The 102,276-nt window shown below is 34.4% G+C and carries 94 protein-coding genes and 2 tRNA genes (1 of these 96 cut by a window edge); 33 read left to right on the top strand and 63 right to left on the bottom strand.

Features of this window, described 5'->3' with window-relative positions; translation table 11 throughout:
- Both Q0783_RS12045 and Q0783_RS12040 read right to left on the bottom strand, forming a co-directional pair.
- The coding region (locus tag Q0783_RS12045) for a M14 family zinc carboxypeptidase (RefSeq protein ID WP_298895457.1) at positions 1-4,778 on the bottom strand (4,778 nt) is incomplete at its 3' end.
- Positions 4,779-5,163: 385 nt separating this feature from the next.
- A tRNA-Met gene (locus tag Q0783_RS12040) sits at positions 5,164-5,237 on the bottom strand.
- Between the two features lie 128 nt (positions 5,238-5,365).
- Here Q0783_RS12040 and Q0783_RS12035 point away from each other — a divergent pair.
- Positions 5,366-5,758 carry an START-like domain-containing protein gene (locus tag Q0783_RS12035; RefSeq protein WP_298895455.1) on the top strand — a complete coding sequence of 131 codons (393 nt, stop codon included), beginning with the start codon at positions 5,366-5,368 and terminating at the stop codon, positions 5,756-5,758.
- Positions 5,759-5,815: 57 nt separating this feature from the next.
- Positions 5,816-6,661 (top strand): aminotransferase class IV, encoded by an 846-nt coding sequence (locus Q0783_RS12030; protein WP_298895454.1) that lies wholly within the window; start codon positions 5,816-5,818, stop codon positions 6,659-6,661.
- Here the strand turns inward: Q0783_RS12030 and Q0783_RS12025 are convergent.
- The 5 genes from Q0783_RS12025 to Q0783_RS12005 form a co-directional block, all read right to left on the bottom strand.
- Entirely contained in the window at positions 6,658-7,218 is a 561-nt protein-coding gene (locus Q0783_RS12025; protein ID WP_298895452.1) for a YqgE/AlgH family protein, read from the bottom strand. The genes Q0783_RS12030 and Q0783_RS12025 overlap by 4 nt on opposite strands.
- Positions 7,219-7,339: 121 nt before the next feature.
- The gene (locus Q0783_RS12020) at positions 7,340-7,612 is read right to left on the bottom strand and encodes an HU family DNA-binding protein (RefSeq protein ID WP_230936058.1); all 273 of its coding nucleotides are present in this window, start codon (positions 7,610-7,612) and stop codon (positions 7,340-7,342) included.
- A gap of 198 nt (positions 7,613-7,810) precedes the next feature.
- Entirely contained in the window at positions 7,811-8,764 is a 954-nt protein-coding gene (gene fmt / locus Q0783_RS12015; RefSeq protein WP_298895449.1) for a methionyl-tRNA formyltransferase, read from the bottom strand.
- A 3-nt stretch (positions 8,765-8,767) separates the two neighbouring features.
- A complete protein-coding gene (locus Q0783_RS12010) occupies positions 8,768-10,666 on the bottom strand; it encodes an ATP-dependent DNA helicase RecQ (RefSeq protein WP_298895447.1) in 1,899 nt (632 codons plus the stop codon).
- Positions 10,667-11,206, bottom strand: coding sequence for an ATP-binding protein (locus Q0783_RS12005; RefSeq protein ID WP_298895445.1), 540 nt, complete (start codon positions 11,204-11,206; stop codon positions 10,667-10,669).
- Between the two features lie 90 nt (positions 11,207-11,296).
- Here Q0783_RS12005 and Q0783_RS12000 point away from each other — a divergent pair, with 90 nt between their 5' ends.
- The 3 genes from Q0783_RS12000 to murA all read left to right on the top strand — a co-directional run bounded on the left by Q0783_RS12000 (position 11,297) and on the right by murA (position 13,643).
- The gene (locus tag Q0783_RS12000) at positions 11,297-11,590 is read left to right on the top strand and encodes a DUF493 family protein (protein ID WP_298895443.1); all 294 of its coding nucleotides are present in this window, start codon (positions 11,297-11,299) and stop codon (positions 11,588-11,590) included.
- A 91-nt stretch (positions 11,591-11,681) separates the two neighbouring features.
- Positions 11,682-12,317, top strand: a complete 636-nt coding sequence (locus Q0783_RS11995; RefSeq protein ID WP_230936053.1) for a DUF4290 domain-containing protein — start codon at positions 11,682-11,684, stop codon at positions 12,315-12,317.
- A gap of 9 nt (positions 12,318-12,326) precedes the next feature.
- On the top strand, positions 12,327-13,643 hold the full coding sequence (gene murA, locus Q0783_RS11990) for a UDP-N-acetylglucosamine 1-carboxyvinyltransferase (RefSeq protein WP_230936052.1): 1,317 nt from the start codon (positions 12,327-12,329) through the stop codon (positions 13,641-13,643).
- A 55-nt stretch (positions 13,644-13,698) separates the two neighbouring features.
- Here the strand turns inward: murA and Q0783_RS11985 are convergent, their stop codons facing one another.
- The 18 genes from Q0783_RS11985 to Q0783_RS11900 all read right to left on the bottom strand — a co-directional run bounded on the left by Q0783_RS11985 (position 13,699) and on the right by Q0783_RS11900 (position 25,596).
- Positions 13,699-14,019, bottom strand: coding sequence for a hypothetical protein (locus Q0783_RS11985; RefSeq protein ID WP_230936051.1), 321 nt, complete (start codon positions 14,017-14,019; stop codon positions 13,699-13,701).
- 81 nt (positions 14,020-14,100) lie between these two features.
- Positions 14,101-14,463 (bottom strand): nuclear transport factor 2 family protein, encoded by a 363-nt coding sequence (locus tag Q0783_RS11980; protein ID WP_230936050.1) that lies wholly within the window; start codon positions 14,461-14,463, stop codon positions 14,101-14,103.
- Positions 14,460-15,161 carry an SGNH/GDSL hydrolase family protein gene (locus tag Q0783_RS11975; protein WP_298895440.1) on the bottom strand — a complete coding sequence of 234 codons (702 nt, stop codon included), beginning with the start codon at positions 15,159-15,161 and terminating at the stop codon, positions 14,460-14,462. The genes Q0783_RS11980 and Q0783_RS11975 overlap by 4 nt, the downstream gene beginning before the upstream one ends.
- Before the next feature lie 71 nt (positions 15,162-15,232).
- Positions 15,233-16,537 carry a deoxyribodipyrimidine photo-lyase gene (locus Q0783_RS11970; RefSeq protein ID WP_298895438.1) on the bottom strand — a complete coding sequence of 435 codons (1,305 nt, stop codon included), beginning with the start codon at positions 16,535-16,537 and terminating at the stop codon, positions 15,233-15,235.
- 15 nt (positions 16,538-16,552) lie between these two features.
- On the bottom strand, positions 16,553-17,020 hold the full coding sequence (locus tag Q0783_RS11965; RefSeq protein WP_230936047.1) for an SRPBCC family protein: 468 nt from the start codon (positions 17,018-17,020) through the stop codon (positions 16,553-16,555).
- Between the two features lies 1 nt (position 17,021).
- Positions 17,022-17,483, bottom strand: coding sequence for a TspO/MBR family protein (locus Q0783_RS11960; protein WP_298895436.1), 462 nt, complete (start codon positions 17,481-17,483; stop codon positions 17,022-17,024).
- Between the two features lie 6 nt (positions 17,484-17,489).
- A complete protein-coding gene (locus Q0783_RS11955; RefSeq protein ID WP_298895434.1) occupies positions 17,490-17,657 on the bottom strand; it encodes a Lacal_2735 family protein in 168 nt (55 codons plus the stop codon).
- 3 nt (positions 17,658-17,660) lie between these two features.
- Complete coding sequence (locus Q0783_RS11950) at positions 17,661-18,203, bottom strand: glutathione peroxidase (RefSeq protein ID WP_298895431.1); 543 nt, start codon at positions 18,201-18,203, stop codon at positions 17,661-17,663.
- 2 nt (positions 18,204-18,205) lie between these two features.
- Complete coding sequence (locus tag Q0783_RS11945; protein WP_298895429.1) at positions 18,206-18,889, bottom strand: SDR family oxidoreductase; 684 nt, start codon at positions 18,887-18,889, stop codon at positions 18,206-18,208.
- 86 nt (positions 18,890-18,975) lie between these two features.
- The gene (locus Q0783_RS11940; RefSeq protein WP_230936043.1) at positions 18,976-19,200 is read right to left on the bottom strand and encodes a hypothetical protein; all 225 of its coding nucleotides are present in this window, start codon (positions 19,198-19,200) and stop codon (positions 18,976-18,978) included.
- 4 nt (positions 19,201-19,204) lie between these two features.
- Positions 19,205-19,900 (bottom strand): GTP cyclohydrolase I FolE, encoded by a 696-nt coding sequence (gene folE / locus Q0783_RS11935; protein ID WP_298895427.1) that lies wholly within the window; start codon positions 19,898-19,900, stop codon positions 19,205-19,207.
- A gap of 55 nt (positions 19,901-19,955) precedes the next feature.
- Positions 19,956-20,228 (bottom strand): TIGR03643 family protein, encoded by a 273-nt coding sequence (locus tag Q0783_RS11930; protein WP_298895425.1) that lies wholly within the window; start codon positions 20,226-20,228, stop codon positions 19,956-19,958.
- 5 nt (positions 20,229-20,233) lie between these two features.
- Positions 20,234-20,659, bottom strand: a complete 426-nt coding sequence (locus tag Q0783_RS11925; protein ID WP_298895423.1) for a hypothetical protein — start codon at positions 20,657-20,659, stop codon at positions 20,234-20,236.
- Between the two features lie 164 nt (positions 20,660-20,823).
- A complete protein-coding gene (locus tag Q0783_RS11920) occupies positions 20,824-22,248 on the bottom strand; it encodes an SDR family oxidoreductase (protein WP_298895421.1) in 1,425 nt (474 codons plus the stop codon).
- A 3-nt stretch (positions 22,249-22,251) separates the two neighbouring features.
- Entirely contained in the window at positions 22,252-22,869 is a 618-nt protein-coding gene (locus Q0783_RS11915) for a flavin reductase family protein (protein WP_298895419.1), read from the bottom strand.
- Entirely contained in the window at positions 22,869-24,179 is a 1,311-nt protein-coding gene (locus Q0783_RS11910; RefSeq protein WP_298895418.1) for an AarF/UbiB family protein, read from the bottom strand. Before Q0783_RS11910 ends, Q0783_RS11915 begins: the two co-directional genes overlap by 1 nt.
- A gap of 10 nt (positions 24,180-24,189) precedes the next feature.
- Entirely contained in the window at positions 24,190-24,846 is a 657-nt protein-coding gene (locus Q0783_RS11905) for a TetR family transcriptional regulator C-terminal domain-containing protein (RefSeq protein ID WP_298895416.1), read from the bottom strand.
- Positions 24,847-24,939: 93 nt separating this feature from the next.
- Positions 24,940-25,596 (bottom strand): aquaporin, encoded by a 657-nt coding sequence (locus Q0783_RS11900; protein WP_298895414.1) that lies wholly within the window; start codon positions 25,594-25,596, stop codon positions 24,940-24,942.
- Between the two features lie 115 nt (positions 25,597-25,711).
- On the opposite strand from Q0783_RS11900, the gene Q0783_RS11895 reads away from it, so the two are divergent.
- Positions 25,712-26,560 carry a DUF2911 domain-containing protein gene (locus Q0783_RS11895; RefSeq protein ID WP_298895412.1) on the top strand — a complete coding sequence of 283 codons (849 nt, stop codon included), beginning with the start codon at positions 25,712-25,714 and terminating at the stop codon, positions 26,558-26,560.
- A gap of 56 nt (positions 26,561-26,616) precedes the next feature.
- On the opposite strand, the gene Q0783_RS11890 is transcribed toward Q0783_RS11895, so the two are convergent.
- From Q0783_RS11890 to Q0783_RS11880, 3 genes are all read right to left on the bottom strand, one after another.
- A complete protein-coding gene (locus tag Q0783_RS11890) occupies positions 26,617-28,419 on the bottom strand; it encodes a sodium:solute symporter (RefSeq protein WP_298895410.1) in 1,803 nt (600 codons plus the stop codon).
- Positions 28,420-28,535: 116 nt separating this feature from the next.
- Complete coding sequence (locus Q0783_RS11885; protein WP_298895408.1) at positions 28,536-31,061, bottom strand: PIG-L family deacetylase; 2,526 nt, start codon at positions 31,059-31,061, stop codon at positions 28,536-28,538.
- Between the two features lie 94 nt (positions 31,062-31,155).
- The gene (locus tag Q0783_RS11880) at positions 31,156-31,710 is read right to left on the bottom strand and encodes a thioredoxin family protein (protein ID WP_298895406.1); all 555 of its coding nucleotides are present in this window, start codon (positions 31,708-31,710) and stop codon (positions 31,156-31,158) included.
- Between the two features lie 36 nt (positions 31,711-31,746).
- Here Q0783_RS11880 and Q0783_RS11875 point away from each other — a divergent pair, with 36 nt between their 5' ends.
- Genes Q0783_RS11875 through Q0783_RS11865 form a run of 3 tightly spaced genes read left to right on the top strand, consistent with a single transcriptional unit; the run spans position 31,747 to position 34,025 of the window.
- On the top strand, positions 31,747-32,082 hold the full coding sequence (locus Q0783_RS11875) for a tRNA-binding protein (RefSeq protein WP_298895403.1): 336 nt from the start codon (positions 31,747-31,749) through the stop codon (positions 32,080-32,082).
- A 3-nt stretch (positions 32,083-32,085) separates the two neighbouring features.
- Positions 32,086-32,997: a bile acid:sodium symporter family protein gene (locus Q0783_RS11870; protein ID WP_298895401.1), complete on the top strand. Its 912-nt coding sequence runs from the start codon at positions 32,086-32,088 to the stop codon at positions 32,995-32,997.
- Entirely contained in the window at positions 32,994-34,025 is a 1,032-nt protein-coding gene (locus tag Q0783_RS11865) for a 1-acyl-sn-glycerol-3-phosphate acyltransferase (RefSeq protein ID WP_298895399.1), read from the top strand. Before Q0783_RS11870 ends, Q0783_RS11865 begins: the two co-directional genes overlap by 4 nt.
- Here Q0783_RS11865 and Q0783_RS11860 read toward each other — a convergent pair.
- From Q0783_RS11860 to Q0783_RS11850, 3 genes are all read right to left on the bottom strand, one after another.
- The gene (locus tag Q0783_RS11860; protein WP_298895397.1) at positions 34,020-36,518 is read right to left on the bottom strand and encodes a M14 family metallopeptidase; all 2,499 of its coding nucleotides are present in this window, start codon (positions 36,516-36,518) and stop codon (positions 34,020-34,022) included. The two genes, Q0783_RS11865 and Q0783_RS11860, sit on opposite strands and share 6 nt — an antisense overlap.
- Before the next feature lie 83 nt (positions 36,519-36,601).
- The gene (locus tag Q0783_RS11855; RefSeq protein WP_230936029.1) at positions 36,602-37,009 is read right to left on the bottom strand and encodes a PUR family DNA/RNA-binding protein; all 408 of its coding nucleotides are present in this window, start codon (positions 37,007-37,009) and stop codon (positions 36,602-36,604) included.
- 73 nt (positions 37,010-37,082) lie between these two features.
- Positions 37,083-38,837 carry an ABC transporter ATP-binding protein gene (locus Q0783_RS11850; RefSeq protein ID WP_298895394.1) on the bottom strand — a complete coding sequence of 585 codons (1,755 nt, stop codon included), beginning with the start codon at positions 38,835-38,837 and terminating at the stop codon, positions 37,083-37,085.
- 130 nt (positions 38,838-38,967) lie between these two features.
- Here Q0783_RS11850 and Q0783_RS11845 point away from each other — a divergent pair, with 130 nt between their 5' ends.
- The 4 genes from Q0783_RS11845 (at position 38,968) to yajC (ending at position 42,040) form a co-directional block, all read left to right on the top strand.
- Complete coding sequence (locus Q0783_RS11845; RefSeq protein ID WP_298895393.1) at positions 38,968-40,071, top strand: Glu/Leu/Phe/Val dehydrogenase; 1,104 nt, start codon at positions 38,968-38,970, stop codon at positions 40,069-40,071.
- Positions 40,072-40,208: 137 nt separating this feature from the next.
- A complete protein-coding gene (gene nusB / locus Q0783_RS11840) occupies positions 40,209-41,120 on the top strand; it encodes a transcription antitermination factor NusB (RefSeq protein WP_298895391.1) in 912 nt (303 codons plus the stop codon).
- 125 nt (positions 41,121-41,245) lie between these two features.
- Complete coding sequence (locus tag Q0783_RS11835) at positions 41,246-41,746, top strand: DUF1573 domain-containing protein (RefSeq protein ID WP_230936025.1); 501 nt, start codon at positions 41,246-41,248, stop codon at positions 41,744-41,746.
- Positions 41,747-41,749: 3 nt separating this feature from the next.
- Positions 41,750-42,040 (top strand): preprotein translocase subunit YajC, encoded by a 291-nt coding sequence (gene yajC, locus Q0783_RS11830; protein WP_298895389.1) that lies wholly within the window; start codon positions 41,750-41,752, stop codon positions 42,038-42,040.
- 63 nt (positions 42,041-42,103) lie between these two features.
- On the opposite strand, the gene Q0783_RS11825 is transcribed toward yajC, so the two are convergent.
- The 4 genes from Q0783_RS11825 to pepT are packed head-to-tail and all read right to left on the bottom strand — an operon-like array spanning position 42,104 to position 45,766.
- Positions 42,104-42,703, bottom strand: a complete 600-nt coding sequence (locus Q0783_RS11825; protein WP_298895388.1) for a YdeI/OmpD-associated family protein — start codon at positions 42,701-42,703, stop codon at positions 42,104-42,106.
- 5 nt (positions 42,704-42,708) lie between these two features.
- Positions 42,709-43,065: a nuclear transport factor 2 family protein gene (locus Q0783_RS11820; protein ID WP_298895387.1), complete on the bottom strand. Its 357-nt coding sequence runs from the start codon at positions 43,063-43,065 to the stop codon at positions 42,709-42,711.
- Between the two features lie 33 nt (positions 43,066-43,098).
- Entirely contained in the window at positions 43,099-44,523 is a 1,425-nt protein-coding gene (locus tag Q0783_RS11815; RefSeq protein ID WP_298895386.1) for an amidohydrolase family protein, read from the bottom strand.
- A gap of 1 nt (position 44,524) precedes the next feature.
- The gene (pepT, locus tag Q0783_RS11810) at positions 44,525-45,766 is read right to left on the bottom strand and encodes a peptidase T (protein WP_298761703.1); all 1,242 of its coding nucleotides are present in this window, start codon (positions 45,764-45,766) and stop codon (positions 44,525-44,527) included.
- A 124-nt stretch (positions 45,767-45,890) separates the two neighbouring features.
- Here pepT and Q0783_RS11805 point away from each other — a divergent pair, with 124 nt between their 5' ends.
- The gene (locus Q0783_RS11805) at positions 45,891-46,928 is read left to right on the top strand and encodes a quinone-dependent dihydroorotate dehydrogenase (RefSeq protein WP_298895384.1); all 1,038 of its coding nucleotides are present in this window, start codon (positions 45,891-45,893) and stop codon (positions 46,926-46,928) included.
- Between the two features lie 39 nt (positions 46,929-46,967).
- On the opposite strand, the gene Q0783_RS11800 is transcribed toward Q0783_RS11805, so the two are convergent.
- Together Q0783_RS11800 and Q0783_RS11795 are read right to left on the bottom strand one after the other, a co-directional pair.
- A complete protein-coding gene (locus Q0783_RS11800; RefSeq protein ID WP_298895382.1) occupies positions 46,968-48,719 on the bottom strand; it encodes a T9SS type A sorting domain-containing protein in 1,752 nt (583 codons plus the stop codon).
- An 85-nt stretch (positions 48,720-48,804) separates the two neighbouring features.
- Positions 48,805-49,749 carry a spondin domain-containing protein gene (locus Q0783_RS11795; protein WP_298895380.1) on the bottom strand — a complete coding sequence of 315 codons (945 nt, stop codon included), beginning with the start codon at positions 49,747-49,749 and terminating at the stop codon, positions 48,805-48,807.
- Positions 49,750-49,839: 90 nt separating this feature from the next.
- Here Q0783_RS11795 and Q0783_RS11790 point away from each other — a divergent pair, with 90 nt between their 5' ends.
- From Q0783_RS11790 to guaB, 7 genes are all read left to right on the top strand, one after another.
- Positions 49,840-50,466, top strand: a complete 627-nt coding sequence (locus Q0783_RS11790; protein ID WP_298895473.1) for a LysE family translocator — start codon at positions 49,840-49,842, stop codon at positions 50,464-50,466.
- Between the two features lie 38 nt (positions 50,467-50,504).
- Entirely contained in the window at positions 50,505-51,368 is an 864-nt protein-coding gene (locus Q0783_RS11785) for a hydroxymethylglutaryl-CoA lyase (protein ID WP_298895378.1), read from the top strand.
- A 175-nt stretch (positions 51,369-51,543) separates the two neighbouring features.
- A complete protein-coding gene (locus Q0783_RS11780; protein ID WP_298895376.1) occupies positions 51,544-52,728 on the top strand; it encodes a hypothetical protein in 1,185 nt (394 codons plus the stop codon).
- Positions 52,729-52,837: 109 nt separating this feature from the next.
- Positions 52,838-53,365 (top strand): FMN-binding protein, encoded by a 528-nt coding sequence (locus tag Q0783_RS11775; protein WP_298895374.1) that lies wholly within the window; start codon positions 52,838-52,840, stop codon positions 53,363-53,365.
- On the top strand, positions 53,365-53,868 hold the full coding sequence (locus tag Q0783_RS11770; RefSeq protein WP_298895372.1) for a hypothetical protein: 504 nt from the start codon (positions 53,365-53,367) through the stop codon (positions 53,866-53,868). The genes Q0783_RS11775 and Q0783_RS11770 overlap by 1 nt, the downstream gene beginning before the upstream one ends.
- 31 nt (positions 53,869-53,899) lie before the next feature.
- Positions 53,900-54,403 (top strand): ferritin, encoded by a 504-nt coding sequence (locus Q0783_RS11765; protein WP_298895370.1) that lies wholly within the window; start codon positions 53,900-53,902, stop codon positions 54,401-54,403.
- Positions 54,404-54,727: 324 nt separating this feature from the next.
- Positions 54,728-56,200, top strand: a complete 1,473-nt coding sequence (gene guaB / locus Q0783_RS11760; RefSeq protein ID WP_298761688.1) for an IMP dehydrogenase — start codon at positions 54,728-54,730, stop codon at positions 56,198-56,200.
- A gap of 2 nt (positions 56,201-56,202) precedes the next feature.
- Here guaB and Q0783_RS11755 read toward each other — a convergent pair whose 3' ends face one another.
- The 10 genes from Q0783_RS11755 to Q0783_RS11710 are packed head-to-tail and all read right to left on the bottom strand — an operon-like array spanning position 56,203 to position 63,270.
- Positions 56,203-56,946: a hypothetical protein gene (locus Q0783_RS11755; protein WP_298895366.1), complete on the bottom strand. Its 744-nt coding sequence runs from the start codon at positions 56,944-56,946 to the stop codon at positions 56,203-56,205.
- A gap of 60 nt (positions 56,947-57,006) precedes the next feature.
- The gene (locus Q0783_RS11750) at positions 57,007-57,879 is read right to left on the bottom strand and encodes a ketopantoate reductase C-terminal domain-containing protein (RefSeq protein WP_298895364.1); all 873 of its coding nucleotides are present in this window, start codon (positions 57,877-57,879) and stop codon (positions 57,007-57,009) included.
- Positions 57,879-58,235, bottom strand: coding sequence for a VOC family protein (locus Q0783_RS11745; protein WP_298895362.1), 357 nt, complete (start codon positions 58,233-58,235; stop codon positions 57,879-57,881). Before Q0783_RS11745 ends, Q0783_RS11750 begins: the two co-directional genes overlap by 1 nt.
- A gap of 11 nt (positions 58,236-58,246) precedes the next feature.
- Positions 58,247-58,795, bottom strand: a complete 549-nt coding sequence (locus Q0783_RS11740; RefSeq protein WP_298895361.1) for a mechanosensitive ion channel domain-containing protein — start codon at positions 58,793-58,795, stop codon at positions 58,247-58,249.
- Positions 58,796-58,844: 49 nt separating this feature from the next.
- Entirely contained in the window at positions 58,845-59,795 is a 951-nt protein-coding gene (locus tag Q0783_RS11735; RefSeq protein WP_298895359.1) for a septum formation inhibitor Maf, read from the bottom strand.
- Between the two features lie 40 nt (positions 59,796-59,835).
- Entirely contained in the window at positions 59,836-60,423 is a 588-nt protein-coding gene (locus Q0783_RS11730) for a Maf-like protein (RefSeq protein WP_298895357.1), read from the bottom strand.
- On the bottom strand, positions 60,416-61,345 hold the full coding sequence (locus Q0783_RS11725) for a geranylgeranylglycerol-phosphate geranylgeranyltransferase (protein WP_298895354.1): 930 nt from the start codon (positions 61,343-61,345) through the stop codon (positions 60,416-60,418). Before Q0783_RS11725 ends, Q0783_RS11730 begins: the two co-directional genes overlap by 8 nt.
- A gap of 35 nt (positions 61,346-61,380) precedes the next feature.
- A complete protein-coding gene (locus Q0783_RS11720; protein ID WP_298895352.1) occupies positions 61,381-61,911 on the bottom strand; it encodes an HAD hydrolase family protein in 531 nt (176 codons plus the stop codon).
- Positions 61,901-62,659 (bottom strand): Rossmann-like and DUF2520 domain-containing protein, encoded by a 759-nt coding sequence (locus Q0783_RS11715; RefSeq protein WP_298895350.1) that lies wholly within the window; start codon positions 62,657-62,659, stop codon positions 61,901-61,903. The genes Q0783_RS11720 and Q0783_RS11715 overlap by 11 nt, the downstream gene beginning before the upstream one ends.
- Before the next feature lie 20 nt (positions 62,660-62,679).
- On the bottom strand, positions 62,680-63,270 hold the full coding sequence (locus Q0783_RS11710) for a Crp/Fnr family transcriptional regulator (protein WP_298895348.1): 591 nt from the start codon (positions 63,268-63,270) through the stop codon (positions 62,680-62,682).
- Between the two features lie 74 nt (positions 63,271-63,344).
- On the opposite strand from Q0783_RS11710, the gene Q0783_RS11705 reads away from it, so the two are divergent.
- From Q0783_RS11705 to ccsA, 3 genes are all read left to right on the top strand, one after another.
- On the top strand, positions 63,345-63,629 hold the full coding sequence (locus tag Q0783_RS11705; protein WP_298895346.1) for a hypothetical protein: 285 nt from the start codon (positions 63,345-63,347) through the stop codon (positions 63,627-63,629).
- Between the two features lie 15 nt (positions 63,630-63,644).
- On the top strand, positions 63,645-64,049 hold the full coding sequence (locus Q0783_RS11700; protein WP_298895344.1) for a group III truncated hemoglobin: 405 nt from the start codon (positions 63,645-63,647) through the stop codon (positions 64,047-64,049).
- Between the two features lie 98 nt (positions 64,050-64,147).
- On the top strand, positions 64,148-67,426 hold the full coding sequence (gene ccsA, locus Q0783_RS11695) for a cytochrome c biogenesis protein CcsA (protein ID WP_298895342.1): 3,279 nt from the start codon (positions 64,148-64,150) through the stop codon (positions 67,424-67,426).
- An 11-nt stretch (positions 67,427-67,437) separates the two neighbouring features.
- On the opposite strand, the gene Q0783_RS11690 is transcribed toward ccsA, so the two are convergent.
- On the bottom strand, positions 67,438-68,823 hold the full coding sequence (locus Q0783_RS11690) for a hypothetical protein (RefSeq protein WP_298895340.1): 1,386 nt from the start codon (positions 68,821-68,823) through the stop codon (positions 67,438-67,440).
- Between the two features lie 161 nt (positions 68,824-68,984).
- Between Q0783_RS11690 and mscL the strand changes: the two genes are divergently transcribed.
- Complete coding sequence (mscL, locus tag Q0783_RS11685) at positions 68,985-69,425, top strand: large conductance mechanosensitive channel protein MscL (protein WP_298895339.1); 441 nt, start codon at positions 68,985-68,987, stop codon at positions 69,423-69,425.
- Between the two features lie 383 nt (positions 69,426-69,808).
- Here mscL and Q0783_RS11680 read toward each other — a convergent pair whose 3' ends face one another.
- Positions 69,809-70,216, bottom strand: a complete 408-nt coding sequence (locus Q0783_RS11680; RefSeq protein WP_298895337.1) for a DUF2452 domain-containing protein — start codon at positions 70,214-70,216, stop codon at positions 69,809-69,811.
- A gap of 94 nt (positions 70,217-70,310) precedes the next feature.
- Here Q0783_RS11680 and Q0783_RS11675 point away from each other — a divergent pair, with 94 nt between their 5' ends.
- Positions 70,311-70,496 carry a hypothetical protein gene (locus Q0783_RS11675; RefSeq protein WP_230935994.1) on the top strand — a complete coding sequence of 62 codons (186 nt, stop codon included), beginning with the start codon at positions 70,311-70,313 and terminating at the stop codon, positions 70,494-70,496.
- Between the two features lie 165 nt (positions 70,497-70,661).
- Positions 70,662-71,168, top strand: coding sequence for a Pvc16 family protein (locus Q0783_RS11670; RefSeq protein WP_298895335.1), 507 nt, complete (start codon positions 70,662-70,664; stop codon positions 71,166-71,168).
- 69 nt (positions 71,169-71,237) lie between these two features.
- Here the strand turns inward: Q0783_RS11670 and Q0783_RS11665 are convergent, their stop codons facing one another.
- The 11 genes from Q0783_RS11665 to Q0783_RS11615 all read right to left on the bottom strand — a co-directional run bounded on the left by Q0783_RS11665 (position 71,238) and on the right by Q0783_RS11615 (position 84,335).
- Entirely contained in the window at positions 71,238-72,080 is an 843-nt protein-coding gene (locus Q0783_RS11665; RefSeq protein WP_298895333.1) for a GIY-YIG nuclease family protein, read from the bottom strand.
- A 5-nt stretch (positions 72,081-72,085) separates the two neighbouring features.
- The gene (locus tag Q0783_RS11660) at positions 72,086-73,201 is read right to left on the bottom strand and encodes a hypothetical protein (protein ID WP_298895331.1); all 1,116 of its coding nucleotides are present in this window, start codon (positions 73,199-73,201) and stop codon (positions 72,086-72,088) included.
- A gap of 7 nt (positions 73,202-73,208) precedes the next feature.
- On the bottom strand, positions 73,209-74,945 hold the full coding sequence (locus Q0783_RS11655) for a restriction system-associated AAA family ATPase (protein WP_298895330.1): 1,737 nt from the start codon (positions 74,943-74,945) through the stop codon (positions 73,209-73,211).
- Positions 74,926-76,476 carry a restriction endonuclease subunit S gene (locus tag Q0783_RS11650; RefSeq protein ID WP_298895328.1) on the bottom strand — a complete coding sequence of 517 codons (1,551 nt, stop codon included), beginning with the start codon at positions 76,474-76,476 and terminating at the stop codon, positions 74,926-74,928. The genes Q0783_RS11655 and Q0783_RS11650 overlap by 20 nt, the downstream gene beginning before the upstream one ends.
- The gene (locus Q0783_RS11645; RefSeq protein WP_298895326.1) at positions 76,473-78,131 is read right to left on the bottom strand and encodes a type I restriction-modification system subunit M; all 1,659 of its coding nucleotides are present in this window, start codon (positions 78,129-78,131) and stop codon (positions 76,473-76,475) included. Before Q0783_RS11645 ends, Q0783_RS11650 begins: the two co-directional genes overlap by 4 nt.
- On the bottom strand, positions 78,131-80,929 hold the full coding sequence (locus Q0783_RS11640; RefSeq protein WP_298895324.1) for a DEAD/DEAH box helicase family protein: 2,799 nt from the start codon (positions 80,927-80,929) through the stop codon (positions 78,131-78,133). The genes Q0783_RS11645 and Q0783_RS11640 overlap by 1 nt, the downstream gene beginning before the upstream one ends.
- Positions 80,930-81,037: 108 nt before the next feature.
- Positions 81,038-81,220: a hypothetical protein gene (locus Q0783_RS11635; RefSeq protein ID WP_298895322.1), complete on the bottom strand. Its 183-nt coding sequence runs from the start codon at positions 81,218-81,220 to the stop codon at positions 81,038-81,040.
- A gap of 116 nt (positions 81,221-81,336) precedes the next feature.
- A complete protein-coding gene (locus Q0783_RS11630; protein ID WP_298895320.1) occupies positions 81,337-81,624 on the bottom strand; it encodes a DUF2188 domain-containing protein in 288 nt (95 codons plus the stop codon).
- A gap of 71 nt (positions 81,625-81,695) precedes the next feature.
- A complete protein-coding gene (locus Q0783_RS11625) occupies positions 81,696-82,526 on the bottom strand; it encodes a hypothetical protein (RefSeq protein ID WP_298895318.1) in 831 nt (276 codons plus the stop codon).
- A 2-nt stretch (positions 82,527-82,528) separates the two neighbouring features.
- A complete protein-coding gene (locus Q0783_RS11620) occupies positions 82,529-83,473 on the bottom strand; it encodes a hypothetical protein (RefSeq protein WP_298895316.1) in 945 nt (314 codons plus the stop codon).
- A gap of 196 nt (positions 83,474-83,669) precedes the next feature.
- Positions 83,670-84,335 (bottom strand): HAD family phosphatase, encoded by a 666-nt coding sequence (locus Q0783_RS11615; protein WP_298895314.1) that lies wholly within the window; start codon positions 84,333-84,335, stop codon positions 83,670-83,672.
- A gap of 702 nt (positions 84,336-85,037) precedes the next feature.
- Between Q0783_RS11615 and Q0783_RS11610 the strand changes: the two genes are divergently transcribed.
- From Q0783_RS11610 to bshB1, 6 genes are all read left to right on the top strand, one after another.
- Positions 85,038-86,444, top strand: coding sequence for an MATE family efflux transporter (locus Q0783_RS11610; RefSeq protein ID WP_298895312.1), 1,407 nt, complete (start codon positions 85,038-85,040; stop codon positions 86,442-86,444).
- A 232-nt stretch (positions 86,445-86,676) separates the two neighbouring features.
- Entirely contained in the window at positions 86,677-96,003 is a 9,327-nt protein-coding gene (locus Q0783_RS11605; RefSeq protein WP_298895311.1) for a LamG-like jellyroll fold domain-containing protein, read from the top strand.
- Between the two features lie 134 nt (positions 96,004-96,137).
- The gene (locus tag Q0783_RS11600) at positions 96,138-96,953 is read left to right on the top strand and encodes a T9SS type A sorting domain-containing protein (RefSeq protein WP_298895309.1); all 816 of its coding nucleotides are present in this window, start codon (positions 96,138-96,140) and stop codon (positions 96,951-96,953) included.
- Positions 96,954-97,024: 71 nt separating this feature from the next.
- Positions 97,025-98,191 (top strand): PLP-dependent aspartate aminotransferase family protein, encoded by a 1,167-nt coding sequence (locus tag Q0783_RS11595; protein ID WP_298895307.1) that lies wholly within the window; start codon positions 97,025-97,027, stop codon positions 98,189-98,191.
- Positions 98,184-99,074, top strand: coding sequence for a 23S rRNA (adenine(1618)-N(6))-methyltransferase RlmF (gene rlmF / locus Q0783_RS11590; RefSeq protein ID WP_298895305.1), 891 nt, complete (start codon positions 98,184-98,186; stop codon positions 99,072-99,074). The genes Q0783_RS11595 and rlmF overlap by 8 nt, the downstream gene beginning before the upstream one ends.
- A gap of 43 nt (positions 99,075-99,117) precedes the next feature.
- Complete coding sequence (bshB1, locus tag Q0783_RS11585; protein WP_298895303.1) at positions 99,118-99,834, top strand: bacillithiol biosynthesis deacetylase BshB1; 717 nt, start codon at positions 99,118-99,120, stop codon at positions 99,832-99,834.
- A 57-nt stretch (positions 99,835-99,891) separates the two neighbouring features.
- On the opposite strand, the gene Q0783_RS11580 is transcribed toward bshB1, so the two are convergent.
- The 3 genes from Q0783_RS11580 to Q0783_RS11570 all read right to left on the bottom strand — a co-directional run.
- Positions 99,892-99,967, bottom strand: a tRNA-His gene (locus tag Q0783_RS11580).
- A 115-nt stretch (positions 99,968-100,082) separates the two neighbouring features.
- A complete protein-coding gene (locus Q0783_RS11575) occupies positions 100,083-101,219 on the bottom strand; it encodes a sterol desaturase family protein (RefSeq protein ID WP_298895301.1) in 1,137 nt (378 codons plus the stop codon).
- A 148-nt stretch (positions 101,220-101,367) separates the two neighbouring features.
- Positions 101,368-102,276 carry the 3' portion of a M28 family peptidase gene (locus tag Q0783_RS11570; protein WP_298895299.1) on the bottom strand. The gene runs 675 nt beyond the window's last position, so only the last 909 of its 1,584 coding nucleotides appear in the window; its start codon lies off the right edge, out of view — the gene reads right to left on this strand; its stop codon occupies positions 101,368-101,370.

Here is a 102,276-nt window from a genome sequence, read left to right as displayed (position 1 = left end):
GCAGGCTCAGCAGGTTGTGTACCAGTGATCTCCCACGCACATGTTGTGTTGTTAAAGGTTGCAGTCTCATAACACTCCGTTGCAGGTTCAGCAGGTTGTGTACCAGTGATCTCCCATGCACATGTTGTGTTGTTAAAGGTTGCAGTCTCATAACACTCCGTTGCAGGTTCAGCAGGTTGTGTACCAGTGATCTCCCATGCACATGTTGTGTTGTTAAAGGTTGCAGTCTCATAACACTCCGTTGCAGGTTCAGCAGGTTGTGTACCAGTGATCTCCCACGCACATGTTGTGTTGTTAAATGTTGCAGTTTCATAACACTCTGTTGCAGGCTCAGCAGGTTGTGTACCAGTGATCTCCCACGCACATGTTGTGTTGTTAAAGGTTGCAGTCTCATAACACTCCGTTGCAGGTTCAGCAGGTTGTGTACCAGTGATCTCCCACGCACATGTCGTGTTGTTAAATGTTGCAGTTTCATAACACTCTGTTGCAGGCTCAGCAGGTTGTGTACCTGTTATCTCCCACGCACATGTCGTGTTGTTAAATGTTGCAGTCTCATAACACTCTGTTGCAGGTTCAGCAGGTTGTGTACCTGTTATTTCCCACGCACATGTTGTGTTGTTAAAGGTTGCAGTCTCATAACACTCAGTTGCAGGCTCAGCAGGTTGAGTTCCTGTAGTTTCCCATCTACATGTAGTATAGTTATATGTATTTGTTTCCCAACATTCTAAACCAGTAGGTTCATCCTGGATGCTTATCGTTACAACAGCAACACAAGTGTCTATATTTCCGTTGGTGTCGGTAACGGTTAATGTTACATTATTAGCACCTTCATCAGCACATGTAAACGCTGTTTGCGAAGCAGAAATAGAAGCGATTCCACAGTTGTCAGAAGAACCATTATTTATATCAGCAGCTGTTATAGTTGCGTTTCCGGTAGCATCTAATTGCACAGCAATATTTTGACACACAGCTACTGGGTCTTGATTATCAACAACTACATTTACATTAAATGAAGCCGTGTTTATGTTTCCATTACCATCGTTTACAGAATAGCTAATGACAGTAATTCCAGCAGGGAACACACTTCCACTATTTAATCCTGTACCATCAGTTCGGGTAGGAGTTAGACCAGTTCCACAATTATCAGTAACAGTAGGGTCTGTCCATGAAGGTTGATTATTTCCACAAGTTAATGTGATATCTGAAGGAACACCTACAAATACAGGATCTATTTGATCAACAACAGTTACTACTGCGACGCAGGTGTCATCTTGAGCATCTCCATCAGTGACGGTAAGTGTTACGTTTACGGTTCCAATATCAGTACAGTCAAAAGAATTAATATCAATACTTCTTCCAGTAATAGCTACATCATCTGTAGAGCCACCATCAATATCTGTTGGAACAATTGTTGCGTTTCCAGTGTTATCTAATTGTACAGTAATATTTTGGCATACAGCATTAGGGGGAGCAGAACCTGTGGCAACGTCAGAAGTAATTCCGAAGTTATCTAATGAGATATCACCTTGCCATCCAGTTGTTCCATCAGAACTAGTTGTCGCGCTAAGTCTTAATTTTATTGATTGTCCATCGAATAAAGACAAATCTACGTTTTGTGTTTTCCATGCATCGGCATGGGCATTTTGTTGACTTCCAGTTAGTGTGTAATCTGTTAATGTTGTATAGTTCGCACCATTATCGACACTAACATCAACAGTAAGCACTCCGATGAACCCACCAAACATGTGGTAATCAAATGTCATAGCTGCATTTTCTCTTCCAGTAAAATCAAGACACGGACTTACAAGTCGAGCTATTTTACTAGGGAAATTAGGGTTAGAAGCTTCAATAAATATGAAACGACTACCGTCTGATGCTAAAGATGGTCCTGTATCATTAGAAGGAGTTGAGTTTCCGTCGCCTTCTTCAGCTTTATTGGTCCAATCAAAATCGTCAGTTGCATCATTTGTCCAAACACCGAATGAGTTAGCAACTTCAAAGCTTTCAGAATACGGGAAAGAACTTATAGAACCTCCAGTACAAGGAATAGGGCTTGGTGTTGTAAATGTTTCAGAAGTTGAATAAGCAGATGCTGTTGTATTACATCTTGTTGCTACCTGTACTTCATAATTTGTATTTGCTGTAAGTCCAGAAATATTATATGAATTAGTTGCAATATTTGTGATTTCATTCCAAGAACCTGATCCCACTTCTCTATATCTTATATCATAAGTAGTTGAAGGGATATTATCCCAAGAAACAGATGCAGACATAGGAGTAACAAGCGTAACTGCAAGATTTGAAGGAGCAACGCTATTATCACATGGGACTTGTAGTCCGATAATTTTAAAATCATCAAAGAAAAAACCTTCTGCATTAGCAGAGTAGTTTTCAAATCTATTGTTGGCGTCAGTTCTAAATCTAAATCTAAATCGAGCATTTGGAGCTTGAAATAGGGATGCATGATTGGTTGCATCAATAACAACTTCTTCCATAACCCATTTGTCCATACGATCTCCATCATAAACTCTACCGCTACTATTATTATTTTGTTGGAAAGAGTGACTTGTAGAGGTTTTATCACCATGTTCATTAGTAGTAAAACTTGTCGCATTTGGTTTGTTGTAAATACCACAAAGCGATACCCAGTTGGTGCCGTCTGTAGATCCTTCAAATTCAACAAAATCGAAGTTACGTTCTAAATCCCATTTTGTATAAAACTGAATGATTACTTCATCAGAACTTGATAAATCATGTGTATTTGTTGTTATAGATGTATTTTCGTTTGAGCCATAAGATGATATGGCATTGTTACCTGTTTTTATAGCACGACTACCAGAGTATGCAGCACCCGTCGCATTTGAAGCAGTCCAAGTACCTGATAAGTTCCAGTTTGTTGTTATCGAATTCGCATCTGGGTCATCGGCTAAAATCACATTAGGTTGATAGTATTTTTCAACATTTATATTGTAAAATACATTTGTACCATCTGATAATTGCACATTATACTCAATTTTATCATTAGGTTGAATACTTCCGTTTAAAACGATTTGAGCAGTGACATTGTTTTGATCTAAAATACCCATTCCACTTTGAACAGGAATAGAAGCTATAGAAACAATATTTGATGAAATAGGTGTTACGGTTAATGTAAAATTACTTGCCGTTTGTCCAATACGTTCAATACCAAACGTCAAGTCTGACGTAAGACTATTAATATCACTTTGGGTTAAATCATGCAGTTTTGCATATTTTCCTCCATAATAAGCATTCATTAAATTGATTCGCATACCTCTTGCTGCTATCACATCAATTTGTGATAAAGAAGGCCAGAAACCACCTTCGCTTCCAAAACTACCATGTTCGGGCGTAGAGGCTAAGATATTTTGACCAGAACCTACTGAAGCAGGACTACTATCATTAGGAAAGGAGTTGTTGGCATTACTTGTCGTATTACCATTATCTGCGGTACCACCTACCATCCAGTCATCAGCAATACCGTTTGCAGGAGTAAATATTGTAGCTCCAGATACATATCTGTTAAATCTAGACATGTCCTCATGCCACTGGTGCATTTCATCTTCTCTATTTGAAACTCTTGTAGGAACACCTCCATATGGATGAGGAATGGCATTAGCTGCCGAGTGATGCATCAAACAGGTTTCAAAATTTCTTGCTAAAACAAAGTCTCTTAAAATTTGTGCTTCAGGCTCAGAGAAAGGTGCTGGACCTCTATAAGTGTCACTAGAAGGTACATCTGAAGAACCACTGGCATCACCATCGGCTCCCCATAAGTAGTCGAAGTTTCTATTAACATCAACCCCTCTTGTAGCAGTACTATTGGATGTGCTACCTGTATTTGGTCTACAGTTCTTTCTTTGGAATGTACCACCACCAGAATTTAAATGCTGATTCCAGCGCAAACCATCAGGATTTACAACCGGAATAAAATATAATTCGTTATTGTCTACTAAGTTTTTAATTGCAGGATCGGTATCATAGTTTTCAAGAAGATACCACATGAAGTACATGTTATTCATTAAACTACTTACCTCTCTTGCATGTATCATTGATGTATACAAGATTTGAGGTTTACTTCCTTCAGGAGAAGATTGATCTCCAGTAATTCTTACATACCATATCGTTTTAGGATCCCATCTGGTCGTACCTTGTCCTGTATATGTTAATCCATTATTAGTAATTGTACCTGATGGATTTCCCCAAGTTGTTTGATTAGTTGGAGAAGCATCTGCTTTAGCCGAAATTAGACTAGGATAGTTAGCGAACATTTGATCCAGTTCTGCTTCCATTTCGTCCACTGTTAAACAACCACCAAGAGATCCTTGGTTATAATTAGTTGGCGTTACCCAATTGACTTCTTCGCACCCAGTATATTGTAAATGGTTGTCAAGTATAGTACTCGCAATTGATCGATTGCTTATACTAGGTTGATTGCTTGACTTAAATTGAGCATAGGCATCATCTATTGTTATTTCGGAATTATTCCTTTCTTGATAAAATTGCGTAAGGTCTTCAACAGTAACGTTGTATTGAATTCCGGCATTATCAATTAGGTTTAATTGTTCCATTGACAATTCTAATTGGATAGTATTGTCTTTGTATACTGCACCACATCTTAAATCAATACCAATATCTAGTAATGTTTGTATTGTGGTATCAGAATTATCATTAATGATAATACGCTTGTAAATTTCTTGCGCAAATGAAGTTTGAACTACTAAAAATAGTAGCACAAGTAAGCAGGTAATTTTTCTCATTAGTTTGGGGTTTAATGAATTTATGTCGTTTAATCAGGTCGCTAATATATCAATTTATTTTAATTATACTCCATAAAACGCAAAAAAAACCGATGAAATGCATTTTTTTAACATTTGAAAAATATCTTGTAAGAAATAATTGACTGAAAATCAATGAATTGTTAAAATATGTGTGTTTTGATGATTTTAGAAGATTTTGATTGTAATGTATCAATACATATTAAATGGAGAACGAGATTTATATAACCTTAATAAGATGCCTTGTAAATAGTAAAAGAAGATACTACGCATTTTTGTAATTTTTGGCTTTCACTTCGCTTTTAAGCATTGCTTAAGCTTCTAAAAACAAAAAAGCCTGATGATTACATCAAGCTTTTTACTGCTGTAGCGAGAACGAGATTTGAACTCGTGACCTCCGGGTTATGAATCCGACGCTCTAACCAACTGAGCTACCTCGCCATTTATAAGGGTGCAAATATAAAAACAAAATTTATCTGAACAAACATAAAATGCTCAAATTATTTTTTTTGATTTTTAGTTTTAAACTCAACAATTAATGTATATATTGACAACATAATAATTTATCTATGGAAGACAAAGTTAAAATTGAGATGGAGTTTGTTATTCACGCTTCGCCACAACTTTTATATCAATATATATCTACACCTTCTGGTTTATCAGAATGGTTTGCCGATAATGTGAATTCAAGAGGAGAACTGTTTACATTTATTTGGGATGGTAGTGAAGAAAAAGCAAAGCTATTAAGTAAGAAAAGTGGTGAACGCGTAAAGTTTAGATGGCTAAATGACGAAGAAGATGGCGCGTCTTACTTTTTTGAAATACGTATTCAAGTTGATGAAATCACTAAAGATGTTTCTTTAATAGTTACCGATTTTACTGATGATGATGAAGTTGATGAAGCGAAAATGCTTTGGGATAATCAAATTTCAGATTTGAAACAAGTTTTGGGTTCTGCTTAGAACTTCTCAATCATATTAGTTTTATATTTGTCTCGATTTTTAATCGAGACTTTTTTTATGATAAATATAAATGGTGAGTTAGTTGAAAATTCCAGCTTTATAACTTTTGAAAATAGAGGTTATAAATATGGAGATGCTCTTTTTGAAACTTTGAAAGTGGTACATGGCAAAATTTTGTTTTGGGAAGATCACTATTTTAGATTGATGGCTTCTATGCGTATCATGCGAATGGAAATACCAATGAATTTCACTATGGAATTTCTTGAAGCTGAAATTTTAAAAACTATAAATGGTAATGGATTAGCAACTTCATCTGCAAGAGTTAGATTAAATGTTGATAGAGGAGATGGTGGTAGATATCTTCCAAAGAACAAAGCTATATGTTATAGTATAGTTGTAGAATTATTGGAAGACGATTTCTATTTAGCATCGACAAAGGAATCATATACTGTCGATTTATATAAAGACTATTTTGTTGCTCCAGGATTGTTATCTACGTTAAAAACAAATAATAAGGCTATTAATGTTTTGGGCAGTATTTATGCGGAAGAAAACAAGTTAGATAATTGTTTACTATTAAATACAAATAAGAATGTTGTTGAAGCTTTGCAAGGAAACTTATTTTTAGTTTCAGGTGAAACAATCAAAACACCACCTCTTGATGATGGTAGTTTGAAAGGTGTTATGCGTAAACAAATTATTGATGTGATTTTAAACTCTGGTGATTATGTTTTAGATGAGACTTCAATTTCTCCATTTGAACTTCAAAAAGCAGATGAGTTATTTATCACTAATGTTATTGTTGGGATTCAACCAATATTACAGTATCGAAAAAAGATTTACGGGACTAAAATCTCAGAAGATATCTTGAAGCGTTTAAATACAAAGTTGAGATTGTCTTAATTATAACTCGGATTTTCTGGAGCATTAGACCAAAGGGAATAATCTCCGCCGAGCTCTAACATTTTTTCTTTCCAAAAGGAATCACAGCACTTTTCTATGAGTTCATTTTTGTAGACATTTTCAGATACAATCCATGCTTGAGATTCTAGCTCATTATCTAATTGTTTAGCGTCCCAACCAGAATATCCAAGAAAAAATCTAATATCTGAACCAGTCAATTTATTCGCATTAAGAAGTTCTAAAACAGCATCAAAATTTCCTCCCCAATACACACCATGGGAAATTTCTATACTATCTGGGATTAAATCTGGTACTTGATGAATGAAATAAAGATTGTCTTGTTCAACAGGGCCTCCGTTATGAACTTTAAAAGTGGCTTCTGTTTCAGGAATCAGGTCGTTAAGTGTATATTCTAATGGTTTGTTTAAGATAAACCCAATTGACCCTTGTTCGTTATAATCGGCCAATAATATGACAGACCTATTAAACGATAAGTCGCCTATTATTGAAGGCTCAGCAATTAAAAGATGTCCTTTTTTGGGCTTTGATATAATCATAACAATATGATTTACGTACTAATCTAAAACATATTTTCCTAATAACCAATAATTTTGATAGAATACATAAAACAAAAAGCCCACTTTAAAGTGGGCTTTTCGTAATCTATTTAAAGAAATACTAGTTTACAGCACTACTTAAATCAGAACCAGCTTTAAACTTTACTACGTTTTTAGCTTTGATTTGTATTGTTTTACCAGTTTGAGGGTTTCTTCCTTCTCTTGCAGATCTTCTTGAAACTGACCAAGAACCAAATCCTACTAAAGAAACTCTGTTTCCTTTTTGTAAAGATCCTTCGATGTCAATTAATAATGAATCTAATGCTTTCTTAGCAGCTGCTTTAGTAATTCCAGCATTCTCTGCCATTCCATTGATTAAATCTGTTTTGTTCATAAAATTTGTATTTTAAATTGTTAAAAAAATAGTTGGGTTAAACATTATCGTTAAATCCGTCTACAAATTTATACGTAAAATCCATCTACGCAAGTAATAGCAAGGGAAATACAAATATTTGTTGATAACTTAGGGCATTTGTTAATAAAGGGCTGCATTTCGTCGGATTTTTTTCAAATATCAATAAACATAAGGGTTTTAGAGCATTTTAGCATTTTCACTAAAATCATATCCATTTAGTAATGATTTAGCGTCCATTTTTCGTTTACCTGGAAGTTGTAATTCCTTAATATTAATGTAACCACCTCTAACTGCAACTTTTAACTCATTTTTTGAGACGATTAATTGTCCGTTGTCTAAATCGTGTTCATCATTCTCTTTTTCTACATTGAAAATTTTGACATCTAATTCATCATTATTATTGTAAAGGCGACACCAAGCTGCTGGGAATGGGTTTAAACCACGTATCTTATTATATATGGTGTCGATGTCTAAGTTCCAATCGATCTTACAATTCTCTTTATTGAGTTTATAAGCGGTTTTCAGATTTTCTATTTTAGGCTGTATTGTTGTTTCTACTGTTCCTTCTTGAATAAGGTCTACTGTTTTTATTACAAGTTCGCTACCCATCACCATAAGCTTGTCATGAAGTGACCCAACAGTTTCATTATCATCAACAGCGATTGCCTCTTGTAATATAATGGCGCCTGTGTCTATTTTCTCATCTATAAAAAAAGTAGTAGCACCAGTTACTTTTTCGCCATTAATAATCGCCCAATGTATAGGAGCTGCACCTCTATAGTTTGGTAGGAGTGAGGCATGTAAATTAAATGTACCATAGGCTGGCATGTTCCAAACAACTTCAGGGAGCATCCTAAAGGCAACAACAATTTGAAGATTTGCTTCAAGGGATTTTAATTCTTTAATGAAGTCTTCATTTTTAAGGTTTGTAGGTTGTAGAAGGTTCAAGTCTTGTTCAATGGCATATTTTTTTACAGCAGATTCATGCAGTTTTCGTCCACGTCCTGCAGGTTTGTCTGGAGCAGTAATAACACCAACAACGTCATAATCGTTCTCAACAAGTGTCTTTAATGTGGCAACTGCAAAATCTGGAGTTCCCATGAATATGATTTTTAATCGCTCTCTCGTCATAATCTATTTTATTTTATAAGTATTGGCAGGTGTTGTGGTAATCAAATCGTGTTCAAGTAATACTGCTATAATTTTTAGGAGTTTAGTTTTTTCTACTGGTAATTGTTCAACTAATTGTCTAGAGCTTAAAGGTTGCTTTTCCAGTGCTCGAATGACTTGCTGTTTGATTGTGTTAAAATCTATGTTCTCTTTTGAGATATTATCAGGTTTACAAACAGTACAACGTCCACAATTTTTGTCCGACTCTTCTCCAAAATAATGGAGTAGTTGTCTACTTTTACAAATAGAATCATTTTTTATGTATTCTAATACTGAATTTACTTGAAAACGTTTTAACTCTTGTTGTTGCTCAACAACATTTGCAATTCTATGTATTGTTTTATCATCTTCTCTAGGTTGAAGAAAAATAACTTCAGAGTCTGTATTAGAAAATAAGAAATCTACAATCCCATCTTTTTGGAGCTGCTGTAAGACAGCGATAACCTCTTTTTCATTTGTAGCTGCTTTATCTGCAATCAATATCAAATTAATAGCCAACTGATGTTCAAAGATACCACCATAAGTTCTTAAAATCGTTTTTACAATAATATTGTATTGCTTATGAGTTTCTAAATATGAAAACATAGCAGGATTGCTTACAATAAATTGTAGTTTGGTTTTGTAATTGAATTCTTGTGATAATTTAATAATACTATTTCTATCTAAAAGCTTAAGTGTATTAAATGTTTTAGCGCTTTTGAAATCGTAAGCTTTGCAAAATTCACTAAAATTAAAACGGTGTGTTGTTAATTCGCCTTCTCCATATGATATCTGAAAGTAGTTGCATAGTTTTCTGTATACTAACTTAATATCATCGATAGAGGGTAAGCTATTGATAAATTGATTTTTTAAAACCTGTTCGTCTGAAGCATTTGTTAATAATATGGCAAACGCATCTTCATTATTTCTACCAGCGCGACCAGCTTCTTGGTAGTAGCTCTCGAGACTTTCAGGTAAATTAATATGTATAACTGTTTTTACATCAGATTTATCAATTCCCATACCAAAAGCAGTTGTAGCTACCATAACTTCCTTTTGATTGTTCATCCATTGGTACAAGCGATCTTGTTTGTCTTTGGTTGGGATTCCACCATGGAAAAAGGTAGAACTAAATCCTTTTCTTTCTAAAGTGTTATGAATATCAACACTCATTTTTCGGCTCCTTACATAGATAATTGACGCACCAGGATATTTTTTTAACTGTTGTTCTAAATCATAGATTTTATCTTCACTGTGTATAACTTGGTAAGCTATATTGGGTCTAACAAATGATGCTTTAAATACTTTTGGAGATATAAAATCTAAGGCGTTTATTGTTTCTTCTATAACTTTTGGCTTAGCGGTAGCTGTTAATGCAATTACATTTACACTAGGTTGTAATTGTCTTAGAAGTGTAATGTTTTTGTAAGCAGGTCTAAAATCATTTCCCCATTGACTAATACAATGGGCTTCGTCAACAGCTATGAGGTTTACATTCATTTGCTGTATGCGATGCTTTACGATATCTTGCTGAAGTCGTTCTGGAGATAGGTATAAAAATTTATAATTGCCATAAATGCAATTATCGAGCATCGTATCAAGTTCATTATATTTAATGCCACTGGTGATTGCCATAGCTTTAATACCTTTTCTTTTTAAAGTATTCACTTGATCTTTCATTAAAGCTATTAATGGAGATATGACAATACAAATACCATCTTTAATTAGCGCTGGAATTTGAAAACATATAGATTTTCCACCTCCAGTAGGTAATAACGCAAAGGTGTCATTATTATCTAAAACAGACTGAATAATCTCTTCTTGATAAGGCCTAAATGAAGTGTGGTTCCAATATTGTTCTAATATGTTGATAGGATGTGACATCTATACATTTAAGATCTCTAAAATAAAATCTGCGCGCTGCTCTATGCTTGCAAAAGGCACATCGGTTAATTGATATCCAAAACGCTCATATGTATCTAGTAATGCATGATGAATTTCTACAGCTTGATCAAAATTCTCATAACGTTCGTTATCAGTTACAAAAATTTCTTGCCAAGGTGTTAGAACAAAAACTTTATCATAAACATGAGTTTCACATGCCTCTGTAAACTCTTTTGGATAATCACTATTGGCGTAATCCATATAGGCTAAAACATCTGGGAGGCCTCTATCTAAAAATATAATGTCCTTTTTAATAGCTTGAGCGTCTTTGAATTGCTGGATTCTAGCATTTAACAGTAATTCGCTAAATAACAAAGGTTTGGTTAAGAACAACTGCTCGATTCCATCCTCTCTGGCTGCTAATGTTACTTGTCTTGAGACTTCTTCAAAGCAGGTGTAATCACGTTTTATAAGTTCATTAATTATAGATGATTTTCCTGTTCCAGGACCACCAGTTATAACGATTTTTCTTGTATTCAAATTGGCAAGGTTTTGGCTGTAAAATTAACAATAATTAGGCAAAGCAAAATACAAAGTAAAATGTATCTTTGCTTCCGAAGAAAAAATGTTATGAGTCCACAGAAAAAATCAGAAGAATTTTATAAAAAACTCAGAGGTCAATTATATGAAACAACAACTTGGCCATCTGAATATCTTTACAAATTTATAGTGCCTACAGATCCTAATAAAATAAAGCAGATAGAAGATTTATTTAATAATCTTGGCGCAGTAATTACAACTAAAGAATCGGGTAAAGGTACTTACACGAGCGTATCGGTTAATTTACAAATGAAAGACCCTGATGCTGTTATTGCTAAATACAAGGAAGTAGCCAATTCTGTTGAAGGTGTTATTTCTTTGTAAAAAGAAGTTTCAATAACTATTTTTTTGTATTTTGCAAGCACATGCAGATGTACTTCATGCATGATTTAAAAATACTACACAAATTTATATTTTGATAGACGATTTAGAATACAACACAGAGCGTGAACATTTGATTATTCCTGAGTATGGAAGACATCTTCAAAAAATGATTAATTACGCTAAAGATTTGCCAACTAAGGAAGAGCGTAATAAAGTTGCAAAATCAATCATTAACGTGATGGGGAATTTACAGCCACATTTGCGTGATGTGCCAGATTTTCAGCATAAACTTTGGGATCAATTATTTATTATGTCCGATTTCAAATTGGATGCAGATTCACCATACCCTAAGCCTTCAAAAGAAGAGTTGAGTGAAAACCCAGAACCTTTAAAATATCCTCAAAACCACCCTAAATATCGTTTCTACGGAAATAACATCAAAACAATGATTGATGTTGCCAATACATGGGAAGAGGGTGAGTTAAAAGAAGCGTTGGTATATACTATTGCCAACCATATGAAAAAGTGTTTCCTGAATTGGAACAAAGATACGGTAGAAGATGACGTGATTTTTGAGCACTTATTTGAGCTTTCAGGAGGCAAGATTAATTTAAAAGGAGGTGCTGAAGACCTTTCAGATTCTACCAGTTTGATGAGAAACAAAAAGAAATATTCTAGCAATAAGAAGTCGCATCACAAAAAGAACAAAAACCGAAAACGTTACTAACTATAGTTCATGGGAACATTTATTATTGAAGGAGGTCACCAGTTAAAGGGAAAAATACAACCTCAAGGTGCTAAAAACGAAGCATTACAAATTTTATGTGCGGTACTCTTGACTGCAGAAGAAATTAGAATCGATAACATTCCAGATATTATCGATGTAAACAAGCTTATTGCTCTGCTTAAAAAGCTAGGTGTTAAAATTAATAATGTTGGTAAGGGATCTTATACTTTTAAAGCCGACGAGGTTAATCTCAAGTATTTAGAGTCTGCCGAGTTTAAAGAAGATGGAAAAGGGCTTAGAGGTTCTATTATGATTGTAGGTCCATTGTTAGCACGCTTCGGAAAAGGATATATTCCAAAACCTGGAGGAGATAAGATTGGCCGTCGTCGTTTAGATACTCACTTTGAAGGATTTATCAATCTTGGTGCAAAATTTAGATATAATAAAGAGGATTACTTTTATGGTGTAGAAGCTGATAAACTTAAAGGAACTTATATGCTCCTCGATGAAGCCTCAGTTACTGGAACAGCAAATATTGTAATGGCTGCTGTCCTTGCTGAAGGAACCACTACTATTTATAATGCAGCTTGTGAACCTTATTTGCAACAACTTTGTAAAATGCTCAATAGAATGGGAGCTAAGATCAAGGGCGTTGGTTCTAATATGTTAATCATAGATGGTGTGGATACATTAGGCGGAACAACGCATAGAATGCTTCCAGATATGATCGAAATTGGAAGTTGGATTGGGTTAGCCGCAATGACTAAAAGTGAACTTACTATTACTAATGTAAGTTGGGACGATTTAGGTCAAATACCAGATGTGTTTAGAAAAATAGGAATCACTGTAGAACAACAAGGCGATGATATTCATATTCCAGCACATACTAATGGTTACGAAGTACAAAACTATATAGACGGTTCAATTCTAACAGTTTCAGATGCGCCTTGGCCTGGGTTTACACCAGACCTATTGAGTATCGTTTTAGTAGTGTTAACACAAGCTAGAGGAAGCGCACTTGTACATCAAAAAATGTTTGAAAGCCGTTTATTCTTTGTGGATAAGCTCATCGATATGGGAGCCAAAATTATTCTTTGCGATCCGCATCGTGCCACAGTAATTGGTCATGATTTTAAATCGCAGTTGAAAGCGACTACAATGACCTCTCCAGATATTAGAGCAGGTGTGTCATTATTAATTGCAGCTTTATCTGCCAGTGGAACATCAACAATTCATAATATTGAACAAATCGATAGAGGTTATGAGAACATTGACGAGCGTTTAAGAGCTATTGGAGCCAAGATCACACGAGTTGATGGAAATTAAATTCTTCTAAGGAAAAATCATAAATAAAAAGCCTCGATAATTCGAGGCTTTTTATTTAATTGAGATGCTTCGCATCAGTACCCATAAGTGTTTTTCTAAACTCTTCTGGTTTCTTATCATTTAACAAATTGAGTTTGCCTAATTCGTCTATGAGTTCTCGAAAATGGGTTTCGCGAGCATCAAATTGCGCTTTGTTTTTATAAGTTGTTACCAAGATCAAATGAAAAGGAGCTTCATCAGTAAACTCCGTTTTTAAGATTTGATAAGATGCTATATAATCCTTTTCAAGTGCTTTAATTCTTAGCACTTTCCAATTATTGTTATAATAGTGCATAGCTTCGGCTACGTTATCATTTTGGATTTGTACAAAATCCATGCTGGAAATATTTTCATCGTGTTGTGCAAAACAGATGCTACAGCATAAAAAAGCAAATACAGTGTATAGTTTCATATTGAATTATTCCATTGAATAGAAAAACTGCTCATTAGTTATTTTTCCATCTTTAACTTCAAAAACTGCAACTTCCTCCATTTGTTGTCTTCCTCTATCTTTAAAAGTAACATCAAAGGTCATTTTACTCGTAAAATGATTGTTAGTAACTGTAGGCTCACTTATTTCACCACCATGCCATTCGGCAACATTATCTAACCACTCTTTGTTTTTGTTCCATACATTCTGTTTACCTGAAACAATCTCATCAGGCATACCTGGCATTTCTCTGCTTGTTACATTTTCAGCATAAAGTTCATTGATGCAGTCTAAGTTTTTACCTTCTCTGCACATCTGAGTCCATTGTTGTGCGACGTCTTTAGTGTTCATTTTTTTAGATTTTTATTATTGATTAATTTAATTATTGAATGAAATGAATCTTTACTGGTCATCCACGTCTGAGACATTTCAAACGGTAAGTCTTTTAATGTTTTATCTGGATATATAGTATTAAAAATAGTTAGCGCAGCTAAAAAGCTTCCAGCTTTGGATGGATGAAAATCATCTGCACTATATAAAGTTTCTAGACCTTTGACCATATCGTAAGCTTTCCATAGTTCTCCCACTGGGCATAACAAAGCATTGTTAGTCTTGGCAGCTAATTTGTGATTTGCTATCACAGCATCAAAAGTGTGATAATAGTATTTTGACGGCCATACCATAAAAAAGGCTAACTGACTTCCATTGTCATCACATAGCACTTTAATTTTAGCGCCATCATTCAAGAGCATTTGTTTCCCTTCGTTTTGTGAAGAAGGACCTTGCTGCACAATCACATAATCAAACGTACCTGTTTTTAATAACTTTTGAAGTTTTCCTTCTTTTAAGTGATCTACTAAAGCATAATTTGGATAACACAATGTTGTTGTTTCAACAGTTTCGTTAAAATTTGAAGCTATATGCTCAACAATTTTTGGAAGATCGTTTGTGTATGTTAAGCTGTTTCCAACGAATAAAAGTTGTTTGGATTTATCTTGTGAATAAAATGATAATGAGATAAATAGAATCCAAATAAAACGAAGCTGCATAGTTATTCATAAAGTTGAGCACTTAAATTTAGTGAAAAACAACCATGAGACTCTTAAAAATATGTTAGGATTTATTGCAGTGCTTCTTTATATGTTTTAAGACAACGTTCTCTAGCTTCTTTATGATCAACAATGGGTTTAGGATAAGTAAATTCTTGGTAATCTGGAACCCAAGTTTTGATGTATGTATGATCCTTGTCAAACTTTTGGATTTGAGAGGTTGGGTTAAAAATCCTGAAATATGGTGCAGCATCAACTCCAGAACCTGCAACCCATTGCCAGTTTCCAACATTGCTTGCCATGTCATAATCGTGTAATTTTTCAGCGAAATAAGCTTCGCCCCAACGCCAATCAATAAGTAAGTGCTTACATAAAAAACTACCAACTAGCATCCTCACACGATTGTGCATAAATCCGGTTTGGTTGAGTTGTCGCATTCCGGCATCAACAAGAGGATATCCAGTTTTTCCTTCACACCAAAGTTGGAATTCATCTTCGTTATTGCGCCATTCTATTCTGTCGTATTTGGATTTAAATGATTCTGTTGCTGTATGTGGAAAATGCCATAATATCTGCATGAAAAATTCTCTCCAAATTAGTTCTTGCCAGAAGATTTCATTGTTTTCGGCTACGGCTTTCTTTACCATTTTCCGAATGCTTACAGTTCCAAAACGTAGATGCGGACCTAATCGAGATGTCGAGTCTTTAGCTGGAAAATTACGAGTGTTTTCGTAGTCTTGAATCAATGTAGGTGTTACATCATACTTAGCTATCTTTAGGGTTGACGTTTTAAATCCGATATCAAATAAACTCAAATTAGGTAAGTTCGTGTGCTTGATTAGGTTCTTTAAAAGAGGGTTTGTATGAAAAAAATCAAGATTACGAGTTCTAAATTGGGCTTTCCATACTTTCATGTAAGGTGTATAAACTACATATGGATTACCATCTTTTTTTACCACTTCATCTTTTTCAAAAACGACCTGATCTTTAAACGTTTTGAATTCAATATTTTTTTTGGATAAAAGCCTTTTTATTTCATTATCTCGTTCTCTAGCGTAGGGTTCATAATCGTGATTGGTATACACAACTTGGATATCATAATCTTTAACTAACTGCTCATATATATCTATTGGTTTTCCATAAAACATGGCAATACTACTGTTGTGTTCTTCATGAAGTGCTATTCGCATTTTCTGTAAAGTATCATGAATAAAAGTGACTCTAGCATCATTTTCTGGAAGTTTACTTAGTATTTCTGAGTCAAAGATAAAAATAGGTAAGACAGGATAATCACTCTTAAGAGCTTTATATAAGCCTACATTGTCATCAAGTCTAAGATCACGTCTAAACCAAAAAATACTAAGGGGTTGTTTCATAAAAGGTCAATTGTCTTATTTGGTGTAAGTTCCGAATAGTTCTTCTAATTTCTTAGTACGATAGTTGAAAATTTCTTCCAATTTTGGTTTTACGAGTATTGGATGTACGAGCTGACCTATAATTCCGAAGGGAACTTTGTAATCAATAATATCTTCCATTTCTACACCACCTTCTATTTCTTTAATGAAATGTTTATGGTGCCACAAGGCGTATGGTCCAAAACGTTGTTCATCTACAAAATAGTGTTTATCAATGCTATGAGTTATTTCGGTAACCCATTTTGTTTTAATACCTAGAACAGGAGTCACTATATACTGAATGATTTGACCAGCAAACATAGGGCGATCTGCTCCAGATAAGATTTCAAATCCCATATAGTCAGGTGTAATTGTCTTAAGGTTATTTGGGTCGGATAAAAAATCCCAAGCAGTTTCAACAGAGATTGGTAAGTTCTGTTTTTTATGTAATCTGTAAATTTTCATATCAGTTGTATAATAAAATGTATAAATTAAGTGATGTAGCAATGCACAACCAAATTAAGTAAGGAAGTATGAAAAGAGATTTTGCTTTTAAATCTTTGACATACGTAAATAAAAATGCAGTAACAATAATGGTTAGTAGCACAATATCTATCAAAGCTATGTCTACCAGTTTTTGGTGAAAAAATATAAAATTCCAGCTTACATTAAGTATGAATTGTATGGCAAATAATACTATGATTTTTTGTGTTGGTCTTTTTAAATAGAGAAAGGACATATATACTGAAAAGCAAATCATTATGGTAGTCCAAGCCGCTCCAAAAACCCAACCATCTGGTGTCCAAGGAGCTTTTTCAAGTGTTAAATACCAATCGCCTTGAGGTCCTTCTGCCATAAGCCATGAGCCAATGCCCAATGCACCAAAGTTGATGATTAAGAATACGATAAAAATTTTCAAAAATTTCATCTGAATCTACTTTTGAAGGATTTCTATTTGATCGAGTATTTTTTGAGCTTCGGCATATTTTTTATCACTTTCTCCTCTGTTTGTAGCTGATAATGTATGCCATTCTTTCATTAGTTTTTCGTATCTCTTCTGAAGCTTGTCCAACTCAGATGTTTTTTTAAATAATGCGAGCATAGATTATTGCTTTAGATGTTTAGTTATTTTTGGACTTGTTGGTGATGTCATCGAATAGTAAAAATCGATGAGTTCTCCATTGGGTCCTACCAGATATTTTTGGAAATTCCACTTTACACTAGAGTTTTTAACACCATTTCTTCGTTTTTGGGTTAACCATTGATATAGTGAATGTTGTTTTATCCCTTTAGTATTAATTTTTTCTGTTATAGGAAATGTAACTCCATAATTTACTTCACAAAAAGATTCTATTTCACGAGAATCTCCTGGTTCTTGATTTCCAAACTGATTACATGGAACACCTATAATAACCAACGTATCTTGGTAAGTGTTGTAGAGTTTTTGAAGGTCTTTGTATTGTGATGTAAATCCGCATTTTGAAGCAACATTTACAAACAGTAAGTGTTTTCCTTTGTATTTAGATAGATTTAAAAATTCCCCATTTAAAAGGTTGATTTTCATATCGTAAAGTGATGCATTATCCACTGGTTGTTGAGTTTTAGGTTTTGAAAAAAGAGTCGTCATAAAAATAAGTAAAGGTTTCATAATTAAATTTTAAAGCTTACGATACCATAATCCATTTCAAATACTTGTCCAGATATTGAGTTTGCTTTTTCAGAAAGCAAGAATTCTGCCATTCCAGCAACATCCTTTGGTTGTAAGAACTTTTTCATTGGGTGTCGTTCGGTAATATTTTCAATCATTTTTTCGTTGCGTAGTAGTTTTGCAGCTAACTCCGTATTTGTTACGGTAGGAGCTATGGCATTAATTCGTAATGATGTTGCTAATTCTGCACCAAGAGATTTAACTAAACCTTCAACTCCAGATTTGGCTGCAGCAATGCTAGCATGAAAAGGCATACCTAATTTGGCAGCCACTGTGCTAAATAAAACAATTGATGGATCGTCACCATTCTTAATCACGTTTAAGTACTTTTGGATTGCTTTTACAGCTCCAATGACGTTAATTTCATAATCTTCTCGGAAATCGTCTAATATAAAGCGACCAATAGGTTTTAAATTTATACTACCAGGGCAATATACTAAGCCATCAGCACTTTCAATATTTGGTAATTCATCAGACAGAATATCACAATTATAATGCGTTAAATTGTCGTGAGAATTTTCAGGTTTCGTACGACTTATATTGATGATTTTATTTTGTTCTAACAAGAGATCTACTATAGCATTCCCTATGCCTTTACTACCACCGATGACGATATAGGTCTTCATTTTTAAATTGGTTTATTATAAATAGAGCGTAATAGATAGCTGTAAGTGAAGCTATCCATTACGCTCGTTCTCAAATAAGGTTAAGTTTATGCAGTTAATGGCGCTCCTTTTAGGCGCTTCTCAACTTTTCTTTTTATTACTGTCAAACGCTTCATGATTTCCATGATGTTTTGGTCTTTTTTCTGCTTATAGATTTGATTTAAATCTAAAATTAACGCTTTGGCTTCACGTGAAATCTTTACACGATCACTAGTAGATAATGATCGCATTTTTCTTTGCTCAAATTCTAATGCTCTATTTATTAATTCCATAATCTTAATTGTTTATATAGTTGTGTAATTCTGTTATTTTTTCTGCTTTATTAAATTGTCCGCCGTAATAGGTCGTTACCGTCGCCGAAGTATCATCTTTAATTCCTCTTGATGAGACACATAAATGTTTAGCATCTATAATTACTGCAACATCTTCAGTCTCTAATACGTTTTTCAATTCTTCGGCTATTTGATTGGTTAAACGTTCCTGTACTTGTGGACGTTTAGCGTAGTATTGAACTATTCTATTCAATTTTGATAAACCTATTACTTTGCCAGATGAAATGTAAGCCACATGTGCTTTGCCGATGATTGGTACGAAATGATGCTCACAATTTGAATAAAACGTAATATTTTTTTCTACCAACATCTGATTATATTGGTATTTATTATCAAAAAGTGCAATCTTAGGTTTGTTATTAGGGTTTAAACCTGAAAATATTTCATCGATATACATTTTTGCTACACGCTTGGGTGTACCTTTTAAAGAATCGTCAGTAAGGTCTAATCCCATAACGTCCATAATCTCTTCAAATAAGATAGCAATACGTTGCTTTTTTTCATCATCACTAAGTTTAAAAGCATCCTTTTTCATTGGAGTTTCTAATCCTGTAAAAAGATGGTCGTCACCAATATCAGTAGTTGAAAATCTGTTGAGGTTGTGGCCGTTTTTTTTGAGGTTTAAAGTGTTTGTACTCATGTGTTGTCTTTTTAGTGTGCTGTCCTTAGGAACTCATCTCCTAAGTCAAAGCACGTTATCGTTTTGAAATCGAGTTGTGTGTAATTTGTTTTTGTCTAGAACATTTAAAACGTCCTTCTAGAAATGATCTTAGTTTTTCATGTTTGGTTTTTCTTCCTTGAACACGTTTGCGCCACATTTTAAAACTTTTTGGTTTCATTTCTTTGCGCATCAATTCAATCACATCTTGTTCTTTTAGACCAAATTGAAAGTTTATAGCTTCGAAAGTGGTTCTGTCTTCCCAAGCCATTTCTATTATTCTATCAGTCGCTCTTACATCTAATTCCATACACGTTAAAACTGAAAGTTAAATTGTTCATCATATTTTACTTTTGCTTGTAAAAGTTTATCAAAAAACTGTTTGTTCTCTTTAAAGGTTTTGCTGTTTCTAAAGTGAATATACTTTCCTTGAGCATGAATGCTAGTTCCATTTGTCTTGTATATCACTAATTGATAATAGGGGATAATCCAAGTAAAGTTTTTTAGACCTTTATTAATATAAATCAATATGCCATGCGATCGCATTTCTATGTTAGCATAATTAATGTCTGAAACCTTGTTAAGATATTGAGTCATATTCGGACTCACATCTTCAATAATCATACGTTTAGACCCTATCCCTTTCATTTTGAGAGCCTCAAAAAATGAAAAGGGTTTGCCAATCAAATCAACAATGATTTTTTTATGCTCTTTATTAGAATGTGTGGAATCTAAAATCAACTTTAATTATTTTGATACAAATCAAAAATACAAAATGTTTAAAGTTTATTAAATATGATTAAACAAAAATTTAACATATTACTATAGATTTTATTTATAGTAACGTAAATTATTGATTTGCAAAAAGTTAAAGTCTTTAAAGTAAATTGAAGTAGTAGTTTTTATTAAACATCAACAAGTTTATTGATCATTCCAGAAAAAATGAGCCCATGAAAAGGTAATACGCTATACCAATACAATCGTCCCCAAAGTCCGCGAGGTCTAAATGTAGCGGTTTGTTTAAGTAAATTGTCTTCAATTTTAAATTCTAACCATGCTTCTCCAGGTAGACGCATTTCTGCATAGAGTAGTAGTTTTTGCTGTTCTTTATCGGCAAATATGACACGCCAAAAATCTAAAGCATCACCAACGTCAAGATTTGTGGGACTTGTACGTCCTCGACGTAAACCAATACCACCAAATAGTTTGTCAATATAACCTCTTAATTTCCACAGAAATGTACCGTAATACCAACCAGTAGTACCACCAATACTCCAAATTTTATCAATGGTTTTTTTAGAATCCTTGACTTGACGTTCTTTATAATCTTTAAAACACCCAAATTTTGGAACATTGATGTACTTATGAACGTTGTTTCTCAATCGCCCACTACTAACCATAGAATCTTTCCAACTGGATATGATACTATTTTGCTCTATTTTTTCAAAAGCCAGTTCAACAGCTTCTTTGTATGATTTTGGATTAACATCTAAAATGTTGTTGATATTACTTGGCTTTCCTATAATTTGAACACCCATACTATCTACTAATGATGTCGCTAATTTATAGGATGTTGAGGTCACAAAATACAACCAATAAGAGGATAGTTTTGGTGTCATCACTGGGACTGTTAGTATATATCGTTTCAATCCTCTTACTTCTGCAAATTGTAAAAGCATTTGCTTGTAGGTTAAAATTTCTGGACCATAGACATCAAAGGATTTATTGTAAAGTTTTTTGCATCCGACACTACGATGTAAAAAAGATAATACATCTCTTACAGCTAATGGCTGCGTTTTAGTATTTAACCACTTGGGCGCAATCATAAAAGGGAGTTTCTCTACCAAGTCCCTAATGATCTCAAATGAAGAACTGCCAGAACCAACAATTATTCCCGCTTTGAAAATTGTAAGCGCATATTGATCAGATTTTAAGGTGTCTTCAACATTTTTACGTGATTGTAAATGTTTAGATAGATTATCTTCATTAGTAATTCCGCTGAGATAAATAACTTGCTTAACCTTAGTTTTCTCTAATTGATTTTTGAAGTTGACTGCGCAACGTTCCTCAAGGGATTCAAAATCTTTAGACGAATTAGACATGGAATGAATCAAGTAAAACGCAGCATCCAAATCATTAGGAATATTGTGAAGTGTTTCAGGTTTCAAGAAATCGGCTTCTATAATATCTATGTCGTTGTCGTCTGCATAACCTTTATCAGCACGCAGTTTGTCTCTAACAGCGCACACGACATGATGCCCATCATTGTTTAGTAACGGAATCAACCGTTTACCAATATAACCTGTGGCGCCTGTTACAAGAATTTTCATTCGTTATAATTTTGGTCGTTGATACCCAAAACGTGTTTTTAGTTCTGGCACAGCATAACCATCTAAGCCATTTATAGCTGCTACCTTAGCTTTAGATAAGTTTATAAAACCGTCATCTTCCAATATGTTATCATTAATATATAAGCCTACTATTTTCCCTATGACAAGAATAGTGTCATTGGCTTTAATTTCATATTCTTCAACATATTGCATTGCTAATTGTATGGGAGCATTTTTCACAAATGGTGCTTGAAATTCATTTTTATATTCTGAAATGAGACTCGTTTTGTCAAATTCTGAAATATCTACATCGTATTTGGCTGAGGTATGGTGTGCGTCCTCTAGGATAGATTCGTGAATGTGATTTATAGTATAGTATCCTGACGCTTTTAGGTTTTCATAGGTGTTTCTCATGACTGTGGTTGGCCTCAAGAAAAAACCGAGCATTGGAGGATTTGAACCAATATGTGTCACAGAACTAAACACTGCAACATTTTCAATACCATTAGCAGATGATGAACCTAATAAATTTGCAGACTTATAACCTGAACAACTGTTAATTAGATTGATTCGGTATATATGATGAAAATTATCGAGTTGCTCATTACTAATGTATGTCATTACAAAGTATTGAAGTTGTTGATTTTTATGTTCTTAGCTTTTAAGTCAAACATAAGATTGTATAAACCAAAGAATGTTCTATTGATATAAATAAAATGTTTAGATCCGCGATTACCATTCATTTTTCTTAATTCGGTACTTTTTGAATAACGCTCACCTAATTCGGCAATTTTTCCGAAGAATTCGCCATCTGAGAAATCGAAAATTTCTGAGTGAAACGGTTGTGTAAATAAACTTAGCATTTCATGAAACATCTCTGTAAAGAAGGCTATTTCTTTAGGACTATCATCTGTTCTCAATATTTCGAGTTGATATAATTTCTCAACAAAGTACTCACGGTTATTAATGTTCTCTCTTTCGGCTAGTTCAAAATAAGGAACATAAAACTCTTCAGGAATAGATTTCATACAGCCAAAATCAAGAACAATAAGTTGTCCGTCCTTAGACACCAAGAAATTTCCAGGATGAGGGTCGGCATGTACTTTCTTTAACTTATGAATTTGGAACATGTAAAAGTCCCAAAGTGCTTGACCTAATTGATTGGAAAACTCTTGGTTTGTATTATAAGCTGAAAATTCTGAAAGGTGCTCACCAATCATATAATCCATGGTAATAATACGTTCAGAGGATAGATCTTCATAGTATTGAGGAAACAAAAGATTTGGTATATGAGCGCATTTTTGAGCAATTTCTTTACTTTGCTCAACTTCCAATATATAATTTGTTTCTTCAATTAATTTACCTTCAACTTCTTTAAAGTACTTATCAGAATCTTTTCCTTTAATGTTGAACATACTCATGGCTATGGGTTTAACCATTGCAAGATCTGAGGCGATACTTTCAGCAACTCCTGGATATTGGATTTTCACAGCAAGTTTTTTCCCATTTTTTTCTGCAACATGGACTTGTCCTATACTTGCAGCGTTAACAGAAGTTGCGTTAAAGGTATCATATATGTCATTTGGTAGTTTACCAAAGTATTTTTTAAATGTCTTTAATACTAATGGAGGTGATAATGGTGGTACTGAAAATTGAGCCAATGAAAATTTTTCAACATAAGCTTGAGGTAAAATGCTTTTTTCCATACTTAGCATTTGCGCTACTTTAAGTGCACTTCCTTTGAGTTGTTTTAAACCATCATAAATATCTTCTGCATTGTTTTGATTGAGTCGTTCTTTGGCTTCAGTTTCAGATTTTGTTAGCTTATCTCCATAGTATTTTAGATAATTAACGCCAACTTTTGCACCTGTTGATACTAGTTTTGTTGCTCGTTGTATTTTAGATGTAGGTATTTTGTCTATAGTTTTCATAGAGAGCAGATTAGTTCATGTGAATTTTTTCTTTGAAAATAAATTTCCCAAAGTCTATTAAGCTTTTGATTGGAGCAATGTCTAAGACATCAAAACTTGTATTTACAGATTTCTCTATAAAAATATCTGTTTTTTCAAAACCAGCAGAAGTGTCATCAATCCAAAATTTCATAGTTAGCAGTAGTTGCAGCCAAGCAGATTCTTTAAGTCCGCGACGTTGAATCCGATCAATTTGCTCTTGTTTAATTTCGATAAGTTCAATTCCAAGATGTTCAATATAATTTGTAAAAGAGCCCTTTAATTCAGAAAGTAAGCTCAAGCCTATAAGACTATTCTTATGACGATCTAAGGCGTATTTTACATAGCTTCTATTAGCCGTAAGATTTTCAAAGAAGGTAAAATAAAAGCTCAATAGCTTGTGTCGTGAATCAAAGGTTTGATAGTCTTCACTTTTTTCTAAAACTTTAATCGTATTGTGAAAGAATGCATTAAATACATCTTTTTCCAATGCTTCAAAAGATCCAAAGTGATCATAGAATTTTTGTTCTTCGAAGTTATTGGCCTTAGCAAAGGCATATACTGTATTGGGTTGTTGATTATGCTCTAAAACATAGTCCATATACATCGAAATGATGTCGTTGTTTGTAATAGTTTTCTTTTTTGCCATGACTGTTAAATTGTACTGTAAAGATACAAAATGTTTAATCATTAAAATTAAAAGTTAAACATAATTTAACAAGACATTATAAGAAGTAAGAGTTCAGCAGCAATTCTTATCTTTTACAAGAGCGCAACTCACAACAGCTAGAAAGGCTCCAACAAAAGGTGCTGTAAGGTATAACCACAGGTGTTGTAAGTTTCCAGATACTACAGCTGGTGCTAGCGAACGTATTGGGTTCATGGATGCTTTGGTCATAGGTCCTGCAAACATAGCTTCTAATAAAATCACACTTCCTACTGCTATAGCTGCCATAGTACCAATTTCTTTGCTTCCCGTTGATACATTTATGATCACAACCATCAAGAAGAACGTGAGTAATATTTCTAGTACAAATGCTTTGTATGCTTCGAAATTTTCGGCGGGTAATGTACTACCTAATGTTTCACTTTCGGGAAATAAGAACCAAAGAATAAAACAAGCAAGAAAAGCACCAATGGCTTGAGCTAGAATATATTTGGGAACTTCATTCCAAGGGAATTTTTTTGCATAAGCAAACCCAAAGGTAACAGCAGGATTAAAATGAGCTCCCGATATTTCTCCAAAGGCATAGATCATACTCATGACTATTAATCCCCAAGTTATAGCAACTCCAACATGTGAAATACTTCCATTGGTAATTTCGTTTACGGTCATAGCACCACAACCGCAAAATACCATAGCGAAAGTTCCGATGATTTCAGCGTAATATTTTTTCATATGATTAAATACTCAAAGAACCCGTTTTTAATTTAAGGTTTTCTTAACAAACAAAGGCTTAGCTTGTTTGTAAATTTACGTGAAATTTAAAACTAATCATTAAATACTAATACAAATGAAAAAATTATTTCTAGCATGTGCAGTGTTTGCTATGACTTTCACGACTTATGCACAAATTGAAACGCCTCAACCTAGTCCATTTTCAAAGGTGGAGCAGAAGGTAGGCCTTACTGATATTACTATCGAATATTCTCGTCCGAGTGTTAAAGGAAGAACAATATTTGGAGATTTAGAACCTTTTGGAGGTGTTTGGAGAACAGGAGCTAACAAGAATACTATTATTACATTTAGCGATGATGTAACAATTGCTGGTCAAGATGTAAAGGCAGGTTCTTATGCGATGTTCACTAAATTAAACTCAGCTACGCAATGGGATGTTATGTTCTATAGTGATACTAATAATTGGGGAACACCAAGAAATTGGGACGACAGTAAAGTTGCTGCAACTGCAAAAGTAGATGTGAATGCTATTCCATTTAATGTAGAAACGATGACAATCGATATTAATAATATTTCTGCTACAGGAGGAACTATTGATATCATCTGGGAAAAGTCATATGTTGGCATTCCTTTTACAGTACCTACAGATAAAACGGTTTCTGCTGCAATTGATAAAGTAATGGCTGGACCAAGTGCAAATGATTATTATGCATCAGCTGTATATTATTTAAATGCAGGAAAAGATGTGAATAAGGCTAAAAAGTGGATTGATAAAGCGATGTCTATGATCGAGAAACCTGGATTTTGGCAAGTAAGACAACAGTCGTTAATTTATGCTGCTGCCGGAGATAAGAATGGCGCTATCAAATTAGCTAAAGAATCTATGGCTGCTGCAAAAGAAGCTGGTAACCAAAACTATGTAAAGCAAAACATGGAATCTCTTAAAGAATGGGGAGCTATGTAATCAAATAGTATTTATAACATAAAAAAGCACAGCTTAATTGCTGTGCTTTTTTTATGTTATGATGTTTTGTTTGGCGAAGATAGTTGAGCAACAAATGCAATTAGCATCACTAATATACATCCAAATAGATTAAGCCATAGATACGGCATCCAATCAAACCACCAACCAATAATAACTATTACTTGGGTAATTATGGCAGCGGTAAAAACGGCATTGGCTTTTACAAACTTAAAAAAGAAAGCTAATAGAAAAATACCCAAAACATTGCCATAGAAAATGGAGCCTATAATATTTACCAGTTGAATTAAATTTTCGGCAAGATTAGCAAAACAAGCAATTATAATGGCTACAAGTCCCCAAATTAATGTGAAGAATTTAGTAGCTTTTACCATATGAGCTTCGTCTTTCTCTTCTTTCAAATTTCTACTATATAAATCTATAGATGTGATAGTAGCAAGAGCATTAACCTCAGATGCTGTTGAAGACATTGCTGCAGATAAGATAACTGCAAGTAATAAACCAATGAGTCCTTTAGGTAAATACTTTAAAATAAAGGTAATGAACATGTAATCTCTATCATTCGTTTTTGTGTCTTTTGCCGAAGCCTTATAAAGTTCAGTTAGTTCTGCTTTTTTACCAGAATATAAGTTGTTGTCTTTATTTAACTGGCTTAACTCTAAACTTAGTTGATCATACTTGTTGGCATAAGCTGTATCAATCGCTCGCTTTATTAAGTATTTAGATTCTAGTCGATTACTTTTTTCAATACTATCTAGGTAGAATAGCTCTTTCTTGAGTTTTCCGTCATTTTCATTTTTTGATAGGGCAATACTCAATTCTTTTTTCTTCTCAAATACGTTATTTTGTTTTAGTTGGAGCTGTTTATAGTCTTCGGAATATTGAGAGGCTAAAACCGTTTCTGTAGAGGAATCAATAAAATTTAAAGGCGCCTGATTAAACTGATAAAACACAAATACCATAACGCCCACTAATAATATAAAAAACTGCATAGGAACTTTTAATAGACCATTAAAAATAAGCCCCATTTGCATTTCTTTCATAGATTTTCCAGAAAGGTAACGTTGCACTTGACTTTGATCTGTACCAAAATAAGATAGCATTAAGAATGTACCTCCAATTAAACCTGTCCAAACAGTATATCTATTTTCTAAATCAAATGAAAAGTCTAAAACTTCCATACGACCACTAGCTCCAGCAATATCTAATGCACTAGTAAAAGAAACGTCTTTAGGAATTAAATTTAGAATGATAAATAGAGCTGCTAACATTCCTGCAAAAATGACAAACATTTGTTGCTTTTGAGTTACTGTAACAGCTTTGGTACCACCAGATACTGTATAAATGATAACCAGAACACCAATAATGATGTTAAGGGTTATAATGTTCCATCCTAAAACAACCGATAAAATTATAGCTGGAGCAAAAATCGTAATTCCTGCAGCTAAGCCTCTCTGAACTAAAAAGAGAATTGCAGTAAGACTTCTAGTTTTTAAATCAAATCGATTTTCTAAAAACTCATAAGCTGTATATACCTTTAAGCGATGATACAATGGAATAAAAACAAGACAAATAATTACCATTGCAATAGGTAATCCAAAGTAGAATTGTACAAATCCCATTCCATCAGAAAACGCTTGACCAGTTGTAGATAAAAATGTTATTGCACTAGCTTGAGTAGCCATTACAGATAACCCTATCGTCCACCATTTTGAGGTGTTTCCGCCACGTACATAATCTTGAACGTTTTTACTACCTCTGGTCTTCCAAGTACCATAGCCCACTATAGTTAATAAAGTAATGATCAATACTAACCAATCTATCCAATCTAATTTCTGCATAATTTAAAAGACTTTCATTAAGAGGTAGAACAAAACGATGTAAATAAAATTTGCAACAAGGACAAGTGTATATGATTTAAGCCAAGGTTGCTTTTGTGGTGACTTGTGATCCATATTTAATCGTTAAATTTTTTATCAGTATTGATATTGTTTTTTCCTAAAGACAACATATTTGCGAATAAGCGATATGCACCCGAAACACCTGCAGGAAACTCTCTAAAGAAGCTAAGTCCTGTATAAACGTAATGTCCTTTTCCATGAGCAGCAACAAGCAAACTTCCTGTTTTTTGAGTTTCACCATTATCACTCATAGATAGGATAGGTGTAAACTCACTTGACCATTCATTTGGAAAATAGAGCCCTCGTTCTTGGGTCCAACCATCAAAGTCTTTTGAGGTAATTTTATTTGGAAAGTTTAATACTTCATGATCTGTTGCAAGTAGTTTAACGTTAGCATTTTCATCAGTCACTCTATCTCGTGATAATTTAAGATCGAAAGGTGCAATTTGATCAACTTTTACACGATGTCGCGTATTGTATTGAACAATCATATTTCCGCCTTGAGCAACATAGTCAAATAGGATTTGTTGTTTAAAATTTAAGGCTTCAACTGTATTATAAGCTCTAATTCCAACAACTATAGCATCAAAACGCTTTAAATTATCTTCAGTAATGTCGTCTGGTTTTAAAATGGCAACATTATAACCTATCTGTCTTAAACTTTCTGGAACAACATCACCAGCACCTTCAATATAACCAATGCTTTCTCCCCGTTTTTGAATATCTAATCGTACAATTTTACTCTCACTAGGAAGTAAAATAGTTTGAAACGGGATATGGTCGTAATCAATTTCAATAAGTTCTTTAGTGTAAGTCTTATTTCCAATATGCACCATAGGTGTTAATAGACCTTCACTTTGTTCTTTAGGAGGAATCACCGTAAATACGAGACGCTGTTCTTGACCTTTGTTGGCAATGCTTACTTTTTGTTTTTCTGGATAAACACTCCAATTATTTGGATAAGCTATTTGCACAAAACCTTCTAAACTGTCTCGTCCAGCTTTAACAATAACTTCTATGTCTCGTTGCTTATCGGTATCTAGAATAATTACTTTCTCTGAAATCTTTGCTGAGGCTTCAGGAATGATTTCAAATGGTTTGTAGACCTCGCCTTTTACAGGGTCATTGGTTTTGTAGACGATAGGTTTAGTAAATGGAATTGCTACATTTTCGATATTGAGATTAAAGGTTACATTTAATGCTCTTGGTGTTTCAGGTTTTCCAATGAGGTTTTTGTCTTCAACCATGTACATTCCTAAGCTTCCTTTTTTAGTAAGCCAATATGGTGTAGAAACAATTTGACTGTCACTGATCTCTAATGTTTCCTTGAAATCAAAACCTGTATTATTGTCTAATTTTAAATTCTTATCTATCATTAATCCATTAGGATCTGTAATATTTAATAGTGTGATATTGGCATTACTTCTGTTGATGACCTCAAGATTTAAATTCACTGTTGCTCCTGCTGTAGTGTGATTAGTGTTTGCAGTAGCTTCAAGATATAATCCAGCACATGCAGCAATAATGTCTTTAATTTCCTTGGTTTTTAGTGTTTTCCAGTGTGTGTCTTTTAGACCTTGTATTGCATTATAAGCTCTAGCTAATTGTGGTATTGATGCAGAAGGGTTCTTAAAATCGAAATTGTTTTGAACAGCATATAAAATCTCTCCGATTGCTTTACCACCTTCAATTCTATTCCATGAAGTATCAATACCTTCAAATAAATTACTTTTATCTGTAGGTAAATCACCTTTTATTAATTCTATGTATTCAATTTGTGAACCACGACGTCCAGTACTTCCAAAGCCTTGAGATTTATGCTGACTTCTACTTAGTGCAGCAATTTCAGGATTACTTAATCCGTTACTAGGAAAATAAACACCAGTATCAACTTGTATTAAATCACTTTTATCTGCTTTTTCAAAGTTCTCACGACTTCCGTAGAACCACCATCCAGTATTAAAAAACAAGCGCTTAGGCTGCCATGTATTCACCGTTGATAATTGATTTGTATAAGCATTTTTATCACCAACTAGATCAAAAGCCTCAATACTTAACATAGCCGAACTCGTATGATGGCCATGTGTAGTTCCTGGAGTTCTGTGATTGAAACGATTGATGATCACATCAGGTTTAAATTTTCTAATAGCTAGTACAACATCATTTAGTACCTGTTCTTTATTCCATATAGCTAGCGTTTCATCTGGATGTTTTGAGTATCCAAAATCATTAGCTCTTGTAAATAATTGCTCACCACCATCTGTGCGTCGAGCGGCTAGAAGTTCTTGCGTTCTAATGACTCCTAAAAGCTCTCTAATTTCTGGGCCAATAAGGTTTTGACCTCCATCACCACGTGTTAATGATAAATAGGCTGTTCTGGCTTTAACTTCATTAGACATGTAAGAAATTAAACGTGTGTTTTCATCATCTGGATGTGCAGCAACATATAATACTGATCCTAAAAAATTGAGTTTTTTTATAGATTCGTGAATGTCAGAAGCAGTAGGTTTTTTCGGTTGTTGCGCTATGATTAGCGATGAAGAAAAGAGTAATAATAAGAATAAATGTAATCTTGTTTTCATTATAAAATAGTTAGCTAAAACCAAATATAATGAAGTCTATTAGCGCAAGAGTTGTTTTTAGTTTTTCTTTAACGTAAGATTGGCAAAAGGCAGTCTATTTCCATTTGATATTACAGCCAATACTTGGTTTTTGTACTTCGGAAATGGGACGATTCTCAAGTAAGAGATCTAATGTGTTTCTCAAATCTTTTCCAGTTACTGGTTTTCCATTACCAGGTCTTGAATCATCAAGCTGACCTCTATATACTAGTTTTAGATTATTGTTGAAAACATAAAAATCTGGAGTACAAGCCGCATCATAAGCTTTGGCAACTTGTTGAGTTTGATCGTATAGATATGGAAAGATGAAGTCGTGTTCAATAGCATTTTGAGTCATCAAATGTGGTGCATCTTCTGGATAGTTATCAATGTCGTTGCTTGATATAGCTATACAGTTTATGCCTTTTGAAATGTAATCTTTCGCTAGTTTTGATAATTCTTCATTAACGTGCTTTACAAACGGACAATGGTTACAGATAAACATGATAACTGTGCCATTAAGGCCTTTAGCCCTTTCTAATGTGACTGATGTATTATCAACTGTATTTACCAATTCAAAATTTGGTGCTATTGTACCTAAAGGCAACATGTTTGAAGGTGTTAATGCCATAATGTAAATGTTAAGATTAATTTGTATGTTTAAGGAATGGATAATATAATAACTTTCGAAGACTTTACAAAGGTGGATTTGCGCATTGGGACCATTGTTGAGGTGAATGATTTTCCTGAAGCTCATCATCCAGCATATCAACTTAAGATCGATTTTGGAGATTTGGGAGTTAAGACGTCTTCGGCCCAAATAACTATACGTTATAAAAAGGAGGATCTATTACATAAACAAATTGTTGCTGTGGTGAATTTCCCAAAAAAGCAAATCGCAAAGTTTATGAGCGAATGTCTGGTGCTTGGTGCTGTAGATGGAAAGGATGTGATACTTTTAAATCCGCAAAATAAAGTAAAAAACGGATCAACAGTGTCATAATATATGGAGCAATTAGATAACGTAAAAATTAACTTTGATAGTAACGGACTTTGGGTATTGAACATTGCATTGGCGATTGTCATGTTTGGTGTGGCTTTAGGGATTTCAGTACATGATTTTAAGTCTTTATTCAAACAACCTAAACTAGTATTGGTTGGTGTTTTAGCGCAGTTTGTACTATTACCTTTACTTACTTTTTTAGTTATCATACTTGTTAAGCCGCAGCCGAGTATAGCGCTCGGAATGATTATGGTTGCGGCATGTCCTGGCGGAAATATTTCTAACTTCATGACACATTTAGCCAATGGAAATACAGCTTTATCTGTGAGTTTGACAGCTTTTGGAACCTTACTAGCAATGGTAGTTACGCCTATAAACTTTCAGCTATATGGAAATTTATATGAGCCTACAGCACAATTGCTCAAAAGTGTAGAATTACAACCTTTTGAACTTGTAAAACTAGTCCTGCTAATTTTAGGGGTTCCATTGTTAATAGGAATGTTTGTGAGGCATAAGAACAAAGCTATAGCTGATAAACTCTCTAAACTTTTGAAACCAATTTCCATTGTTGTTTTCGTAAGTATTGTTGTTATTGCCTTTTCTAAAAATGTGGATGTGTTCAATACTTATATTCACTATGTGTTATTTATTGGAATTGCTCATAATTTCTTAGCTATATTACTTGGGTTCTTTACAGCTAAAGTGTTTAAGTTGTCTTTTCAGGATCAAAAAACATTAGCCATTGAAACTGGTATTCAAAATTCTGGTTTAGGATTGCTACTCATTTTTACATTTTTTGATGGATTGGGAGGAATGGCAATAATGGCTGCTTTTTGGGGTATTTGGCATATCATCTCAGGATTAGCAATTTCATTTTTTTGGAGTTATAAACCTTCTAAAGTTGTTAAAGCGTGAGGCAATTATGGTTATATAGTATAAGAGCATATTTGCGTTTAGGCCTCTTTTTTTATTTTAAGAAAATAGAAGTGAAGTATGCTGATCGTATCCCAAAAAATGAGGCTGTTTTGTTTTTGGGGAATCATCAAAATGCGTTGTTAGATGCCTTGCTTATTGCCACTAAGAATGGTCGATTCTCATATTTTTTAACACGAGCAAGTGTGTTTAATAAACCAATAGTGAGTGCGATATTAAAAAGCTTGTTGATGCTTCCTGTATATCGTATTAGAGACGGTTGGTCTAATTTGACTAAGAACAATTCGGTGTTTTCAAAGAGCTCTAAATTGCTAAGTAATAAACATGCTATTGTTATTTTTCCTGAGGGTAGTCATAATCTAAAACGAACTGTCCGGCCTTTAAGCAAGGGATTTACACGTATTATTTTTGAAACATTAGAGCAGTATCCTAACACGAAAATTCATTTAATTCCTGTTGGATTAAATTTTCAGAATGCCACCCAATTTGCAGATTCTACCTTGATTAACTTCGGAAATATCATAGAAATCGATTCTGGTATTATTACAGAAAAAAGCAAAAATGTTTTAGAACTCAAGGCCATTATTTTTGAACAACTAACCCAGCTTACTACACATATTCCTAGTGAAAATTACGAGACAACACTAAAAGTGCTTGAAGATTTAAATGTTGACTTCACTAAGCCTGAGGATGTCAATAGATGTATTAAAAGTGATTTTAAAACTTGTATCAAGGTTGAGACTGTAAAACCAAATCTAATAAAGCGTTTATCTAAGATATTATTGATTATTAGTCTCTTTATACCATATATAATCTGGAAAAAGATAGCTCAGCCAAAAATTACTGAAATTGAGTTTACTTCTACGTTCCGGTTTGCTATCGCAATATCCTTAGTACCAATTTTTATTCTAGTCGTTATGTTGATACTATCTTTAGTATTTCAGTTTCAAATAGCGTTATTATATGTTATCATTGTAACTATTCTGGCTTTACTTTCAGTTAAGCTATAGTTCTTCTCTAAAGAATATGGCATTCATCATAAGTTTATTTGTGCCGTACCAAAATGCTCTAAAATTAGTATTATCTGTAAACACAACAACATTACCACCGCCTAATCGATTAACTTTAAACGGAACGGTCAATGATAAACTATCTAAGTTAGGTTTCGAGATATAACCACTTAATAAAGGTGTTTTAGTGTATCTTATCGGATTATTATAACTCTGTTTATCAGCTTTCATAAACATAGTGTTATTTCTAAATAATGCTATTCTATCATTTTTATATCCAAAATTTATTGGATGAGAACGATCTTGTTCAGCTTCAAAAATTGCACCTCCAACTACCTGAGCGCCATTAAAATTACCGCGTTGTTCAAAAGAAATATCTGTAGCTTGGCGTTCCATTTTTTTAAAATCCAATTTAATAAACTCATTTCGCTTTAACCAGTTTAAGGCGCTTCGGTATCCAATGAGTGTACCGCCATTTTGAACCCATTCCTTTAATTGTTTAGTAGCACTCACCGAACCACTTGGTAAAATGATTGTATTGTATCTACTAAGGTTCACACGACTTAATGATCTTGTATCGAGTTTGGTCAAGCGCATGTCGTAACGTTGATCAAATAAATGCCATATTTCACCGGCATCATAACTGCGAATACCATCACCAACAATGATAGCGACTTTAGGTTGTGTTAATGCTCTAAATTGATTACTTCCCAAGTCTATACCTTCAGTTAATCCTGTATTAACAGCATCAATATTAATATGGCAGTCTGCAGCAACTTTTTGAAGGAAGCTGTAAAGTTGATCGGCGGACTTCTTTTGATTTTGAATAGGAATTAATATGGTTCCGTAATCATAGGTTTTTCCATTCATTGAAAATTGCTTCATACCTACTTTAGCACGTAGCCCACTTTCTAAAATTTTGTTTAAGGCCTTTGGCGAATAATATTCATGCCATTCCATGAGGTAAGCGTAGTTGCTTTTTGCTGAAACAACACCAGAGCGCATGCTAAGTTTTTCTACTTTAGCTCCTGCGTTTGAAGTAGAAATCCCTTCAGCATAATCCAATCCAAATGCGAGTGGAAATGTCCAAGCAGAAACATCGTAAAACAAACTATCTTGAAATTTGGTGCGTTTTTCAAACATTGCGTTAATCAAGCGTGTATTTTTTTGATTCTTCGGAATGATATAGGCGTAGCCTTTTTTGAAGCGTTTACCATTAGTCGTGAAATCACTTTTAATCTCGTGAAAATCAATTCTGTGACGTTTCAATATTTCGGCGAGATGATAGGTTTTAGCAGCATCCTTTTCGTCTCCAAAAACGATTCCTTTTCCATTTTCTTTAGACGCTTCTTTTCTTGCATTTTTATAAAAATCATGCTGGTATTGAAGTATTTCTTGCCTCATGTTTTTTCCTGCTTCGAGTGTAGATAAAGCAGCTGTAAATTGATTTCTGATTGTAAAAGGAAAGGTTAATATACCGTTTGCACTTTCTTGGATATGCCCACGAGAACTGGCTTGTTCAAATAAGATTCCAATACCTCCATTTATATCTGGGAAGGTTGATCCTTTTCCGTAGTAAAAATCGTCAAAGCTTTCTTCGGTGTAATACAGTGACCCTATTTTATCAAACGCTTTGGCATGATAATTACCTATACTCTTTGTCAACTCTTGGTTTAATTTTGGTGTCAAAGGATGTGTACGTGACGGAATTCCGGGTTGGAAAAAGAAACTGGCATTGGTTCCCATTTCATGATGATCGGTTAGAATATTTGGTAACCATTTATGGAAACTCGCTATTCGTGCACGAGATTCTGGCAACTGAACAGGCAACCAATCCCGATTCATGTCAAACCAGTAGTGATTAGTTCGTCCACCTGGCCACACTTCACGATATTCTCTATCGTTTGGGTCTGGATTTAAGTTGTTGCTTTTATTAGTATTTGCCCAATAAGCAAAACGTTGCAGTCCATCAGGATTCAACGAAGGGTCAAATAAAATAACAGCATTGTCCAATAGGTCTTTAACATCATTACTTTGTGCAGCAGCTAAATGGTAAGCAGCTAGCATTGAGGCATTAGAACCACTAGCTTCATTTCCATGAATTGAAAAGCCTTGATAAATAACAATTGGCATGTTATTGGTGTCTACGGTATTGTTTTCGGTAGATGCTATATGCGTTTGTCTAATTGTTTCAAGATTGTTGTGATTTGTAGGTGATGTTATTGTTAGTAGAAGCAGCGGTCGACCTTCAAATGTTGTTCCTCTATCTTCAATACTAATTCTATCAGATGCAGCTGCTAGAGCACGCATATACTGCACCAACTTATCATGCGTAATATGCCATTCTCCAACTTGGTGACCTATGACAGATTCAGGTGTTGGAATACTTTGGTTGTATGTTGTGTTTTGCGGAAGGTAATATGATAGATCAGGTTTTGATTGTGCATTAAGCTGGAAGTAGCTTAAAACAAGTAGGAGGATAGTTAGTCTCATATTATGGTTTAGATTAGATTATAAAAATAAAAAAACCGCTAGTCTTAGAATAGCGGTTTAGTATAATTTAACAAAAATGGGATTTAGATGTCTTCAAAATTGATGTCTGTAAACTTTTCAGCAGATTCTGAATCTGAAGTAGATTCTTCGTCTTTAGCTATGTCATCATTAGTATTTGATGAATAGTCTTCTTTCTTAAAATCTTTTTGATGACGTTCACTAATCACTTCATCTCCCTTTTCCGCGATTATGTAATCGGTCATTTCTCTTAAAATCTCATTGAATTCAGAAAAATCTTCTTTATACAAATAGATTTTGTGTTTTTTGTAGTGAAACGATCCGTCGTCGTTAGTAAATTTTTTACTTTCTGTGATGGTAAGGTAATAATCTCCAGCTTTAGTTGCTCGAACATCAAAAAAGTAGGTTCTTCTTCCTGCTCGCAATACTTTTGAAAATATTTCCTCTTTTTCCATCATTCCGTGATCACTCATAGCTATTTTTTTTTATTTTTTTGTTTGATTGTGCATCAAAAATCTAAAAAAAAAGGTTAGTAAACAACAAAAATTATAATTCTTTTGTACTGAGCTGTTTTAAGTAAAGCTCTTTATAGTAACCATCTGTGTTTACTAAGGATTCGTGAGTTCCATCTTGAATGATTTTACCATCTTCTAATACAATAATTTTATCTGCATCTTTAGCAGAGGATACACGGTGACTTACGATTATAGTTGTTTTTCCTTGGGAAATTTCACGAAGACTGGTTAGTATTTTTTCTTCAGTTTCAGTATCGACAGCCGATAGACAATCGTCAAATAACATAATTTCTGGAGTTTTGATAATAGCTCTCGCAATAGAGATACGTTGCTTTTGTCCACCAGATAAGGTAATACCTCGTTCACCTAATTTTGTTTGATAACCTTCGTTAAAGTTTAAAATGTTTTTGTGTACATCGGCATATTTTGCAGCGGTGATTATTTCTTGTTCAGTGGCATCTTCATTCCCAAATTTAATATTGTTTTCAATGGTATCAGAAAATAAAAAAGCATCCTGTGGAACATATCCAATATGATCGCGCAAACTTTTTAAATGAATTTGATCTATTGGTGTGCCATCTATAGAAATTTGACCTTCTTGAGTATCATAAAGTCTTCCAATTAAATCTAGAATTGTAGATTTTCCAGATCCTGTTTTGCCAAGTATGGCCAAAGTTTCTCCTTTTTTGAGAGAGAAACTTACTTCATCAAGAGCTTTAATGTTGGTATCTGGATAGATGTAGGTTACCTTATCGAAATCGATAATTCCATTAATTTCTGATGGTGTGTCATTATTATTTTTGATTTCTGGTTCTTGTTTTAAAAACTCATTGATACGTTTTTGAGAGGCTTCAGCTTGTTGAACTAAGTTAGTCACCCAACCTACAGTTGCAACAGGCCATGTTAACATATTTACATAGATCAAAAACTCTGCAATAGTTCCTATTTCTTCAATTTCCCCATTAATGTATTGCATACCACCAATATAGGCGACTAGAATGTTACTCACACCTATGAGCAATATCATAGAAGGGAAAAATAAGGCTTGTACTTTGGTGAGATCAATTTGCTTTTGTTTGCTCTCTTCTGAGAGTTTATTAAACTCATCAAAATTATCTTTTTCTATACCATAGGATTTGATTACCGAAATTCCGCTAAAGGATTCTTGTGTATACGTAGATAAATGTGATAAGTATTCTTGAACAATACGACTACGTTTATTAATAACCCTACTCAACTTGTAAATGATAAACGACAAAACTGGAAGAGGTAATACAGTGTAAAGCGTCAATTTAGGAGCAACACTTAGCATATAGATTAATGCAACAATAAACAGTGTAATAGTATTTATAGTATACATGATAGCTGGTCCGCAATACATACGAACTTTTCCAACATCTTCACTAATTCGATTCATCAAATCACCAGTTCTATTAGCCTTATAAAAATTTAATGACAGATTTTGGTATTGTTTATAGATCTCATTTTTTAAATCATACTCAATATATCGTGACACATTAATGATGGTTTGACGCATTAAAAATGTAAATATTCCAGTGATAATGGCAGCACCAATAATATATAGAATATTTAATGTCAATTGTTCTCTAAAAACAACTTCTGAAATCTCATCTTTATTAGCTTTAGAAATAACAGTAATTGCCTTACCTATAAATCTAGGCATAAACAATGCAAATATTTTTGCGCCAATTGTTATTAAAATACCTAATAGAAGTCGACTTCTATACTTATAGAAATATTTATTAATATGTTTTAGTTCTTTCATTTACTATTTCGAGGCTTGATTTTTAGCAATTTGACATTTTAACGTCTTAATTTTTGCTAATACTCCAATATTGAGTTATTTTTGCACGCTATTTTATGTATAATGTAAAATAGACTTAATCTAAATTCAAATGACATCAGACCTTATCAGTTCTAAGGAACTTTCAAAAATAGATCCAGTTTTTGGGCAATTATCTTTTGATAATCACGAACAAATCGTGTTTTGCAACGACAAAGATACTGGATTAAAAGCAATAATTGGTATACACAATACAGTTTTGGGACCTGCATTAGGAGGGACAAGAATGTGGGCTTATAATAATGAATGGGAAGCTCTTAATGATGTACTAAGATTGTCTCGAGGTATGACGTTTAAATCGGCAATAACTGGACTTAATCTAGGAGGAGGTAAGGCAGTCATTATTGGTGATGCTAAAACACAAAAGACACCAGAATTAATGCGAAAATTTGGTGAATTTGTACATTCTTTGAGTGGACGATACATTACTGCTGAAGATGTTGGAATGACTACAGCTGATATGGATACAGTAAGAGAAGTAACACCTTACGTTACAGGTATTTCTGAAAGTAAAGGAGGTGCTGGAAATCCTTCGCCTATAACAGCTTATGGTGTCTTTATGGGAATGAAAGCAGCTGCTAAATTTAAATATGGAAGTGATATACTTGAAGATAAGTCTGTATTTGTTCAAGGTATTGGTCATGTAGGTGAATCATTGGTTGAACATTTAACAAACGAAGGAGCTAATGTTACAATTGCTGATATAAATCAAGAGCGTTTAGAAGAGGTTAGCTCAAAGTATAATGTTGCCATTTATAAGGGAAATGATATTTATAGTGAATCTATGGATATTTATGCACCTTGTGCTCTTGGAGCAACAATTAATGATGATACGATTAATAAACTACGTGCTGATATTATTGCAGGAGCAGCAAATAATCAATTAGCTGACGAGTCAAAACACGGAAGAATGCTTCAAGATAGAGGTATTCTATATGCTCCAGATTTCTTAATTAATGCTGGAGGTATTATTAATGTTTATGCAGAATTAGAAAATTACGGAAAACAGGAAATTATTCGTAAAACAGAAAATATCTATAATACAACTTTAGAAATCTTTGAAGGAGCGAAACAAAATAACGTAACTACAAATGTTTCAGCATTAAGGATCGCAAAAGATCGCATAGAAACAAGAAAAAAAGAACAAGGAAAATAACCGAAATCCCCATTTAAATATTTTTATACCTTTAAAATAATAGTATTTTTGCAAAGCGAAAGACAGTAATCTTTCGCTTTGTTAATTATTAGCTCTTTGGAAACATGTTAAATAGACGTCACATTCGTATAAAGGTTATGCAAACACTTTACGCTTCAAAAGGAAGTGAGAGTGATAATATTAAAGCCTATGAAAAATTTCTACTGAAAAGTCTAGATAGTATGTATGATCTGTTTTTGGCTCAATTGGCATTATTGGCTGAAGTACATAAAAAGTCTAAGGACAGATTAGAGAAATCACAAAAAAAGTTTTTAGCTACTCAAGAAGAAAAGAATCCAAATGCTAAGTTTGTTAATAATGAAGTGTTGGAGCTACTCAATTCTAATGAAGCGTTACAGGAGCATTTAGAAAATCAAAAAGAAAACCCTTGGTATTTAGATTTTGAATATATCGATGTCATTTTTAAAGCCATTTTAGAAAGTGATATTTATAAAGATTATATGTCTACTAAGACGTCTACTTTTAAAGAGGATAAAGATTTTGTTATTGATATATTTACCGAAATCATTGCGCCTAATGATAAATTGTATGATTACTTTGAAGATAAACGAATCACATGGTTAGACGATTTACCAGTTGTAAATACCTCCATTCTAAAATTGTTTAAGAAAGTTAAAGTGTCTTCTGAAGGGAAATTCTTTACACCTAAATTATTCAAAGATTTAGAAGATAGAGACTTTGGCGTTGATTTGCTTAAAAAGACAATATTGAATCAAGGAACTTTTAGTAATGAAATAGCGCTAAAAACAAAAAACTGGGATGCAGAGCGTATCACTCAAATAGATACTGTTTTAATGCAAATGGCTATTTGTGAGTTTCAAAAATTTCCATCTATACCAATAAAAGTAACTATTAATGAGTATTTGGAAATTGCTAAAGAATATTCAACACCAAAGAGTAGTAACTTCATTAATGGTATTTTAGATAAAATCATAAAAGAATACACATCTGAAGGGAAATTAAATAAAATAGGTAGAGGCTTACTCTAAGTTTCTAGGTTTTACAGGCTATAGACTGTTAATGTTTTCTTTGAAAATGCACTAAAAATTTTAATTAGATGAAATAATTAGTACATTTGGCTTCTCGAATCAACAATAATTTAAAAATCATAGCAATGAAAAAAGCAATTTTAGCGTTAAGCGCATTATGTTTAGTGGCTTTCACATCTTGTAAAGAAGATGCAACAGCAAAGATTAATTCTGATAATGTAGCATCGGCTGCAGAGAGAGATGCAAAATCTCAAGATTATCCAGTAATTTCTTTTGACGAAACTGAGCATGACTTTGGTACAATCGTAAATGGTACTGCAGTTGAAACAAAATTTAAATACACTAACACAGGAAAAACACCTTTAGTTGTTAGTAATATTAAGAGTACTTGTGGATGTACTGTACCTTCAGATTGGAACAGAGATCCTTTAGCTCCAGGAGAGTCTGCTGAGTTTACTGTAAAATTCAACGGAAAAGGAACTAACCAAGTACAAAAATCTATTACGTTAACTACAAATACTGAAAAAGGTTCTGAAGTAGTTAAAATTAAAGCTTTTGTACAACCAGATCCAAATGCTGCAAACAAAAAAGCTGGTTCAGCTGCAATTAAACCTGTAGGAAAATAATTTATGGGATCAATTGGAGATTTTCTGCCTTTTATTTTAATGTTTGCTGTGGTGTATTTCTTTATGATCGCACCGCAAATGAAAAGAGCAAAACAAGAAAAAGCGTTTGCCGCTGCATTAAAAAGAGGTGATAAAGTTGTAACTAAAAGTGGAATGCACGGTAAAGTAGTTGATATCAATGATAAAGACAATAGCTGTGTAATTGAAACACTAGCTGGAAAAATAAAATTTGAACGTTCTGCAATTTCTATGGAAATAAGTAGAAAGTTAAATGCTCCAGCGACAACAAAATAGAATATAATACTATTCATAAAAAAACTCCGGAAGTTACTTTCGGAGTTTTTTTATGCTCTGTATTTAGCAGTTTTTATACTTATCATGAAGTCCAACACCCTGAATGATCATTGGCATTATTTTTTCTAGCCGAGATTGTTTAGTGGCTTCTCTTTTGGCTTCAGCTATATACTCACAATATTCACGTTGTTTTCCAGGAGTTAAAGCTTTAAAGCTAGTATCGAATTCAGAATTTCCTTTTAAAGCCTCTTGTAATTCTGGAGGAATAATGACTTCCTTTGTTTTACGAACAGGTTTTATTTCTCTACCTAAGCGTTGGTTTTCAATGGCTTCTTTGACGTAGGTCAATACTGCACCTTTATTAATGTCTGATTTAGAATCAAAACGCATTTGCCGTAAAGCTTTGGTCTTATTCTCTTGGGCATTGATGAGTAAGTTATGTTCGTCTTTTAAAAACACGCCTTGATGAAACCATAAACAGAAATGATTTTTAAAGGCGCCAATACCTAAAACATTCTTTCCATTTAGACAATAGGTAGGCATGCTCCATTTTACTGTTTCTTCAAGTTCTGTGGAATTAATAATATCTCGTAATATTGACAGTTCTTCTGCGTAATGCGGATTTACCTCTATGTACTCTTCTACAGAATATATTTTTTTCATAACATTTAATTTTTATAAGATCTTTCCTCTCGAATATCTCCAATATGGTAATACGCAATTACTTTATCTATAAGGTTGCTTTTAAAATAATACCATTCACTTACGTCTAAAGAAAAGTCATTTCCTTGTTTAGCCGTATAACGCACACAAGCACTATCTACCTTATAAATAGCGTCATGTATGTCGAACACATAGCCTAAAAATTTATCCTTGTTCTCATGTACTAAATTAATGTATACTTGTTTCCCTTTTACGATCCCAAAAGGACTAGTATGCTCAAAGCTATCGGTAATTGGCAAGTTTTGAAAATCACCAGTATTCCATTTCTCAAACCAGATATTGACTAATCGTGCTGTGTTCATATCAAATCAAGATACAATAATTTGATCAATTGATTAATTCAAGCCAACCTGCCCTTTGACAGATTCAAAAAGTTTTTTAGAATCGAAACCAACACCATTTTTGAATACAATTTCCATGTTTCTAATGTTTTTGATGTTGTCATTTAAGTTACCATTTATTAAAATGAAATCTGCAGTTTTTCCTTCTTCTATGGTTCCTGTATCTTTATTAATGTTTAAAAAGATAGCGCCATTCAGCGTACATATTTTTATGGCTTCTTCAACTGTGAAACCAGCTTCTACCAATATCTCCACAGTACGTTGATTGGCATAACCAGCCACAGTTCGTCCAGCTCCAGTTGGATCTGTTCCAGCCACTAAAAACCCACCTTTGTCATAAAAGCGTTTAACCCAAGTTAGATTCTTATTAAAAAGTGCAATGCTATTTGCATCTCGACCTTGACTACGTTCATAATTGGCTTTTAAACGCTCTTGTATTTGAGGAATTAAAGCGTCTAAACCTCCGCCAGGAACAATTTCTCTATCTGTATAAGGTTCAAATACATTGGGAGTAGTCGTAATTACGGTCTTGTTTTTAATTAGTAGATCGATGAGTTCATTAATAGCTTTTCCGTTTACGTCTTGATTTGCAAGACCTTGTCTTGCACTATATGGATTACATAAATCTTCGACTTTATCTGTTGAAAAATCACTAGATGCCATAAAGCCATGTTCAAGATTATCTATGCCAATCTCTGAGGCTTCGGCATAAGTAAGGGAGCATAAATGCCCAGTAACTTTAAGTCCGCGTTTATGAGCTTCAGTAACGCAAATTTCTAAATCCTCTTTAGTAATATTGTTATAAACTTTAAATGAGGTTACCCCTTTATCTGCCCAGTAATTGACCAAAAAGGCGACTTCTTCAGCATTATTAATAAACCCTAATTCAGGAACTTTAGGACCTTCGCGTTCAATGAAAGGTCCAGTAACAAACATATTTGGTCCTGTCATTTTTCCTTCATTAATCCATTTCATAACATTCAAATCGGTTTGTGGTTGAATACTTCCACCAGTTCTCATGGTTGTGACACCACCAGCTAAATAGAGGCGAGGAAAGGTAAAGGTCATTTGTCCCACGCTAAACCAATTTTCAAATGGTTTCGTATAAAACATGTGTTCATGTAGCATTATTAAACCTGGAATAATAGTTTTATTGCTTCCATCTATTGTTTTAATTCCTCCAAATAACTCTATATTATTTGAATTACCAATAGCTTCTATTTTGTTGTTGTTGACAATTATAGTTTGGTTGGTTTTGGTTGCATTTCCAGTACCATCAATAATAGTAACATTGGTGATTGCATAGCTTGAATCATCAACAGTAATAAAACGTTGTACTTGAGATGAAAATTCCTGTGAATTTAGTTTGTTAACTATTAGTAATAAGGCTATGGCTAAAATGGACTTGATATGCATCATACTACTGATTTTTTAATGCTGTTAGCTCTACAATCTTACAAATTACTTCGGTAGCCTTTATCATACTTTCTACAGGAACATATTCATAACGACCATGGAAATTATGACCACCAGCAAAGATATTAGGGCAAGGTAATCCCATATAGCTCAATTGTGAACCATCTGTACCACCTCTAATGGGCTTAATCAATGGTTCAATGTCTAGCTGTTTCATCGCTTCTTCGGCAATGTCAACAATATGCATTACAGGCACAACCTTTTCTTTCATATTAAAATATTGATCTTTAATATCTATGGTTATGACTTCTCTTCCATATTGAGAGTTGATATCATTCGTAAGTTTTACCATAACTTCTTTACGAGCTTCAAAATGGTCTTTATCGTGATCTCGTATGATGTACTGTAATACGGTTTCTTCAACTTTGCCTTCCATATGATGCAAATGAAAAAAGCCTTGATACCCTTCAGTATGTTCTGGTGTTTCCATTCGAGGCAAAGAGTTGATAAACTCAGTTGCAATGTACATGGAGTTTATCATTTTTCCTTTGGCATAACCTGGATGAACAATTTTACCTTTAACGGTCACTTTTGCTCCTGCAGCATTAAAGTTTTCATATTCAAGTTCACCAATCTGACTACCATCCATGGTATAGGCCCAATCGGCTCCAAATTTCTCAACATCAAATTTATGCGCACCACGACCAATCTCTTCATCTGGTGTAAAACCAACTTTGATATCTCCATGCTTAATTTCTGGGTGGTTGATAAGGTATTCCATAGCAGAAACTATTTCGGTAATCCCAGCTTTGTCATCAGCACCTAAAAGTGTCGTTCCATCTGTAACAATTAATGTTTGACCTTTATACAATAATAGATCTTCAAAATAATCTGGTGATAGAATGATATTCTGATCGCTATTAAGCGTAATAGCTTTACCGTCATAATTTTCTATAACACGAGGTTTTACATTTGCGCCTGTAAAATCTGGAGACGTGTCAAAATGAGAGATAAATCCAATAGTTGGAACGTCATAATCAACATTACTAGGTAAAGTTGCCATGATGTAGGCATTAGCATCAATACTAACATCTTTCATCCCAATAGCTTTTAGCTCTTCAACTAATGCATTTGCCAAGTCCCATTGTTTTTCTGTACTAGGAGTTGTATCGCTCTTTGGGTCAGATTCGGTGTCTACAGTAACATAACTAATAAAACGTTTTGTAATGTCTTCTTTGGTAATCATAACGCTTAATTTCTTTTCTTTTACGAGTTTACATTGTGATTAAATATCGTTGAGTAATTAATCAAGCGAAAGTTAGCGATTATATTCAAAATCTATAGTATTTTTGCATCAGAAAAGATTTCCTATGTATAAGCTTCTGCTAAGACCACTATTATTTTCTTTTGACCCAGAAAAAGTTCACTACTTTACATTTTCATTAATTCGGAATTTTTCAAAAATCCCAGGCATGAGTGCTTTATTTAGAAGCCTATATGTGGTTAATGATTCTACTTTAGAGCGCGAATTATTTGGGCTGACATTTAAAAATCCAGTTGGTTTAGCTGCTGGTTTTGATAAGAATGCTGTCTTGTATAATGAGCTGGCTAACTTTGGCTTTGGTTTTATTGAAATTGGAACAGTTACACCAAGAGGGCAAGTTGGGAACCCTAAAAAGCGACTTTTTCGATTAAAAGACGACAAGGGCATTATCAATAGAATGGGCTTTAACAATGAAGGATTAGAAGCTGCTATTACACAACTAAAGAAGAATAGAGGCAGACTTGTTATTGGCGGAAATATTGGCAAAAACACAGATACAAAACCTGAAGATTATACCAAAGATTACCTCGAGTGTTTTAATGGATTGCATCCTTATGTTGATTACTTCGTTCTTAATGTGAGTTGTCCAAATGTAGGAAGCCATGCTAAGCTAAATGATAAAGATTACCTTTTAGAGCTCATTTCCGAAGTACAAAAAGCAAATGCTAGCTTTGAAAAGCAAAAACCAATTTTATTAAAGATTGCACCAGATTTAAATAATAATCAGCTTGATGAAATTGTAGAATTGGTAAATGAAACCAATTTAGATGGCGTAATTTCAAGTAATACATCTACAGATAGAACAGGTTTAAAGGCTTCTGAAGAGCAACTTGCAGAAATTGGAAATGGCGGATTAAGCGGTCAACCTATAAAATCAAAATCAACTAGAGTTATAAAATATTTGGCAGATAAAAGCAATAAATCGTTTCCAATAATTGGAGTAGGAGGTATTCATTCTGCTGAAGATGCGCTAGAAAAGATAGCTGCAGGAGCAGATCTAGTACAGGTTTATACTGGCTTTATTTACGAAGGCCCTAAACTGATAAAAAATATCAATAAAGCACTTATAAAAAAAGCGAATTGAAACCAATCAATTCGCTTTTTTTATAGTTAGATCCATCTATTAATTCTTAATAAACGGAATCGTATTTGAATTTGTTCCTTTAGATACTTTTAAATAATATACACCTTCACTAAAGCTTTCTGTAGGAATACTTAAATCTGTTACTTGAGAAATAGTTTTAGTTGTGATTGTTTGACCTAATACATTGTAAATTGTATAAGTATCAGGTAAATCGTTAGTATTTGCCAGTTTAATATTTAAAATATCCTTAGTCGGATTAGGATAAACAGACATGGTATTATTATCAAAATAGTCGTCAACACTTAAAGCGTTGTTTGACATGTAAGTAATCTCTCCAAAACCGTAAGCACCACCTGTTACAATTGTACTACCTTCGAGTGTAGTCAAGGTATATGATCCAGCACCAGAGGCGCAACAAATACCATCGCCATAACCATCAATCATTTCAAATGTATAGCATTCATTTGCTGTTACAACAAAGTTTTCGGTAAAAGTTTGAAAGTCATCAGTACCTTCAATATAGGTCGGACTCGAATATAATATAGTTCCACTACTATCTTTTAAATTCCATGACGTTTCTGCAGGCCAATCATCGGTTACTAAGGTTAAGATGATTTCTGTTGTTGCAATGTCTTCACCACCAACTTCTATATATTCTTGATACACTTTAGTTAATGAACTCGATCCGTTTGATATGGTAAGCCTTACGTCGTAAGCACCAGAACTAGTATAGGTATGAGAAGGGTTTTGTGTTGTATAATCGATAATATCATCACCATCCACATCCCATTCCCAAGACGTAGCGCCAACACTATTATCTGTAAAATCAACATCTAATGAGTTGCTACAATCTCTTGTGAAATTTGAAGCGATGTCCACATTAAAACTCGGGCATGCCATTGCCGAACGTGATGCTTGATAAATTCCGTAAATTCTCGCGTACTGTTGTGGTGAAAATTCATCACGACACTCTTTACGAGAGTAAGACATAATATTTCTTGGTGCTGGAGTAAAGGTATCGCCATTGGCATCTGTATCATTTCCAGTATAATCGCAAAACGCAGATACATTACTGTAACCTAATCGTGGATCGGCTGGTGTATCACAAATAAAGTCACCGTCAGTATCACAGTTAGACCCATCTACTAATTCTGTAGTTTGAGTACTGTTACTTGGTCCGTGTGTATGTGATAGTGCAAAGAAATGTCCCACTTCATGTGGAAGCGTACTACCATTCATAGCACAATTATTATTCATAAGAATAACTTCTGGTCCACCAGGGAAATAAGCATAACCACAAAGGCCACTACCAGATGAGCTATTAACCACTGTATTTGCAAAATAGATATTGATCACATTATTGACATTATTGGCAGCTGTTAATGCAGCTTCCTCATTTGTTTCGTAATCAAAATAAGTTGAATTATCTATATAGTTGATACCATCACATAAAAAGAATTCTAATAGCGCATTCGCATAAAAAGCATTCATGTTTGCAATAGCATCGTTTAGCTGTGACGCTGTAAGTCCACCAGTTCCATCTGTATTTCTAATAATATGTGCTTTGATGGGGACAGAGCTAATTGCAGTTGAAGATCGTCTTAATGCAAGCTTTTGAAAATACTCTTCCTCATACTGTTTAACCTGAGGTAATATCTTTTTAAAATAGGACTCAGATTCTGGAGTAAATACGGTACCGCATTCCTCATCATGTTGAGCAACAGCATTGGTAATTGAACAAAAAATCGTTAAAAGTAAAAGCAACTTTTTAATTGGGGCTCCTTTTTTCATAACAAAATAGTAGGTTAAATATTGGCGTAAACATATCGAAAAATCGATTAAATACCAAATTTATAGACGAAATGCTCAATGTTTGTTAATTGATCACTACCTTTTTTGTTGACTCAGAACCATCTTTAAGAACTAATCTAACCAAATATATACCATCGTTTAATTCATTTAAATCCATACGTACTTGGTTGTCAGCGTTTTTGTTTTCTATTATAGACACCTGCTTTCCTAAGACATCGTAAACCATAGCTTCTTTTAACGGATTTGCATTTGTTGTGTTAATATTAAATATACCATCAGTAGATGGGTTAGGATAGATAACAGCTTTATTGATATCGGCCTCATCTACACTTAATACCTGATTTAAGCTAATAGTCATCGTACCAATTGGTTTATCATTAAATGGTCCTTGATTTATTAATACTGAAATAGGCTGAAAACTAGGAACTGTTGGTTGATTAGCAGCTGTATATGTCGCACCACTATCCGTACCAGCATCATATGGAAATAACTCTATGATAATTTCATTTCGCCAAGTATTTCCATCTCTTAGGTTAACACCATTAATAGCGATCATCCAATCTGGACTAGGCGCAATCATAGATACTAAACTTAATAAAGGATAATCAGAACTTACAACAATATCACTAAGTGTCGCAGAACTAATAGCAGCAAACGGAGAAAAGCTTTGTTGTAACCATTGATTAGCATCCCCATTAGCATTAACTTCAGTCATTAAAGCATCATTGGAACCAAATTCGGCAACATTTTTAACACCAACAGATGCTAATGTACCCATTTCAACAAGTGTATAGTTACTATTGTGCGTCGCACCTACAAGATCAGACCAGTGTGCATTTCCAGGAATTGTCATCGTGCTATTTCCTTTAACAGGATCTGCGGTTTCGGTTTCCCAATTACTGCTAAACGTAATGTCATAGCTTGCTGTAGATTGCGCAAAAGCTACTGTAGCAAAGAGTAGTAAAGTAATTGAGCATAAAGATTTTAAAGTAAAAGTAATTTTTTTCATAGTTAAATAGTTTTTTAAGCTATTTAAGTCGTAAGACTATACGTCTTACTTACATCAATTTTTAATTATTTTTATAAAAAAATTAACAGACTGAATTACGACCTACTCATATCATTTGCTTTAGCCACTTCTGCCTTAGCCATATCGCCTGGACCAGATAACATTTATGTCTTGATGCAGAGCATTGTCAATGGTAAAAAATTTGGGTTGGCCACTGTAGCAGGATTAATCTCAGGATGCTTAGTACACACCACATTAGTTGCTTTTGGTGTTTCGGCACTCATCAAAGAAAACGACACCTTATTCTTCATTATAAAGTTATTAGGCGCCTTGTATTTGCTATATCTAGCGTTTAAGATTTATAAGTCTAGTGATAAATTGAGTTTAGGTTCTGAACATATTCCGAAGAAAAGTTTGGGGCAATTATTTAAACAAGGTTTCATTATGAATGTACTCAATCCAAAAGTGTCTATTTTCTTTTTAGCGTTCTTTCCTGGATTTTTATTTAGTGATACGATGAGTACTGTGATTCAATTTTATGTATTGGGTTTACTTTTTATGTTCGTATCAACGATTATATTTTCAGGAATTGCTGTTTTGGCAGGTATCATTTCAGAATATATCAAACAGCACGAACGTATTGGAGTTTACCTTAAATGGTTACAAATCATTGTCTTTGTTGGTATTGCGGTTATCATTTTTACTTCGGAAAAATAACAACTTCAAAATCATCATAATTGCTATCTTTGGGCTAGATGAGCAAATCCGTTAAAATAATTGAATGTCCTCGTGATGCCATGCAAGGTATTAAGGACTTTATTCCTACTGAAAAGAAAGTACAATACATTCAATCGCTATTACGCGTCGGTTTTGATACGATAGATTTTGGAAGTTTTGTATCTCCAAAAGCGATTCCGCAAATGGTAGATACTGCTGAGGTTTTAGCTCAATTAGATTTAAGTGAAACCATAAGTAAGCTTCTTGCGATTATTGCAAATACTAGAGGAGCTACAGACGCTTGTAAACATCCAGAAATTGATTATTTGGGCTATCCGTTTTCTATATCTGAAAACTTTCAGATGCGTAATACTCATAAAACAATAGCACAATCTGTAGTTACGCTTTCCGAAATTTTAGAAATGGCTAATAAGTACAACAAAGAAGTGGTTGTTTATATTTCTATGGGGTTTGGAAATCCTTATGGTGACCCATGGGATGTGGATATTGTAGGAGAGTGGACAGAACGTTTGAGTAAAATGGGAGTGAAGATACTATCATTGAGTGATACGATTGGGAGTTCTAATCCTGAAAGTATTGATTATTTGTTCTCTAATTTAATTCCGAAATATCCAGATATCGAATTTGGTGCACATTTGCATACCACTCCTACGACATGGTTCGAAAAAATAGATGCAGCCTATAAAGCAGGATGTAGACGCTTTGATGGAGCAATACAAGGTTTTGGAGGTTGCCCAATGGCTAAAGATGAGCTTACAGGTAATATGCCAACAGAGAAGGTGCTATCTTACTTCACATCTAAAAAGAATAACAATCTCAATGCGATGAGTTTTGAAAGTGCGTATAATGAAGCAACCAAAATCTTTACGACTTACCATTAAATTGTCTCCCAATATATTTTTTGTTTTATTCTAATTAACACGTTTTCAATGTGTTGTTTTTTTAACCTCATTTTTATTTAAAATTAATCTAAATAAACTTTGCGTAAATAATATTCTATTCTATTTTTGCAATCAGAAATCAATAACTATTTATATTAAGTCTAAATAAAAACAAATGAATAAATTTTTTACTTTTCTTTTAATTTTAATCAGCGCAACAGCTATAGCACAAGTTACTCCAACGTCTCAAGATAGCATCACTTTTAACCCACAACAACAGTTAAATGCAGCGCAACGTATTTTATCTGGTAATTATGGAAAAGCCGTTACGGTTGGTGCGTATGGTGAAATTACCTATAACCAACCAGAAGGTAATAATGGAGAATTAGATGTACAACGTCTAGTGTTATTATTTGGTTATCGATTTAACGATAAAACACAATTTGTTACTGAAGTTGAAATGGAGCATGTAGAAGAGATTTTTGTTGAACAAGCCTTTGTAAATTATGCTGTAGGTGATAATATTAGTTTACGTGGAGGACTAATGTTGGTACCAATGGGAATTGTAAATGAATATCATGAACCTACAACTTTTAATGGTGTTGAACGCCCAGCTGTTGATAATGCGATTGTTCCAACAACATGGAGAGAAATTGGTGTAGGTGTTACAGGTCGTTTACCTGAGCAATCATTGACTTACCAAGCTTATATTTTTAACGGATTTAAATCTACTGTAAATGAAGATGGTGAAGTAACCGGATTTTTAAAAGGAAGTAACGGTTTACGTGGCGGACGTCAAAAGGCAATTAAATCTACTGTTGATAGTCCTACACTATCTACTAAAATTGAATATTACGGTTTGCCTGGTTTACGTTTAGGATTGTCAGGATATTTTGGAAAAACGCAAGCTGCTGATGATGTAGAAGATATCGACGGTGCTAATATTGGTGTTTCAATGGTAGGTTTTGATGCACGTTATGCCTTTAGAAGATTTGCTGCTCGTGGCCAATTTATTTATGCATCTCTAAGTGATACAGAAGCTTATAATAATTTAACTGATAGGGATTTAGGTAGTGCTTTAATGGGGTATTATGCAGAGGTGTCTTATAACTTACTGCCTTTAACAAAAGCTCAGCGTTTATTTGCATTTGCGCGATTTGAAAATTATGATACACATGCAGATACAGATGGAGACTTAGTAAGAAACGATGCATTTAATAGAACAGATATTACTACAGGTTTAAGTTACCATATAGCGCCTGGAGTTGTATTAAAAGGTGATTATCAATTTAGAAGTAATGCGCTAGATAATAGTGATGTTGATAATAGATTAAATTTTGGTATCGGTGTCTGGTTCTAATAAAAAATAAAATTTGAGTGTCTCATAGCTAATGTTGAAAGTATAATATCACATTGGCTATTTGGCATTTTAATTGTTTTAACGATTATATAATTAATACTTTTGTAACATGAATTTGAGACATATCTTCATCTTAGTTTTATCCATGTTTTTTTTGTCTTTCGGATTACCTGAAAAGATTAAAAAAAAGGTGTTCAAAGAGATTAAATCAACATACGATGTTGAAAAATTTGAATTTTCAGCATTCAAAATTTCTGACACTGTTGTAAAAGAATTACCATCCAAGTTTGAAACTGATAACTTTTTTGAAATTAAATCTGCAGATAAAAGAATTGGTTTTGCATATGTGGCCAAAGCGCCCAGTAAAACAGCTCAGTTTGATTACCTTATTTTATTAGACAGCGATCTCATAGTAAAGAAGGCTAAAGTACTTATTTATAGAGAAGAATATGGAGGAGAAATTGGTAGTAAACGATGGTTGAGACAATTTATAGGTAAAACACCCGAAGATGAACTCAAGTATGAACAAGATATTGTTGCTATATCTGGTGCTACAATTTCTGTTCGTTCAATGACATCTGCAGTAAATGATGTATTGAGGTCTTTAAAAATGCTTCAATCTAAAAACATTCTGTAATGAAGTTCAACGGAATGCTTTATACTTTTCCTAAGGAAATAAAATTACTAATTGCATCATTTATTATTGTTTTAAGTGTAGGGTTTTACACAGGTCTATTATTTGTAGGAGAGACGTCTTCTGCCAATCCAAATGGTATAGAAGAACAATATTTAGGTAACGAGGATGATGAAGATGCAACTGTGATGAAGTTCAAAAAAAATGAGCAACAAATGCTCACATTAGTGCATGGGCATATATTATCAATGTCCATTATTTTCTTTTTGGTAGGCCTTATTTTGAGTACTACAAAGCTTTCAAAAAAATTAAAAGCAATTTTAATTGTAGAGCCATTTATTTCAGTTTTGCTAACCTTTGGTGGTATTTATTTTCTATGGAAAGGTATCCTCTGGATGAAATATATTGTAATGATTTCAGGAACTTTGATGACCTTAACCTATACCACTTCTGTACTTATAATTCTCTATCAATTAATTAAGTCGAAGAAAGTGCTTCAAACATAAATTCCTATCTTCGTAAAAAATAGCTTTCACAATGAATACAACGATAGAAAACTTATTAAACAACCAAATCAAATATGAGGCACAAGCTTCGATGCAATATTTAGCTATGGCCTCTTGGGCAGATGCCGAAGGGTATAATGGTGTAGCAGATTTCTTTTACAGTCAATCAGAAGAAGAACGTCTGCACATGACCAAACTTATAAAATTTGTCAATGAAAGAGGTGGTAATGTCATTATTCCAGAACTCGATAAACCTAAACCTGTATTTAGCGGACTTAACGAACTTTTTGAAAAGTTTTTAGAAAGTGAAATGTTTGTAACAGAGCAAATCAATCATGTGATTTATGAGTGTTTACAACATAAAGATTATAACGTCCATAATTTCATGCAATGGTATGTTACTGAGCAATTGGAAGAAGAAGCTATGGCTAGAACTTTATTAGATAAACTTAATATAATTGGAACTGATAAATCAGGTCATTATTTATTTGATCGTGATATCAATACCATAGCAGCAGCTCATGAAAATGAATAGTGCTATCTGTTAATAACTTAATGAATTAAGATGCCTTTTTTGGCATCTTTTTTTATAAATTTGCATTTATTTAGAATAAATTAAAATAATGCAAGACGAATTAACCTTAGAGAGTTCTCCAATTATTATCACTTCATGTATCATGTACTGTGAGGTCAATAAGAAGTCTAAATGCTGTAAAAAGTATAAGAAAAAGGGCAAGACCAACTGCAAGCGTTGCCCTAGAATTTAATAAAACGCCTTTCCCTTAAGATTTAATAAAGTCTTAATACTATTCTCTATTTAAATTGTATATTTGCATGCAATTATAACCGTAATTGCATCATGACAGCACACGAAAACAAAATTGTTGGAGAAGGTCTTACTTATGACGACGTACTCTTAGTTCCAGCATTTTCCGAAGTTTTACCAAGAGAAGTTAATATTCAAACCAAATTCACGCGTAACATCACCATAAACATTCCTGTGGTTTCTGCAGCTATGGATACTGTTACCGAAAGTAAAATGGCCATTGCTATGGCACAAGAAGGTGGTATTGGTGTGCTTCACAAAAATATGACTATTGATCAGCAAGCCCAGAAAGTACGTAAGGTTAAGCGTGCAGAAAGTGGTATGATTATAGATCCAGTAACACTACCATTAACTGCTAAGGTTATAGATGCTAAACAAAGTATGGCCGAACATAAGATTGGTGGTATTCCAATTGTTGATGATAATGGTAAATTAAAGGGTATTGTTACTAATCGTGATTTACGTTTTGAGCATGCTAATGAAAGACCAATTGTTGAGGTTATGACAAGTGAGAACTTAGTAACATCTGCAGTTGGAACGTCTTTAAAAGATGCTGAAGAGATTCTTCAGAAAAATAAAATTGAAAAATTATTAATTGTAGATGATAACTATAAACTCGTAGGTCTTATCACCTTTAGAGACATTACTAAAGTCACTCAAAAACCAAATGCTAATAAGGATTCTTACGGAAGATTACGTGTCGCAGCAGCTATTGGAGTTACTGGCGACGCTGTAGATAGAGCTTCGGCCTTGGTGAAAGCTGGTGTTGATGCTGTGATTATTGATACAGCTCACGGACATACAAAAGGTGTGGTTACGGTACTTAAAGATATCAAAGCAAAATTTCCAAATCTTGAAGTTATCGTTGGGAACATAGCCACAGGAGAAGCGGCCAAATATTTAGTTGAAGCAGGAGCTGATGCTGTTAAAGTTGGTATAGGGCCAGGCTCTATTTGCACCACTAGAGTTGTTGCTGGTGTTGGATTCCCGCAGTTTTCGGCAGTATTAGAAGTTGCTGCAGCCATTAAAGGATCTGGTGTACCAGTGATTGCCGATGGTGGTATACGTTATACTGGTGATATCCCTAAAGCAATTGCCGCTGGAGCAGATAGTGTGATGCTAGGTTCATTATTAGCCGGAACAAAAGAGAGTCCGGGAGAAACGATTATTTACGAAGGACGTAAGTTTAAATCGTATCGTGGTATGGGTTCAGTTGAAGCCATGAAGCAAGGTAGTAAGGATCGTTATTTCCAAGATGTTGAAGATGATATCAAAAAATTAGTACCTGAAGGTATCGTAGGTCGCGTGCCTTACAAAGGTGAGTTGTATGAAAGTATTCATCAATTTGTTGGCGGATTAAGAGCTGGAATGGGCTATTGTGGTGCCAAAGATATTGCTACTTTAAAAGACACTGGACGCTTTGTGAAAATAACGGCTTCTGGTATTAATGAAAGTCATCCGCATGATGTTGCGATTACTAAAGAAGCACCTAACTATTCGAGATAATATTATTTGAATATATAGTGTCCTTCTTCTGAAACCTCTATCGTGGGAACCGTTCTGTTGGTTTCAAAATAAGTATAACCTTCTTTTAAATTGTTCCAAAATTTTGAATGGTTACCAGAAATGGATGTGTCTTTAATATGTTTTTCGTAATTGTCTTCACTTAGATAGAATGGAAATATATGAACAGGAATGCTGGTTTGTCCACCATTTTTTGCTTCTACAGATAAAATATAGAGTTCTTCGATCCAATCATCTGTTATTGGTATGCAGCCCACAGAAAAACAAGAACCATGTATAAAAATATCACCACCTAATCGACTATGATTAGACTTGATTTTATCGGAAGCGTTTGGGTAATTTATACCTAATGATAAATGAAAGTTACTTTCAGGATTAAACCTATCAATAACATAAAAGCCTTCAGGGATTTGATAATCGCCTTGTTGACGTTTTGGCCCTAAACCTCCAGAACTAAAGCAAAACGGATATGAGGTAATTAATTTATAGGTAACATCTGTTTTTTCTTTAGCCCAAACTTCTATTTTTTCTTCAAGTTTGAACGCTCTAATATAGATTTCAGCATTAGAAATATTATGGGATTTGAGTAGTTTACTAATGCATTTAGATTTGTCTTTGTATGCTTGTTTAACTCTAGGATACTTTAATTGTGCTTCCTTAAAACTTAATTGAGTTGAAAATGATGATATAATAAAGCAAGTGATAAGAACAGTGATAGTTTTTTTCATTATGATAAGTTAGGTTCTAATCATAACGTGAGTGCAACATCCTTTATTATACGTATTTATTTAAGACAATGCTCTAATAATCATATCATTTATTGGAGTGTTGATCTGATATGTTTTACCTAATTGTGAGATGATACCATTTTTGGCACCTAGTTCTATAGGTTTACAATTGCGCATATCGGTAAGCATAGAACTTCCTTTTGCGTCGGGATAGTTCATTAATTTGTTTAGCATTTGATTAGTAAAACGGTTATCTATAAGAGCTCCATCAGCTTTTGCAACTTGTATGCTTTCGTTCATTAGCTCTCTATAGTCATGCTGTAGCTTTTCAGATTTAAAAATATGGCAAGTATCATTATGTAAACATAATAAAGCTCCAAGTGTGGCACTTTCACATAGCTTTTTCCAGCTCTCGGTTTTGAAATCTTCAACTTGGGTTATGGTGAGTTTAGAATGCTTAAAGCATAATTCAAATGCACTAGCCAAATCACTTTGAGGAACAGTTAGAATAGGTGTGTTTAAATTTTGATAAAACCCTTCATTACTAAGTTGTGTCGGCGCATCAATCATACATTCTAAAATATGGTGATCATCTGTAAACGCTAATAGTGGACGCTTAAGTTGAAGTCCGTTTCTAATCACAGCAATTCTCGTATGGGGCTGTATAAGTTTTGGAAACCAATCTTTTGCGTTTTGATATTGATGTTCTTTTAGACAAATGATTAGCCAATCTAAATGTATTGGTTTTGAGATTGTAGTTTTTATATCTACAGGTAGTTCATGGCGACGATCTTCAGAAATTAGTTTTAAATGAGTGCGTGATGTTCTGCTGAAATAGAACAGCTCATTTAAATTGTTTTGTAGTAGTTGATAGGCAATAACCGTTCCGATGGCTCCAATCCCTAATATGCCTATCTGTTGTTTTGAATTCATTATTCAGCTTCAGGTTCACTCCAAATAGCGAGTTCATTTCCCGAAGGATCTAAGAAATGAAACCGTCTGCCTCCAGGGAAAGAGAAGATATCTACCGAAATTTTCCCACCACAGGCAATGACTTTATCTTTAATTGCTTCTAGATCTTTATGATACAAAACAACTAAACCACCATTAACGATGTCTTCATCTGTTAACTGAAAACCACCATCGAGTCCACTATCAGCAAACGCCGTATATCCAGATCCATAATCGGTAAACGTCCAGCCAAAAGCTTCAGTGTAGAATGCTTTAATACGTTCAAGGTTCTTAGCTTTTAACTCTACATAGTTTATATGGTTATTTTTTGCACTCATAATTTTAATTATTAAATATAATCACTTCCATCATCCTCTATACTCTCAAAAGCATCTTTTTCTACTAAAGTAATTGCTTTTTGCAAGAGCAGATTATTTGGATAGGTGACCAAATTACCATTGTCTTTTCTTAAATGAATTTGAAACGAGCGAATATCTTCAATGATAGCTTCAATTTCGTAGTCTTTATCATGTATTTTTATTTTATCTCCAATCTTATATGGAAATGAAAAGAACATTATTATTCCAGAAGTGACATTACTTAATATGGACCAAATGGCAAATAATCCAATCCCAATAACGGCAAAAACCGATGAAAAGACTAAGGCTAGATCACTAGTACTTACGCCTAAAATAAAAGCTTCGATTAAGATCGCTATAAACAAAAATGAAATGGTTATATAACGTCCAACAAGTTTTGCACGTCCAACATGAATTTTTTTAGAATTTCCAATAACCCTAACAACTAATCGAGCTATTAATTGAATAATAAAGAAAATACCAAATACAATACATGAATTTATAATTTGCGTATTGTAGGTAGAAAAAAACTCTGACATAATTTTTGGTTTACCATTACAAAGATATAATAGTTCAACCTTGTATGCGCTATTCTAAACTAAGATCTTTTCTTAAATCACTATCAGTATTTGAATTCTTACTCCAATAAGGTGATTTGATCGTTTTTAGTTTTGTAGCAGTTGTAGTTAGCGTTTTCGCATTAATACCATAACCATCTTTGTATGTCTCTTCCCATCCTAATACATCATATGGGAATTGTGCATTAAAGTTAATTGCTAATGTACGGTTGAGCTCTGGATAGAAGATGCTATAAACACCATTTTTAAGTTCGGCAGTGGCATTATAAGCTTTAAGTTCTATATGTTTTAATCTCACATATTCTAGAGATGGAATGACTTTTAAATTTCCAACCGGTAAACTTTCAGGATCTAGTCTAAGTTGTGTCCATAATTCATTTTCTAGTATCGCTTTATCTAGTTTTAGATCTTGATCGGCCTCACTCTCAAAATAACTATGCGACTTGATTTCAAACAAATCTCTATTATTTAATTGCGAGTACACATGACCACACCACTCTTGAACAGAGCAGCTTAATTTAATGGCGTGTTTCGTATTGCTCACAGGATAAAATGTGGATTGCATAATGGAATACGGATATATCCCTGTGTTGAATTTTTTAGTCGCATTGAGTTTTAATATACTTGTATTGCTTTTACTATATCTATCAGCTTTGACCTGTTTTCCTGGAAGGAAATCTTCAGTAACGTAGACTAAAACGGCTGTACCGTTTCTAAGTTCTCCATATCGTGCTTGCTCTAACTTATAGGATGATATTTCAGCTTCCCCAGCATACCAGTAGTTTTTAAAATCTTCAGATTGTTCGAAAGGTGATGTTGTAGGTAATTTTTCCGAAGACACTAGAGTTTCAGTTCGTAAAGCTTGGTCTGTATGTGTTTTTTTTTCACCGCAAGACATCAATGTTCCGAAGAAAAGAACAGTAATACATACGGGAATTTCTAATTTGAATATCTTGATCATGACTATAATTTTACGTTATTATAAAATTACAACCGAAATTTTACAAAACCATGCTGTTTAACGTTTTATAAACGAGGTGTGTAGGCAAACCAACGACATTAGTATATGAACCTTCTATGTTGGTAATACCTATTTGACCAATCCATTCTTGAATACCATAAGCACCAGCTTTATCAAATGGTTTGTATGTATCTATATAATAATTGATCTCACTTTCAGAAAGAGCTTTAAATGTGACTTTGGTAATAGCATTCACTGTTTTTTGAGAATTCGCCATGGTAAAACATACCGATGTAATAACCTCATGAGACGTGTCACTCATAGAAGATAACATGTTAAACGCATCGTCGTGATTTCTCGGTTTACCAAGAGCTGTATCATTATGCCAAACAATAGTATCACTAGTTATGAGGATATCATTATCATTTAACTCATCTTTAAATGGTAATGATTTAAGCTGTGCCAGATAATCACTAATTTCAAAGTGATGTAATCGGTTTGGATATTCCTCTTTTACCGGTTTTAATCGAATTTCAAAAGTGAGTCCTAAATCTTTAAAAAATTGCTGACGCCTAGGAGAACCTGATGCCAGAATAATATTAAAGTTATTTAGTTTTGTGTTAAGCATTGCCGTTTAAATTAATAATAAAAGGATAGAGAAGCAAAGATAAGATGCCAAAGAGCATTATTAATTTATAAATAGTACTAATATGTTTGTAATGATGTTGATGTTCTGCTCCAAAAATCTTAATTGTTGCATAAATAAGAGGCGCAATGATGCATAGTAAAAAATAGCCAATAGCTACCTGATATTGATACAGATACGTGATCACAAAATAGATAACAGCACCAATAGGAATCATACTAACAGCAAAAGCAATTTTTGTAGCTCGATCTCGACCTAAAGCAATAGGTAAGGTATTCATACCTGCTTTATAATCACCATCTACATCCTGAATATCTTTAATGATTTCCCTAATCAAATTAATTAGAAATGCAAAAATGGCATAGTCGATTAACTTATCTAAAAATGGAGATAAGAGGGGTTTGTTCTCTGGAACCATAACGGGTAATATATCGAATATACCAACCACAAGTAAACTCATAGCGACCAAAAATGAAATGAGAATATTTCCAAAAAGCACTGTGCCTTTTAAATAAGAGGCATACATATAAAGAGCGATTGAAATCATGACAAATATTGAAAAGAATGAACTTTTCCCGACACTATGTGATAAATAAAGGCTTAATAGTATACCAATAATGTTTAATGCGAAAAACAGATTATAAGCGAGCTTTTCTGATATTTGCTTTCCAATAAGAACCTTATCGGGTTTGTTAATTGTATCGGTTTCGACATCGTAAATGTCATTAATGATATTTCCGGCTGCTGCAATACAAATAGTGGCAATAACTAGAATTATAAAATGTAAGGTATCAAGAGCTGTAAGGGCATTAAAATGTTCAAAAAAAGCATATTTAATAAGGACTTGCGCTATGATAATCATGACCAAGTTTTGCCAGCGAATAAGATTTAAAATGCTTTGCATTAAAGAGTAGAGGTATGGTTAGTTGTGTTGTTTAATTAATCGTATTTCGCATCAAAGTTTCCGTCCCATTTGCCTTGAACTTTCATGACTTGCTCGATGATATCTCTAACAGCACCTTTTCCACCATTTTTATGAGAAATGTATTGACTAATACCTTTGACTTCAATGGCAGCGTCTTGTGGGCAACACGCTAAACCTACTAATTTCATTACAGGAATATCAGGAATATCATCACCCATATACAACACATTTTTTGTGTCAATATTGTTTTGCGATAGATAGTCGTTAAATTGATTAACCTTTTGGTGTGCTCCTAAATAAATATCTGTAATACCTAAACCTTCCAAACGTTTTTGAACACCTAGGTTACTACCACCAGAAATAATACATATCTTAAATCCAGCATCTTTAGCAGTTTTAAGGGCATAACCGTCTTTAATATTCATGCGTCTCAGCATGTCTCCATTAGTCATAACGGTTACAGTACCATCGGTAAGAACACCATCAACATCAAAAATGAAAGTGCTTATATCTTCTAAGTATTCTTTATAACTTTTATCGTCCATGTGTGTTTTTTATTGAAGCGGTTAATAGCTTGTATAGATCTTTATGGTGTTCGTTATCAAGTAACTTTAAATGCCGCTTGATTGTTTTTTTATCGTTGCGTTTTGCCGGACCAGTTTGTGCCTTATAAGGTGAATGGTCTTGTACTTTGTTAGCTGTCTCTAGTATAAGTGGTTTTAGTAAATCAAACTCTGCTCCTTGTGATTCTGTAATTTCATGGGCGACGCGATACAACTGATTCGTAAAATTATTGACAAACACAGCAGCTAGATGCAAGGCTGCGCGTTGGTCACTGTTAACACGTTTTGTAATGGTACTTATAGCTGTTGCCAGATTTTTAAGTGCCATATAATCTTTCTTCATTAAGGTTTCTAAACAAATTGGTACTTGAGTGAAATCAATACTAGCCGATTTAGAAAAGGTTTGTAATGGATAAAACACACCACGTCTGTTCTTTTTATCCAGATCATAAGCGCTTACACTTCCAGAAGTGTGAACAACAAAACGATTTTCAAAGGGTAGTTGTTCAGAAAGTTCTGCAATGGCATCATCGCTAACCGCAATAATGTAGATATCTGCTTCAACAAGCTGATTCAGGTCATCTGTAATAGCAACGTCTGTTTTATATGCTTCTAAAGACTTGATATGTCGATTATAACGTTGCTTAACGCTAACGGTTTCCGAAGAAACAAATGCTTTATATAAATGATGAGCAACATTACCTGCTCCTAAAATCACTACTGAAATCATGCTGCTAAAATAAGGATAATTTAGAGATATACTTTTCGGTCTCGTATACTTAATTTATTGTTTTTTTCTAGTTTCTTTATGGATCTAATAACCGTTTCAACACGCAAACCTGTAAGATTTGAAATATCTTGTCTGGTCAACTCGACTTCATAGTCCTGCATCTCATTTCCGAAGTTGTTTTTTAAGTGCTCAAGTAAAGTCATGATGCGATGTTCTGGAGGATGAATAGACACTTCTTTCATGATTTTGGCTTTATATATCATACGCTTACAAAGCAATTTTGTAAAGTTTAAGTGAATATCTGGATGCGCTTTAAGTAAATCAAAGAATGTGTCTTTTGGTAAAATGTAAATGGAAGAATCTTGCACACATAATGCTGTAGCTGGATACTTAAAATCACCAAACAAAGGCGGCTCACCAAAAGCATTGCCATCGTAAAAAATACCTTGAGCAAACTCTTTACCGTCTTCAGATAGATTGATCATTTTTACGCTTCCCGAATTAATTTGATAGTAAAATCTCGGCGTATCTAATTCTTCAAAAATAGTAGCGTCTTTAGTGTACGTTTTGAGCTTAGCGTTATAAGTTTCTAATAATTCTACAGGGATCATAGGCTTATGATTTCAATCATAAAAGAACAAAGATAATTGTAACAATTTTGTGTCAACAATTTAAACAAAAAAAGATGACACTTTACAACAAATGGTTAACAGATTTTAAAGAGAATTTAATCTTGTATGTTCCTCTTAGTATCATTTTGCAGAGTTGTTTAGGTTCTATCTCTATTTTCTATTTAACACAAATGCCTTACAGTACAAGTTCATTAATTAGAGTTACCTTATGTACTATTGTTTGTATGTGTTATAATGCTTCCATTATGGCACAATTAAAGAAGAAATGGATCTTTAATTTGCTCATCATTAGTTTGGTAACTAACATTGTATTACTACTTACATATCCTGTATTATAAATACTATCTTTGATTATGGCACAGAAAGACATTCATACGAGAGACGATATATTTTTATTGGTAACTACGTTTTATGAAAAAGTAAGAGCGAATGATGTATTAGGACCTTTTTTTAATGATACGATAAAGGATTGGGATGCACACTTACAGCGATTAACAACTTTTTGGGAAACGAGTTTATTTATGACTCGAAAGCTCGAAGAGAAATACTATGGCAATCCATTAGAAGTGCACATAAAGGTAGATCAACAATTTGATAATAGCATTACAGAACTTCATTTTGGTATCTGGCTCAACCTTTGGTATGAGACTTTAGATGAACTGTTTACTGGTGAAGTTACCGAGAATGCCAAACGCAGATCTAGAAAAATGGGAACTTTTATATATCTCAAAATTTTTGAAGCTAGACAGGCTAATTAATGCTTGTTTTTATTTAACACATTTTTGGTGTCAATTCTCCAAGTCTAAACGAACTAAATTGGTTATCTTTGCACAACAAAAAAATAAGCCTTCTTGCTATGCAAAAGAAACTTGCTAACATTCTCTTTTCTACACGTCTTACTGGTATTTTATTTATTGTTTATGCTGTTGCTATGATAACAGGTACGTTTTTAGACGCTGGTCAAGAAACATCGCCAACACCATATACAAGACATTACATTTATAATGCCTGGTGGTTTGAAGCCATTATGGTACTTTTTATGATTAATTTCATCGGAAATATCTTTAGATACAGACTACTCAGAAAAGAAAAATGGGCAACACTAATCTTACATTTAGCGTTTATTTTTATTCTGATAGGTGCCGGAATTACAAGATATATAGGTTTTGAAGGGTGGATGCCAATTAGAGAAGGGGAAACTCAAAACACCTACCTCACACGAGATATTTACATCACAGCATTTGTTGATGGTGATCTGGTTGTTGACGGACAACAGCAACGTCGTGTGGAACAAGAGCGTGTTGACTTTTCAGAACGTTTAGATAATGATTTTGAGATCAATACTGATTACAATGGCACGCCAGTTTCTATTAAAGTGAAGAAGTTTGTCAAAGATGCCGAATTAGATATCATTCCAGGAGATGAAGGTGATCGTTACTTAAAATTAGTAGAAGCGGGTAATGAAGCATCTCATAGTCATTTTATAAAAGATGGCGATGAAGCACTCATTCATAATGTGGCTTTTACGTTGAATAATCCTAAGAATGGTGCAATTAATATTACGACGCAAGGCAACCAAATTTTTATAGAGTCTCCTTTTGAAGGCGACTACATGACCATGGCAACTCAGGCCACAGGGAAACTCATTAAAGATTCGATACAGCCATTAGCCTTGAGATCACGTTATCAAATTGGTAATATGGCTATGGTATTTCCAAATCCAGTCATGCAAGGAAAATTTGGTGTAGTTAAAAAATCTCAACTATTAAGAAGTAGAGAAGATGGCATCGTTGTCGATGTCACAGCTAATGGCGAAACCAAAACCTTAAACCTTTTAGGCGGACAATACGTTAATGGCCGATTTGAGCAAGTAAATCTTGGTGGTTTAGATGTTGCTGTAAAGTATGGATCTATTGTTAAAGAATTACCATTCAGTATAAAACTCAACGATTTTATAGCCGAACGTTATCCTGGTACAGAAGATAACTTTTCAGCATTTGCTAGTGAAGTCACTGTTGAGAAACCAAATGAAGAGGCTTATGATTACCACATCTTCATGAATAATATCTTAGATGAAGGTGGCTATCGTTTCTTTCAGGCGAGTTTTTATCCCGATGAAAAAGGAACTAAGCTTTCAGTAAACCATGATCAATGGGGAACTTGGGTGACTTATTTTGGATACATGCTTTTATACTTTGGCTTAATGGCGATTTTATTTGATCGTAATACGCGCTTCGCAGATTTAAAGAAAAAGCTGAGAAAAGTAAAAGAAGAGAGGTCTAAGATGCTTACAGTGGCCTTACTCTGTTTTGGATTATTTGGTTTTGCACAAGAGGAACATTCGGAACACGATGGTCATGATCATGGTCCAAGTACAACAAATACACAAACGAAAATACAACGTCCAACAAAAGCTACTATTGATTCTGTAATTAGAGCTAATATTGCACCTAAAGCACATTCTGATCAATTTGGAGAATTAGTGATACAGGATTATAGCGGGAGAATGATGCCAATGAATACCTTTGCTTCTGAAGTACTTCGTAAGCTAAGTAAGAGCGATCACTACGAAGAGTTTGATGCGAATCAGGTGTTACTATCCATGCAGGAAAGTCCGTTATTTTGGTATAACGTTCCAATTATCTATTTACCAAAACGAAAAGGAGATTCGATTAGAAATATCATTGGTGTTTCAAAAGATAAAAAGTATGTATCGATTACCGATTTTCTAACAGACGATGGTCGCAATAAGCTCGGGCCTTACCTCGAAGAAGCCTACGCGGCTGAAGTGCCTAACGGTTTTCAGAAAGAATTCAAGGAAGCCTATGATCGTATGAGTTTGTTATTTAACACACTTGATGGTCGTTCGATTAAAATATTTCCTATTCCTGGTGATGAGAAGAATACATGGATCTCGCCAGTAGAATATAATGAACAGTACAAATCTCAAATTAAAGATTCTATCTACGGAAAATATATCCAAAACAGTTTTGGTTTCTATTTAGGGGAACTCTATAAGGCCAAACAATCTGGAAACTTTGAGTTGGCGGATAAATTATTGATCGGATTTAAAAGTAGTCAGTCCAAATTAGGTAGTGAAGTCATGTTAACCGATGACAAGATAAAAACAGAGATATTATACAATAAGTATGACATCTTTAAGAAGTTATTTAGCTGGTACATGTATGCTGGTACTGTATTGTTCATTTTAATAATTGTTCAAATATTTAGTAGCAAGAGCAAGTTTGTTGATGTTAGTGTTAAAGTATTAGGTTATACTATTTTAGGATTGTTCTTATTACATACTGCAGGTTTAATTGTACGTTGGTATATCTCAGGGCATGCACCTTGGAGTGATGCTTATGAATCGATGATTTACGTGGCATGGGCTACAATGTTGTTTGGCTTACTATTGTCCAATTCTGTAAGCTCTAATTTTATTTCCATTCTTAAAGGCATTTTTTTGGGAAAAAATACGTCGTATTTAACGACCGCAGCTGGAGCATTCGTGACTTCTATGATCTTAATGGTTGCTCATTGGAACTGGATGGATCCTGCTATTGCGAACCTACAACCTGTTTTAGATAGCTACTGGTTAATGATTCACGTTGCTGTAATTGTAGCGAGTTATGGACCATTTGCTTTAGGAATGATTCTAGGAATAACAGTATTACTACTTATGGCTTTTACTACAAGTTCTAATAAGGACAAAATGTTACTCAATATTAAAGAACTTACCATTATAAATGAAATGGCCTTAACAGTTGGTTTGGTGATGTTAACCATTGGAAACTTCCTTGGAGGTATGTGGGCCAATGAAAGTTGGGGACGCTATTGGGGCTGGGACCCAAAAGAAACTTGGGCATTAATTAGTATTATGGCTTATGCGTTTGTGATTCATATGCGATTAATCCCTGGACTTCGTGGTCGTTACGGATTTAATCTCGCATCAATCATTTCATTTTCATTTATATTGTTTACCTATTTTGGTGTGAATTTCTACCTCTCTGGACTGCATTCGTACCAAAGCGGACAACAAATCTTAAGTTATCAATATATTGCCATTGCAGTAGGTGTAGTTGCACTTCTTGGATTCTTAGCGTACCGCAAATACGCAAAGTATTACAGAAAATAAATAGGGTTTTACTAGTCGATTACTTTTTTAAACTCCTTGGCAATCACATTAAGCGCTGGTTTTCCTTGAACCACAAAGGCATTATTATTACCATCGCTATCATTGCTAGACGATTGCCATTCCCATAAATGCACACCTTCTAACCATGGTTTTTGCCATATGGTATTAAAAAAAGCTTGGTAACACAAAGCTTGTGTGCGCTTAGAGATCTTTTTATGAAATGAATTACTCAGGTTATTCCATTCCCATGGCTTAATACCTGCATCTGTAGTAGATTTATAACCTAATTCGGTAAAAAGAATAGGCTTTTTGTATTTTTTATGCAGAATTTCTAAGTCGGCTGTATGCTGCTCCCAACCGTTTTCAAGTTCAGATAATTCAGGGTTTTCGTTTTTTGCAATAGGATAATAAGCTTGAACACCAATAAAGTCTAGAGCAGCCCAAAACGGAATATCGTCGACCTCTTGATTCCAGTTAGCACCATAGGTTAATTTTCCAGAATAGATCGTTCTAATTTTTGAAATAAGCGTGTGCCATCGCTCAGGTTGTTCTAAAACGGTTTTATGTAATTCGGTACCAATGCAAAACAATTCGATATTTAACGTTTCTGCAAGTGTCGCATAGTCCAACATATATTGGCTATAATCTTCAAACCATTGATCCCATTCTTTTTCCGTAGACATATTAATATCTGATCGCCAGGCGCCATTCTCTCGGTTTTGGAGCCAGATATGTGGTTTTAGCATTATTTTAAATCCGTAAGCTTCAGCACGCTGTTTTATACGTTTCCAATATTGAAGTCTTCCATTAGAATCGTCAAGAACAGATCGTTTTCTTAAGGAAGGTTTGTCATAATACTCCTGAGAAATAAAAGGCACATATGTAAGCCATTCGACATTATTGGTTTTTAAAATTTCAAATGAAAGCGAATCATTTGCACGTCCAAAAACGTGAAAGCCACGTTGCTTTTTGTCTTTTGCATATAGGTTTCTAATACTAGACCCTTTGTTTTCAATACTATAATCCCAAACGTAATCGAAGTTTTCGGTTAATCGATAGTGGCTGATACTTTCTTTAGCAACCCAAATAATAAGCGCAGGCAACAGGATTTTTAAACCGATTCCTTTTAGTAGACCTGAGGTTTTTCGTTTTTTATAATCTCTTACAATTGAGCGAATAAGTAAGAACAAAAAGTAGGGCAGGAGCAATACAAAATACGTTGGTATAAATTTGAAGAAGCGTCCCAGTACTTGAAAAAAAATGGAGGTCCGATTGCTATTCGCTAAATCACTAATAAGTACAATAACCAAAACGAAGACAACTAAGGCAACAACACCTATGGCATACCATAGTAGGAATTGTTTCATATGTTTTAAAATGCCTCGTCGTGTCTTCATCAATTACATTTTCTGAAAAGTAAATTAAAAATACAATTATCTGCTTAAATGTGGAGCATATCCTAGTGGATTAACAGCGGCAACTTAGAAAACCAATGCAACTATTGTATCTCATAACAGATTGAAATACCTTTGGCATCGTGTAATTAAAATACGATACGATGAAGTTTTTAAAGGAATTCAAAGAGTTTGCAGTTAAAGGAAATATGATGGATATGGCTATTGGTATTATTATAGGAGCCGCATTCAATAAAGTGATAGATGTGTTGGTAAAAAAGATATTTATGCCACCATTAACACTCATGACTGACGGACTAAACTTTCAAGATCAAAAATATGTGATGAGAGAGGCGGTTACTAATGCAGAAGGTCAAATAACAGTGGAGGAGGTTGCTATTGAATATGGCGTGCTGTTTGAAACATTTCTGGATTTCGTTATTGTTGGACTTACAGTATTTCTAGTGGTTAAAGCGATGAATCGTTTGAGAAGTAAAGCCCAAGACCCAAAAAATGAGGTCGTCGCTACACCCAAGGATATTGAGTTGCTTTCAAAGCTTACCGATTTAATGGAGGAGCAAAATGCGTTGTTGAAAAAGAATTAATTATTTTTCTTTTTTTCATTGCCAAAAAAAGAACCAAAAAAGTCTAGCCTGAACTTTAAACATTACCTATCTATTCCTTGAAAGCTAAACAAAAAGAACTCAATTTTGCTATACGCAAAACCTTAAACAGCTTTTTGTTTTAAACGCTTTACATCGTCGGATAGGTACCCAATGTTTAAACTTAGGGCGCTTTGATTCTAACCGTTTTCAGAAATAACGAACAATTAAACGCAATGAATACGCCTAGTCTAGGGAACTTTGCTATTTAGTATTTTAAAAGCTATAATAGACTTAAGAAAAGGTGAGTGGTACGCAGTAATTTCCTAATAAACGGTTTTGATTTTTTGGTTCGTTTTGTATCAAGACAAAATGAACATAAAAACTTAATCATCAACTTTTTTCCAAATCAGTTCACTATTTAAAAGAAAACTCCCCATAAAATCAAAATTACAATCACTAGGTGCAATAATAGATAAGAAAGGTTTCTCCTGTGTATCACGATAGAGATGATAGGTCTCGCCAACGATTGGCTCAAAATTATAGCGCGCATTATAGACAAGATTATTGTATTCTAGCTCTTGCATCATTTTATCATACTCGGCTTTAAGTTCTAGGTACTTGGCCTGAATCTGCTTATTGGCCTTATTGATGTTGCGATTTTTCCAAGTAGAATTTCCAGTGACTTGAATCGCAGGAGCACCAACATTGGTGGCATAGGGTTTTAGAGACGCATCGTAGCGCTGAGTATCTTCATTAAATACGATCTGGTCTGGTTTTTTGTCTGTAGCCATAGAAGCAAAATTATTTTGCAAAGATAAAGTTCATAAACGTTAACAAGACGTTAAAATTTTCACTAACTTAGAGCAATCAACCAATCAATTGATAATGAATTTAATAAAAAAGTTAGGACCTGCTAACATCTTTATGCTGGTGCTTTGTGCACTTATTATTATTGTAGCCGAGTACTTATTTTTAAAAGGCGATCAATTGCACGCCATATTTATAGGACTTTGGGCACCAACACTTTTAGGAATAGTCATCTTTATAAAACAGATCAAAAATGGACGCTAACGATATCGTATTATACTTTTCAGGGTTTGTGTCTGTTTGCGTTGTCATTTGGGCCATTTGGTTGATTCGCGCTTATGATAAGGTGGATCGGGATAATAGGTGAACTTCTCTAAACAACGACAAGTACAATCAAATACACCTTTTCGCATTATAAAGTCAATACACATGATACTAGACAGCTTACGTTTTATCACTACCATTTTAAATAGGGTACTCCAAAATGATCTGGGTGTGCCATCTTCAATTATGAGTTTGGGAGGTGTAAACGCATCATCTGAGCAAACACCATTGCGGTTAACCTTGGTTAATATTGATCCTGAGCATGCACATCATGTGGCCATTGGTAGAACGCGTTCGGCAACGAGTGCGCCAACACAAAAACAACTATATATCTTGATTTCTACCAATCCTGAGGTATCCTATGAAGAGGCGCTTAAATTATTGGAAGCCGCTACCAATTGGTTAGATCGAAATCAACTCTTAAACCGACAAGTTCATCCAGACTTACCAGAGCCTATAGAACGCATAACTATTGAAAGCTATACACAAACTTTAGATGGACAAGCATTACTTTGGCAAGGATTAGGCGCAGGGTACCAGCCTTCAGCAGTGTATAAATTACGTGTCATGGTAAGCTCTGATGACGGTAGTACTAAAGATATACCTTCTTGAAGGCTAAGTGGTTTCCGTCATACTCTGGACCATTTGGTTAATTCGGGCTTGTGATAGGTGAGGGAAGATTTACTTTCTTTTTAGCTCATCTAAAGTTTTTCCGTTTTTATCTTTCCATTTAGTCCATCCATTAGTATTTCGTCCTAAAATGGTTGCAGCCGCTGCACTTGGCGAATTAAATATATAATCTTGCTGAAATACATAAATACCATTTTTCTCTTTTAAAATTCCTTCTTCTACTAATCGACTACGCAAAATGCCTATCCATTTGGTCATACTCTTTGTTTCTTCCAAGCTTGATGTACTTTCTTTATATACTAAGAAACCGTCATCAGTTAACTCACCAGTAGCCAGAGCATTTTTACCATTGCAATAAAACAATTCCTTTGAGCTTTTTGCTCTTCGCTTTTCTTCAAAAATGGGATACCCAAGAGTAGCCAAGAGGATTTTTGCTGTGTCAAAATTATCTAATAAATCATATTCTCTACTTTCTGATAACGATGGCTTTTTAGAACCAGTATCATTATCTAAATTATAACGTCCAATTTTAGACGCAATTTCTAAAGCATAATATTCTAAAAACTTACCATCAGTTTTTGTGTACTCATCTGTTTTAGTTGTCATTATAATACAATGCGTCCAAAAATCTTTATTTCTATTGTGTGATTGTATGCGTTTAAAACAATCTTCACCTTCTCCAATATATACTGTTGGTTTAGCGTCATCTTCTGATTTACCAAACAAAAAGTAAACGCCAGTATAATTGACAATTTCCCGTTTTGAAACTTCTTGCATCTTATTTCTTGGAAACAAAATAGCTTTTACCAAACGATTCGTTAGTTCTGCTTCACGTATACTCGTAGGAGAACCGTCAGGAAGGAAAATTTGTATGGTTTGTGGTTTAGTGTTCATATTTTTTAAAATAAATTCAGCAAATCACATTTCTCTAAAAATACACTTTTTATAAAACCATAACTGGATAAAGGAATGTGCTTTGCATCTATTATTTGCGATTCTAAATATTGTTCCTTTGTTAGAGTTGAACCCAAAGCTTTGGCTGTATTGTAACCGTCAATAATAGAAGTGAACCAAGTAATTCCTTCACTTTCGTTACACAATAGAGCCTTGTATCTCTCGTCTATTCCAAAAACTCTTTTCCAAGCTTCTATTTCCTCATCAAAACCAACTGATTCTATTTTCAAATCTAAGTCTTTTGGTTTTAGATTTAGTATATCGTTGGAATTCAAATCTATTGTAATTTTAAAATCAGTAATGGCAGGATGAGAATTTGAGTATGGGTAAAATGCCTTGTTTCTATTTGTTGTTGTTCCTATAATAGATTTAGTTCCTTTATAACTTGAATTACAATCGTTGCACATAGGGGCAAGATTTTTAAAGTTTATACTATTGAAAGGATAATTGCCTTTAGGTATGTAATGGTCATATGCTTCCTTTTTAGTATGATGTATTCCTTTTAAATCTCTAATGCCACAGAATGGACATTTACCCTTTTTATTAAAGGAGAAAAACTCTTTGTAATGTGTTGGAAGAAGTTTTGTCTTTAAAGAACCAAAATCAGCTAAATTAAATGGTGATTCACTTCCATATAAATTACCATAAAAAGTCTTAAGTTCTTTATGTAATGTAGCTTGTTTAGATTTTAAGTCATCATAGGTTAAAACAGGAAGTTTTGGATTTTTACATATTTCTTCAATATTATTATTGTTGGAATAGTAGTCTATCAGTTCTAACTTAAAAGCATCATCATTTATATCGGCAAAAGCTTTATATATCTTTTCAATAGAGCTATTAAAAAAATATGCAGATTTACCTTTCTCATTTTTTTTGGCGTTTTCAGGGTCAAAATCTACCTTGTCTAATTCTAAATAGATATCATATAATTCTTTATTCTTTTTTAATTTTTCAGCATTAAAATCACCTTCAGCAAAAAGCCAAACATCAGTAAATAGAAAATCTAAATACCCTTGTAGTTTCTCAATATCGTGTGTTATGTAGATGTAATTAAATAACATATTTCAATTATTTCAATTTTTTATAAGCATCATTTAATAGTAACAAACGTTCTACCGATTCTCCCATTTCTGATTTTACTTTTGTAATAAATAATTCTAAATTTTCTGGAGATTCAATTTGTTCCAATTCTTCTTTGTAATCAGTAATCCGTTTTTGTGCAACCTTGCCAATCGTATTTGGCATATTAAATATTTTGATTCCTATAGTATTTACTGAAGTTCCAAAAGTTTGAAAGTCTGGATGAAAAGGAGCTTCTCCCTTTTTGAAGACTTGAACATATTGAGAATCACTATCAGAAAGCAAATAAGGAGAATGTGTTGTAATCAACATTTCTCGCATAGTTTGGTTACTTTCTTCTCTTTCCTGTTCAAAGCAATAACGTAGACTGGACAAGAATTTAGCTTTCCAACTTGGGTTAAAGTGAGTCTCTGGTTCATCCAATAAAAATAAACAGCGCGTATCTTTAAACAATAGACATAAACCTAATGAATGTAAAAATTGATGTTCACCATCCGATAATGCTTTGGTATAAATATTCTTTTCTAAACCTTTTTTCTTGATTTCAAAATTCTTGATATTCAATACTCTTTTAGATTCAATAGGTCTAAAGTTTATAGATTCACTTAAAAATATATTCTCAGTAGCATACGTGTTGTTTTTACTTTCTTGGTTTACAGAATGTATTTCTAATATTAAAAGAAGCTGAAATAGCTCAAAAAGCTTTAACGGATTGTTTTCAAAATGAAATTGAAATGCTTTAATCGTTGCCTGGTTTACTTTGTAATCTAGAATAAGAAAACTACTATTATTAAATTCATTTTCATAAAAATCATAGTTATCTTCTTCGTACCAAGTAGTAGAGCACTTTTTTAACTTCTCAATATAAGAATCGGTGTTTTTACCTTTTCGCTTTGCATCAAAATCTAAGTTTTTCAATAATGGATACTTCTTTCCTTCATATTCTTTTAGGATGTCTGTTTTAATAATTAAACGAAAAGAGTCTATTGCTTCAACACCAACATATTCTTTAAAAGGAGATAGAATGTCTTTTTCTAAATAATCATTGGGTTGCATTAGTAAATTAGCCAATAGAATAAACTGACTATATGATTTATCTACATAAATTAAAGAGCTCTCAGGACTTGGGTCTATTATTGATTCTGTAATCAAATTACTGTAATAGGCATCATACTGAATAAAACGGCTTTTAAAAAATGGAAAACTTAAGGTTTCATTTTCACCAGATGCATAACCCACAACATATTCTGGTAAAAGAAACTTTATTTGATGACTTAGTAATTCATTAACTCCAAATGCGTCTTTGTTTTTCCATTCTAATTTTGGTCGTTCTCCAATTTGTTTAGAAATGTAAATATGGGCTTTTTGTATCTCTTCTTTTTTATTTGATAACTGAGGAAATCCTTCTGTAATAAATGTTAAGTATTCTAGTTCATACGCATCAACTCTTGAGATTTTGGAATCAAATGAATTAGAGCTGTTTTTATCCTCTTCGTCAAAATAACTAGGCTTATCTTCAAGATAAATACAGTCCAAATGATAAAATATTTCTGATAAGGCTTCCAATACATTAGATTTACCACTACCATTTTTTCCTGCTAAAACATAAGGATTAAAAACAGTTGCTTCATCTTCGTTTTCTGATTGAAGAAAGTTCATTTCAAAACCGTTAAACAAAGAATTGAAACCTTCTTCTTGATTTATTTTAAGCCTTAAAAGTTTCATCTGTCAGTTTAAGTTTTATGGTTGCAGTTTCTTCATCAAATATTTGTTCCAACAAAGGAGGTTTAGATTCTAGAAACTTGAAAATAATTTTCTGCCAGCTTGCATTTGGGAAATCCATATCGCCAATACGATAGAAAAAATCGTGTAGTTTCTGTTCAATATCTTGAAGTGTAAATAACTCCTCTTTAGTAAAATTGTCTTTCAGTAAAAATTGATAAAATTCATCAAGGGTAATTAAATCAAACATCCATTTTTCTCGTGTAGATGTTATTTCATCTGGAATGCCTAGATAAGTTGCCAAATCAAGGTTCGTTATATCTACTTTTTCACCTTCTTTCTTCTTTATTTCAGACATAATCGAGTCTTTTTTTTTTACGTCTTCTTTTGAAGCTTTTATTTTTCCTTTAAAAGCTTCTTGCAACAAACTATTGAACAAGTGTTCTAACTTAATTTTAGATTGGTTTAAGGTCTCTTTTTGAGACTGTATGTTGTGGTAAATGCTTTCGAATTGGTTTTGAAGTTTAATTGGAGCATTTTTCAACTTCAATTCTTTAATGATTGTAAGATTCAAACCTGCCATTATTGCTCCTTTTTCTCTAGCTTTCATTTGATAGCTGATATAAGGATTTGAGTGTATTGAGTAAGCTAGATAATATGGATTACATTTTTCTGGGTCCAAGGATATACAAGCTAAATGTTTTGTGTTGATTGCAACAGAAATATCGTCAGGTATAACAGCCGAACGCCCTACTGTTCCCATTATAGTGATAATAACATCTCTTGGAAAGACTGTATATCTTTTTAAATCTTCATATTTTTCATTTGTTATATATCTTCTTTCTTTCCATTCGAAAGTATTTTTAACAGCATTGTCAATACCTAAAACTGCAACTGGTCCGTTTTCTACAAATTCAGAATGTTTTAGATTACTGCCAAATGGCCCAGTTCTCATTGAGTTTTTCCTGTCTAATGCTAAAGATTTTATCTGAACATCTTTCCAAACATCAAATTGTCGATTTGCTTTTCCGAACATTCTCAAAAACTGAGCTCTTAATAACTCATCCAACAAAGCAATACTCTCTTCTCTTTCTTTTAGCAAAGAATCAGCTTTATCTAATAATATAACTATTTTATTTTGGGTTTCTATTGGAAGAATTGGGATGTCAAGATTCTGAATATATTTCTTAGAAATATGCTTTAATCCAGCACCTTTAAATCCTCTTTCAAGAATGTGAATATTTCCAAACAAGTAGTAGAAAACAAACTTTTCATTGAAATCTTTATCGTCTTTTTTATAAGCAACTATACAATCTGTTGAAGTTGAAAATTTCTCATTTACAAAATGAATGCTTGCTTGTCCACCAGTACCAAAAATTAGCGAAATTCTATCTTCCTGAAAAACATCTATACGTTTGGACAAAGTTGCACTGGAAGTATATAATGGATATGAGCCTTCCTTTAAACCATCACCAGCTTTTATCTTTGACTTTTTAGCAAAATCAAACAGGTCATCAAATTTTTCTGTTATCATCCTATCAAGTCATTTAATTCTTGCATATCTGATAAAATACCTTCTTCCATTTCTAGGAGTTTGGCTAGGATTTCTTTTGGTGGGTCATAGCTTTGCTCAGTGTATTCGTATTCTTTATATCGTTTATAACTTAGGTCTAAATCTTCTTTTTGAATTTCAGCAAGTGGTACAAAAAAGTGGTTTTTACGGTCTGGGTATTCAGCTGTTTTTCTTGCTGTGTATTCAGTTTTCACTATTGGTAATGGGTTTTCTTCTAGTTTTTTGCGGTTGTCATCTAAACTATAGCCATCATTTTCTAAAGCATAAAACCAAACCTTTTCTGTGTGCCAAGTTTTGCTATCTTCTTCTACTTTAGTAAATACTAAAATTGCTGTTTTTACACCTGTATAAGGTTTAAACGCTCCTGCTGGCAAGGAAATGACAGCTTCTAATTGGTTGTCTTTTAACAATATTTCTCGTGTAGCTTTTTGAGCTTTATTAACACCGAACAAAACACCTTCAGGTATAATGACCGCTGCTTTACCACCAGAACGTAACATTTTGGAAATACGAGCTAAAAACAATAACTCAGTAGAGCCTGTGTCAATTCCTAAATCTGGATTTACATCTCCTTTGTCTAACTTACCAGTAAAAGGAGGGTTGGCTAGCACAATGTCGTAATCTCCAGTTTCATTATAGTTTTTACTTAACGAATCTTTGTACTCAATATGTGGGTTATCGATACCGTGCATCATTAGGTTCATTAACCCCAATCGTACCATAGTGGTGTCTATATCAAACCCATAAAAGCTATCGTTTAGTATTTGTTTGTTTTTATCATCTAGTACAGAAGAAATAGAGGCGCGTTCAAAACCATCTTCATCTGCTTGTAATAATTCGGGTTCTTTTTTACGAACTAAATCACTCAAAATATATTGATAAGCTCCTAATAAAAAACCACCTGTTCCACAAGCTGGGTCTGCTATTTTGTGTCCTAATTTCGGTTCTGTTAATTCCGCTAATAATTTAATTAAATGCCTAGGTGTACGGAATTGCCCGTTTTTACCAGCAGTAGCAATTTCTTTTAACAACATTTCATACACATCACCTTGTATATCTTGGAAAGATTGCTTTCCATCTTTGGCATCTTCTTCAATTTCAATAAAGATTTCATCTACTTTCTTAACAGCTTCTACTAGTAAAGAAGATTTTTGAATAATAAAAACAGCATTCTTCATATACTTGGTAAATGAAGAGGTTTCGTCATTCAAATCTTTAATATGAGGGAATACATTATTTCTAAAGTGAATAAGCATATCATCAGCTGGCATAGATTTAAAGAAACTCCATTTAAATTCTTTTTTAGGTCTTGGCTTTAAAGCTTCTTCTCGCTTTTTGAATAATTCTGCTTTTTCTTCTTCGGTAGCATCAGGCCTTGGTCTGTACAAACTTTCATCTATCCAAGGTGTGTATTCACCATCAAATTTAGATTCGTATTCTTCGCCATTCCATTCAGCATCACGTTCTCTTTTGCTTTCTAGCTCGTCTAGTCTTTTTATAAAAAGTAAATACGTAATTTGCTCAATAGCTGTAATTGGATTCGCAATACCACCACTCCAGAAGGTATTCCAAAGACTAACTATTAAGGCTTTTAATTTTGGATTGTTTTGTAACATTAGGCTGCTAATATTTTATTCGTTAATTGTAAAATTTCGTTTATTTCTTTTGGTGAAAACACACCTCTTATTCCTTCTGGGTGAATCATTGTAAATGGAGATTCTATCAAGTTTTTCTTTTCTAGGTTCCCTTTTTCCAAAATGTATTTTTTCAGAATATCTAAAAATTGAAGTTGTCTGCTTGATAAATCGCTATGTTCTGCAATAAAAGCATCAAAGGCATTGGCAACACTTTCATTAAATGTTTCTAATACTTCAAGACCCAAAATGTGCTTGATAAACTGTATGAATTTCGCTTTTTTATTTTGATAAACCCTTCGTAATAAACCAATGGTTATATGTGGATTTTCCTCGTGTAGTTCATTGGCTAGTTCCTCTATTTCTTCTTGTGAAATGGTGTTGCCTTTTAGTATTTTTTGAAGAATAGGATTTGATTCCATCAATTCTTTAATCTTTTCTTCTACCATTTCCTTGTAGCGTGTAATACTTACAGCTTCATTTTGCGGTCCAAACTCTACCATTTCTTTAGCTACAAGTTCATCTTCAAAATTGAATTTAGAAGGCCCAGAAGTATTTTCTCTAGTATCAATATATCTAGCTAAAGGAGACAATTTATCTATTAAACTATTGAAATTATTTTCTTTGATATTGTTCCAAAAATGAATTCGTTGTGCATCTTTTATAAGTTCTTGCTGTTTGGTTACAATGTTTAAAGACAATGGTAAATCTGAAATACGCTCAATTAATGCGTCTTTGAGCATATCATATTTTTCGTCTTCTGATTGCATTTTAGCTAAAGAAACTTCCAATACATCTTTTTCAAAACGCATTGCTTTAAAATCACCTCCCGACACCGTTCGCATCAATGGTAATATTTCTGATTTTAGAAAGTCAATTTTATCCTCATCTACATTTTCCCAAAATTTAGGAGTATTTACTTTTGCTACTGCTTTGCTATTGTCTTTTATGACTACTGAATTAGCAGGTAATAAGGCTATTTGTTGTTGGAGCCTTTTTGATTCTTCTAAGATTGTAGGTTCTAAACTAGCTTCATAAGCCAATTCTAATTTATCTAATCGCAATCCGAATAGTTTTACAGGAATAGGAATGGCTTGTTTAAGTTCTTTTCCTTCTGGTTTTAGTTTGAAATACTCAAAATTATCCCAACAATCTAAGATGAGGAATACATCTTTTTCGGTACACCAAGATTTCATTTGTGTTGGTTCTAGTAAACGAGTTCCTCTACCAATCATTTGCCAAAATTTGGTGTACGAATACACAGGTTTTGCAAATACTAGATTTACCAACTCTCTAACATCTATTCCTGTATCGAGCATATCTACACTAATGGCAATTCTAGGAAAGTCTTTGTTTTTAAACTGGTCTAGTAAACCGCCTTTTCCGTGAACACGAGAATCTTCTGAAACCATTACTTTGGCTAATTCACCATTATATTGTGGATATAGTTGATTAAAAATTTCTTCAATACGCCTTGCGTGTGCAATATTGGCACAGAAGAATATGGTTTTTCCTGGCAATACTCCATTGACATCCTTTATGGATTCTTCCATAAATTCCTTTACAATAAGTGTATTTGTTCCTTTGTTTATTACCTTTTTTTCTAATTCAACACCTTCAAAATTGATTTCTGCAATTTCTTTTCCTTCAAGAATTAATTTCTTTTGATCTTCAAGAGAAACTGTTCTTTTGCTAATTCCTTCCGTTTGAAATTTGGTTTTAATTTTCATTACTTGAAAATTGCACAAATAAGGAGGTATGTTATTTACAGCTTCTTCGTAGGTATAAGCGAATGATGGTAAGCCATCTTCACAATTAAATATCTTAAATGTATTGTGGTCAATTACATCAGTTGGAGTAGCGGTTAATCCAATTGTAATTGTGTTGAAGTAATCCAATACTTCTTTGTATGTATTGTAAATACTTCTATGACTTTCATCTACTACAATTAAGTCAAAAAAATGAGGAGATAAAGTTTCTTTTTCTTCTCTCACAATATTAAGCATTGTAGGATACGTAGAAATATAAACTCTTCTATCTTTAGCGATACTTTTTTCGCCTTGTTTTGGCCATCTAGGTTCGTTTGGCAAGTGTTCTTTAAAAGCATCTAAAGCTTGGTCTCTTAAAGCAATTCTATCTACTAAAAACAAAGTTTTTTCTGCCCAACATGCTCGCATCAAGGCTTCAACTAATGCAATGGTTGTTCTCGTTTTACCTGTTCCAGTAGCCATTACAATTAAAAATTGTCTTCTTTTTTGTTCGAGACCATCCATTACCGAACGGATAGCTCTTATCTGATAATCTCTTCCAGCTACTTTAGTATTTATAAACTCACTAGACAGAGGCTTTTTCGCCTCTCTTATGTATAGATATCTTTCTAAATCCTCTCTCGTTGGATAACCAACAACTTTTCTAGGTGGAGCATTTTCTAAATCCCAAAAGAATATGTCGTGACCGTTGGTATAAAAACAGAAAGGTAAAATGTCTTTAGTTTCCTTCTGAACATTATAACAGTATTGTTTTGCTTGTTCACGACCTGTATTTGCATCTTTAGTACTTTTTTTAGCTTCTACTACTGCTAAAGGTTTTCCATTCTTTCCTAATAAAACATAATCTGAAAACTGATTCTGTTTATATTTTTCAGTTGGTTCTTTAACTTGATTTCCAGCAGATAGGTCAACAACGTATTCTTCCACCACTTGTGTGTGGTCGTTCACATTCCATCCAGCTTCTTTTAGCTGAATATCAATTAATTCTTTTCTTGTTCGTATTTCGTTCACAAAAAGTTTATATCAATTGTTATTGATATTAATTATATAGGGAGAGTCTAAAGATAAAAACTTTAGGTGGTAGCGCGAAGTAAAAAACCGTAAAATATATATGGGAAATCAATCCCCATAACTCACCCAATCCCGAATCCCACCACTTTCACGATGAATGATCACATCAGCTTTATAACGTTTGGTTGAAATATTTTTGCCAATGGTCTCATTTTTAGTTCGTAATAAAACCAAGACAAGGTAAGTGTTGGGCTGAGTAGCATAGTCTAGCGTAGCGTTAGCTATGCGCATGATAAACCGTGTAGACAGGTTTTCAAGAACTAAAAGTGCAGCCTAGATTTTTTGGTTTTCTTTTTTATCAATGAAAAAATGAAAGAAATTAAACTCCTAGTAAAGTGTTTCATACATTAATCCCCATAACTAATCCGATCCCTAATACCACCACTTTCACGATGAATAATCACATCAGCCTTATAACGTTTGGCGAGAACTTTAGCTTTATTAATGGCTGTACTTTGCTTGCGGTGTTTGGAAGTGATACGCTTATTACCTTCACGTCGTACAGCCCAACCGTCTTCATATGGCACCACATGTTGATGCCAGGTACGTTTTCTTTTGGTGTCATAACCAAGGGCTTTGAGAATAGCCTGAATAAGTTTTTGGATATCGTCTGCAATAGAATTTCGTTTTAGCATGATTGTGCTTTAGTCTTGAGCTGTTAAAATAATAAAAGCTCATGAGTAAACAAGGACCAAATAATAAATATTTAATTTTCCTGTATTAGATAAAAATTGGGTAGATATTTTATTCTTTTTTTTGACATTTTATAATCTTTATTGAAATTATTAAATGAAAAAGAAAGCTCAACCTTGTCTTTTTTGACGAACAACTTTAGGGTATCCACAATTTTGGGATTGACGCTTTCCATTTTATTAGACCCATGATAGTAGGATATGCTATAATCCCTCTTATGATATGAAAATGGTTGTTTGAATACTTTGTCTAATGATATGGGTTTGAAAATGGTATAATTGTTTTCTGCTGTAGCTACATTGGCCTTAGTAAATAGCAGTTCTTTGCTAAATACTTGAGGGTCGTAATGCAGAATAATATCTTCGGAATCATTATGACTAGGAAAGTGGATCACATTTTCCATATCGTCTATTTTACCAATATAGGCGAATTCTATTTGATCTAGAACAATATTGTTTTCATAGAATTTCAGATCATTAAGAAAACCACTATCTTGACTTATGTATTTATGAGAAAAGGTCGTTAGATAAATAATAAGATCTGTTTTCTTATGCTTTAGAAGATATAGTTCCTCAACCTTCTTCATGTCTGACGATAAATCACTATTGTAAAAGTCAGATGGGCATTCACAAAATCGATCCTTAGGATCATCTACTTGAAGCTTTTCGCAAATATTAAAAACGTAGATATCAAAACCATTAAGAGCAAACGATTTTAAAGGTATTTTTGTTTTGACTTTCGTTTTTCTATCCTCCTGTAAATAATAACTATCACTAACCAGTTTTAACCCCGTTCGGCAAGATAAAAGAGCCAATATCAGTATCATGTATGCTATTTTTTTCATCGTTATAGTTTTGAGTTATTATATTCATGTCTGATTCCAAACATCCAACGTGATTTTGTAAAATAATCAGGATGATAGGGCACATTAGTAGTAAAATGTAGAAAATCTTGAAGATCGATTCGGTTTTTATTATACCAGGAAATGCTTCCGCCAAAACCATTATCTAAATTTGAAAAATTTAAGCGCCAGCGCTGTTGGTTATATGTAAATTGAGTTGTATCGTAGTAATTGATAAAATCTATTTGTAAATGTTCACCAACATCAAAAGCATATTCTTGATATCCTGTATACTTATGATAGCTTAATTCGATAAGATTTAAAACGTCATTTATATAACCATGATAGCTTAATACTAATCCTCCAGTATAATATCGATCTCTGTTGTCACCTGCCCAACCTAAAACAGGACCACCATCATTATAATAACTAATTTGAAATCTGCCTGCGATGTTTAAATTAAAAAAACCTGTTCGCTGGAGGATATTGTCTTGTACCAAAATTAGATTCATACCATAACTTATAGATGATTTAAACGGATTTTGTAACGGGTTTGCGGTAAATTCGGCAAAATGATAAAGTGGTACTGGTCTCACTAGTGGGTTGAAATCTAATTTATCTAATTGAAATGTCGCTGTGGTATTAAGGAAGGTGTGCGCTTGAATTTTGTACCATTTTTTACTTTGATTAGCACCAACCATACCTTTATTAAAAAGTAATATGCCTCCGTGAATTGACGGCGTAATACCATAATTATCATTAATTGAAGCATTATAACCTACACCACCCGTAATACTCAATTTAAAATCTGGTCTGTTTTTGTGCAATAACTCTATAGTTAACTTGGTTCCAATACCATAAGAAAAATCTGAGCTGGAAAAAGAAAAGTCATTTTGAGCAACCAATAGAACAGGCATTAATAGTATCGAAAGTATAAATCTAGTTTTCATCAAGCTGGTTTAATATTAACGGTATAAAGATAATAGCATAGCACATTAGAAAACATACCCAATGTAGGGTAAAACATGAGATACTATAACAAATAGCTATTCGTCTTTCAGTAATGTCTATAGTCTAGTTAATACAAACTATAGAGCTAGTACCTGCTTGTAGGGAAGTTATATAAAGATATGAAAATTTTCGTACTTACGCCGTTGCAAGTTTTGCTTCTAAGCGATCAAAACTAATATCAGCAAAATCTGAAACCACCAAATCGGCTTTGGAGTAATCCTGGTCTTCACTATGCAGGCTATCGTAGCCAATGCAATAGATATTAGCGGCTTTCGCAGCAGCAATTCCATTAGTAGAATCTTCTATCACAAAACAGTCTTTTGGATCGTGACCAGACAATTCAGCAGCTTTTTCAAAAATTTCAGGGTGCGGTTTAGATTGTTTAAGATCGGCACCAGAAATCTTCGCCACAAAATATTGGTCCAAGTCAAAACGCTCAAAAACACGATTGATATTGAGCATCGATGCCGAAGAGGCCAGAACTAAAGCCATACCATGACTATAATAATCTTTGATGAGGTCTAATACACCATCTAATAAATGTAATGAGGTATCAGTGTCAAAAAGGTGTTTAAAATGATGACGTTTGATATCGACTAAGGTTTGCGGGCCTAAAGGTAAATCGAAATGCGATATGAGTTGTTTACAAATCTCTAAAGTAGACTGACCCGTAAATGAGGCATAGAGTTCGTCTGAGACTTGGATGTTGACATCGTCAAACATTTGATAGTAGGCTTTATTGTGCAATGGCTCGGAGTCTACAACAACACCGTCCATATCAAATAAGGCAGCTTTGAACATATTGGTTGAATTAATTAGCACAACGAATATATGTAAATACATATTGATAATCAATACATTCTGTAGACAAATGTATGGACAAGGCGTTGAGGTGCGTTTAAGTTCGACGAAGTGTCACAAGCTTTAAATTTCGGATAATAATTCTCTTGTTTGCCCAAATATAGCCGTTTTAAGAAATAGTGAGCAACTATTTTTAAATTTAAAAGATGGCATTAGGACACAGTCAGATATTATAATCAACAAGCATATTTCATTTATATGAAGAGCGAACGATACGCAGTAATTTCCTAACAAACGGTTTTGATTTTTTGGTTCGTTTTGTATCAAGACAAAATGAATGAAAGAATTAATTAATCAATTTTTCATTGCTTAAAAAAGTATCAGAAAACTTTAAAACCTGGGTTTTCGGCATTCAAGTTTCAACACGCTGGTTAAATAAAATGAACTCGCTGCACTCAAACAGCATTTCATTTTTTAACGGCATCTACTTTGTGTTGCCGCTCGTCTGCAAAATCTTAGGGTCGATTTTAGAGTACAAGAAAAAAGAATAAAATTCAATTTTTTGATATTTAAAAAGAAAATTGCATCTTTGACTTATGATTGTTTAAGCTCACACTTCGCCATACATCACTTACTACAGTGATTTTATAGTAGCCATTAGCATTTTTGCTTTTGGTAGTTTTCATATTTCAACTAACAATCATGTCAAAATCAAACATATCAATCCCACAATTTTTTAAATACCTTAAACAAGCCGTTTCTGGTAAAGAGCAAGAATTTACATCAGGTAGTATTCGAAAAGCAGTCTTTATGCTATCCATTCCAATGATTCTGGAAATGCTCATGGAATCCATTTTCGCTGTTGTCGATATCTTCTACGTATCAAAGGTGAGTGTCAACGCTGTCGCAACCATCGGTTTAACCGAATCTGTTGTGACACTCGTTTATGCCGTTGCTATTGGTCTTAGTATGGCAGCAACAGCTATTGTTGCACGTCGTATTGGTGAAAAAGATGAGGAAGGTGCTTCACGAGCTGCTGTTCAAGTGATTATTTTGGGTATAGCTGTCGCTGCTGTTATTAGTGTGATCGGCATCCTATTTCCGAAGGAAATTTTAGGACTTATGGGAGGTGAACCCGATCTTATTGCTGAAGGTTACGGTTATACACAAGTACTTTTGGGTGGAAATGTGACGATTATGTTACTGTTTTTGATCAATGCGATATTTAGAGGTGCTGGCGATGCATCGATTGCGATGTGGACGTTGATTTTATCTAACGGACTCAACATTATCCTTGATCCAATGTTTATTTTTGGATTCGGTCCAATACCAGCTTTTGGTGTTGAAGGTGCCGCCATTGCAACGACAATAGGTCGTGGATCTGCAGTCATATTCCAACTGTTAGTACTGTTCTATGGCTGGAGTAAAATTAAAGTCAGATTTAAAGATATTGTCCTTAGAGTAGGTGTGATGCTCAACTTGATCAAAGTCTCTTTAGGAGGTATCGGACAGTTCCTTATCGGAACATCATCTTGGGTCTTCTTAATGCGTATTATGAGTGAATTCGGAAGTGAGGTTCTCGCAGGTTATACCATTGCTATTCGTGTGATGATGTTCACCTTTATGCCTGCTTGGGGAATGAGTAATGCCGCAGCCACTTTAGTAGGACAAAACCTAGGTGCAAAGCAGCCTGATCGTGCCGAACAATCGGTTTGGAAAACAGGTAAATACTGTGCCTATTTTATGGGAATTGTCTCTGTTGCTTATCTCGTTTTTGCACCTCAAATTATTTCGTGGTTTACACAAGAACCTAATGTGGTTGAAAATGGAAGCCTCTGTTTGCGAGTGATTGCAGCTGGTTATATTTTCTATGCCTACGGAATGGTAGTCATCAATTCATTTAATGGCGCAGGAGATACAATGACACCAACCATTATCAATTTTATTTGTTTCTGGTTATTTCAGTTACCTTTCGCTTATCTCATGGCCATCACTTTTGATTTTGGTCCAATGGGTGTGTTTTTAGCTATCGTATTAGCCGAGGTATTGATCTCTATCATTGCTATTGTCTGGTTTAGAAAAGGACGCTGGAAATTGAAACAAGTTTAGTTGGTATTTTAACGGTTATTTTGTAAATTATATACCTGAAAATCAACGTTAAAAGCGAAATTTGGTAGTTTGGCGAATAATTTGCTACATACTACAGTTTCAACGTACTTTTAATAATCCCTACATTGATTAATAGCCCAAATTTAGTGAACAAATTTACAGTCTTAGTGATTCTTTCCACTTAAGGTGAAATAGATGTGTCTGTATTTTAATTTACTTATTAAAGTTATTAATGATGAAAGGAATACGTTTATTAGTATACGCTGTTGCGTTTTTTATCTTCGGAAATATAGCCTCAAATGCCCAATCTGGAATATTTGAAAGTTATCTTGTTTTAAATAAAGATGGTGCCGGAAATGTATTTTACGATTTACAAGCCACAACTCTTAACCCCAATTTTAATGGACCAAATACTTTAGGTGCTTTCGATTGTAATAGCACACTAATTTTGAATGGTGCTGAAAATAAAACCTTTAAGTGCGGGACGGATAATATTGTCAATGGGTGGTTAAATTATAGAGTATATGAGCAAGGAACAACTCCTCCTGCATTTACTTCAACTCAAATATTTTACACAAGTGATGACTTAACGACTTTGTATTGTGGTGGAACCAGCAATGATCAAACTTGGCAAACCACTGGTGCTAATATTGATATCTTGGCAGGATTAAGTGTAAATACAACTTATGTTTTTGAAGTATATACGCATGCCGATTATACCTATTCTGCAGGTAGCGGAACTCATTTTTCAAATAATGATCCTGATGGAGGAGGACCAATGCCTCCAAATAACTATGTTACAACCTTTGTAATTGACGATACAACGGCTCCAACTCCTGATTTAGCTAACCTTGCAGATGTTACTGCAGAGTGTCAAGTTACCAGCTTAACTGCTCCTACTGCAACCGATGATTGTGGAGGAACTGTGAGTGTTACTCATAATGCGACTTTACCAATATCTAATCAGGGAACAACTGTAGTTACTTGGACCTACGATGATGGGAATGGTAACACAAGTACTCAAAATCAAAATGTAATCATAAATGATATAACTGCACCAACACCAGATATAGCTAACCTTTCAGATATTAATGCGGAATGTCAAGTAACAACCTTGACAGCACCAACAGCATCTGATAATTGTGGAGGAGTAGTAACAGTGACTAATAATGCAACCTTACCAATTTCTACTCAAGGTACGACTGTGGTAACTTGGACATATGACGACGGAAATGGTAATACCAGCACACAAACGCAAAACGTGATCGTTGATGATGTTACCGATCCAACAACACCAACACTGGCAGATGTGACAGGCGAATGTTCAGCAACGGCAACAGCGCCAACAACGACAGATAACTGCTCAGGAACACTAACAGGCACAACTAGTGATGCACTGACGTATAACACACAAGGCACCTTTGTAATTAACTGGACTTTTGATGATGGTAATGGCAATGTGATTGTTGTACCACAGAATGTGATTGTTGATGATGTTACAGATCCAACAACACCAACACTAGCAGATGTGACAGGAGAATGTTCAGCAACAGCAACAGCGCCAACAACGACAGATAATTGCTCAGGAACACTAACAGGCACAACTAGTGATGCACTGACTTATAACACACAAGGCACATTTGTGATCAACTGGACCTTTGATGATGGTAATGGCAATGTAATTGTTGTACCACAGAATGTAATCGTTGATGACGTTACGGATCCAACAACACCAACACTAGCAGATGTGACAGGCGAATGTTCAGCAACAGCAACCGCGCCAACAACGACAGATAACTGCTCAGGAACACTAACAGGCACAACTAGTGATGCACTGACGTATAACACACAAGGCACATTTGTGATCAACTGGACCTTTGATGATGGTAATGGCAATGTAATTGTTGTACCACAGAATGTAATCGTTGATGACGTTACCGATCCAACAATACCAACACTAGCAGATGTGACAGGAGAATGTTCAGCAACAGCAACCGCGCCAACAACAACAGATAACTGCTCAGGAACACTAACAGGAACAACTAGTGATGCACTGACTTATAACACACAAGGCACCTTTGTGATCAACTGGACCTTTGATGATGGTAATGGCAATGTGATTGTTGTACCACAAAATGTGATTGTGGATGATGTTACTGATCCAGCAATACCAACACTAGCAGATGTGACAGGCGAATGTTCAGCAACGGCAACAGCGCCAACAACGACAGATAATTGCTCAGGAACACTAACAGGAACAACTAGTGATGCACTGACGTATAACACACAAGGCACATTTGTAATTAACTGGACTTTTGATGATGGTAATGGCAATGTGATTGTTGTACCACAGAATGTGATCGTGGATGATGTTACCGATCCAACAACACCAACACTAGCAGATGTGACAGGAGAATGTTCAGCAACAGCAACCGCGCCAACAACAACAGATAACTGCTCAGGAACACTAACAGGAACAACTAGTGATGCACTGACTTATAACACACAAGGCACCTTTGTGATCAACTGGACCTTTGATGATGGTAATGGCAATGTGATTGTTGTACCACAAAATGTGATTGTGGATGATGTTACTGATCCAGCAATACCAACACTAGCAGATGTGACAGGCGAATGTTCAGCAACGGCAACAGCGCCAACAACGACAGATAACTGCTCAGGAACACTAACAGGAACAACCAGTGATGCACTGACTTATAACACACAAGGCACATTTGTAATTAGCTGGACCTTTGATGATGGTAATGGCAATGTGATTGTTGTACCACAGAATGTGATCGTGGATGACGTTACCGATCCAACAATACCAACACTAGCAGATGTGACAGGCGAATGTTCAGCAACGGCAACAGCGCCAACAACGACAGATAACTGCTCAGGAACACTAACAGGCACAACTAGTGATGCACTGACTTATAACACACAAGGCACATTTGTGATCAACTGGACCTTTGATGATGGTAATGGCAATGTGATTGTTGTACCACAGAATGTAATCGTTGATGACGTTACCGATCCAACAACACCAACACTAGCAGATGTTACAGGTGAATGTTCAGCAACAGCAACCGCGCCAACAACCAGTGATAACTGTTCAGGAACACTAACTGGAACAACCAGTGATGCACTGACCTATAACACACAAGGCACATTTGTAATTAACTGGACCTTTGATGATGGTAATGGTAATGTAATTGTTGTACCACAGAATGTGATTGTCGATGATATAACAGATCCAACAACACCAACACTAGCAGATGTGACAGGTGAATGTTCAGCAACAGCAACAGCGCCAACAACGACAGATAACTGTTCAGGAACACTAACAGGAACAACCAGTGATGCACTGACCTATAACACACAAGGCACATTTGTAATTAACTGGACCTTTGATGATGGTAATGGCAATGTGATTGTTGTACCACAGAATGTGATCGTTGATGATGTTACTGATCCAACAACACCAACACTAGCAGATGTTACAGGTGAATGTTCAGCAACAGCAACAGCACCAACAACGACAGATAACTGTTCAGGAACACTAACAGGCACAACCAGTGATGCACTGACTTATAACACACAAGGCACATTTGTAATTAACTGGACCTTTGATGATGGAAATGGCAATGTGATTGTTGTACCACAAAACGTGATCGTTGATGACGTTACAGATCCAACAATACCAACACTAGCAGATGTGACAGGAGAATGCTCAGCAACAGCAACAGCGCCAACAACGACAGATAACTGTTCAGGAACACTAACAGGAACAACCAGTGATGCACTGACGTATAACACCCAAGGCACCTTTGTAATTAACTGGACTTTTGATGATGGTAATGGCAATGTGATTGTTGTACCACAGAATGTGATCGTGGATGATGTTACCGATCCAACAATGCCAACACTAGCAGATGTGACAGGCGAATGTTCAGCAACAGCAACCGCGCCAACAACGACAGATAACTGTTCGGGAACACTAACTGGAACAACCAGTGATGCACTGACTTATAACACACAAGGCACATTTGTAATTAACTGGACCTTTGATGATGGTAATGGCAATGTGATTGTTGTACCACAGAATGTGATCGTGGATGATGTTACAGATCCAACAACACCAACACTAGCAGATGTTACAGGTGAATGTTCAGCAACAGCAACAGCACCAACAACGACAGATAACTGCTCAGGAACACTAACAGGCACAACCAGTGATGCACTGACTTATAACACGCAAGGCACATTTGTGATTAACTGGACTTTTGATGATGGAAATGGCAATGTGATTGTTGTACCACAGAATGTGATCGTGGATGATGTTACCGATCCAACAATACCAACACTAGCAGATGTTACAGGTGAATGTTCAGCAACAGCAACAGCGCCAACAACGACAGATAACTGTTCAGGAACACTAACAGGAACAACCAGTGATGCACTGACCTATAACACACAAGGCACATTTGTAATTAACTGGACCTTTGATGATGGTAATGGCAATGTGATTGTTGTACCACAGAATGTGATCGTGGATGATGTTACCGATCCAACAACACCAACACTAGCAGATGTGACAGGTGAATGTTCAGCAACAGCAACAGCACCAACAACGACAGATAACTGTTCAGGAACACTAACAGGAACAACTAGTGATGCACTGACTTATAACACACAAGGCACATTTGTAATTAACTGGACCTTTGATGATGGTAATGGCAATGTGATTGTTGTACCACAGAATGTGATTGTCGATGATATAACAGATCCAACAACACCAACACTAGCAGATGTGACAGGAGAATGTTCAGCAACAGCAACAGCACCAACAACGACAGATAACTGTTCAGGAACACTAACAGGAACAACCAGTGATGCACTGACCTATAACACACAAGGCACATTTGTAATTAACTGGACCTTTGATGATGGTAATGGCAATGTGATTGTTGTACCACAGAATGTGATCGTGGATGATGTTTCTGGACCTGCTGTTCCTAATTTACCTACAATTACTGAACAATGTAGTGCTACAGTTTCCGCACCAACAACTACTGATGGTTGTTCAGGAACGATTACTGGAACGACGTCCGATCCGTTGACATATAATACACAAGGTTCTTTTGCTATCACTTGGAATTTCGATGACGGAAATGGAAACGCTATTAATGTGGTTCAAAATGTTGTGATTAATGATACTACAGATCCTATACCAGTTTGTCAGGATTTGACAATTCAATTAGATAATACGAATGGAACGGCTTCAATTACTGGTGCTCAAATAGATAATGGATCAACAGATAATTGTGGTACAGTTAATTTTACCTTATCACAAAGTTCATTTGACTGTACAGATATAGGAACAAATGTTATTGTTCTTACAGTCGACGATGGAAACGGAAATTCTGCGACCTGTACATCCACGGTGACTGTTGTGAGTCCAACAATAAGCGGAGGAACTGTATTAGGGTATTTAAATAATACAGAAACAGTTGCAGATGAAGATAATTTGGTAGAGGTAACTGCTTGTCCAGATGAACCACAAAATGCAACATTTAATTTATCGGGACATACAGGAAATGTTGTCTATTGGCAAGCTTCTACAAATGGCGGTTTGATTTGGACAAATATCGCAAATACAACAACATCCTATTATTTTGCTGATATTTTAGAAACGACTTTGATAAGAGCTGTAGTTCAAATAGGGTCTTGTCAAGCCACATCTTCTATCGTTAGAGTGGTGGTGATTCCACCAGATATTCCGCCAACTATTATTGGCCCAGACACATTTGATACCTGCTTAGGAGCAAGTATTACTGTAGAAGCTCAAAGTTCGTTTGCAACCAACCCAGAGCTAAATGATGGTGGAGAATTTAATCAAGCTAATTTACCAGGTTGGTTGGTTGATGGAAATGATGGTGTTTCTGGGTGGAGCGCTTCAGGGAGTAATACATCACCAACACCATGGCGAGGAATTAGTAATGGTAATGCTAATAATTCAAGCAATATTACAGAAGGTGTTCGTTATAAAAACCAAGGAGGTGGTAAGTTTGCTATAACTTATGGCGATTTTGGAGCACCAAACATCACTACACTTGAAACGGCTGTATTTAATACATTAGGTTTGTCATCCGCTAGTATTGACTTTCAATCGGCTTATTATTTACAAGCAGGAGCTATGGGAATTGTTGAATTATCTGTTGATGGTGGAGCAACTTACCCAGTTACCTTAATGAGTTTTAGTGGACCAGGTGACTCTGGAGGCTTTGTAAATTTAGGAGGTGGAGCTAATAATGTACCGACCATAAATCTTCAAGATGCTGGGAATTCTGTGTCTCTCGATTTAACTAATTATATTGGATTAACCAACTTAAGAGTAAGGTTCACATTTACATCTACTGTAGGTAGTTCATGGGCAATTGACGGCATAACCATTCCACAAGCACCTGTTGACGAAGTGATCGAATGGGAAGATGGCACTGGAACTGTAGTAACGGTAGGTGCAATGACAACCATTACACCTGTGACGCCTGGTATCCAGACCTATGGTGTGACTTCTTTAATTAATGGCTGTAGAGCTGTAGGTAATGAAGGAACAGAATTTATAGATGTTAATGCAACGCTTGCTTATGCAGGAGAAGATCTTACACAATTAATAGGAGAATGTGGTGAAGATGTTATTTTGAATGCCTATGATAATAATTTAACTGCAGCTCAAAACATTGTTAATGGTGTATCTAATGCTGCAGTATTTACAACAGGTACTTATCCGGGAACTGGCGAAGCGGGTGTATGGTCTGCCACGCAGATATCTGCTTGTGGAGGAAATTATTCATTCTCAGATGTTGGTAGTCCGACGTCTACCTTTTCTGCAGATCCAGGAACATATCAGTTAACATGGACAGTACCTACAATTGGTTGTTCAGATACTGTGGAAGTTGTTATTCAAAGTTGTCCGACTATAGATTTTGATGGAGCTGACGATTATGTTACGTTTAAGGATAATTATAATCTGTCTAATCAATTCAGTATTGAAACATGGGTGAAACCAGAATCAGTAGTTGGTACTCAAACACTATTTTCAAAACGAGACGCTAATAATTTAGCAACTGGTTATGATTTAAGGCTTGTAGGTACTACGGTTCAGTTTAATTGGAATGCCGCAGGAACAATTCAGTCGGCACATCCCATATCAACAAATAGATGGTATCATATTGCAGTGACTAATAATAATGGTAGTTATAGATTGTATATTGATGGTATTGAAGTGAGTACACCTGTTGCAGGATCGGCACCTTCAAGTAATAACATGAATAGTTTTGCTGGAGCCATGGATCAAGCAAATAATGCACCCAACAGACCAGTTAATTATTTTAATGGTTGGATGGATGAATTACGTATTTGGAATACGGCATTAACAACTGCTCAAATTCGTCAAATGATGAATCAAGAAATTCAGGATAACACAGCCGTTAGAGGTGTTGCAGTGCCATTAGATATTGCCGGATTATCTTGGGCTGATCTTGATGGTTACTATCGTATGGATGTAAACTGTGGTACATTGGTCGCTAATAAAGGAATTAGAGGTTTGTTGAGAAATATGACTTCTGCTCAACAAGATACTGCACCTTTACCATACACGTCTCGTGTAGATGGTCAAGATTGGGCAACTGATAATACATGGACAAACTTTAATGTTTGGGACGCACCAAATAGTATTGGAGTTGATGGAGCAACTCCTATCGATTGGAATATTGTACAGACATCTCATGATATCAACTCTGGTAATAAAGATATTATTGTACTCGGACTTATCTCTGATACGCCTAATAAGGTTTTAGACATTAAAGATCCTGGTTCAGCACAAGATGAGACTAATGACGGACAATCATTACGAATAACCCATTACTTAAAATTAGATGGTGATATTGATCTATTTGGAGAGTCACAGTTGTTACAAGACGAAGGCAGTGTTTTAGATGTTACCAGTGCTGGTCGATTAGAACGTGACCAACAAGGAACGGCAAACCTGTATAACTACAATTATTGGGGATCTCCAGTAAGTGTTGTGAATACAAGCTCTAATAATACTCCGTTTAACGTTAATGCTGTTTTACGAGATGGGACGAACTCTAATAATCCTCAAGCATTACAATGGATTGGAACGCACGATGCCAATGGGGCCACATCGCCAATCACGATGAGTAGCTATTGGTTATTTGCCTATGAAAATTACCCTTTTGATAGTTATGCATCATGGCGAAGTTTAAGTCAGACAGACAATATCGATACAGGATTGAGTTTTACTATGAAAGGAAGTGGTGCAGGAAATCCGGTGTCTGATGTACAGAACTATGTGTTTATTGGAAAACCAAATAACGGAACGATTACGACACCTATAACCATTGGAAATCAGGCTTTAATTGGTAACCCTTATCCATCTGCTATAGATGCAAACGCATTTATATTGGATAATATTCCTGGTGGAAATCCTGGAACATCTCAAAGTACAGACGGGACTTTATATTTTTGGGAGCATTACACATCGAATTTCACTCATATTCTAGAAGATTATGAAGGTGGTTATGCTACTTATAATCTAACTGGAGGAAATCCAGCAGTATCACCTCCATTAGTGAGTGGTAATGGAACACCAACAAAACTACCTGGACGCTATGTACCTATATCACAAGGATTCTTTGTGACTGCTAGTAATGTTGGAGGTAATATTCAGTTTAAGAATAGTCAGCGTGTATTTGAAAAGGAGACTACAGTAGATTCTGAGTTCTTAAGAACAAGTAACCCGAACCTGTATAGAACTCAAGACCAAGATCCTAATCCTGATGTTCAACGAGTGAGACTAGATTTTACAACTGTGGAAGGTGCTGTGAGACATTTATTATTAGGGTTTATTCCTAATGGTGGTGCTACAGATGGTGTTGATTATGCTTATGATGCTGAAAATTCGGATACAGTATTTCCAAATGATATGTTCTGGAGAATTGAAGGAGGCGATTACACAACACAAGGCGTTGGTGATTTTGATGACTCTAAGCAATATCCTTTAGTGGTATATGTTAATATGCCAGGATCGTATGAGGTATCTCTTAACGACTTAGAGAACTTTGAAGAGACGATTAGTGTTTATATTTATGATGCTTTATTAGACACGTATGCTGAAATTAATAATAATACGTTCCAAATTGCTTTAGATACAGGAACTTATGTCGATCGTTTCTTTGTGGCTTTTTCTGCTGATGCTTTATCGATTCCTGAAGAAGAGTTGAATCAGCAAATGATTACTTACTTTAATTCGACCCAAGAAATTTTCGTAAAAACGACGTCTCTTTCTGATGTTAAAGAAGTTAAACTCATTAACCTACTCGGTCAAGAGGTACAGAGCTGGGATAATGTTTCAAATTTTGTACTAGATGACGCTATAAGAATTCCAGCAAAAACGATATCTGAAGGAACTTATATTATCAAAGTTTACACGACTAACGACACCTATAATAACAAAGTTATTGTAAAACAATAGTAAATAAAATCTTACAATTTTTAATCCATTAAGTGTATTTCATCGATTATTTGTGCATTTAATGGATTTTTTGATGTTTAATTATTACATTGGCGCTTAACTAAATCTAATATTTTCATTAAAGCCCTAATGTAATGAAAACGTTTACCTACTTCTGTTTGGCTATGCTACTTTGCTTATTACCAGAGTCCATGCATGCTATGTCTACTAATAATTCACCAACAGTGAATTCTCAAGTGCAACGTGTTCGAATTGATATTACCACGCCTTTAGGATATACACGGCATTTACTGCTAGGTTTTACACCAGATAACGCTGCTACCGATGGGTTTGATTATGGCTACGATGCGCAAAACATTGATAATTATAGTAATGACTGTAATTGGATTATTGACCACAATCGTTATGTTATTCAAGGTGTTGGTGCATTTCATGAAAGCAAAACCTATCCTTTAGGTTTATTTTTGTCAAACGCTGGAGATGTAGAGTTTTCATTATTAGGATTAGAAAACTTTGAGCATTCGATAGATGTTTATATTTATGACGCACAGGACGGCAGCGTGACTTCAATTTCAAATAACAGTTTAGTAGAAGCCATGTCCTATGGTGAGCATTTAAACCGTTTCTACATTACATTTACTAATGATGTTAATGCAATGGCTTTTGCAAATGGGCAGTTGTCTGTTAACGATTTTGATAAGGATAAAACAGAGATCAACTATATCTCATCGACCAAGGAATTAAAGATCAAAACAGCGAACTCTTTAGACGTGCAAGATATTCGTTTGTATAGTATATTAGGTAAAAAAGTGAAGCACTGGAAAAACTTAAAGCCGAATTCGTCAGGAATACTTAAAGTACCAGTATCCAATATTTCCAAAGGAACTTATATTGTTAGAGTTACAACAAAAGCAGGAATATCCAATAAGCGACTTATTATATCCAATTGATTAAAACTATAGTATATCAATAATTTTTTGACGTTCTTTTCGTAAATTTAGAGTTTACAAATTAGAAGCTTATGTCAAAGAAGAAACTAGGTATACATACCATTTGTACACACGTTGGTGAAATTAAAGATGAGCAATTTAAAGGTGCCATATCACCAATGTACTTATCGACGTCTTATGAGTTTGATAATGTAGATGTAAAGCGGTATCCACGATATTTCAATACACCAAATCAAGAATACTTATCGAAAAAAATAGCGGCTTTAGAGCATGCTGAAGCTGCCATGATTTTTGGAAGTGGAATGGCAGCTATTAGTCATATGTTTTTAGCCTTTTTACAAAAAGGAGATCATATTGTGGTACAAAACACCTTGTATGGTGGAACAAGTAATTTTATTCGCGAAGAATTTCATAAATACGGAATCGAATACACCTTTACAGATGGTTACGCGGTTTCAGATTTTGAAGCTGCGATTCAGTCAAATACCAAAGTGATTCATATCGAAACACCGTCTAATCCGTTATTAACGATTACCGATATTAAAACTGTTGCTGATTTGGCGAGATCTAAAGGTATTATTTCTACAATTGATAACACATTTGCTAGTCCGGTGAATCAAAACCCATTAGACTTTGGTATTGATGTGGTGATGCATTCTGCAACAAAATATTTAGGAGGTCATAGTGACATTCTTGCAGGTGCAGTTGCCAGTACCCAAGAACATATAGATCGCATTTGGAATGTCTCTAAAAATTTAGGAGGAAGTTTAAGTGATATGACGGTTTGGATGTTAGAACGCAGTATGAAAACTTTAGCACTTCGTGTAAATGCACAAACGAAAAATGCCAAGAAGTTAGCTCGTTTTTTAGATAAACATAAAGATATAGCTTCGGTGTATTATCCAGGTTTAAAAAGTCATCCACAATACCAATTGGCCAAAACGCAAATGCATGATTTTGGAGCGATGCTATCCTTTGAATTGGTTGAAGGAATAGACGCTATGGCATTTCAGAAACAACTACATTTGATTAAATCTTCAATGAGTTTGGCAGGAGTTGAGAGTACAATGCTTTTACCTGCTGAAACTTCACATGCCTTGCTCACACAAGAACAGCGTGATGCTGTTGGTATTAGCAACCAATTGATACGTTTCTCGGTAGGGATTGAAAATTTTAAAGATCTAAAGAATGATATCAAGCAAGCTATAGCTAAAACTAAAATCGCATCGTTTGCATAAACATAACAAACATTCTAAAGGTTACAATTTTGAGGTTTTAAAGGCAAATTCACCTGAGTTAGAGGCATTTGTTTTTAAAAATAACTTTGGAAATGAAACGGTTGATTTTGCTAACCCCAAAGCTGTTAAAGCACTGAATATGGCTTTGTTGAAGTTATACTATGGTGTTGACTATTGGGAATTTCCCGATGAACATTTATGTCCGCCAATCCCAGGACGTGTAGAATATATTCATTTGCTGAACGATCTACTATTGGATTCTGGCTTAGAAAAGAATATCACTGTATTAGACATAGGAACTGGAGCGACTTGTATTTATCCGTTGTTGGGACATACAGAATATGGATGGCGCTTTATAGCTTCGGAAATTGATAAGTCTGCATTAAAGAACGCTCAAAGGATTATTGATAAAAATAAGCTGAATAATTCTATTACCTTACGATTTCAGGAGCATAAACAATCCATATTGGAAGGTGTTATTGATACTTCGGAAAAGATAACAGCGACCTTATGCAATCCTCCATTTTATAAGAACGAAGCAGAAGCCACAGAAAGCACACAACGTAAACTAAAAGGGCTTGGAAAACATGAAGATAAAAGCATTAGAAATTTTAGTGGTACAGCTCAAGAGTTATGGTATCCAGGTGGAGAGAAAGCATTTTTGCACAATTACTTGTATCAAAGTTCTCTTCTAAAAACCAATTGTTTTTGGTACACAAGTTTAGTCTCAAAAAAGGAACATATCAAATCTATGAAAGCATCGTTACATAAATTAGGTGCTACAAAAATTGAGGTATTGGACTTGTCTTTGGGTAATAAAATAAGTAGAGTAGTAGCTTGGACTTTTTTATCAGATAAAGAACAGCAGGCTTGGAACTCATAAATTCTGTTGGAATTTGTAATTTGCAGATAATTAAATTTAATATATGAAATTAGATATATTGGCATTTGGTGCACATCCAGATGATGTAGAATTAGGTTGTGGCGGAACTGTCGCAAAAGAAGTAGCTAATGGTAAAAAAGTTGGTATTATTGATTTAACACGTGGAGAGCTTGGCACACGTGGCACAGCAGAAACTAGAGATGTAGAAGCGCGCGATGCTGCAAAAATATTAGGCGTTACCGTTAGAGAGAATTTAAGTTTTGCTGATGGCTTTTTTATTAATGATAAAAAACACCAATTAGAAATCATTAAAATGGTGCGCAAATACCAACCAGATATTGTTTTATGTAATGCTTTTGATGATAGGCATATCGATCATGGTAAAGGCAGCAAACTTGTTAGCGATGCTTGTTTTTTAAGTGGCTTAATTAAGATTGAAACAGCTTTAGATGGAGTACCTCAGGAAAAGTGGCGACCAAAACAAGTATACCATTATATACAATGGAAGAATTTAGAACCAGATTTTGCCGTAGATATTTCAAGTCATATCGATACAAAAATGGAATCTGTTTTAGCTTATAAGACACAATTTTACGATCCTAATAGTGACGAACCACAAACACCAATTTCGAGTAAAAACTTTACCGATAGTATTAAATATAGAGCTAGAGATTTAGGACGACTCATAGGAACAGAATACGCCGAAGGTTTTAATGTTGAGCGTTATGTGGCTGTAGATAGCTTGTTTGATCTAAAATAAAACTTAAAATATGTGTACAAAAAAAGTCTTTAGAATATTCTAAAGACTTTTATTTTTGGGTGGAAGATGGGATTCGAACCCACGACCCTTGGTACCACAAACCAATGCTCTAACCAACTGAGCTACAACCACCATGTGTTGTGCATTTTGTAATGCGTTTGCAAATGTACTTTATTTCAGTTTTACTACAAAGATTTTTTTTAAAATAATTATCAATCTATTGTAGTTTTAGATGAGTTGAATGTGTATTAGCGTTCACTTGGATCTTTTAAGTTGTGATGCTCTTGCGGATTTTTTACAAAAGGATAGACAAATTGCCTTGCAAAACCTTTAGGATATTTTACATCTCCTAACCCTGTGCCTTCTGGCCAATCGTTGCCCATAGGATAATAAGTGCCAAAAATCATGTCTATAAACGGGAAATGAATCGCAAAGTTTTTATCATATGCTTTTGGGTCATCGGAATGATGCCAATGATGGTATTGTGGTGTGACAAATACATATTTTAAGAACCCAAAATTAATTCGTGTGTTGGCATGTGCTAGAACAGCTTGAAAGGATACAATTACGATATAGGTAAAAAAAACAGAGCTATCAAAACCACAAACATATATTGGTATGAATGACATTGCTCTAACGACTACCAAATCGAAAAAGTGTGTTCGTGAACCAGCGAGCCAGTCGAGGTTTTTTGTAGAGTGATGTACGGCATGAAAACGCCATAGATATGGAACTTTATGAAACACATAGTGCGCTGTATATTGAAATAGATCTGATACTAATAGTGCTACAAATAATTGCGGTAAAAATGGGATGGATTGGATTGTATTTTGAAACCCTTCTAAACCAATATTCTTAAACATAGTCATAGCAGGAAATTGTACGATTACGCCTATCATTTGTATAAATAAATGACTCACAATAAAGTAGACCAAATCTGTGCGCCATTCGCTATGAAATTTAGATTGATTAGAACGTTTAGGTAAAAAGAGTTCTATTGGAATAAACACGATAGCAGATACCAAAACATCTATAAGTAACCAATCTAAGCCAATAGTAAACGCTTTATCTTGAATACCAGTACCTTCAGGCAAAGCTGAGCCTAATAGAATGGTAGCTGCAATGATGATAGTAGATATAAAACCATAACGCTTTTTTTTACTCAAAATAAGACTTGTAAATGCGAAAATAAAAGACAAGATTAATACTGCAAGAATGGACCATTTTACGATTTGCGGATTATAGATATCTCTAAAATCTTTAGTTGTGAATACATCTGGAAAATAGGCGCAGATGACAAATCCTAGAGATACAATAGCTAGAAAAATAGAGAGGTAACCACTAATTTTTCCTTCGCCAATCTTTAATCGTTTAGTTTCACTCATGCTATATTGGTTATATAAAGAAAGGCTCAAGATAATTAAAAATTTCCCTTGAGCCTTTATTATGCGTTAGCGATAGTAGCGACATCCTTTTTGTATACAAAAAGATATAGCGGATAGCGCGACCCTTTAGGGTAACGCCCAAATTATATTACTCGCTTTCTGTTTCTGCTTTATCAACTATAAGTCTTGCATCACGATTAGCAACTTCCCAAGCCGTATAAAACACTAAACGTGTTCTATTCTCTAGCAAATCGTATTCGATTTTGTCTGGTGTATCTGTTGGTTGGTGATAATCATCATGTGTTCCATTGAAATAGAAAATCACAGGAATATTATTCTTTGCAAAGTTATAGTGGTCACTTCTGTAGTAAAAACGGTTTGGATCATTCTCATCGTTGTACTTATAATCCAATTCAATATTTGTATACTTGGTATTAACCTCTTCTGAAAGCTCATGCAATTCGGTACTTAATTTGTCACTACCAATAAGATAAATATAGTTTCTATCTCCACCAGTACGCTTAGGATCTGTACGACCAATCATGTCAATATTTAAATCGGCTACTGTATTTTTTAAAGGAAAAATTGGGTCGTTATCTGAATAATGTCTAGAACCTAACAGTCCTTTTTCCTCTCCAGTAACATGTAGAAAAAGGATAGAACGTTTTGGGCCATCGCCATTATCTGCTGCAGTTTTAAAGGCTTCGGCGATTTCTAAAATAGCTACTGTTCCAGAACCGTCATCATCGGCTCCATTGTAGACTTTACCGTCTTTAACACCTTCATGATCTAAATGTGCTGAAATTACTAGGATCTCATCTGGTTTTTCTGTTCCTCTAATAAAGGCAACAACATTTTCAGATTCGACTTGCTCAGATTGACTTTTAATATCAAGGGTCACAGATGATGCTATGTTTTTTGGTTGATCATCATCGTTAATATTTGCAAATAACGCTTTAGCAAGGTCTTCGTTAATCATCATAAATAGAGTAGAAGGGTCATTAGATTTTAATGAAATTCTACCAGCTTGACCAGACTCGGCCACTGCACGATAATA

Origin of the sequence: uncultured Psychroserpens sp. (genome assembly GCF_947500255.1) — a bacterium.
In the GTDB taxonomy this organism is placed as follows: domain Bacteria; phylum Bacteroidota; class Bacteroidia; order Flavobacteriales; family Flavobacteriaceae; genus Psychroserpens.
This window is presented reverse-complemented; position numbering and strand designations above follow the sequence as displayed.

Excerpts from the sequence above, each read along its gene's own strand:
- Q0783_RS11955 (WP_298895434.1), bottom strand. The coding sequence starts at position 17,657 with ATGCTCGCATTATTTAAAAAAACATCTGAGTTGGACAAGCTTCAGAAG.
- Q0783_RS11670 (WP_298895335.1), top strand. The coding sequence starts at position 70,662 with ATGATACTAGACAGCTTACGTTTTATCACTACCATTTTAAATAGGGTA.
- Q0783_RS11700 (WP_298895344.1), top strand. The coding sequence starts at position 63,645 with ATGGCACAGAAAGACATTCATACGAGAGACGATATATTTTTATTGGTA.
- Q0783_RS11945 (WP_298895429.1), bottom strand. The coding sequence starts at position 18,889 with ATGAAGACCTATATCGTCATCGGTGGTAGTAAAGGCATAGGGAATGCT.
- Q0783_RS11680 (WP_298895337.1), bottom strand. The coding sequence starts at position 70,216 with ATGGCTACAGACAAAAAACCAGACCAGATCGTATTTAATGAAGATACT.
- Q0783_RS11660 (WP_298895331.1), bottom strand. The coding sequence starts at position 73,201 with ATGTTATTTAATTACATCTACATAACACACGATATTGAGAAACTACAA.
- Q0783_RS11775 (WP_298895374.1), top strand. The coding sequence starts at position 52,838 with ATGAATTTGAGACATATCTTCATCTTAGTTTTATCCATGTTTTTTTTG.
- fmt (WP_298895449.1), bottom strand. The coding sequence starts at position 8,764 with ATGACGAGAGAGCGATTAAAAATCATATTCATGGGAACTCCAGATTTT.
- Q0783_RS11950 (WP_298895431.1), bottom strand. The coding sequence starts at position 18,203 with ATGAAACCTTTACTTATTTTTATGACGACTCTTTTTTCAAAACCTAAA.
- Q0783_RS12010 (WP_298895447.1), bottom strand. The coding sequence starts at position 10,666 with ATGTCACATCCTATCAACATATTAGAACAATATTGGAACCACACTTCA.
- guaB (WP_298761688.1), top strand. The coding sequence starts at position 54,728 with ATGACAGCACACGAAAACAAAATTGTTGGAGAAGGTCTTACTTATGAC.
- Q0783_RS11770 (WP_298895372.1), top strand. The coding sequence starts at position 53,365 with ATGAAGTTCAACGGAATGCTTTATACTTTTCCTAAGGAAATAAAATTA.
- Q0783_RS12000 (WP_298895443.1), top strand. The coding sequence starts at position 11,297 with ATGAGTCCACAGAAAAAATCAGAAGAATTTTATAAAAAACTCAGAGGT.
- Q0783_RS11880 (WP_298895406.1), bottom strand. The coding sequence starts at position 31,710 with ATGGCATTAACACCTTCAAACATGTTGCCTTTAGGTACAATAGCACCA.
- Q0783_RS11915 (WP_298895419.1), bottom strand. The coding sequence starts at position 22,869 with ATGACATACATTAGTAATGAGCAACTCGATAATTTTCATCATATATAC.
- Q0783_RS11655 (WP_298895330.1), bottom strand. The coding sequence starts at position 74,945 with ATGAAACTTTTAAGGCTTAAAATAAATCAAGAAGAAGGTTTCAATTCT.
- Q0783_RS11740 (WP_298895361.1), bottom strand. The coding sequence starts at position 58,795 with ATGTCAGAGTTTTTTTCTACCTACAATACGCAAATTATAAATTCATGT.
- Q0783_RS11630 (WP_298895320.1), bottom strand. The coding sequence starts at position 81,624 with ATGCTAAAACGAAATTCTATTGCAGACGATATCCAAAAACTTATTCAG.
- Q0783_RS11735 (WP_298895359.1), bottom strand. The coding sequence starts at position 59,795 with ATGATCAAGATATTCAAATTAGAAATTCCCGTATGTATTACTGTTCTT.
- Q0783_RS11575 (WP_298895301.1), bottom strand. The coding sequence starts at position 101,219 with ATGAGTGAAACTAAACGATTAAAGATTGGCGAAGGAAAAATTAGTGGT.
- Q0783_RS11780 (WP_298895376.1), top strand. The coding sequence starts at position 51,544 with ATGAATAAATTTTTTACTTTTCTTTTAATTTTAATCAGCGCAACAGCT.
- nusB (WP_298895391.1), top strand. The coding sequence starts at position 40,209 with ATGCAAACACTTTACGCTTCAAAAGGAAGTGAGAGTGATAATATTAAA.
- Q0783_RS11765 (WP_298895370.1), top strand. The coding sequence starts at position 53,900 with ATGAATACAACGATAGAAAACTTATTAAACAACCAAATCAAATATGAG.
- mscL (WP_298895339.1), top strand. The coding sequence starts at position 68,985 with ATGAAGTTTTTAAAGGAATTCAAAGAGTTTGCAGTTAAAGGAAATATG.
- Q0783_RS11755 (WP_298895366.1), bottom strand. The coding sequence starts at position 56,946 with ATGAAAAAAACTATCACTGTTCTTATCACTTGCTTTATTATATCATCA.
- Q0783_RS11825 (WP_298895388.1), bottom strand. The coding sequence starts at position 42,703 with ATGAAAAAAATATATTCTGTAGAAGAGTACATAGAGGTAAATCCGCAT.
- Q0783_RS11620 (WP_298895316.1), bottom strand. The coding sequence starts at position 83,473 with ATGAAAACTAGATTTATACTTTCGATACTATTAATGCCTGTTCTATTG.
- Q0783_RS11600 (WP_298895309.1), top strand. The coding sequence starts at position 96,138 with ATGAAAACGTTTACCTACTTCTGTTTGGCTATGCTACTTTGCTTATTA.
- Q0783_RS11985 (WP_230936051.1), bottom strand. The coding sequence starts at position 14,019 with ATGGATTTTGTACAAATCCAAAATGATAACGTAGCCGAAGCTATGCAC.
- Q0783_RS11785 (WP_298895378.1), top strand. The coding sequence starts at position 50,505 with ATGAGCAAATCCGTTAAAATAATTGAATGTCCTCGTGATGCCATGCAA.
- Q0783_RS11690 (WP_298895340.1), bottom strand. The coding sequence starts at position 68,823 with ATGAAGACACGACGAGGCATTTTAAAACATATGAAACAATTCCTACTA.
- Q0783_RS11605 (WP_298895311.1), top strand. The coding sequence starts at position 86,677 with ATGATGAAAGGAATACGTTTATTAGTATACGCTGTTGCGTTTTTTATC.
- Q0783_RS11635 (WP_298895322.1), bottom strand. The coding sequence starts at position 81,220 with ATGCGCATAGCTAACGCTACGCTAGACTATGCTACTCAGCCCAACACT.
- Q0783_RS11745 (WP_298895362.1), bottom strand. The coding sequence starts at position 58,235 with ATGAGTGCAAAAAATAACCATATAAACTATGTAGAGTTAAAAGCTAAG.
- Q0783_RS11905 (WP_298895416.1), bottom strand. The coding sequence starts at position 24,846 with ATGGCAAAAAAGAAAACTATTACAAACAACGACATCATTTCGATGTAT.
- Q0783_RS11815 (WP_298895386.1), bottom strand. The coding sequence starts at position 44,523 with ATGATGCATATCAAGTCCATTTTAGCCATAGCCTTATTACTAATAGTT.
- Q0783_RS11920 (WP_298895421.1), bottom strand. The coding sequence starts at position 22,248 with ATGAAAATTCTTGTAACAGGCGCCACAGGTTATATTGGTAAACGGTTG.
- Q0783_RS11820 (WP_298895387.1), bottom strand. The coding sequence starts at position 43,065 with ATGAACACAGCACGATTAGTCAATATCTGGTTTGAGAAATGGAATACT.
- Q0783_RS11730 (WP_298895357.1), bottom strand. The coding sequence starts at position 60,423 with ATGCTTAACACAAAACTAAATAACTTTAATATTATTCTGGCATCAGGT.
- bshB1 (WP_298895303.1), top strand. The coding sequence starts at position 99,118 with ATGAAATTAGATATATTGGCATTTGGTGCACATCCAGATGATGTAGAA.
- Q0783_RS11750 (WP_298895364.1), bottom strand. The coding sequence starts at position 57,879 with ATGAATTCAAAACAACAGATAGGCATATTAGGGATTGGAGCCATCGGA.
- folE (WP_298895427.1), bottom strand. The coding sequence starts at position 19,900 with ATGAGTACAAACACTTTAAACCTCAAAAAAAACGGCCACAACCTCAAC.
- Q0783_RS11705 (WP_298895346.1), top strand. The coding sequence starts at position 63,345 with ATGACACTTTACAACAAATGGTTAACAGATTTTAAAGAGAATTTAATC.
- Q0783_RS11965 (WP_230936047.1), bottom strand. The coding sequence starts at position 17,020 with ATGAAAATTTACAGATTACATAAAAAACAGAACTTACCAATCTCTGTT.
- Q0783_RS12025 (WP_298895452.1), bottom strand. The coding sequence starts at position 7,218 with ATGATTATATCAAAGCCCAAAAAAGGACATCTTTTAATTGCTGAGCCT.
- Q0783_RS11835 (WP_230936025.1), top strand. The coding sequence starts at position 41,246 with ATGAAAAAAGCAATTTTAGCGTTAAGCGCATTATGTTTAGTGGCTTTC.
- Q0783_RS11805 (WP_298895384.1), top strand. The coding sequence starts at position 45,891 with ATGTATAAGCTTCTGCTAAGACCACTATTATTTTCTTTTGACCCAGAA.
- Q0783_RS11975 (WP_298895440.1), bottom strand. The coding sequence starts at position 15,161 with ATGCAGCTTCGTTTTATTTGGATTCTATTTATCTCATTATCATTTTAT.
- yajC (WP_298895389.1), top strand. The coding sequence starts at position 41,750 with ATGGGATCAATTGGAGATTTTCTGCCTTTTATTTTAATGTTTGCTGTG.
- Q0783_RS11855 (WP_230936029.1), bottom strand. The coding sequence starts at position 37,009 with ATGAGTGATCACGGAATGATGGAAAAAGAGGAAATATTTTCAAAAGTA.
- Q0783_RS11930 (WP_298895425.1), bottom strand. The coding sequence starts at position 20,228 with ATGGAATTAGATGTAAGAGCGACTGATAGAATAATAGAAATGGCTTGG.
- Q0783_RS11885 (WP_298895408.1), bottom strand. The coding sequence starts at position 31,061 with ATGAAAACAAGATTACATTTATTCTTATTATTACTCTTTTCTTCATCG.
- Q0783_RS11800 (WP_298895382.1), bottom strand. The coding sequence starts at position 48,719 with ATGAAAAAAGGAGCCCCAATTAAAAAGTTGCTTTTACTTTTAACGATT.
- murA (WP_230936052.1), top strand. The coding sequence starts at position 12,327 with ATGGGAACATTTATTATTGAAGGAGGTCACCAGTTAAAGGGAAAAATA.
- pepT (WP_298761703.1), bottom strand. The coding sequence starts at position 45,766 with ATGATTACCAAAGAAGACATTACAAAACGTTTTATTAGTTATGTTACT.
- Q0783_RS12030 (WP_298895454.1), top strand. The coding sequence starts at position 5,816 with ATGATAAATATAAATGGTGAGTTAGTTGAAAATTCCAGCTTTATAACT.
- Q0783_RS11615 (WP_298895314.1), bottom strand. The coding sequence starts at position 84,335 with ATGTTCAAAGCTGCCTTATTTGATATGGACGGTGTTGTTGTAGACTCC.
- Q0783_RS11845 (WP_298895393.1), top strand. The coding sequence starts at position 38,968 with ATGACATCAGACCTTATCAGTTCTAAGGAACTTTCAAAAATAGATCCA.
- Q0783_RS11715 (WP_298895350.1), bottom strand. The coding sequence starts at position 62,659 with ATGATTTCAGTAGTGATTTTAGGAGCAGGTAATGTTGCTCATCATTTA.
- Q0783_RS11710 (WP_298895348.1), bottom strand. The coding sequence starts at position 63,270 with ATGATCCCTGTAGAATTATTAGAAACTTATAACGCTAAGCTCAAAACG.
- Q0783_RS11910 (WP_298895418.1), bottom strand. The coding sequence starts at position 24,179 with ATGAAAACTATAGACAAAATACCTACATCTAAAATACAACGAGCAACA.
- Q0783_RS11970 (WP_298895438.1), bottom strand. The coding sequence starts at position 16,537 with ATGAAACAACCCCTTAGTATTTTTTGGTTTAGACGTGATCTTAGACTT.
- Q0783_RS11850 (WP_298895394.1), bottom strand. The coding sequence starts at position 38,837 with ATGAAAGAACTAAAACATATTAATAAATATTTCTATAAGTATAGAAGT.
- ccsA (WP_298895342.1), top strand. The coding sequence starts at position 64,148 with ATGCAAAAGAAACTTGCTAACATTCTCTTTTCTACACGTCTTACTGGT.
- Q0783_RS11860 (WP_298895397.1), bottom strand. The coding sequence starts at position 36,518 with ATGAGACTAACTATCCTCCTACTTGTTTTAAGCTACTTCCAGCTTAAT.
- Q0783_RS11595 (WP_298895307.1), top strand. The coding sequence starts at position 97,025 with ATGTCAAAGAAGAAACTAGGTATACATACCATTTGTACACACGTTGGT.
- Q0783_RS12020 (WP_230936058.1), bottom strand. The coding sequence starts at position 7,612 with ATGAACAAAACAGATTTAATCAATGGAATGGCAGAGAATGCTGGAATT.
- Q0783_RS11980 (WP_230936050.1), bottom strand. The coding sequence starts at position 14,463 with ATGAACACTAAAGACGTCGCACAACAATGGACTCAGATGTGCAGAGAA.
- Q0783_RS11895 (WP_298895412.1), top strand. The coding sequence starts at position 25,712 with ATGAAAAAATTATTTCTAGCATGTGCAGTGTTTGCTATGACTTTCACG.
- Q0783_RS11625 (WP_298895318.1), bottom strand. The coding sequence starts at position 82,526 with ATGAAAAAAATAGCATACATGATACTGATATTGGCTCTTTTATCTTGC.
- Q0783_RS11960 (WP_298895436.1), bottom strand. The coding sequence starts at position 17,483 with ATGAAATTTTTGAAAATTTTTATCGTATTCTTAATCATCAACTTTGGT.
- Q0783_RS12035 (WP_298895455.1), top strand. The coding sequence starts at position 5,366 with ATGGAAGACAAAGTTAAAATTGAGATGGAGTTTGTTATTCACGCTTCG.
- Q0783_RS11900 (WP_298895414.1), bottom strand. The coding sequence starts at position 25,596 with ATGAAAAAATATTACGCTGAAATCATCGGAACTTTCGCTATGGTATTT.
- Q0783_RS11720 (WP_298895352.1), bottom strand. The coding sequence starts at position 61,911 with ATGGACGATAAAAGTTATAAAGAATACTTAGAAGATATAAGCACTTTC.
- Q0783_RS11870 (WP_298895401.1), top strand. The coding sequence starts at position 32,086 with ATGGAGCAATTAGATAACGTAAAAATTAACTTTGATAGTAACGGACTT.
- Q0783_RS11875 (WP_298895403.1), top strand. The coding sequence starts at position 31,747 with ATGGATAATATAATAACTTTCGAAGACTTTACAAAGGTGGATTTGCGC.
- Q0783_RS11675 (WP_230935994.1), top strand. The coding sequence starts at position 70,311 with ATGAATTTAATAAAAAAGTTAGGACCTGCTAACATCTTTATGCTGGTG.
- Q0783_RS11645 (WP_298895326.1), bottom strand. The coding sequence starts at position 78,131 with ATGTTACAAAACAATCCAAAATTAAAAGCCTTAATAGTTAGTCTTTGG.
- Q0783_RS11665 (WP_298895333.1), bottom strand. The coding sequence starts at position 72,080 with ATGAACACTAAACCACAAACCATACAAATTTTCCTTCCTGACGGTTCT.
- Q0783_RS11650 (WP_298895328.1), bottom strand. The coding sequence starts at position 76,476 with ATGATAACAGAAAAATTTGATGACCTGTTTGATTTTGCTAAAAAGTCA.
- Q0783_RS11940 (WP_230936043.1), bottom strand. The coding sequence starts at position 19,200 with ATGGAATTAATAAATAGAGCATTAGAATTTGAGCAAAGAAAAATGCGA.
- Q0783_RS11725 (WP_298895354.1), bottom strand. The coding sequence starts at position 61,345 with ATGCAAAGCATTTTAAATCTTATTCGCTGGCAAAACTTGGTCATGATT.
- Q0783_RS11890 (WP_298895410.1), bottom strand. The coding sequence starts at position 28,419 with ATGCAGAAATTAGATTGGATAGATTGGTTAGTATTGATCATTACTTTA.
- Q0783_RS11795 (WP_298895380.1), bottom strand. The coding sequence starts at position 49,749 with ATGAAAAAAATTACTTTTACTTTAAAATCTTTATGCTCAATTACTTTA.
- Q0783_RS11610 (WP_298895312.1), top strand. The coding sequence starts at position 85,038 with ATGTCAAAATCAAACATATCAATCCCACAATTTTTTAAATACCTTAAA.